Origin of the sequence: Streptomyces sp. TRM68416 (assembly GCF_014596915.1) — a bacterium.
GTDB lineage: Bacteria > Actinomycetota > Actinomycetes > Streptomycetales > Streptomycetaceae > Streptomyces.
Window position 1 is genome coordinate 55,507 of the sequence record NZ_JACVWU010000004.1, and the last position, 111,295, is coordinate 166,801.

General features: G+C 70.2%; 107 protein-coding genes, 1 tRNA gene and 7 pseudogenes (2 of these 115 running past the window's edge). 61 read left to right on the forward strand and 54 right to left on the reverse strand.

The window, feature by feature from the left end; translation table 11 throughout:
* Window positions 1–59, reverse strand: partial view of a type II toxin-antitoxin system VapB family antitoxin gene (locus ICC28_RS07770; RefSeq protein WP_003999914.1) — the beginning only. The gene continues 238 nt to the left of window position 1, outside the view; 59 of the gene's 297 nt are visible here — the first part of the coding sequence; it begins with the start codon at window positions 57–59; its stop codon lies beyond the left edge, outside the window.
* A 102-nt stretch (window positions 60–161) separates the two neighbouring features.
* On the opposite strand from ICC28_RS07770, the gene ICC28_RS07775 reads away from it, so the two are divergent.
* Entirely contained in the window at window positions 162–1,793 is a 1,632-nt protein-coding gene (locus ICC28_RS07775; RefSeq protein ID WP_188287697.1) for a helicase HerA-like domain-containing protein, read from the forward strand.
* A gap of 18 nt (window positions 1,794–1,811) precedes the next feature.
* Here ICC28_RS07775 and ICC28_RS41060 read toward each other — a convergent pair whose 3' ends face one another.
* The 5 genes from ICC28_RS41060 to ICC28_RS07795 all read right to left on the reverse strand — a co-directional run bounded on the left by ICC28_RS41060 (window position 1,812) and on the right by ICC28_RS07795 (window position 4,404).
* Window positions 1,812–1,940, reverse strand: a complete 129-nt coding sequence (locus ICC28_RS41060) for a hypothetical protein (protein ID WP_262928460.1) — start codon at window positions 1,938–1,940, stop codon at window positions 1,812–1,814.
* A 68-nt stretch (window positions 1,941–2,008) separates the two neighbouring features.
* On the reverse strand, window positions 2,009–2,311 hold the full coding sequence (locus ICC28_RS07780) for a hypothetical protein (protein WP_188287698.1): 303 nt from the start codon (window positions 2,309–2,311) through the stop codon (window positions 2,009–2,011).
* Window positions 2,312–2,391: 80 nt separating this feature from the next.
* A complete protein-coding gene (locus ICC28_RS07785) occupies window positions 2,392–3,060 on the reverse strand; it encodes an HdeD family acid-resistance protein (protein WP_188287699.1) in 669 nt (222 codons plus the stop codon).
* A gap of 54 nt (window positions 3,061–3,114) precedes the next feature.
* Window positions 3,115–3,717, reverse strand: coding sequence for an HhH-GPD-type base excision DNA repair protein (locus tag ICC28_RS07790; protein ID WP_188287700.1), 603 nt, complete (start codon window positions 3,715–3,717; stop codon window positions 3,115–3,117).
* A 24-nt stretch (window positions 3,718–3,741) separates the two neighbouring features.
* Complete coding sequence (locus ICC28_RS07795) at window positions 3,742–4,404, reverse strand: siderophore-interacting protein (RefSeq protein ID WP_188288037.1); 663 nt, start codon at window positions 4,402–4,404, stop codon at window positions 3,742–3,744.
* Window positions 4,405–4,569: 165 nt separating this feature from the next.
* Between ICC28_RS07795 and ICC28_RS07800 the strand changes: the two genes are divergently transcribed.
* The 5 genes and pseudogenes from ICC28_RS07800 to ICC28_RS07820 all read left to right on the forward strand — a co-directional run bounded on the left by ICC28_RS07800 (window position 4,570) and on the right by ICC28_RS07820 (window position 10,443).
* Window positions 4,570–6,636, forward strand: coding sequence for a penicillin acylase family protein (locus tag ICC28_RS07800; protein WP_188287701.1), 2,067 nt, complete (start codon window positions 4,570–4,572; stop codon window positions 6,634–6,636).
* Window positions 6,629–7,270 carry a GNAT family N-acetyltransferase gene (locus ICC28_RS07805; RefSeq protein WP_188287702.1) on the forward strand — a complete coding sequence of 214 codons (642 nt, stop codon included), beginning with the start codon at window positions 6,629–6,631 and terminating at the stop codon, window positions 7,268–7,270. The genes ICC28_RS07800 and ICC28_RS07805 overlap by 8 nt, the downstream gene beginning before the upstream one ends.
* Before the next feature lie 10 nt (window positions 7,271–7,280).
* A complete protein-coding gene (locus tag ICC28_RS07810) occupies window positions 7,281–7,796 on the forward strand; it encodes a cupin domain-containing protein (protein WP_411158573.1) in 516 nt (171 codons plus the stop codon).
* Window positions 7,784–8,564 (forward strand): annotated as a pseudogene (locus ICC28_RS07815) (SDR family NAD(P)-dependent oxidoreductase). The gene ICC28_RS07810 and the pseudogene ICC28_RS07815 overlap by 13 nt, the downstream one beginning before the upstream one ends.
* Before the next feature lie 94 nt (window positions 8,565–8,658).
* Window positions 8,659–10,443, forward strand: coding sequence for a copper resistance CopC/CopD family protein (locus tag ICC28_RS07820; RefSeq protein ID WP_188288039.1), 1,785 nt, complete (start codon window positions 8,659–8,661; stop codon window positions 10,441–10,443).
* A 22-nt stretch (window positions 10,444–10,465) separates the two neighbouring features.
* On the opposite strand, the gene ICC28_RS07825 is transcribed toward ICC28_RS07820, so the two are convergent.
* The 4 genes from ICC28_RS07825 to ICC28_RS07840 all read right to left on the reverse strand — a co-directional run bounded on the left by ICC28_RS07825 (window position 10,466) and on the right by ICC28_RS07840 (window position 13,500).
* Complete coding sequence (locus ICC28_RS07825) at window positions 10,466–10,981, reverse strand: DUF4396 domain-containing protein (protein ID WP_188287703.1); 516 nt, start codon at window positions 10,979–10,981, stop codon at window positions 10,466–10,468.
* Between the two features lie 198 nt (window positions 10,982–11,179).
* Window positions 11,180–11,662, reverse strand: a complete 483-nt coding sequence (locus ICC28_RS07830; RefSeq protein ID WP_188287704.1) for an ArsI/CadI family heavy metal resistance metalloenzyme — start codon at window positions 11,660–11,662, stop codon at window positions 11,180–11,182.
* A gap of 27 nt (window positions 11,663–11,689) precedes the next feature.
* Window positions 11,690–13,051, reverse strand: a complete 1,362-nt coding sequence (locus ICC28_RS07835; RefSeq protein ID WP_188287705.1) for an NAD(P)-binding domain-containing protein — start codon at window positions 13,049–13,051, stop codon at window positions 11,690–11,692.
* A gap of 107 nt (window positions 13,052–13,158) precedes the next feature.
* Complete coding sequence (locus ICC28_RS07840; protein WP_188287706.1) at window positions 13,159–13,500, reverse strand: ArsR/SmtB family transcription factor; 342 nt, start codon at window positions 13,498–13,500, stop codon at window positions 13,159–13,161.
* Between the two features lie 85 nt (window positions 13,501–13,585).
* Between ICC28_RS07840 and ICC28_RS07845 the strand changes: the two genes are divergently transcribed.
* Window positions 13,586–13,954 carry an ArsR/SmtB family transcription factor gene (locus ICC28_RS07845; protein ID WP_188287707.1) on the forward strand — a complete coding sequence of 123 codons (369 nt, stop codon included), beginning with the start codon at window positions 13,586–13,588 and terminating at the stop codon, window positions 13,952–13,954.
* A gap of 11 nt (window positions 13,955–13,965) precedes the next feature.
* Here ICC28_RS07845 and ICC28_RS07850 read toward each other — a convergent pair whose 3' ends face one another.
* Together ICC28_RS07850 and ICC28_RS07855 are read right to left on the reverse strand one after the other, a co-directional pair.
* The gene (locus ICC28_RS07850; protein ID WP_188287708.1) at window positions 13,966–15,633 is read right to left on the reverse strand and encodes an alpha/beta hydrolase; all 1,668 of its coding nucleotides are present in this window, start codon (window positions 15,631–15,633) and stop codon (window positions 13,966–13,968) included.
* The gene (locus ICC28_RS07855; RefSeq protein ID WP_188287709.1) at window positions 15,630–16,838 is read right to left on the reverse strand and encodes a serine hydrolase domain-containing protein; all 1,209 of its coding nucleotides are present in this window, start codon (window positions 16,836–16,838) and stop codon (window positions 15,630–15,632) included. Before ICC28_RS07855 ends, ICC28_RS07850 begins: the two co-directional genes overlap by 4 nt.
* Before the next feature lie 324 nt (window positions 16,839–17,162).
* Between ICC28_RS07855 and ICC28_RS07860 the strand changes: the two genes are divergently transcribed.
* On the forward strand, window positions 17,163–18,299 hold the full coding sequence (locus ICC28_RS07860) for a PQQ-dependent sugar dehydrogenase (protein WP_188287710.1): 1,137 nt from the start codon (window positions 17,163–17,165) through the stop codon (window positions 18,297–18,299).
* A 146-nt stretch (window positions 18,300–18,445) separates the two neighbouring features.
* Here ICC28_RS07860 and ICC28_RS07865 read toward each other — a convergent pair whose 3' ends face one another.
* The 10 genes from ICC28_RS07865 to ICC28_RS07910 all read right to left on the reverse strand — a co-directional run bounded on the left by ICC28_RS07865 (window position 18,446) and on the right by ICC28_RS07910 (window position 27,458).
* Entirely contained in the window at window positions 18,446–19,576 is a 1,131-nt protein-coding gene (locus ICC28_RS07865) for an MSMEG_0565 family glycosyltransferase (RefSeq protein ID WP_188287711.1), read from the reverse strand.
* A complete protein-coding gene (locus ICC28_RS07870) occupies window positions 19,573–20,409 on the reverse strand; it encodes a carbon-nitrogen hydrolase family protein (protein WP_188287712.1) in 837 nt (278 codons plus the stop codon). The genes ICC28_RS07865 and ICC28_RS07870 overlap by 4 nt, the downstream gene beginning before the upstream one ends.
* A complete protein-coding gene (locus ICC28_RS07875; RefSeq protein WP_188287713.1) occupies window positions 20,406–21,257 on the reverse strand; it encodes a carbon-nitrogen hydrolase family protein in 852 nt (283 codons plus the stop codon). The genes ICC28_RS07870 and ICC28_RS07875 overlap by 4 nt, the downstream gene beginning before the upstream one ends.
* The gene (locus ICC28_RS07880) at window positions 21,254–22,693 is read right to left on the reverse strand and encodes an MSMEG_0567/sll0787 family protein (protein ID WP_317453976.1); all 1,440 of its coding nucleotides are present in this window, start codon (window positions 22,691–22,693) and stop codon (window positions 21,254–21,256) included. Before ICC28_RS07880 ends, ICC28_RS07875 begins: the two co-directional genes overlap by 4 nt.
* Window positions 22,690–23,781, reverse strand: a complete 1,092-nt coding sequence (locus tag ICC28_RS07885) for an MSMEG_0568 family radical SAM protein (RefSeq protein WP_317453977.1) — start codon at window positions 23,779–23,781, stop codon at window positions 22,690–22,692. Before ICC28_RS07885 ends, ICC28_RS07880 begins: the two co-directional genes overlap by 4 nt.
* A gap of 9 nt (window positions 23,782–23,790) precedes the next feature.
* Window positions 23,791–24,321 carry an MSMEG_0572/Sll0783 family nitrogen starvation response protein gene (locus tag ICC28_RS07890; protein ID WP_188287714.1) on the reverse strand — a complete coding sequence of 177 codons (531 nt, stop codon included), beginning with the start codon at window positions 24,319–24,321 and terminating at the stop codon, window positions 23,791–23,793.
* Between the two features lie 57 nt (window positions 24,322–24,378).
* Window positions 24,379–25,236, reverse strand: a complete 858-nt coding sequence (locus tag ICC28_RS07895) for an amidohydrolase family protein (RefSeq protein ID WP_223188535.1) — start codon at window positions 25,234–25,236, stop codon at window positions 24,379–24,381.
* An 11-nt stretch (window positions 25,237–25,247) separates the two neighbouring features.
* On the reverse strand, window positions 25,248–26,525 hold the full coding sequence (locus ICC28_RS07900; protein ID WP_282703649.1) for an MSMEG_0569 family flavin-dependent oxidoreductase: 1,278 nt from the start codon (window positions 26,523–26,525) through the stop codon (window positions 25,248–25,250).
* A gap of 74 nt (window positions 26,526–26,599) precedes the next feature.
* On the reverse strand, window positions 26,600–26,905 hold the full coding sequence (locus ICC28_RS07905) for an MSMEG_0570 family nitrogen starvation response protein (protein WP_188287715.1): 306 nt from the start codon (window positions 26,903–26,905) through the stop codon (window positions 26,600–26,602).
* Between the two features lie 181 nt (window positions 26,906–27,086).
* Entirely contained in the window at window positions 27,087–27,458 is a 372-nt protein-coding gene (locus ICC28_RS07910) for a winged helix-turn-helix transcriptional regulator (RefSeq protein ID WP_188287716.1), read from the reverse strand.
* An 83-nt stretch (window positions 27,459–27,541) separates the two neighbouring features.
* Between ICC28_RS07910 and ICC28_RS07915 the strand changes: the two genes are divergently transcribed.
* On the forward strand, window positions 27,542–28,450 hold the full coding sequence (locus ICC28_RS07915; RefSeq protein ID WP_188287717.1) for an NAD(P)-dependent oxidoreductase: 909 nt from the start codon (window positions 27,542–27,544) through the stop codon (window positions 28,448–28,450).
* A 46-nt stretch (window positions 28,451–28,496) separates the two neighbouring features.
* Here ICC28_RS07915 and ICC28_RS07920 read toward each other — a convergent pair whose 3' ends face one another.
* The 3 genes from ICC28_RS07920 to ICC28_RS07930 all read right to left on the reverse strand — a co-directional run bounded on the left by ICC28_RS07920 (window position 28,497) and on the right by ICC28_RS07930 (window position 30,365).
* Entirely contained in the window at window positions 28,497–29,084 is a 588-nt protein-coding gene (locus ICC28_RS07920; RefSeq protein ID WP_188287718.1) for a hypothetical protein, read from the reverse strand.
* A 646-nt stretch (window positions 29,085–29,730) separates the two neighbouring features.
* A complete protein-coding gene (locus ICC28_RS07925; RefSeq protein WP_188287719.1) occupies window positions 29,731–30,153 on the reverse strand; it encodes a PIN domain nuclease in 423 nt (140 codons plus the stop codon).
* A complete protein-coding gene (locus tag ICC28_RS07930; RefSeq protein ID WP_188288044.1) occupies window positions 30,150–30,365 on the reverse strand; it encodes a type II toxin-antitoxin system VapB family antitoxin in 216 nt (71 codons plus the stop codon). The genes ICC28_RS07925 and ICC28_RS07930 overlap by 4 nt, the downstream gene beginning before the upstream one ends.
* A 293-nt stretch (window positions 30,366–30,658) precedes the next feature.
* Between ICC28_RS07930 and ICC28_RS07935 the strand changes: the two genes are divergently transcribed.
* The 4 genes from ICC28_RS07935 to ICC28_RS07950 all read left to right on the forward strand — a co-directional run bounded on the left by ICC28_RS07935 (window position 30,659) and on the right by ICC28_RS07950 (window position 36,274).
* On the forward strand, window positions 30,659–32,698 hold the full coding sequence (locus ICC28_RS07935; protein ID WP_188287720.1) for a TerD family protein: 2,040 nt from the start codon (window positions 30,659–30,661) through the stop codon (window positions 32,696–32,698).
* Between the two features lie 302 nt (window positions 32,699–33,000).
* Window positions 33,001–33,147 carry a hypothetical protein gene (locus tag ICC28_RS07940; RefSeq protein ID WP_411158574.1) on the forward strand — a complete coding sequence of 49 codons (147 nt, stop codon included), beginning with the start codon at window positions 33,001–33,003 and terminating at the stop codon, window positions 33,145–33,147.
* 237 nt (window positions 33,148–33,384) lie between these two features.
* A complete protein-coding gene (locus ICC28_RS07945; RefSeq protein WP_188287721.1) occupies window positions 33,385–34,965 on the forward strand; it encodes an AMP-binding protein in 1,581 nt (526 codons plus the stop codon).
* An 88-nt stretch (window positions 34,966–35,053) separates the two neighbouring features.
* The gene (locus ICC28_RS07950) at window positions 35,054–36,274 is read left to right on the forward strand and encodes an alpha/beta fold hydrolase (protein ID WP_188287722.1); all 1,221 of its coding nucleotides are present in this window, start codon (window positions 35,054–35,056) and stop codon (window positions 36,272–36,274) included.
* Between the two features lie 326 nt (window positions 36,275–36,600).
* Here the strand turns inward: ICC28_RS07950 and ICC28_RS07955 are convergent, their stop codons facing one another.
* From ICC28_RS07955 to ICC28_RS07965, 3 genes are all read right to left on the reverse strand, one after another.
* On the reverse strand, window positions 36,601–37,065 hold the full coding sequence (locus tag ICC28_RS07955; RefSeq protein ID WP_188287723.1) for a hypothetical protein: 465 nt from the start codon (window positions 37,063–37,065) through the stop codon (window positions 36,601–36,603).
* A 511-nt stretch (window positions 37,066–37,576) separates the two neighbouring features.
* Window positions 37,577–38,809: an alpha/beta fold hydrolase gene (locus ICC28_RS07960; protein ID WP_188287724.1), complete on the reverse strand. Its 1,233-nt coding sequence runs from the start codon at window positions 38,807–38,809 to the stop codon at window positions 37,577–37,579.
* Window positions 38,810–39,376: 567 nt separating this feature from the next.
* Complete coding sequence (locus ICC28_RS07965) at window positions 39,377–39,865, reverse strand: GNAT family N-acetyltransferase (protein ID WP_188287725.1); 489 nt, start codon at window positions 39,863–39,865, stop codon at window positions 39,377–39,379.
* Between the two features lie 580 nt (window positions 39,866–40,445).
* Here ICC28_RS07965 and ICC28_RS07970 point away from each other — a divergent pair.
* Both ICC28_RS07970 and ICC28_RS07975 read left to right on the forward strand, forming a co-directional pair.
* Entirely contained in the window at window positions 40,446–40,832 is a 387-nt protein-coding gene (locus ICC28_RS07970; RefSeq protein ID WP_411158581.1) for a type II toxin-antitoxin system RelE/ParE family toxin, read from the forward strand.
* Window positions 40,829–41,167: an XRE family transcriptional regulator gene (locus ICC28_RS07975; RefSeq protein ID WP_188287726.1), complete on the forward strand. Its 339-nt coding sequence runs from the start codon at window positions 40,829–40,831 to the stop codon at window positions 41,165–41,167. Before ICC28_RS07970 ends, ICC28_RS07975 begins: the two co-directional genes overlap by 4 nt.
* 344 nt (window positions 41,168–41,511) lie before the next feature.
* Here the strand turns inward: ICC28_RS07975 and ICC28_RS07980 are convergent, their stop codons facing one another.
* From ICC28_RS07980 to ICC28_RS07990, 3 genes and pseudogenes are all read right to left on the reverse strand, one after another.
* Complete coding sequence (locus ICC28_RS07980) at window positions 41,512–42,204, reverse strand: AbiV family abortive infection protein (protein WP_188287727.1); 693 nt, start codon at window positions 42,202–42,204, stop codon at window positions 41,512–41,514.
* Window positions 42,205–43,247: 1,043 nt separating this feature from the next.
* A pseudogene (locus ICC28_RS07985) lies at window positions 43,248–43,710 on the reverse strand (hypothetical protein).
* A 224-nt stretch (window positions 43,711–43,934) separates the two neighbouring features.
* Complete coding sequence (locus ICC28_RS07990) at window positions 43,935–44,186, reverse strand: hypothetical protein (RefSeq protein ID WP_188287728.1); 252 nt, start codon at window positions 44,184–44,186, stop codon at window positions 43,935–43,937.
* Between the two features lie 266 nt (window positions 44,187–44,452).
* Here ICC28_RS07990 and ICC28_RS07995 point away from each other — a divergent pair, with 266 nt between their 5' ends.
* The 4 genes and pseudogenes from ICC28_RS07995 to ICC28_RS40365 all read left to right on the forward strand — a co-directional run.
* Complete coding sequence (locus ICC28_RS07995) at window positions 44,453–47,047, forward strand: NB-ARC domain-containing protein (RefSeq protein WP_188287729.1); 2,595 nt, start codon at window positions 44,453–44,455, stop codon at window positions 47,045–47,047.
* 527 nt (window positions 47,048–47,574) lie between these two features.
* The gene (locus tag ICC28_RS08000) at window positions 47,575–47,919 is read left to right on the forward strand and encodes an effector-associated constant component EACC1 (protein WP_223188536.1); all 345 of its coding nucleotides are present in this window, start codon (window positions 47,575–47,577) and stop codon (window positions 47,917–47,919) included.
* Window positions 47,903–48,532 (forward strand): annotated as a pseudogene (locus ICC28_RS40360) (caspase domain-containing protein); the annotation flags it as partial. The gene ICC28_RS08000 and the pseudogene ICC28_RS40360, both read left to right, overlap by 17 nt.
* A gap of 210 nt (window positions 48,533–48,742) precedes the next feature.
* Window positions 48,743–49,702, forward strand: a pseudogene (locus tag ICC28_RS40365) (PAS domain S-box protein); the annotation flags it as partial.
* A 139-nt stretch (window positions 49,703–49,841) separates the two neighbouring features.
* Here ICC28_RS40365 and ICC28_RS08010 read toward each other — a convergent pair.
* Window positions 49,842–50,584, reverse strand: a pseudogene (locus ICC28_RS08010) (IS5 family transposase).
* 288 nt (window positions 50,585–50,872) lie between these two features.
* A tRNA-Gly gene (locus ICC28_RS08015) sits at window positions 50,873–50,946 on the reverse strand.
* Window positions 50,947–51,479: 533 nt separating this feature from the next.
* Between ICC28_RS08015 and dcd the strand changes: the two genes are divergently transcribed.
* Genes dcd through ICC28_RS08030 form a run of 3 tightly spaced genes read left to right on the forward strand, consistent with a single transcriptional unit; the run spans window position 51,480 to window position 52,931 of the window.
* The gene (gene dcd / locus ICC28_RS08020; protein WP_188287732.1) at window positions 51,480–52,055 is read left to right on the forward strand and encodes a dCTP deaminase; all 576 of its coding nucleotides are present in this window, start codon (window positions 51,480–51,482) and stop codon (window positions 52,053–52,055) included.
* Window positions 52,056–52,066: 11 nt separating this feature from the next.
* The gene (locus tag ICC28_RS08025; RefSeq protein WP_188287733.1) at window positions 52,067–52,576 is read left to right on the forward strand and encodes a phosphoribosyltransferase; all 510 of its coding nucleotides are present in this window, start codon (window positions 52,067–52,069) and stop codon (window positions 52,574–52,576) included.
* A gap of 46 nt (window positions 52,577–52,622) precedes the next feature.
* Window positions 52,623–52,931 carry a hypothetical protein gene (locus tag ICC28_RS08030; protein ID WP_188287734.1) on the forward strand — a complete coding sequence of 103 codons (309 nt, stop codon included), beginning with the start codon at window positions 52,623–52,625 and terminating at the stop codon, window positions 52,929–52,931.
* Window positions 52,932–53,043: 112 nt separating this feature from the next.
* Here the strand turns inward: ICC28_RS08030 and ICC28_RS08035 are convergent, their stop codons facing one another.
* From ICC28_RS08035 to ICC28_RS08055, 5 genes are all read right to left on the reverse strand, one after another.
* Window positions 53,044–54,015, reverse strand: coding sequence for a Yip1 family protein (locus ICC28_RS08035; protein ID WP_188287735.1), 972 nt, complete (start codon window positions 54,013–54,015; stop codon window positions 53,044–53,046).
* A gap of 55 nt (window positions 54,016–54,070) precedes the next feature.
* Window positions 54,071–55,504, reverse strand: a complete 1,434-nt coding sequence (locus ICC28_RS08040; protein WP_188287736.1) for an FG-GAP-like repeat-containing protein — start codon at window positions 55,502–55,504, stop codon at window positions 54,071–54,073.
* Window positions 55,505–55,580: 76 nt separating this feature from the next.
* Complete coding sequence (locus tag ICC28_RS08045) at window positions 55,581–57,053, reverse strand: VCBS repeat-containing protein (RefSeq protein WP_188287737.1); 1,473 nt, start codon at window positions 57,051–57,053, stop codon at window positions 55,581–55,583.
* 234 nt (window positions 57,054–57,287) lie between these two features.
* On the reverse strand, window positions 57,288–57,566 hold the full coding sequence (locus ICC28_RS08050; protein ID WP_188287738.1) for a zinc-ribbon domain-containing protein: 279 nt from the start codon (window positions 57,564–57,566) through the stop codon (window positions 57,288–57,290).
* Complete coding sequence (locus tag ICC28_RS08055; protein ID WP_317453978.1) at window positions 57,563–57,850, reverse strand: winged helix-turn-helix domain-containing protein; 288 nt, start codon at window positions 57,848–57,850, stop codon at window positions 57,563–57,565. The genes ICC28_RS08050 and ICC28_RS08055 overlap by 4 nt, the downstream gene beginning before the upstream one ends.
* 163 nt (window positions 57,851–58,013) lie before the next feature.
* On the opposite strand from ICC28_RS08055, the gene ICC28_RS08060 reads away from it, so the two are divergent.
* Genes ICC28_RS08060 through ICC28_RS08075 form a run of 4 tightly spaced genes read left to right on the forward strand, consistent with a single transcriptional unit; the run spans window position 58,014 to window position 59,285 of the window.
* Entirely contained in the window at window positions 58,014–58,313 is a 300-nt protein-coding gene (locus ICC28_RS08060; RefSeq protein ID WP_188287740.1) for a hypothetical protein, read from the forward strand.
* On the forward strand, window positions 58,310–58,591 hold the full coding sequence (locus tag ICC28_RS08065; protein ID WP_317453979.1) for a hypothetical protein: 282 nt from the start codon (window positions 58,310–58,312) through the stop codon (window positions 58,589–58,591). Before ICC28_RS08060 ends, ICC28_RS08065 begins: the two co-directional genes overlap by 4 nt.
* 41 nt (window positions 58,592–58,632) lie before the next feature.
* Window positions 58,633–58,908 carry a hypothetical protein gene (locus tag ICC28_RS08070; protein ID WP_188287741.1) on the forward strand — a complete coding sequence of 92 codons (276 nt, stop codon included), beginning with the start codon at window positions 58,633–58,635 and terminating at the stop codon, window positions 58,906–58,908.
* Window positions 58,905–59,285 carry a fic family toxin-antitoxin system, toxin component gene (locus ICC28_RS08075; protein WP_188287742.1) on the forward strand — a complete coding sequence of 127 codons (381 nt, stop codon included), beginning with the start codon at window positions 58,905–58,907 and terminating at the stop codon, window positions 59,283–59,285. Before ICC28_RS08070 ends, ICC28_RS08075 begins: the two co-directional genes overlap by 4 nt.
* A 79-nt stretch (window positions 59,286–59,364) precedes the next feature.
* On the opposite strand, the gene ICC28_RS08080 is transcribed toward ICC28_RS08075, so the two are convergent.
* Complete coding sequence (locus tag ICC28_RS08080) at window positions 59,365–61,632, reverse strand: (Fe-S)-binding protein (protein ID WP_188287743.1); 2,268 nt, start codon at window positions 61,630–61,632, stop codon at window positions 59,365–59,367.
* Window positions 61,633–61,856: 224 nt separating this feature from the next.
* Here ICC28_RS08080 and ICC28_RS08085 point away from each other — a divergent pair, with 224 nt between their 5' ends.
* The 7 genes from ICC28_RS08085 (at window position 61,857) to ICC28_RS08115 (ending at window position 69,948) form a co-directional block, all read left to right on the forward strand.
* Window positions 61,857–62,864 (forward strand): MraY family glycosyltransferase, encoded by a 1,008-nt coding sequence (locus ICC28_RS08085; RefSeq protein ID WP_188287744.1) that lies wholly within the window; start codon window positions 61,857–61,859, stop codon window positions 62,862–62,864.
* A 94-nt stretch (window positions 62,865–62,958) separates the two neighbouring features.
* Window positions 62,959–64,806 carry a molecular chaperone DnaK gene (gene dnaK / locus ICC28_RS08090; RefSeq protein WP_188287745.1) on the forward strand — a complete coding sequence of 616 codons (1,848 nt, stop codon included), beginning with the start codon at window positions 62,959–62,961 and terminating at the stop codon, window positions 64,804–64,806.
* On the forward strand, window positions 64,803–65,456 hold the full coding sequence (gene grpE, locus ICC28_RS08095; RefSeq protein ID WP_188287746.1) for a nucleotide exchange factor GrpE: 654 nt from the start codon (window positions 64,803–64,805) through the stop codon (window positions 65,454–65,456). Before dnaK ends, grpE begins: the two co-directional genes overlap by 4 nt.
* A 36-nt stretch (window positions 65,457–65,492) precedes the next feature.
* The gene (gene dnaJ, locus ICC28_RS08100; protein WP_188287747.1) at window positions 65,493–66,677 is read left to right on the forward strand and encodes a molecular chaperone DnaJ; all 1,185 of its coding nucleotides are present in this window, start codon (window positions 65,493–65,495) and stop codon (window positions 66,675–66,677) included.
* 5 nt (window positions 66,678–66,682) lie between these two features.
* Entirely contained in the window at window positions 66,683–67,129 is a 447-nt protein-coding gene (locus ICC28_RS08105; protein WP_188287748.1) for a heat shock protein transcriptional repressor HspR, read from the forward strand.
* 432 nt (window positions 67,130–67,561) lie between these two features.
* The gene (locus ICC28_RS08110; RefSeq protein ID WP_188287749.1) at window positions 67,562–68,665 is read left to right on the forward strand and encodes a substrate-binding domain-containing protein; all 1,104 of its coding nucleotides are present in this window, start codon (window positions 67,562–67,564) and stop codon (window positions 68,663–68,665) included.
* A 260-nt stretch (window positions 68,666–68,925) separates the two neighbouring features.
* Window positions 68,926–69,948, forward strand: a complete 1,023-nt coding sequence (locus ICC28_RS08115; RefSeq protein ID WP_188287750.1) for a helix-turn-helix transcriptional regulator — start codon at window positions 68,926–68,928, stop codon at window positions 69,946–69,948.
* On the opposite strand, the gene ICC28_RS08120 is transcribed toward ICC28_RS08115, so the two are convergent.
* Genes ICC28_RS08120 through ICC28_RS08130 form a run of 3 tightly spaced genes read right to left on the reverse strand, consistent with a single transcriptional unit; the run spans window position 69,911 to window position 72,888 of the window.
* Window positions 69,911–70,900, reverse strand: a complete 990-nt coding sequence (locus ICC28_RS08120) for a helix-turn-helix transcriptional regulator (RefSeq protein ID WP_188287751.1) — start codon at window positions 70,898–70,900, stop codon at window positions 69,911–69,913. The two genes, ICC28_RS08115 and ICC28_RS08120, sit on opposite strands and share 38 nt — an antisense overlap.
* Complete coding sequence (locus tag ICC28_RS08125) at window positions 70,897–71,856, reverse strand: helix-turn-helix transcriptional regulator (RefSeq protein WP_188287752.1); 960 nt, start codon at window positions 71,854–71,856, stop codon at window positions 70,897–70,899. The genes ICC28_RS08120 and ICC28_RS08125 overlap by 4 nt, the downstream gene beginning before the upstream one ends.
* A 9-nt stretch (window positions 71,857–71,865) precedes the next feature.
* Window positions 71,866–72,888: a helix-turn-helix transcriptional regulator gene (locus ICC28_RS08130; RefSeq protein ID WP_188287753.1), complete on the reverse strand. Its 1,023-nt coding sequence runs from the start codon at window positions 72,886–72,888 to the stop codon at window positions 71,866–71,868.
* Between the two features lie 295 nt (window positions 72,889–73,183).
* Between ICC28_RS08130 and ICC28_RS08135 the strand changes: the two genes are divergently transcribed.
* Complete coding sequence (locus ICC28_RS08135) at window positions 73,184–73,522, forward strand: hypothetical protein (protein WP_188287754.1); 339 nt, start codon at window positions 73,184–73,186, stop codon at window positions 73,520–73,522.
* A 148-nt stretch (window positions 73,523–73,670) separates the two neighbouring features.
* On the opposite strand, the gene ICC28_RS08140 is transcribed toward ICC28_RS08135, so the two are convergent.
* Complete coding sequence (locus tag ICC28_RS08140) at window positions 73,671–74,087, reverse strand: pyridoxamine 5'-phosphate oxidase family protein (protein WP_188287755.1); 417 nt, start codon at window positions 74,085–74,087, stop codon at window positions 73,671–73,673.
* A 114-nt stretch (window positions 74,088–74,201) separates the two neighbouring features.
* Here ICC28_RS08140 and clpB point away from each other — a divergent pair, with 114 nt between their 5' ends.
* Both clpB and ICC28_RS08150 read left to right on the forward strand, forming a co-directional pair.
* Window positions 74,202–76,799, forward strand: a complete 2,598-nt coding sequence (gene clpB, locus ICC28_RS08145) for an ATP-dependent chaperone ClpB (RefSeq protein ID WP_188287756.1) — start codon at window positions 74,202–74,204, stop codon at window positions 76,797–76,799.
* A 165-nt stretch (window positions 76,800–76,964) separates the two neighbouring features.
* On the forward strand, window positions 76,965–77,495 hold the full coding sequence (locus ICC28_RS08150; RefSeq protein WP_188287757.1) for a YbjN domain-containing protein: 531 nt from the start codon (window positions 76,965–76,967) through the stop codon (window positions 77,493–77,495).
* Between the two features lie 15 nt (window positions 77,496–77,510).
* Here ICC28_RS08150 and ICC28_RS08155 read toward each other — a convergent pair whose 3' ends face one another.
* Window positions 77,511–78,686 carry a glycosyltransferase family 39 protein gene (locus ICC28_RS08155; protein ID WP_411158575.1) on the reverse strand — a complete coding sequence of 392 codons (1,176 nt, stop codon included), beginning with the start codon at window positions 78,684–78,686 and terminating at the stop codon, window positions 77,511–77,513.
* 718 nt (window positions 78,687–79,404) lie between these two features.
* Between ICC28_RS08155 and ICC28_RS08165 the strand changes: the two genes are divergently transcribed.
* The 4 genes and pseudogenes from ICC28_RS08165 to ICC28_RS08180 all read left to right on the forward strand — a co-directional run.
* Window positions 79,405–80,265 (forward strand): hypothetical protein, encoded by an 861-nt coding sequence (locus tag ICC28_RS08165; protein ID WP_188287760.1) that lies wholly within the window; start codon window positions 79,405–79,407, stop codon window positions 80,263–80,265.
* A 134-nt stretch (window positions 80,266–80,399) separates the two neighbouring features.
* Window positions 80,400–80,885 carry a prevent-host-death family protein gene (locus tag ICC28_RS08170; protein WP_223188538.1) on the forward strand — a complete coding sequence of 162 codons (486 nt, stop codon included), beginning with the start codon at window positions 80,400–80,402 and terminating at the stop codon, window positions 80,883–80,885.
* Window positions 80,882–81,232, forward strand: a complete 351-nt coding sequence (locus ICC28_RS08175; protein WP_188287761.1) for a hypothetical protein — start codon at window positions 80,882–80,884, stop codon at window positions 81,230–81,232. The genes ICC28_RS08170 and ICC28_RS08175 overlap by 4 nt, the downstream gene beginning before the upstream one ends.
* Before the next feature lie 178 nt (window positions 81,233–81,410).
* Window positions 81,411–81,743: pseudogene (locus tag ICC28_RS08180) on the forward strand (serine hydrolase domain-containing protein); the annotation flags it as partial.
* Here the strand turns inward: ICC28_RS08180 and ICC28_RS41440 are convergent.
* Complete coding sequence (locus ICC28_RS41440; RefSeq protein ID WP_411158576.1) at window positions 81,647–82,138, reverse strand: ATP-binding cassette domain-containing protein; 492 nt, start codon at window positions 82,136–82,138, stop codon at window positions 81,647–81,649. The pseudogene ICC28_RS08180 and the gene ICC28_RS41440 sit on opposite strands and share 97 nt — an antisense overlap.
* Window positions 82,139–82,584: 446 nt before the next feature.
* On the opposite strand from ICC28_RS41440, the gene ICC28_RS08190 reads away from it, so the two are divergent.
* Window positions 82,585–82,899, forward strand: a complete 315-nt coding sequence (locus ICC28_RS08190) for a hypothetical protein (RefSeq protein ID WP_188287762.1) — start codon at window positions 82,585–82,587, stop codon at window positions 82,897–82,899.
* A gap of 520 nt (window positions 82,900–83,419) precedes the next feature.
* Here the strand turns inward: ICC28_RS08190 and ICC28_RS08195 are convergent.
* A complete protein-coding gene (locus ICC28_RS08195; RefSeq protein ID WP_188287763.1) occupies window positions 83,420–84,586 on the reverse strand; it encodes a pyridoxal phosphate-dependent aminotransferase in 1,167 nt (388 codons plus the stop codon).
* Window positions 84,587–85,628: 1,042 nt separating this feature from the next.
* On the opposite strand from ICC28_RS08195, the gene ICC28_RS08200 reads away from it, so the two are divergent.
* The 9 genes from ICC28_RS08200 to kynU all read left to right on the forward strand — a co-directional run bounded on the left by ICC28_RS08200 (window position 85,629) and on the right by kynU (window position 94,795).
* Window positions 85,629–86,165 (forward strand): DUF2617 family protein, encoded by a 537-nt coding sequence (locus ICC28_RS08200; protein ID WP_188287764.1) that lies wholly within the window; start codon window positions 85,629–85,631, stop codon window positions 86,163–86,165.
* 87 nt (window positions 86,166–86,252) lie between these two features.
* Window positions 86,253–87,890, forward strand: a complete 1,638-nt coding sequence (locus ICC28_RS08205; protein ID WP_188287765.1) for a polyamine aminopropyltransferase — start codon at window positions 86,253–86,255, stop codon at window positions 87,888–87,890.
* Between the two features lie 251 nt (window positions 87,891–88,141).
* Window positions 88,142–89,404, forward strand: a complete 1,263-nt coding sequence (locus tag ICC28_RS41065) for an SRPBCC domain-containing protein (protein WP_188287766.1) — start codon at window positions 88,142–88,144, stop codon at window positions 89,402–89,404.
* Between the two features lie 40 nt (window positions 89,405–89,444).
* The gene (locus tag ICC28_RS08215; protein WP_188287767.1) at window positions 89,445–90,233 is read left to right on the forward strand and encodes an aldose 1-epimerase; all 789 of its coding nucleotides are present in this window, start codon (window positions 89,445–89,447) and stop codon (window positions 90,231–90,233) included.
* 10 nt (window positions 90,234–90,243) lie between these two features.
* The gene (gene pyrE / locus ICC28_RS08220; RefSeq protein WP_188287768.1) at window positions 90,244–90,792 is read left to right on the forward strand and encodes an orotate phosphoribosyltransferase; all 549 of its coding nucleotides are present in this window, start codon (window positions 90,244–90,246) and stop codon (window positions 90,790–90,792) included.
* Between the two features lie 151 nt (window positions 90,793–90,943).
* Window positions 90,944–91,975: a class II fructose-bisphosphate aldolase gene (gene fbaA, locus ICC28_RS08225; protein ID WP_188287769.1), complete on the forward strand. Its 1,032-nt coding sequence runs from the start codon at window positions 90,944–90,946 to the stop codon at window positions 91,973–91,975.
* 187 nt (window positions 91,976–92,162) lie between these two features.
* The gene (locus ICC28_RS08230; protein WP_188287770.1) at window positions 92,163–92,576 is read left to right on the forward strand and encodes a DUF3151 domain-containing protein; all 414 of its coding nucleotides are present in this window, start codon (window positions 92,163–92,165) and stop codon (window positions 92,574–92,576) included.
* A gap of 190 nt (window positions 92,577–92,766) precedes the next feature.
* Entirely contained in the window at window positions 92,767–93,606 is an 840-nt protein-coding gene (locus tag ICC28_RS08235) for a tryptophan 2,3-dioxygenase family protein (protein WP_188287771.1), read from the forward strand.
* Complete coding sequence (gene kynU, locus ICC28_RS08240) at window positions 93,599–94,795, forward strand: kynureninase (protein ID WP_188287772.1); 1,197 nt, start codon at window positions 93,599–93,601, stop codon at window positions 94,793–94,795. Before ICC28_RS08235 ends, kynU begins: the two co-directional genes overlap by 8 nt.
* A gap of 263 nt (window positions 94,796–95,058) precedes the next feature.
* On the opposite strand, the gene ICC28_RS08245 is transcribed toward kynU, so the two are convergent.
* Window positions 95,059–95,667: a TetR/AcrR family transcriptional regulator gene (locus ICC28_RS08245; protein ID WP_188287773.1), complete on the reverse strand. Its 609-nt coding sequence runs from the start codon at window positions 95,665–95,667 to the stop codon at window positions 95,059–95,061.
* A 208-nt stretch (window positions 95,668–95,875) separates the two neighbouring features.
* On the opposite strand from ICC28_RS08245, the gene ICC28_RS08250 reads away from it, so the two are divergent.
* From ICC28_RS08250 to ICC28_RS08270, 5 genes and pseudogenes are all read left to right on the forward strand, one after another.
* Window positions 95,876–96,739: an alpha/beta hydrolase family protein gene (locus ICC28_RS08250; protein WP_188287774.1), complete on the forward strand. Its 864-nt coding sequence runs from the start codon at window positions 95,876–95,878 to the stop codon at window positions 96,737–96,739.
* A gap of 85 nt (window positions 96,740–96,824) precedes the next feature.
* Window positions 96,825–98,156 (forward strand): sensor histidine kinase, encoded by a 1,332-nt coding sequence (locus ICC28_RS08255; RefSeq protein ID WP_188288048.1) that lies wholly within the window; start codon window positions 96,825–96,827, stop codon window positions 98,154–98,156.
* Window positions 98,153–98,818 carry a response regulator gene (locus ICC28_RS08260; protein ID WP_188287775.1) on the forward strand — a complete coding sequence of 222 codons (666 nt, stop codon included), beginning with the start codon at window positions 98,153–98,155 and terminating at the stop codon, window positions 98,816–98,818. Before ICC28_RS08255 ends, ICC28_RS08260 begins: the two co-directional genes overlap by 4 nt.
* A 23-nt stretch (window positions 98,819–98,841) precedes the next feature.
* Window positions 98,842–99,141: pseudogene (locus ICC28_RS41445) on the forward strand (VOC family protein); the annotation flags it as partial.
* A gap of 26 nt (window positions 99,142–99,167) precedes the next feature.
* Window positions 99,168–100,370: a cytochrome P450 gene (locus ICC28_RS08270; RefSeq protein WP_188287777.1), complete on the forward strand. Its 1,203-nt coding sequence runs from the start codon at window positions 99,168–99,170 to the stop codon at window positions 100,368–100,370.
* Window positions 100,371–100,529: 159 nt separating this feature from the next.
* Here ICC28_RS08270 and ICC28_RS08275 read toward each other — a convergent pair whose 3' ends face one another.
* Both ICC28_RS08275 and ICC28_RS08280 read right to left on the reverse strand, forming a co-directional pair.
* Window positions 100,530–102,182, reverse strand: a complete 1,653-nt coding sequence (locus ICC28_RS08275) for an ABC transporter permease (RefSeq protein WP_188287778.1) — start codon at window positions 102,180–102,182, stop codon at window positions 100,530–100,532.
* Window positions 102,182–103,102 carry an ATP-binding cassette domain-containing protein gene (locus tag ICC28_RS08280; protein WP_188287779.1) on the reverse strand — a complete coding sequence of 307 codons (921 nt, stop codon included), beginning with the start codon at window positions 103,100–103,102 and terminating at the stop codon, window positions 102,182–102,184. The genes ICC28_RS08275 and ICC28_RS08280 overlap by 1 nt, the downstream gene beginning before the upstream one ends.
* A gap of 65 nt (window positions 103,103–103,167) precedes the next feature.
* Here ICC28_RS08280 and ICC28_RS08285 point away from each other — a divergent pair, with 65 nt between their 5' ends.
* Entirely contained in the window at window positions 103,168–103,680 is a 513-nt protein-coding gene (locus tag ICC28_RS08285) for a MarR family transcriptional regulator (RefSeq protein ID WP_188287780.1), read from the forward strand.
* Window positions 103,681–103,691: 11 nt separating this feature from the next.
* On the opposite strand, the gene ICC28_RS08290 is transcribed toward ICC28_RS08285, so the two are convergent.
* Window positions 103,692–104,531, reverse strand: a complete 840-nt coding sequence (locus ICC28_RS08290; protein ID WP_188287781.1) for a diacylglycerol kinase family protein — start codon at window positions 104,529–104,531, stop codon at window positions 103,692–103,694.
* A 186-nt stretch (window positions 104,532–104,717) separates the two neighbouring features.
* Between ICC28_RS08290 and ICC28_RS08295 the strand changes: the two genes are divergently transcribed.
* The gene (locus ICC28_RS08295; RefSeq protein ID WP_188287782.1) at window positions 104,718–106,001 is read left to right on the forward strand and encodes an adenylosuccinate synthase; all 1,284 of its coding nucleotides are present in this window, start codon (window positions 104,718–104,720) and stop codon (window positions 105,999–106,001) included.
* Window positions 106,002–106,085: 84 nt separating this feature from the next.
* Here the strand turns inward: ICC28_RS08295 and ICC28_RS08300 are convergent, their stop codons facing one another.
* A complete protein-coding gene (locus tag ICC28_RS08300) occupies window positions 106,086–106,262 on the reverse strand; it encodes a DUF397 domain-containing protein (RefSeq protein ID WP_223188540.1) in 177 nt (58 codons plus the stop codon).
* On the opposite strand from ICC28_RS08300, the gene ICC28_RS40385 reads away from it, so the two are divergent.
* The gene (locus ICC28_RS40385) at window positions 106,189–106,410 is read left to right on the forward strand and encodes a hypothetical protein (protein WP_223188636.1); all 222 of its coding nucleotides are present in this window, start codon (window positions 106,189–106,191) and stop codon (window positions 106,408–106,410) included. The genes ICC28_RS08300 and ICC28_RS40385 overlap by 74 nt on opposite strands.
* A 40-nt stretch (window positions 106,411–106,450) precedes the next feature.
* On the opposite strand, the gene ICC28_RS08305 is transcribed toward ICC28_RS40385, so the two are convergent.
* The 3 genes from ICC28_RS08305 to ICC28_RS08315 all read right to left on the reverse strand — a co-directional run bounded on the left by ICC28_RS08305 (window position 106,451) and on the right by ICC28_RS08315 (window position 109,514).
* The gene (locus tag ICC28_RS08305) at window positions 106,451–107,101 is read right to left on the reverse strand and encodes a hypothetical protein (protein ID WP_188287784.1); all 651 of its coding nucleotides are present in this window, start codon (window positions 107,099–107,101) and stop codon (window positions 106,451–106,453) included.
* Window positions 107,102–107,202: 101 nt separating this feature from the next.
* Window positions 107,203–107,901, reverse strand: coding sequence for a GntR family transcriptional regulator (locus ICC28_RS08310; RefSeq protein ID WP_188287785.1), 699 nt, complete (start codon window positions 107,899–107,901; stop codon window positions 107,203–107,205).
* A gap of 257 nt (window positions 107,902–108,158) precedes the next feature.
* On the reverse strand, window positions 108,159–109,514 hold the full coding sequence (locus tag ICC28_RS08315; RefSeq protein ID WP_188287786.1) for an aspartate aminotransferase family protein: 1,356 nt from the start codon (window positions 109,512–109,514) through the stop codon (window positions 108,159–108,161).
* Between the two features lie 175 nt (window positions 109,515–109,689).
* Between ICC28_RS08315 and ICC28_RS08320 the strand changes: the two genes are divergently transcribed.
* The 3 genes from ICC28_RS08320 to ICC28_RS08330 all read left to right on the forward strand — a co-directional run.
* Window positions 109,690–110,298 (forward strand): type 1 glutamine amidotransferase family protein, encoded by a 609-nt coding sequence (locus ICC28_RS08320; RefSeq protein WP_188287787.1) that lies wholly within the window; start codon window positions 109,690–109,692, stop codon window positions 110,296–110,298.
* The gene (locus ICC28_RS08325) at window positions 110,295–110,753 is read left to right on the forward strand and encodes a MarR family winged helix-turn-helix transcriptional regulator (RefSeq protein ID WP_188287788.1); all 459 of its coding nucleotides are present in this window, start codon (window positions 110,295–110,297) and stop codon (window positions 110,751–110,753) included. The genes ICC28_RS08320 and ICC28_RS08325 overlap by 4 nt, the downstream gene beginning before the upstream one ends.
* Window positions 110,754–110,830: 77 nt before the next feature.
* Window positions 110,831–111,295, forward strand: partial view of a serine/threonine-protein kinase gene (locus tag ICC28_RS08330; protein WP_188287789.1) — the 5' end (the start) only. The gene runs 1,650 nt beyond the window's last position; only the first 465 of its 2,115 coding nucleotides appear in the window; the start codon lies at window positions 110,831–110,833; its stop codon lies beyond the right edge, outside the window.

A 111,295-nucleotide genomic window follows, 5' to 3' on the forward strand; every position in this document is an offset into this window, starting at 1 on the left:
GTGCTCTCCCGGCCGTGGTCGGGGTACGGCCGGCCGTTTCCGATGCGCTTGAAGATCACACGGAAAGCCTACCGGTCCAGACGTTCCGGGCGCAGCCATGGCGACGGAGTGCGACGCTGAAAAAGATGTAGTAAATCCGGCCAAAGGGAACGGGGTCCGAGATGAGTGACAGCGAGACCGTGCCGCCGGCCACCGCTCCCGAGGCCCCCGGCAGCGCGCCCGCCCTCCCCCCGGAGGCCCTGGAGATCGCCTCCGGCTACGCCTTCACCGGTCCCGCACTCGACCTGGGCGCCCTGCTCTGGGACGGCCGGTGCCTGGCGGACGCCGGGATCAGGGTGCCGCTGCCGATGCTCAACCGGCACGGCCTGGTCGCCGGCGCCACCGGCACCGGAAAGACCAAGACGCTCCAGCTGATCGCCGAACAGCTCTCGGCGCAGGGCGTGCCGGTGTTCCTCGCGGACATCAAGGGCGACCTGTCGGGCATCTCGGCGCCGGGCGAGCCCGGCGACAAGGTCACCGCGCGCGCCGCGGACGTGCACCAGCGGTGGACGCCGACCGGGTTCCCCGCGGAGTTCTACGCCCTCGGCGGCCTCGGCCGGGGCATCCCGGTCCGCGCCACGATCACCAGCTTCGGCCCGGTGCTGCTGTCCAAGATCCTGCGGCTCAACCAGACCCAGGAGCAGTGCCTCGGCCTGATCTTCCACTACGCCGACGGCAAGGGCCTGGAACTGGTCGACCTCAAGGACCTCCGGGCGGTGGTGGCGTTCCTGACCTCCGACGAGGGCCGGGCGGAGCTGAAGAACATCGGCGGCCTGTCGACGGCGACGGCCGGGGTGATCCTCCGGGCGCTGACCGCCTTCGAGGCGCAGGGCATGGCCGACTTCTTCGGCGAGCCGGAGTTCGACACGGCCGAGTTCCTGCGGACGGCGGCGGACGGGCGCGGCACGGTGTCGGTGCTCGAACTGCCCGCCGTACAGGACAAGCCGCAGCTCTTCTCGACCTTCCTGATGTGGCTGCTCGCCGACCTCTTCCACGACCTCCCCGAGGTCGGCGACATCGACCGGCCCAAGCTGGTCTTCTTCTTCGACGAGGCGCATCTGCTGTTCAACGGCGCCTCCAAGGCATTCCTGGACTCCGTCACGCAGACCGTCCGCCTCATTCGCTCGAAAGGGGTCGGCGTCTTCTTCGTGACGCAGACCCCGAAGGACGTGCCCGCCGACGTTCTCGCCCAGCTCGGCAACCGGGTCCAGCACGCGCTGCGCGCCTTCACCCCCGACGACCAGAAGGCGCTGAAGGCGACCGTGAAGACCTTCCCGAACTCGGCGTACGACCTCGAAGAGGTCCTCACCGGGCTCGGTACCGGCGAGGCCGTGATCACCGTGCTGAGCGAGAAGGGCGCCCCGACACCGGTCGCCGCGACCCGGCTGCGGGCCCCCGAGTCCCTGATGGCCCCGGTCGACGCCACGGCCCTGGACCGGGCCGTGCGGCAGTCGCCGCTCTACGAGCGCTATGCACAGGCTGTGGACCGCGAGTCGGCGTACGAGAAGCTGGAGGCGGCGCGCGGCGCGAAGGGCCCGGACGAACTGGTCCCGCCGAAGCCGAAGCAGGCGAGTCGGCCGAAAGAGCCGAAAGAGCCGCAGCCGAGAGAGCCGAGAGAGCCGAAAGAGCAGCCCTCCGTCGTCGAGCAGGTCGTCGGCAGCGGCATGTTCAAGTCCCTGGCGCGGTCCATCGGCACGCAGATCGGGCGTGAGATCACCCGCTCCGTCTTCGGTACGGCGCGGCGGAGGCGGTAGCCCGCCTCCGCCGGCGGCTCAGCGGCCCGACTCCTTCGGGGGCTGCTGCTGGGGACGGCTGTGCTGCTTCCGCTCGGCTTTCGGCGCGTTGCGCGCGGCCTCCGCGCGCAGCAGGGCGCGCAGGACGGCGTACGGGTCCATGGGCATGGTGCTGCTCCTTGCGTCGTACGGATGACGGACAGACGGACGGACCGGGGGAGGGCCGGCCGGTTCTGTCAGCAGCGCAGGACCACCGAACGCAGGACGGGCAGGGCGGGCGGGGTGCGGGGCGGCTCGGGACGGACCCGTGGCCGGGGGAGGGGGGCCGGTCGCGGCGGCGGTGCGGTGGGGCGGTCCGCACGCCGGGCAGCGGCCGGTCGGAGAACGGGGTCCACGGCGTCGTACTCGACGACCTCCGCGGCCGCCGCCACCGGCGAGGCGGGCCCGTCGGCGGGCGCGGCCGGGAGGCACAGGGCGAGCAGCAGGACGAACGCCCGCAGCCAGGCGCGGGCGCGCGGAAGGCGTCGTACGGTGCTCACGCAAGGTCGTGTCCCCGCCGGGCCCACGTCGTTCATCGCGTCGCCCGTGAGATACGCCCGCACGGCGTACCCGGGCCCGTTCACAGCTCGCGCGGGACCTCTTGGGAGCGGCTTCGCATGCGTACCCCCGTGACGATCTCGATGAGACCGACGGCGACCAGCCAGATGCCGCCGACCACGGTGAGGACGAAGACCGACTCGAAGGGGGAGGTGATCAGCACGACCCCGGCGACGAACGTGAGGATGCCGAGGAGGATCTGCCAGCCGCGGGCGGGCATCGCCGGGTCGGAGGCGGCGGCCAGGGTCTGGGTGATGCCGCGGATCAGCCAGCCGATGCCGATCCACAGGGCGAGCAGCAGCAGCGACTGCATGGGGCCGCGGAAGCAGAACAGGCCCAGCAGGATCGACAGGGCGCCGCTGATGAAGCCCAGTACGCGCAGGGAGGTCGTCTTGTGCGTGCCGAAGGCGGAGACCAGCTGGAACACGCCGCTGATCACCAGGTAGAGGCCGAACAGGACGCCGGTGGCCAGCAGGGTCGAGCCCGGCCAGATCAGCACCAGGACGCCCAGGATCAGCGACGCGACGCCGGTGAGCAGGACGACCTGCCAGGCGGCTCGGGACAGGGCGTGCAGGGGCCCTTCGAAGGGTGGCTCGGGCTCACGGCCGCCGCCCTGCGGGGCCTGCCGGTCGTGAACCTTGCGGTCGTCGTACTCCGGGCCCCAGGTGGAGCCGCTCGGTGCCTCGGTCATGGTCCATGCTTGGACCGGGTGCGGGCAGGCCGCCACCGGGGTGGGCCGGGCGGCTTACTTCCCCGCGGTCTTCGCCGCCTTCGCCGCCTTGGCCGCGGCCTTCATCTCCTGCTTGTGCGCCCGCACCTTGGCCAGCGACTCCGGCCCGGTGATGTCGGCGACCGAGCGGTACGACTTCGCCTCCCCGTACGCCCCCGCGGCCTCCCGCCAGCCCTTGGGCCGCACTCCGAGCTGCTTGCCCAGCAGCGCCAGGAAGATCTGCGCCTTCTGCTTGCCGAAGCCGGGCAGTTCCTCAAGGCGCCGCAGCAGCTCCCGTCCGTCGCCGACGCCCTTCCAGACGAGTTCGGCGTTCCCGTCGTAGTGCTCGACGAGGTACTGGCACAGCTGCTGGACGCGCTTGGCCATGGACCCCGGGTAGCGGTGCACGGCCGGCTTGTCGGAGAGGACGGCGGCGAAGGCCTCGGGGTCCTGCGCGGCGATCTCGTGCGCGTCGAGGTCGTCCGTCCCGAGCCGGTCGGCGATGGTCCGGGGCCCCTTGAAGGCCCACTCCATGGGGACCTGCTGGTCCAGCAGCATCCCGACCAGCGCGGCGAGCGGGGAGCGGCCGAGGAGTTCGTCGGCCTCGGGGTCCTGGGCCAGGTGCAGGGTGACGTCCATGGGTCGATGATCCCGCGTGCGGGCTCAGGTCGCGCGCCAGTACCCCAGCGCGTGCGTCCGCTCCTTCGGTACGCCCAGTTCCTTGCGTACGTACGCGGCGAGGGTGCGGGTGGTCGTGGTGTCGCAGGCGATCCAGACGTAGGGGTGCTCGGCGGCCCCGAGGAGGGCGGGGAGCTCCGCGCGGACGGCGTCGACGAGGCCGGGGCGCGGGACGGTGCGGACGTCGGCGGTGTCGTCGTGGAACGGCAGCCCGTCCGGCTTGCCCTCGAACCACACCGTCGCGGGGGCCGGGGCGAGGGCGTCGAGGAGGGAGTTGAGCGCGGGCAGCGAGGCCGGGTCGCCGATCGCGAAGACGTGCGAGGGTGCGGGCCGGGGATGCTGGAAGCCCGTGCCCTGGACCGTCGCCTCGATGGTGTCCCCGGGCTTCGCCGCCCGCGCCCAGTCACTGGCGCACCCCTCGTGGAGGGCGAACTCCAGGCTGAGGGTGCCGGCCGCCGGGTCGGGGTCGACCAGCGTGTACGCGCGCTGGTGCGGCTTGCCTCCGTTGTCGAACCAGAGCCGGACCCACATCGTCGGGTGGACGCCGGTCGCCGCGAGCATGCCGCCGTCGGTGAGGTGCACCCTCCGGTAGTCGGGGGTGACGTCCTCGGCGCCGGTGACGGTCAGGACGTAGTCCTTGGCGCCCATCAGCTTCAGGACCGTGCCCTGCCATCCGTGCCCCTGCGTCCTCACGCCTTCACCCCTCGCGTACCATTCCCCACCGGATACTTAGGCAAGGCTAACCTAAAGCATGGTGCGGGCACAGGGCCGGCACAGGAGCCGGTCGCCGTGCCGGCACAGGAGAGGTGACAGGTGACCGCAGAGATCTACCGCGATGCCTGGGGCATCCCGCATCTGCGGGCCGACGACGTGCGGGAACTCGCCCGCGCCCAGGGCCGCGTCACCGCCCTCGACCGGGCCTGGCAACTGGAGGTGGAGCGGCACCGAGCCCGGGGCACCTCCGCCGCCCTCCTCGGCCCGGACTCCCTGCCCTGGGACCTCTTCGTCCGGCGGGCCAGACTCGACGACACCGCCCGGCGCTGCTTCGCCGACCTGGAGAAGCGGGACCCGGAGACGGCCGACTGGATCCGGGCCTACGTCGACGGCGTCAACGAAGGTCTCGCCGGGGCGTCCCTGCCGGTCGGCGCCCCCGGCCGCTGGGAGCCGTGGACCCCGTTCGGCATCTGGCTCGGTGTCCACATCCTCTTCGCGGGCTTCCCGGCCAAGCTCTGGCGCGAGCAGGTCGTCCGGCACCTCGGCCCGGACGCGGTCGGCCTGTTCGCCACCGACGGCCCCGGCACCTCCGGCAGCAACGGCTGGCTGGTCGGCGGCGAACGCAGCAGCACCGGGCAGCCGATCATCGCGGGCGACCCGCACCGCTTCATCGAGGACCCCGGCGTCTACCAGCAGATCCACCTCTCCTGCCCCGAGTTCGACGTCATCGGCCTCGCCGTCCCCGGCGTCCCCGGCATCGCCCACTTCGGCCACACCGGCACGGTCGCCTGGGCCATCACCAACGCCATGGCCGACTACCAGGACCTCTACCGCGAGCGCCTGCGCCGCACCGGCGCGGGCGTGGAGGCACTCGGTCCGGACGGCGTGTGGCACCGGGCCGCCCGGCACACCGAGACGGTCGAGGTGGCGGGCGAGGAGCCGGTCGAGATCGAGGTCATCGAAACCGAACGGGGCCCGGTGATCATCGGCGGCCCGGAGGGGCTCGACGACGGCGAGGGCCCCGACGGAATCCCGGTCGCGGTCAGTCTCCGCTATCCGCCCCGCGTCACCGGCGACCTCGGGTTCAGCGCGCTGCTGCCGCTGCTGCGCGCCCGCCGCGTCGCGGACGTCGACCGGGCCGTCGGCCTGTGGGCCGAGCCGGTCAACGTCGTGCAGGCGGCCGACACCGAGGGCGGCCTGCTGCACCGGGTCGCCGGGCGGGTGCCGGTCCGCGCCGAGGCCAACCGCGTACGCCTCGTGCCCGCCTGGGAGCCCGGCCACGAGTGGCGCGGCTGGCACGAGATGCCGTACGGCGGACTCGCCGACGGAGTCGCGGTGATGGCGAACCAGCGCGGCCCGGCCGCCCCCCTCGGCGTCGAGTTCGCCGCCCCGCACCGCGCCGACCGCATCGCCGCCCTGCTGGCGCAGCGCGAGCACTGGTCGCCCGGCGACATGCCGGTGATCCACACCGACACCGAACTCGCCTCCGCGGCACCGCTGTTGGACCACCTGGCGGCCCTCGACGGCCTCTCCCCCGAGGCGGCCCGCATCCGCAAGGACCTCCTCGCCTGGGACCGCCGCATGGACGCGGACAGCGAGGCCGCGGCCCTCTTCGCGGCGGTGCGCGGCGCCGTCGTACGCCGTCTGGCCGAGCACCCGGCGTTCGGCGCGCTGACCACCGCCCCCGCCTACCCCGAGGTACTGCTCCCCTGGCTCGCGCTCGTCCCGCGCATCGGCTTCGCCCTCCAACACCTGCTGCGCGCAGAGGAGTTGTACGGCATCGACCGTCCCGCCGCCGTGCGCGCGGCCGTCGAGGACGTGGCCGCCCGGGGCGTCGGCGGCACCTGGGGCGAGACCCACCGCCTCGCCCCCTGGCGGGCGCTGCCGAACCCCTCGTACGACGAACCCGGGCTCTCCGGCGACCACGACTGCGTGCTGTGCACCTCCGCCGTGCCCGGCCTCACGGATCTCGCCGCGCGCGGCCCGGCCGCCCGGTACGTGTGGGACCTCGCCCACCGTGAACACAGCCTGTGGGTGGTGCCGTTCGGGGCGTCCGGGGTGCCCGGCTCGCCCCACCACCGCGACCAACTGCCCCTGTGGACCCGGGGAGACCTCGTCCCCGTGGAGACCGATTTCGACCGTCTGGAGAAGGAGACCGATGTCTGAGCCCCGCCCGGCGGTGCACGAGCAGACGGTCGAGGGCCACGGCACCGTGCGTGTCCTGCCCCTCGACCCGTCCGCCGACGCCGATGTCGTCCACAGGTGGGTCAGCGAGGAACGCGCCGCCTTCTGGGGCATGAACGGCCTCACCCGCGACCAGGTGGCCGACATCTACGCCCACCTGGACACCCTCGACACCCACCACGCCTTCCTGGTCCACCGCGACGGCGTCCCGGCCGCCCTGCTCCAGACCTACGCGCCCGAGGCCGACCGGGTCAGCGAGTGCTACGACGTCCGTCCCGGCGACATCGGCGTCCACCTGCTGCTCGCGCCGCCCGGCCCGGAGGGCGCCCGCCCCGGCTGGACGTCCGGACTCCTCGCCTCCGTCACGGCGTACGTCCTGCTCGGCCTCGACCGGCAGCGGATCGTCGTCGACCCCGACGTGCGCAACACGAAGGCCGTCGCCCGCTTCCTGAAGCAGGGCTTCGAGCCCGGCCCGGTCGTCACCCTCCCCGAAATCGACCTCCCGGACGTCTACTTGCCCGAGAAGAAGGCCCAACTCGCCTTCCTCACACGCGAGACGGCGTTCGGCGGGAGGGGCGCCGGGGGACGGACTCCGCGGTCGGCCCCCACCCGGTAGCCTCCTCGGCGTGACCCCGGACGAACTCGTCGCGCTCCCCCACGCTCGGCTTCGCTCGCGCGGGGGGACCCCCATCGGCCTGGAGCCCCTGCCGAGAGAGGGCGGACGGTTCCGCCGTACCTGGGCGGGCCCCGAGCGCTCGGACGGCCGGCCCGCCGGGTCCGCCATAGTCGCCCTGCTCACCGCCGAGCCGGGCGACTACTCGGCGCTGCACCGCCTCCCGAGCGACGAGATCTGGCACTTCTACCTGGGCGACCCGCTGCGGATGCTGCTCCTGGCCCCGGACGGCACCTCCCGTACGGCCGTGCTGGGACCGGACATAAGGAGCGGCCAGCACCTCCAGTTCACGGTCCCCGCCGGCACCTGGATGGGCGCGACCGTCGTGACGGGCGGCTCGTGGAGCTTCTTCGGCTGCACGATGGCCCCCGGATTCACCTACGAGGACTACGAACACGGCGACGCGGAGCACCTGACCGCCCGCTACCCGCACGAGGCCGCCCGGATCATGGAACTGTGCCGACCGTGAGCCTGCTGGAGGGCCAGGTCGCGCTGATCACGGGAGCCGGCGGCGGCATCGGCCGCGGCATCGCCCTGCGCTTCGCCGAACAGGGCGCGGCGGTCGCCCTCCTCCCCCAGAGGGGGTACCCCCAGCCGTACGGCAGTGGAGGCGGCGCGCGAAGTGGCGGCCGACATCGGCAACGCGGTGGTCCTGCAAGGCGACCTGACCGTGGAGGAGGACTGCCACCGGATCGTGCGCGAGGCCGCCGACTGGGGCGGCGGCCGGTTGACCGCCCTGGTCAACAACGCGGGCGTACAGCCGGTGCGGGAACTGCCCGGCATGACGGCGGCCGAGTGGCGGGCGGTGCTGGACGCCAACCTGACGAGCGTGTTCGCCTGCACCCAGGCGGCGGCGGAGGTCATGCGGGCGCAGGGCGGCGGCGGCTCGATCACGCACATCGCCTCCGTCGAGGCGCGGCAGCCGGCCCCCGCGCACGCCCACTACGCTTCCTCCAAGGCGGCCGTGGTGATGCACGCCCGCGCTGCGGCCCTGGAGTACGGCCGCCACGGCATCCGCGTCAACACGGTCTCGCCCGGACTCGTCGCACGCGAGGGGCTGGAGGAGGCGTGGCCGGAGGGGGTGCGCAGGTGGCGGACGGCCGCCCCCGCGGGCAGACTCGGCCGACCGGAGGACGTGGGCGACGCCTGCGTGTTCCTGGCCTCCCCGCTGGCCTCCTGGATCACCGGCCACGACCTGGTGGTGGACGGCGGGGTCTCGGCACACCCCACGTGGTGAGCGCCGTACACCTTTCGTACGTACGTAACCGCGTGGCCGGACAGCGGGAAGACGGAGAGACGACGTGGGGCGAAGGCGCGGACTTCAAGGGCTGGTGCTGCTGGGAGCCGTGCTGGTGCTGCTCCTCCTCGGCGGCGCGGGGCCGGCGTCCGCGCACGCGGCCCTCCGCGGCACCGACCCCGAGGACGGAACCGTCCTCAAGTCGGCCCCCCGCCTGCTCACTCTGACCTTCACCGAGTCCGTCGGCCTACTGGACGACTCCGTCCGCATCCTGCGCCCCGACGGCCGCCGACTGAGCGTGGACGACGCACGGCACGCGCCGGAGGGCGACGCCACCGCCCGCGTCACCCTGCCCCGCGGTCTTGAACAGGGCACGTACACGGTGGCCTGGCGCGTGGTGTCGGCGGACAGCCACCCCGTCTCGGGCGCCTTCACCTTCTCGGTGGGCAAACCGTCCCCGGCCCCGGCCGCCCCCGACCTGCGCACCGAGGACCCGGCGACCGCCGCCCTGCACAAGATCGCCCGCTATCTGGCGTACCTCGGGGCGGCCCTCCTCATCGGCACCGCGGCCTTCGTGGCGCTGTGCCGCCCACCGGACACCACCGCCCTGCGCACCCTGCTCCTGGCGGGCTGGTGGACCCTGTTCGTGACCACGCTCGCCCTGCTGGTGCTCCGCGCCCCGTACGAGACCGGCGAGGGCCCGGCGGCAGCCCTCGACCCGTCGTCCCTCACCCGCACCCTGGCCACCCGCCCCGGCCTGGCCCTGCTGGCCCGCCTGGCCCTGCTCCTGGGGGCCGCCGCATACCTCGTACGACAGCACCGGGCCGCCGCGGATCCGGTACGACAGCACCGGCCGCACCGCGACCTGGTCGGCGCCGCCCTGGCCATCGGCCTCGCCCTGACCTGGGCGGCCGCGGAGCACGCCTCCGCCGGGATCCAGGTGCCGGTGGCGATGACGTCCTCGGTGCTGCACCTGCTGGCGACGACGGTGTGGCTGGGCGGCCTGACGGCCCTGCTCGTACTCCTGTTCCGGTCGCCGGTCCCGCTCCCCGGGCACACGGTCGTCCGCTTCTCCCGACTGGCCTTCGCCTCGGTGACCGTCCTGGTCGTCACCGGCGTCTACCAGTCCTGGCGAGGCCTCGGCTCCTGGAACGCCCTCACGGACACGACGTACGGCAGGCTCCTGGTCCTCAAACTGGCGGCCGTGGCCCTGCTGTTGGCGGCGGCCGGCCTGTCACGGCGCTGGACGGCACGGGCGGCGGGACTGCGACCGGCGGCGGCGCGGGAGAAGACACGGATCCCGGCCTTGGCAGGCGCTCAGCGGCCCGCCGCGCCCGATGACCCGTCCCCCGCGCCCGAAGGTCCGTCCCCCGCCCCCGAGCAGCCGCTCCCGCCGCCCCCCGACGCCCGTGTTCTGCGTCGCTCGGTGCTGGCCGAAGTCGTTGTCGGAGTGGCGGTGCTGGTGATCACGACCGTACTGACGGGCACGCTGCCGGGCCGGGCGGAGGCCGAGGCGGCGCAGCAGCCTCAGCCGACCAGCGGCACCTCCGTCACCACGGTCCCGTTCGACGTCGGCACCCCGGGCGGCACCGGCAAGGTCCAGATCACCCTGGACCCCGGCCGGATCGGCGAGAACTCGGTACAGGCCGTGGTCTACGGCGCCGACGGCGGCTTCTCCACGGTCCCCGAACTGCGCGTGAGCTTCACTCTCCCGTCCGAGGACATCGGCCCCCTGGACGCGAACCTGACCGACCGCGGCGGCTACTGGGCGACCAGCGACGTCAACCTCCCCCTCCCCGGCACCTGGACGATGAAGGTGACGGTGCGGGTCTCCGAGGTGGACCAGGTGAGCGAGTCGGTGTCCGTACAGGTGCGTTAGTACGCGCATCCGCTGTCCGCCGTCAGTGGTAGGCGTGGACGACCGCGTGGCCCTTGCCCCGGCCGATCATCCACTTGTTCACCGGGGTGGTGACCACGAACGCCACCGCGAAGCCACCCAGCAGCGCCGACCAGAACAGCCCGTCCGAGAGGTGGGCGTCCATGGCGCCCGGCGTGAGCGCGATGATCGTGTTGTCGACCAGTTCCATCACGGCGATCGAGACGGTGTCGGCGGCGAGCGCCACCTTGATCGCGGACTTCAGGTCAAGCCCGCCCCGGCGCACCGCGAACAGCGTGAACGAGTACCCGAACACGAACGCCAGCGTGATCGCCAGCGCCATCGTCTGTACGTTCCCCCACATCAGCGCCGTACCGATCACCATGCCGAGGATCTCGCCGATCGCACACCCGGTGAGGCAGTGCAGCGTGGCCTTGGCGGCCATGGACCAGGAGGCACCGTGCCCGGAGTGCCCGTGTTCGGCGTGGTCGCTGCTGTGGTGGGCGTGTTCGTGGTGAGCCCGGTGAGCGCTGTGATCCATGGCCATGTCCCCATTCCCCTGTGGGTGCGGCCCGCGTTCCCGGGCCTCACGGTCGTGAACGCTATACCCCCCGGGGGTATTCCGCAATGGATCTCGCCCAGGACGGAGCCGCACCGGGCGGACACGACGGCGCGGGGCCGTGACCGGTCCCCCGTACCGGTCGCGGCCCCGCTGGTGCGGAGTCTGGTCGTCGGCGGATCAGCAGCAGCCGCCCGCGGGAACGGCCGCCCCGGCCTTGTCGGTGGCTTCGTCGGTGGCTTCGTCGGCGGCCGTGTCGGTGCAGCAGGTGCTGTCCGGCTGCTTGGTGAGGGTGTCGGCGTCGGCCTTGACGACGTACACCTCCCAGGGTTCCCGGCCGGGACCGTGCACCCAGACCTTGTCCTGGAGGGCGTAGCAACAGGTGGTGTCGTTCTCCTCCGTCGTGGCCAGACCGGCCTCGCCCAGGCGGGCGGTGGCGGCATGGACGGCCTCGGTGGTCTCCACCTCGACGCCGAGGTGGTCCATGCGGGTGTCCTCGTCCGCCGCGCCTTCGATCAGGACGAGCTTGAGCGGGGGCTCGGTGATGGCGAAGTTGGCGTAGCCGTCGCGGAGTTTGGCGGGCTCGGTGCCGAAGAGCTTGGTGTAGAAGGCGATGGACGCGTCCAGATCCGGTACGCGGAGGGCGAGTTGTACGCGGGACATGGTGAACCTCCTTGAGGGGTACGGCGGTCAGCAGCCGCCGGTGGTGGTGGTCGGGGTGCCGAGCTGAACGGTGGCCGGGGATGCGCAGCAGCCGCCGCCCTCGGTGCCCTGGGTGGCGTCGGGTTCTTCCAGGAGGCCGCCGCCGCTGCACACCCCGGTCTCCGGCAGGGTCAGTTCGACTCGCTCGGCGGCCTCCCGGTCTCCGGCGAGCGCCGCGGCGATGGAACGGACCTGCTCGTAGCCGGTGAGCGCGAGGAACGTGGGCGCACGGCCGTAGGACTTCATGCCGACCAGGTAGACGCCCTGTTCGGGGTGGGACAGCTCGGTGACACCGTGCGGGTAGACGGTGCCGCAGGAGTGGACGTTGGGGTCGATGAGCGGGGCCAGCGCGGTCGGCGCCTGAAGGCGCTCGTCGAGGTCGAGGCGGACCTCGGAGAGGAAGGAGAGGTCCGGGCGGAGGCCGGTCAGGACGATGACCTCGTCGACCGGGTCCAGACGGCGGCCGTCCTCCGCGACGAGTACGAGCCGGTCGCCGTCCCGCTCCACGGCCCGGGTGCGGAAGCCGGTGGCCGCGCTGGCGTGGCCGTTCTCGACGGCGGCCTTCGCGGCCAGGCCCAGGGCGCCGCGGGCGGGCAGCTGGTCGGCCTCGCCGCCGCCGTACGTGTTCGCGCCGATGCCGCTGCGCAGGACCCATGCCACGTGCGTGCCGGGCTCGTCCTCGGCCAGGTCGGCGAGGTGGGCGAGCGCGGTGAAGGCGGAGGCGCCGGAGCCGATGACGGCGGTGCGCTTGCCCGCGTAACGGGCGCGGACGGACGCGTCTGTGAGGTCGGGGACGCGGTAGGAGACGCGGTCGGCCGCCGCCCTCTCGCCGAGGGCGGGCAGGCCGTCGGCGCCCATCGGGCTCGGGACGGACCAGGTGCCGGAGGCGTCGACGACGGCGCGGGCGCTGATCCGCTCCTCACTCCCGTCGGCCAGCTCGATGTGCACGGTGAAGGGCTGCTCCTCGCGGTCGGCGTCGACGATCCGGTCGCGTCCTGCGCGGGCGACGCCGGTGACGGTGGTGCCGTAGCGGACCCGTTCGCCGAGGGCGTCGGCGAGCGGCTGGAGGTAGCGCTCGGCCCAGTCGCCGCCGGTCGGGTAGGTCGCGCCGTCGGGGCGGACCCAGCCGGTGGGGGCGAGGAGCTTCTCGGCCGCCGCGTCGGTGACCTCGGCCCAGGGGGAGAACAGGCGGACGTGCGACCAGTCGCGTACGGCCGTGGCGGCGGTGGGGCCGGCCTCCAGCACCAGTGGTTCCAGGCCGCGCTCGACAAGGCGGGCGGCGGCGGCCAGGCCGACGGGGCCGGCTCCGATGACCACGACGGGCAGCTGGTCGGTGGTGGGCGCGCTCACGGTTACTCCCCTTTGATTCGACGTTTGTCGATGGCTTGCGCCGTCAGCATGGCACCTGATTCGATGTGCGTCAACATAGATGCTTTTCGAAATAGTGGAGCCGTCGCCTACCTGCCGCGCTGTGCCGATCGCCTGTCCCGGGTCGGCGCGGGGCGCCCCATGACGACATCGGCCGCCGAGGGGAAGGCGTCGACGCACTCCGCGTTGAGCCGGTACCAGCGGGCCGCGCCCTCCCGTTCGACCAGCACGAAGCCCACCTCCGCCAAGCCCTTGAGGTGGTGCGAGACCGTCGACTGGCCCACTTCCACGGCCTCGACGATCTGGCCCACGGTCATGGGCCCGTCGCTGCGCGCCAGCAGCGTCATGATCTGAATGCGCGTGGCGTCCGCCAGCGCCTTGAACCAGCTCGCGTACTTCTCGGCCTCGGAACGCTCCAGATACTCATTCATCGATAATCGACGATAGTCGATGATTGGCCGGAGGGGCACCCCTTCGACCCTCGTCCGTTGGTTCGACGTATGTCAACATAGATGTATGTCAAATACGAAGGTGCTGCCGCTGCTGGAACCCGAGGCCGCCGACGTCGGGGTGCCGTGCTGCCCTCCGCTCACCGAGCGGCCGCTGACCGCCGACGAGGCCGAGAGGACGGCCCGGATGTTCAAGGCGCTCGGCGATCCGGTGCGGCTGCGGCTCTTCTCCGCGGTCGCCTCGCACGAGGGCGGCGAGGCATGCGTCTGCGACATCTCCGACGTCGGCGTGTCCCAGCCGACGGTCTCCCACCATCTGAAGAAGCTCAAGGAGGCCGGCCTGCTCACCTCCGAGCGGCGCGGCACGTGGGTGTACTACCGCGTGGAGCCGTCGGTGACCGCGGCGATGGGACGGATGCTCAGCTCCCTGGGCTGAACCCGCCCCCCTCAGCCGGAGGGCCGGTCGCAGGTGACGTCCTTGGCCGGCAGGCGGCCGGTGGCCAGGTAGGTGTTGACCGCCTTGTCGGCACAGGAACTGCCGTAGACGCCGTACACGGCGTGCTGGTCCGCGCCGCGCAGGGTGACCAGGCGGGAGGAGGGCCACATGCGGCGCACCGTCTGCGCGTTCCGGTAGATGCTGCGCGGGTCGCCGGTGGCGTTGACGAGCAGGGCCGGAAGGTCGCCGCGGACCGTGGTCGGGCGTTCGCGCGGCGGGTCCCAGAACGCGCACGGATTGATGTTGTTGGTGACGGGACCGAACAACGGGTCCTTCGCGCGGGCACGTTGGACGTCGCGCCAGTACACCTCGGGGGAGCGCGGCGCGGACACGTCCCCGCACAGGATCGCCGTCTGCACGCTGCCGTACGCGGAGTCGGAGCCGTCCAGCAGGAAGCCGAGCGTTTCGGCCAGCCACGGCGAGGGGGTGACCGTGCGCCCGCCGACGGCGCGACGCATGTCCCTCACGGCCCGCGCGAGATCGGCGTAAGCGGCGTCGTTGTCCTGCGAGAGGCCGCTGAAGACGACGACGGGCACCACGTGCTCGTCCACCCGGTGGCCGCCGATCGGCAGGGGCGTGCGTCCGGCGGCCGCCTGGACGCCGTCCACGGCCGCCAGCACCTCGCCGGGGGTGCGGCCCAGACCGTAGGCGGTGTGGCGGGCGGCCGCCCAGGCGGCCCAGCCCTTGAGGGCGTGCCGGTTGGCCGGTTCCGTGCCGCGCAGCAGCCGGGGGTTGTAGCGGCCGGGATCGACGAGGCCGTCCAGCACGACCCGGTCGGTGCGGCGGGGGAACATCGTGGCGTACACCTGGCCGAGGTAGGTGCCGTACGAGTATCCGAGGTAGGAGATCCTGGGCTCGCCGAGCGCGGCGCGGACGACGTCCATGTCGCGTGCGGTGTTCCGGGTCGTGACGTACGGCAGGACATCGCCCTGGTGCGTCCGGCAGCGACCGGCGAGTTCCTCGGCCAGGGCCACCATGCGGTCGAACCCCGCACGGTCGGACCCCGCGCCGCGTACGAAGGAGCCGGTCGGCCAGCGGCAGTCCAGCGGTGTGCTGCGGCCGACGAAACGGGGGTCGACGCCCACCACGTCGTAGCGCTCACCGACCTGCTTCATCGCCGTGCGCACCCACGGCGGGTCGCCGATCGACTGCCCGCCGGGGCCACCGCCGTTGAGCAGCAGCGCGCCCACGCGGCGGGCCGTGTCGGTGGCTCGGATCCGCGAGATCGCGACGGTGATCGTGCGGCCGTCCGGCTCGGCGTAGTTCAACGGCACGGTGACGTCGGCGCACTGGGCGTCCGCCTGCTGGAGTTCCTTGCCGGTCTCGTCGTCGGGTCCGAGCAGGCAGCTCTTCCAGTCGAGGTGCTGCCGGTGGTAGCGGGCGAGGGGGTCCGCGGCGGCATGGGCCGGTTCGGCCGCCGCCGTGGGCGCGACGGTGGCGGTGAGCGCCCCGGCCAGGCACAGGGCGGCGATGGACAGGGGAGGCCGACGCCGACGCCGACCGGCTGTGGCCGGGCGCCCGCTACGGGCCGAGGGGGCGGGGGACGACACCGTACGGGACGGAGTGCCGGGAGAAGGCGGGGAGTCGGGGAAACCGGGGGAGGACGGCGAGCCGGTCATGCGGAAGTCCTTTCGGGAGACCTGCCCTCGCAGAGGGACGTGTCGACGAGGTCCAGGAAGTCGAGTTCGGCCTGGAGCGTGGCGGGCACCTCGTTCAGGGCGACGGCGACGCTCCGGCCGTCGGTGCTCACGGCGACCAGCGCGCGGTGACCGCCGGGCACCGTGCCGCCGTGCCCCCACCACGTCCCGCCGCAGGACAGCGGTGTCGAGATCAGGCCCAGCCCGTAGCGGGCGCCCGGCCACAGCCGGTCGGCGTCGGCCTCCACCGTCCGTCGCATCTCGGCCAGTTGGGCCAGGGGCAGCAGGCGGCCGTCGAACAGGGCGGCGGCGAACCGCGTCAGGTCGCCGGGCGAGGAGACCAGGGCGCCGCCGACCCCGCCGAAGGTCATGTTCCAGGCGGTGCCGTCGACGCGCCGGCCGTCGCCGTCGCGGAAGTAGCTGCGGGAGTGAGGGCCTCGGACGCGGGTGTCGTCGCCGGGCCAGTAGGTGTCGTGCAGCCCGAGGGGCTCGATGATGCGGCGGGTGATCTCCGCCTCGGGGGTACGGCCGGTGACCTCGCGGACGAGCAGGCCGAGGACGAGGTAGTTGGTGGTGGCGTAGTGCCATGTGCCCTGCGGGCGCGACAGTTCGAGCGCACGCCTGACGAGGTCGCGCGGCTCGAAGTGGCGGTACCGCAGCCGCTCGGGATGCTCCCATTCGGGGGCTTCGAGATAGTCGGGCAGTCCACTGGTGTGCTGCAGGAGCTGTCGCACGGTGATCAGGCGGCCGTCGTGGCCGTGCCCGTGGATCAGGCCGGGCAGATAGCGGTCGACGGGGGCTTCCAGCGAGAGGCGCCGCTCGGCGACGAGTTGGAGGACGAGCGCCGCGGTGAACGTCTTGGTCACGCTGCCGACGCGGAGCCGGTCGACGGTGTCCATCGGGCGTCCGGTGCGCAGATCAGCCGTTCCGGCGGTTTCGGCCAGGCGTCGGCAGGGCTCGTCCGCGGCGGGATCGCTCACCAGCACCGCGGCCCCGGTGATGCCGTCGCGGTCGGTGAGGACGCGCAGCGCCTGGCGGGTCCTCTCGTGCGTGCCGCAGTCGCCGCCGGAGCGTGAGCCCGGCACGTGCGCGGCCGCCGCCGGGACGGTGGCCAACACGGTGGCCACCACCAGGGCCGCGAGGCCGATGCGCCTGCCGGTCCCCGAAGTCGGTGAGAAGGTTGGCATGCCACACGACGGTAGGCACGGGCGGCCCCGTGATCACTCCGGCAGGCATGTGCTTCGGAGCTGAGGCCGGCCCGAGCGGAGAGCCGGGTGCGGTCCCCCTGGACGGCCTGTGCGGTCTGCTGGTACGGGCGGGCCGGTGCGGCGGCACACGGATGGCGGAGTGTGGTCTATTTCAACTATCTCCGTCCCGGTAGCCTCACCCGTAGCCAGTAGCGCACCATCCCCCCACCCCCAGGTGTGCGTGCCGACGTGGACGACACCCGCCATCCCTGCCCCCTGGCAGCCGGGTGACCTGCGCCGTTCGCCGCCTCCAGGAGGATCACGGTGAAAGTTCGCACCAGAAGCTCGGCTGTCATCGGCGCCCTCTGCCTCGTCGCCTCCCTCGCTCTGACCACGGCCTCCGCCGACGAGTCCGGTGCCCCACGCCCGGCGGCGGAGGTCGTCCTGAACCACGTGGCCGCGGCCCAGAGTCCGTCCGCGGGCACCGCCGGCCCCGGTGGCACGGTATGGATCGCCGAACGTGCCGGAAAAGTAAGGGTCTTGGACGATGCGGGGCTCGGCGCTCCCGTCCTCGACATCTCCGGCGAGACCACCACCGACGGCGAACGCGGCCTGCTGGGCATCGCGTTCGACAAGGACTTCGCGCACTTCTACATCTCGTTCACGAACCGCCAAGGCACCAGCACCGTGGACGAGTTCGCCGTGCGGGACGGCGAGATCCAGCCGGACACCCGGCGCACCGTCCTCACCCAGACACAGCCCTACGCCAACCACAACGGCGGCGACATCGCGTTCGGCCCCGACGGCTACCTCTACATCGCGTTCGGCGACGGCGGCTCGGCCGGTGACCCGCACGGCAACGGGCAGAACCTCGGCACGCTGCTCGGCAAGCTCCTGCGGATCGACCCGAGCGGCGGCGAACCGTACGCGATCCCGCCGGACAACCCGTTCGTGGACGACCCGAACGCCAAGGACGAGATCTGGGCGTACGGGCTGCGCAATCCGTGGCGCTTCTCCTTCGACGCGGGCACGGGCGACCTGCTGATCGGGGACGTCGGCCAGAGCGCCTGGGAGGAGATCGACTGGGCCCCGGCGGCAAGCAAGGGCGGCGAGAACTACGGCTGGTCCCGGATGGAGGGCAACCATCCCTTCCGGGGCGGCACGGAGCCCGCGAACCACGTACCGCCCGTCCACGAGTACGACCGCAGCGGGCCCGGCTGCTCGGTGACCGGCGGATACGTCTACCGGGGCGAGGCCATCCCGGACCTCAAGGGGCAGTACGTGTTCAGCGACTTCTGCGACGGCACCGTCCGCGCTCTGCGGTTGGACAACGGCGAGGTGACCGGTGTGAGCGACCTCGGAGTCGACGGCGGTCGGGTCGTCTCGTTCGTGCAGAGCGGCGACGGCGAGCTGTACGTGCTCAACCTGGCAGGCGGTGTCTTCCGCATCGACCCGGCCTGACGGGAGCTTCGGCCGCCTCGACCACCTGGTGATCCGTGTCCGCATCGCCGAACCGGAGGCCGGGGCGGCCACCACCCGGCCGACAACCCCGGCGCCGCGGTGCCGTCCGCGCCGGGCGAGACTCTCCTGATGAGGCAGACGGCACGTCACACCGGGTCGGTCGATCGAGCCCGTCCGGGATCCTCGGGGCCCGTCGGCCGAGAGCCGTAGAACGCCAGGTGGCGTTCCGCGGCGGCGGCCCAGGTGTGGCGGGCGGCGAGCCGCCGGCCCCTCGCCCGCCGCGCGGGGGTGCCGTCGGTGAGCGCGGCGCCGAGCGCGGCGGCCAGGTCCTGGTGGGTGGTCGCGAAACGGGCGGCGCCGTCGAACACCTCGCGCAGTACGGGCAGATCGCGTACGACCAGCGGAACTCCCGCGGCCAGTGCCTCCATCGCGGCGAGTCCGAAGCCTTCCTTGACGGAGGGGAAGGCGAACGCGGAGGCCGCGGCCACCAGGGGCGGCAGCTCGTCCTCGGCGACCTGCCCCAACACGACCGGTTCGACGCCGAGTTCGGCCGCGCGCGCCTCCCAGCGGGCCCGGTAGTCGCGGTAGTCGAAGAGGGTCTCGCCGCCCGCGACCACCAGCCGTACGTCCGGGTGTGCGGAGCGCAGCAGGGCGTACGCCTCCAGCAGGTCCAGCGAGCCCTTGCGCGGCTCGATGCCGCCGACGGTGAGGACGTAACGGCCCAGCCGGGACTGCCAGTTGGCGCGGGCGGCCGGATCGGTGGTGGCGAAACGGTCGTAGGCCACCCCGTTGGGGATGACGGCCGCCTCGATGCCCCAGCCGTCGGCCAGTTCCGCGGCGACGGCCGCCGACACGCAGATGTGCGCGAACGGCTCGACGAGGGCCCGCTCGTGGCAGGCGGCCAGTTCGGGGGTGGTGAAGTGGTCGATGTGGTGGACCGTGCGGACGCAGCGGCCACCGACCGCGTTGGCGCTGATGCAGTCCTGGGCGTGGACGACGTCGTACGCCGCCGCGAAGGGCTCGAAAGCCTCGCCCAGGACGGCGATGGAGCGCAGGATCCGTTCGCCGACGGACTCCTCCGGCGGGCCGTCCGGGAACGGCACGATCCGCAGCCGTACGGCGGGGTCGACCGGCCGGAAGAAGCCCGCGTCGCCGCCGCGGCCCAGCGTCCACACGGTGACGTCCTGCCCGGTCGCGGCGAGCGCCTCGGCGAGGGCGAGGGTGTGGACGACGCCGCCGCGCGGCTTGGTGGAGTAGCTCAGCAGAGCGATCTTCACGGGCGGTCCTCCCGGTAGGCGCCGGGCCGGCGCTCGTCGAGGTGGCGCAGGATGCGGCGGGCGCGGTCGATCTCCTCGGCGACGTCGATCTCGGCGACCGCCAGGCCGGCCTTGGACCAGGTGCGGGCGAGGATGTCACCGCCCGGGCCGACCACCTTGGACTGGCCGAGGAACCGCATGCCGCCCATGGCGCCGGTCTGGTTGGAGGAGGCGAGGACGACCTGGTTCTCGGCGGCGCGCGCCTGGTCGTACAGGTCGAACAGCTTGGCCTGGCGGTCCTGGGCCATGCGCGGGGCGCGGTTGGTGATGGAGGTGGGCCAGGCGGAGAGGCAGGCGAGGATCTCGGCGCCGTCCAGGGCCAGTGAGCGGGCCGACTCCGGGAAGGTCTTGTCGTAGTCGATGAGCATGCCGATGCGGCCGACGGGGGTGTCGAAGGCGTCGAAGCGGTCACCGGGCGCGTAGGCGGCGACCTCGCCGGCCGGCAGGTGGACCTTGCGGTGGCGGCCGAGGACACCGTCGCCGCTGACGCAGACCGCGGCGTTGTAGCGCTCGTCGCCGCCGTCCTCGCAGTAGCCGAGGCAGACCACCATCTCGGCGGCCAGGCGGGCGACCCGGAGGATCAGCGGGTCGTCCGGCTTCAGGGCCGGCGGCAGGGCCTCGGGGTCGGGGTGGCGCAGGTCGGCGAGGTAGCCGCCGAGCGCGGCGTCGGGCAGGACCAGCAGACCGGCGCCGGAGGCGCGCGCGTCGTCGATGAGCTTGGCGATGCGGGCCAGGTCGAACTCCAGGTCGCGGCCGAAGTGGGCGGCCGCGGCCGCGATCCGGATCGTGCTCATGCGCTGACTGCTCCCGTGGGTACGTCGTAGGTTTCGGGGCGCCGGTCGCGCAGGTGCCCCATCGACCGGCGGGCGGTTTCCAGGGCCTGTGCGACGTCGAGTTCGGCGACGGCGATGCCGGCCGGGACGCCGGTGCCGGCGAGGATCTCGCCGCCGGGGTCGACGACCTTGGCGCTGCCGACGAAGCGTAGCGACCCGAACGTGCCCGCCTGGTTGGCCGACAGCCACACGATCTGGTTCTCCAGCGCGCGGGCCCGGTCGAACAGGTCGAAGCGGCGCTTCCAGCGGTCCTCTTCGAGACTGGCGGCCGCGTTCGTCCGGGACCCCGGCCACGCGGAGACACAGACCCCGATCTCGGCGCCGTCGAGCGCGAGCGCGCGGGCGGACTCCGGGAACGCCTTGTCGTAGCAGATCATCATGCCGATCCGGCCGACCGGCGTGTCGAAGGCGTGGAAGCGGTCCCCGGAGGCGTAGCTGGCGTCCTCGCCCAGCGGCTGGTGGACCTTGCGGTGGTTGCCGAGGACGCCGTCGCCGGTGACACAGACGACGCTGTTGTAGCGGGCCTCCCCGGCCGCTTCGCAGTATCCGGCGACCACCGTCATCTCCCCTGCCAGCAAGGCCAGTCGGCGGATCTCGGGGCCGTCGAGGGCGAGCGCGGGCGGGCCCTCGTCGAGCTCGGCGCCGTCGTCGAGGCTGAGCAGATACCCGCCCAGGCACGCCTCGGGCAGCGCCAGCAGGCGTACGCCCTCCTCCCGGGCTTCCTTGATCAGCCGTTCGGCGATCTGGAAGTCCTCCTCCAGGTCGCGGCCGAACTCGGCGGCGACGGCGGCCATGCGCAGGGTGGTCATGCGGTCCCCATTCCGGTCACGGTGGACATGACCGCTTCGGTGATCTCTCCGTCGGGCCAGCGCAGCCCGACGCCTTCTCCTTCGGTGAGCTCCCCGCACACCGCACCCGTGGCGGGTCCGGCGGGCAGGGGCGGTGCGCCCGGTGCGTCGGCCGTGAGCATCGCGAAGCCCGGGAAACAGGTGAACCAGTCGCCCACGGTCGCGTCCGCCGGCCGGGGCACGGCGGCCACGTCGAGCACCGCACGGCAGCCGCTCGCCTCGGCGAGCATGCCGAGGGTGCCGGCGATGCCCGCCATCGACACGTCCTTGGCGGCGGCGGGCCGCGCGGCGGCCACCGCGCCGGTCATCGTGCGCAGTTCGTCCGTACGGCGGTGGCTGGTCGAGTCCCACTGGCGGCCCCGGTAGCCCGGGCGCCAGCTTCCGCCGAGGTCGGCGGTGAGCCGTACGGCGTGCCCGGGGCGGCCGCCGCCACCGGGCACCGGCCGGTCCGTGCGGCCGAGCGCGGTCACCGACAGGGCGGCCGGGACGCCGAGTTGGGTGTGCCCGCCGAGCACCGGGATGCCGTATGCCCGTGCCGCCCGGGTCAGTCCGGCCAGGACGCGGGCGGCGTGCGCGGCGTCGCGGGCGCCCACCGCGTCCAGCAGCCCGAGCGGTGCGGCGCCCATCGCCGCGAGGTCGCCCGCGTTCACGAGGACCGCGCACCAGCCCGCCCACTCGGGGTCCCGTTCGACCATGGACGGCACGATCGCGTCGCACGCGGCGATCACGTCGGTGCCGGGGACGGGGGCGCCGTCGTCACCGACGAAGCCCGGCGGCGGGGCCAGCGCGGTCAGGAGCGGTCCGAGGGGGGACTTCGTGGCCGCCGCGAGGGCGGCGATCCGGCCGATCGGCCAGCGCATCAGGACGTGCGGCACGCCCGCGACCGTCGTGTCCCGCACCCGCTGCCAGCCGAGGCGCCGGAACAGCACCTCGTTGCGCGCCTGGACGGTCGCGTCGAAGCGCAGGGCCCCCTCCGCCTCGGCGCGGGCGCAGGCGGCCCGGACGAGTGCCGCGCCGATGCCGTGCGGGCCGCGGGCCCGGCGGGCGACGACCAGGCGCCCGCCCTGCCACCAGCCGAGGTCGGGGCCGTCGTCGACGGGGCCGAGGCGCACCCCGCCGACCACGGTGCCCTCCGGATCCTTCGCGACCAGGACGACGGTCCGGGAGTCGGTGTCCCGGTCGTCCAGGTCGTGCTGGGCGAAGAGCCCCTGCTCCTGGACGAACGCGGCACGGCGCAGCTCCCGGTAGGCGGCCACGTCCGCCGTGCCGTCCGCCTCCTCGATGCGGAAGGCGGGCCGGCGGGCGAGCGTGCTGCGGTCGCCCAGCAGGGCCAGGATGTCCTGCGGACCGTCCACGGCCGGCCCGGCCACGGAACCGTCGAGGTGCACGGCGCTCACCCGCCCGCCGCCCGGAGCACACTGCACGCCCCGCAGGCCGCGCAGCCGGCCTTCTGGTCGGCGCCGCTCATCCCGGCGGCGCGCAGCTTCGCCGCGACGCCCTCCGTGACGTACGTCAGGAGTTCCGCGCGGGGTGCCCCGACGCCGTCGCGGGCGGCGAGGGTGCCGCCCATCGGCCGGAACGGGACGACGAACGGGTACACCCCCCGGTCGATCAACCTGCCCGCGCCCGCGATGAGTTCGTCCGGATCCTCACCGAGACCGACCAGGAGGTAGGTGGAGACCCGGTTGGGTCCGAAGACGCGCACCGCCTCGTCCCACGCGGCCTCGTACTCGGCCAGCGGGACCGTCGACTTGCCGGGCATCCAGCGCCGGCGCACCTCGTCGTCGAGGGACTCGACGTGGATGCCGATGGCGGTGGCCCCGGCGTCGTGCAGGGCGCGGATCCAGGCCAGGTCGCCGGGCGGTTCGCACTGCACCTGGATCGGCAACCGGGGCACGGCCGACAGCACCGCCCGCACCGACCGCACCAGGTTGCGGGCGCCGCGGTCGGGTCCGGTGGTGGTGCCGGTGGTCATCACCATCTGCCGCACACCGTCGAGCCGTACGGCGGCCTCGGCGACCTCGGCGAGCTGCGCCGGGGTCTTCGCGGCCACGGTGGCGCCCGAGCGCAGGGACTCCTCGATGGTGCAGAAGCGGCAGCGGTCGGACTCGCCGTAGCGGATGCAGGTCTGTACGACGGTGGTGGCCAGGACGTCGGAGCCGTGCAGGCGGGCGATCTGCTCGTAGCGGATGCCGTCGGCGGTGGTCAGGTCGTAGAACTTCGGGCGGCGTACGGGGGTGTAGGTGAGGCCGGTGTCCTCGTCGCCGAGCCACACCTTGCCGTCCCGCACGGAGTAGGGACTGCGGGGGTTGCGGGGGAGCGCGGCGTTGGCACCGTCGACGAGGACGTGTCCGTCGTCGCTGGGCCCCGCGCCGTCCGGCCGCCGCACGGGCGCGTCCGACGCGACGCCGCGCAGGGCGAGTTCGGCGCGGGTCATGATCCGCACGTCCACCGCCGTACCGCTGTCACCGGTGCCAACGCTCACGTCGTACTCCTACAGCTGGTAGGTGGAGTTGATGATGGCGCCCTTGCGCGCGTAGTGGATCAGCGCGTCCTGGACGTCCAGGGGGTGGGTGGGGATGACGCCCTCGATGAGGTCCTCCTCGCGGGCGCCGTGCAGGGACAGGCCGAAGCGGCAGCAGTAGACCTTGCCGCCCTCGGCGATGAACGTCTTGAGCTGGTTGTTGATGTTGTGCTCGCCGGGGAAGGCGGAGTTGCCGACGGTCGGGAAACCGCGGGTGGCGAGGCAGTTGAGGGAGCCGGGGCCGTAGAAGTAGATCGCGGTCTCGAAGCCCTTGCGCAGGGCGCGGGTGGCCTGGAGGACGGCGACGAAGGAGACCGAGGACTCGTGGGCGATGCCGTGGACGAGGGTGAAGTAGGTCTCGCCGTCCTCGGCCCGGTAGTCGGGGAAGACCTTGGTGGAGCCGTAGATGCTGGTGCCCTCGGGGAGCGAGGGGTGCGGGATCTCGTCGAGGGACTTCTGCTCGACGTCGGAGAGTTCGGCGGTGACGACGGATTCGGACATGGCTGTCTCCTTGTGCGTACGGGAGTTGGGGGTCGGGGTCGGTCAGTCGTAGAGCGGTCAGTCGTAGAGCGCGGCGAACGTGTCCCGGAAGACCAGGTCGCCGAGTTGGCCGCCGCCGGTGGCTTCGGCGAGGCGGGCGTACTCGCCGGTGAAGTCGCCCCACGGCTGGTCGCTGGCGAAGAGCACCCGGTCGTGGCCGATGCCGCGGCGCTCGATCTCCTGGGCCAGCCAGCGGGGAGTGAAGCCGATGGCCCAGGAGAGATCGGTGTAGACGCGCTTGCCGGCGCCGATCCAGTCGAAGAAGCGGGAGCCGACGAGCTTGATGTGGCCGCTCATCCCGCCGCCGAAGTGCACGAGATGGACGGGCACGCGGTCGGCGTACCAGTCGACGAGATGGCCGACCTCGTCGATGTCGGAGGCGGCGCCGGGGGAGGTGTGCACATGGACGACGAGGCCGTGCCGGGCGGCCTCGGCGAAGATGCGGTCCAGTTGGGGGCGGCAGGCGGGGTCCGTGGGGCGGCCGCCCAGCAGGAAGCTCAGCTTGAGGGCCTTGACCCCGGGTTCGCCCGCCAACCGGAGGGCTTCTTCCGTGCGTTGGGCGTCCTCCGGGCGCGGGGAGACCCACAGTCCGGCGCGGATCCGGTCGTCGCTCTGCGCGGCCTCCAGTGCCAGCTCGTTGAAGGAGAAGGCGATCGCCGGGTCCGGGACGCCGTAGTTGGGGATGACCAGGGCCCGTTCGGTGCCCTCCGCGTCCAGGTCGGCGATGAGCTGCTTGACGGTGGCGCGGGCGGTGGTGTCGGGGTTGACGGGCGGGCCGCCGTAGAAGGGGTAGGCGGGCAGGACGCCGATGTGGCGGTGTGCGTCGTGGACCATGGTGTGGTTCCTCAACGGCATGGTGTGGTTCCTCAGCCGCATGGTGTGGTTCCTCAGCCGATCGGGAGGGCGGAGGCGAGTTCGCTGGGGGCGCCGGTGAGCGTGCCGCACACGTCGGCCAGGCGGCGCGAGGCGTCGATGTGGTCGGCGAGGAACTCGGCGTCCCGGCCCACCGCCTCGAAGCGGCCCGAGCCCCACGAGTACTGCCAGGGCAGACCCAGGAAGTGCAGGCCGGGTGTGCTGGTGGCGCCGCGCCAGTGCATCGGGTAGCCGCGGCCGTCGAAGACGGGTGCCTCGATCCACCGGTGGTCGCGCCGGAAGCCGGTCGACCAGACCACCGAGGTGATACCGGCGGCCGCCAGGTCCAGTTCGCGGGGCTGCTCGTTCGGCTCCCACACGGGGACGTACCGGGGCTCGGCCGGGGCGTCGATGCCGTGCGCGGCGATGTGGGCGTCGATGGCGTCCTTGATGCCCTCGGCGACGGCGTCGGCGTGGTCCAGGTTCACCTTCAGGTCGTCGGCGAACTCCAGGCCCGTACCGGAGATTCCGGTGAGCCGCCCGTACAGCCGCATGCCGTCGCGGGCGAAGGCGCGCAGGTCGATGTCGCGGCCGCCGTCGCGGCCGGTGACGTAGTGGTTGACCCGCATGCGCACGGCGCCGGCGTCGTCGAACTCGTCGATGGACTTGTCGTAGTGGCCCATGTCGTCGAGCCAGGCCACGCAGTCGCGGCCGCGGTAGAAGCGGGCCACCCGAGGGGCGCTGCCGACGGCCAGGTGCACCCGGCGCCCGGCGAGGTGGAGGTCCTCGGCGATCTGGCAGCCGGACTGGCCGGTGCCGACCACGAGGACGGCGCCCTCGGGGAGTTGGCCGGGGCTGCGGTAGCGGGAGGAGTGGACCTGGGTGATGTTGTCGGGCAGTCGCTGGGCCATCGGCGGGACGGACGGCGTGTGGTAGGGGCCGGTGGCGACCACCACCTGCTCGGCGGTGAAGTCCCCGGCGGTGGTGGAGAGTTCGAAGACCCCGCTCGGCGAGCGCCGCAGCCGGGTGACCGTCACGCCCTCCACCAGTGGCGGCCGGAAGAAGGAGACGTAGTCCTCCAGGTACCGGACGATCTCGTCACGGACCATGAACCCGTCCGGATCGTCGCCCTGGTACGGGTAACCGGGCAGCCTGCACTGCCAGTTGGGGGTCACCAGGCAGAAGGAGTCCCAGCGCCGCTCACGCCACTCGTGGCCGACCCGGTTCGCCTCGACGACGACGTGCTCGACACCACGCCGACCGAGGCAGTAACTCATCGAGAGCCCCGCCTGACCGCCGCCGATCACGACCACCGGGATCGGGGCACCTCCCCTGCCCGTCAGGCTGCGAGGGAGGCCACCGGCCGGCCGTATCGCCGGAGCCGAGCTCACCGTGTGCTCCCGTCGGCGCCGGTCAGGGATTCGACCGTGACCTTGGCATCGCTGACGGCGGCGTACGCGGCGGCGGTCCGCTCGATCTGCGCGAGTTGGTCGGCGGCACCGGTACAGAAGAAGCCGAACTTCTCCTTCACGCGCTCCCCGGCGGTACCGAGTGCCGTACGGCTGCGCTCGACGAAATCCGCGAGCGCGTACTGGCCACCGGGGACGAAATAGTCCTCGACCACCGTGGAGGGGGAATAGCAGCGCTGTGTCACGCCATCGGGCCAGCGCACGTGAAAATACATCTCGGGCATGACATCCTCCATGCCGGGCGTCGAGGTCTTGACACCTCGCCGCTGTCCGTGGAGAACAACTCCAGCCCTCAGCGATTTCCGAACGAAGTCATCCGGAATAAAGGGGAGTTACCAGCACCTCACGCCGACGGGGCGCGCATGCCGCGCCCAGGGGTGAGATCCCCGAACGAGTCGAGCCCGGTCAGCCGCGCGAGGGCTCGGCCACCTCGACCACGTCGAAGCCTTCGCGGCGCATCCGTTCACTCCCCCAGGCGCCGAGCGGCCCGAGCGCCTGATTGAGCGTGCGTCCGTGCTCGGTCAGGGAGTACTCCACCCGCGGCGGCACCTGGGCGTAGACCTCCCGGTGCACGAGTCCGTCCTCCTCCATCTCACGCAGGTGCTGGGTCAGCATCTTCTCGCTCACTCCCGGCAGAGCGCGACGGAGTTCGGCGAAGCGGCGCACCCGATGGGCGTCGAGTTCCCAGAGGATCAGCCCCTTCCACTTGCCGCTCACCACGTCGAGCGCAGCGTCGATGCCGCAGATATAAGGCCCGCACCTCGGCGCTTTGGCCATCGTCGACCCCCTTACTAAAAGGTAAGTACCGCAGAAATTAGTGGGTACTTCCGAGAGTAGCGGCACTCTCCGAGCATGGAGGGGTGAACGAAACACAGCACCCCACCACCAGGCGAGACAGCTCCGTCACCGTGATCGGGCTCGGCCCGATGGGCCAGGCGATGACTCGCACCCTCCTCACCGCCGGCCACCCGGTCACCGTCTGGAACCGCACCGCCGGCCGAGCAGATGGCCTCGTCGCCGCCGGAGCGACGCGGGCGGCGACACCCGGCGAGGCGGTCGAGGCCAGCGACCTCGTGATCCTCAGCCTCACCGACTACCAGGCGATGTACGACATCCTCGACAGCGCGACCGCATCACTCGCCGGCCGGACGCTGGTCAACCTCAGCTCGGACACGCCCGACCGCACACGCAAGGCAGCAGCCTGGGCGGCGGGCCACGGCGCCGCCTTCCTCACCGGCGGTGTCATGGTCCCGGCGCCGATGGTCGGTACCGAAGAGGCATACGTCTACTACAGCGGCCCCGACGAAGTGATGGAGAACCACCGGGCCGCGTTGGCCCCACTCGGCACACCGAAGTATCTGGGCGCGGATCCGGGCCTCGCCCAGATGATGTACCAGGCCCAGCTCGCGGTGTTCCTCACCACCCTGTCCGCACTGATGCACGCCACCGCGATGCTGGGCGCCACCGGCATGACGGCCAAGGAAGCACTGCCGGAGCTGCTCTCCTCCGCCGACTCGATCAGCGCCATCCTGAGCGCCGGCGAAGAGGCTCCCGGCGCCGCGCTGGACGCCGGTGAGCATCCCGGCGACCTCAGCACGGTCACCATGATGGGTGCGACGTCCGATCACATCGTCGAGACCAGCAGATCACTCGGCCTCGACCTCGCTCTCCCCCTGGCCGTGCAGGCCCACTACCGGCGCGCGATCGAGAACGGCCACGGCAGCGACAACTGGACCCGCATCATCGACAGCATCCGGGACCCGGACTGACCCATGAGGACGGAACAGGCCTGTCGGCTGCAGTGCCCGTGTCCGCTCACGCGTACGCCGACGGCCCTTGCGGGCTGCCCGGGGTGCCCGGCGGTCCGCCCGCGGTGCGTGCCCTGCGGCCACGGGTCGTGAAACGGTAGAGCGCGACGAGCATCGTGGGTGTGGTGACCAGCGCGAACCCGCCGAACGGCAGCACCAGCAGGAGGATTGCGAGCACCGCGACGGCAATGAGTACTCCGCGCGCCGGGTCGCTGCCCACGACGAAGACCGCGGAGTCCGACTCCGGGGCGGGAAAGCCCCGCCCGGGCACCAGCCGCGCGTCGTGGACCTGCTCCGGTCGGCACTCCGTGCCGTCGGGGAGCTCGATCACCATCTGGTCGCGGGGCGGCGCGACGCGGCGACCGGACTGTTCCGTCCCGCCGGCAGGCACGAACCGCCCGACGCAGTACTTCTTGTTCGACTTGGGATGCGTCCGCTCCTGGATCACGACCACCGAGCCTTCGACACCGCCCTCGCCCCGCGCTGCCCTGGCCCGCTCGGAGGCCTGGTCGACCGCGAGCACGGCCGTCCACACGGCGATTGCGCTGACGGCAGCACAGACCAGCCAGACCGTCAGGACGATCACCACGGACATCCCACTGTCCAACTGACCGGACGAACCTCGGCTCCGGCCCAGCTCCCTCATGCCGCGCAACGTCCCCCCTCACGTGTGCGTGTCCCGCGCAGACTATCGCCCGAGCCGCGCACGGGGTGGTGGGGCCGATCTTGTCCGGGGTCGTACGGCCGGGCAGGCTGCCCGCCACAGCCTCGGTCATGGAGCTCGGCGATCAGCCCGTGCTCGCGTCAGCGGCGGAAGAGAGCATGGGCACCCGGGATCATCGACACGCAGCCGGTACGGCCGCCGCGACCGCGTCGGCCTCTTCTCGCGGCTACGACGGCGGGAAGAAGGTGCCCGCGCGAACGCGGCACATCGTGACCGACTGCCTCGACCTGCTCCTGGTCTCCGTGGTCACCGACGCTATGAGCGCAAGGCCGAGCATTTCCTGGCCTTCATCGCGATCGCCTGCAGCCGACTTCTCAGTGCACGCAGAGGGCACGCCGCCCCCAAGTCGGGCTAGAAAACAAACAACCCCCGGGCCAATGACCTGGGGGTTCGAAGTGGAGCGGGTGACGAGAATCGAACTCGCGCTCTCAGCTTGGGAAGCGACGGCGCTCGGGTGGCCGGATGGCCGTTGCCGATGGTCGTGGCTTCCTCGGAAACGTCGATGCCTGCCGTTGGTTCATTTGCCGGCTTGGGGGCCGTACCACTGGAGCGCCTGACCAGTGACGGTGGCGATGCACTCGAAGTCCCGGTCACGGTGCAGCAGCGTCAGTCCCTGCAACTCGGCCGTGGCGGCCACCACGAGGTCGACGGCTCCGGCGCTGCGGTGCTGTCCGCGCTGGGTGAGGACCTCCTGGACCCGCCAGGCGCGGTCGTAGGCGCGATCGTCGACCGGCACCCAGCCGAAGAGCAGGCGCATGTCTTCGATGCCTTGTGCCCGGTCGGCGGGGGAACGCGCGCTGTAGAAGAATTCCAACTCGGTGATGGGACAGGTGGCGATGAGCCCGGCGGCGGCTGCCTGGTCCCAGCCGTACTGCTCGGCGTCGCCGCGCAGCATACGGGCGAGCGCGCTGGTGTCGATCAGGTATTGCGCGGCATTCACCGGCGGTAGTTCCCCTTGTCCTCGAAGAGGTCGAGGTCGAAGGCACCCTCTTCCGCCGAAGCCCGCAGCCGTGCGAGCGCCAGCGCTCGCCGCCGGTTCTCCAACACCTCGCGCAGGGCGGTGTTCACCGTCTCCTTCTTGGTCCTCGTACCGAGGGCCTTGGCCACGTCCGCAACCAGCTGGTCGTCGAGGTCGATCACGGTCCGGCTCATCGACTGCACCTCCATGGATATCAAGAATGCCATCGATTATATCTTCGCCTATGCGTGGGCGAGCCGACGGGAAGCGGTGGTCGAGCCCCCGTAGGCCCGGTCGCGGCCGCTGGAAGGTCATGTCGAGCGCGCGTATCGCGTCCCCACATTTCCGGCGGGACCGCCCCGGGCCGTGCTTGTCCGGCGCTAGAGTGCCGCCGTGCATTGAGTGTGTGGCACGTCACACCGGGGTGGCCGGCAGAGGACGAGGGGTGGCCTCCCATGTGTGGCGTGCGCCAAAGGGGTGGGGGGTTATGTACGAGTTGATCAAGGGTGCCAACGTAGGTCTGGCGGCCCTCAGTGAAAGCGTCGACTCCGTGATCGTGAGTCTGGACTGGACCAGCCCGACGGGTGAGGGCGACGCGGATGTCTCCGTTCTGCTGCTGGGCGCAAACGGAAAGGTGCGCAGCGACGCCGACTTCTACTTCTACAACAATCCGGTCGCCTCGGACGGGAGCGTGCAGCTTCTGGGCAAGACACCCACGGGGAGCGGCAACAAGGACCGGATCGGCTTCGACCTGACCGCGATCCCGGATGACATCGATCGGATCGTGGTGTCCGCGAGCCGGTACGGCGGAGCCCACTTCGGGGAACTGGACGATCTGCAGCTGACGTTGGCCGACGGCTCCGGCGAGAGTCTGCTCCGATTCGTGATCGAGGAGGCCGGCCCGGTGAGCGCCTTCATCTTCGGTGAGCTCTACCGGCGCGGCGGAGAGTGGAAGCTACGGGCCGTCGGACAGGGCTACGACGCCGGACTGGCGGGCCTGGCAACGGACTTCGGCGTCGACATCGATGACGACGAGGCTGTCGAGGAGGCGCTGGACGACGCGGTCGGCGAAGCGCAGACGGATACGACCGGCCCCAAGCCCGCCGCCGATGGCGAACCGCAAGCGATCCTGCAGGCCATCCCCGCGCCCCGGCAACCCGAGGCAGACGCCGAACCGAGGAAGCCGCGCGCACGGCCCCGCACCGCAAGGAAGAAGGTCACCCTGCCCAAGGTCGTCAAGAAGTCCTTGGCGGAGAACGAGTCCTGGAAGGGAGCCAGGCTCTTTCCGGTCTCCGCGCTCAAGAGCGACCGGGACCGAGAAATGCGGGCCACCTCGGTGCTGTTGTCGGTGATGACGCAGATCCCGGAGTTCGGCCGGAGACTCACCGCCGCGTTCGGAGCGCCCGCGGGCCGCATGGAGACGTTCATCGAGGTCTCACTGCCGCATGGCGACAGCCCACGACGCCCTGACGGTGTGATCCGCGTCGAGCGGGCCGGCAAACTGTGGACGGCGCTGGTGGAGACCAAAACGAACGGGAACGCCCTCAAGGCCGAACAGGTGCAGGCGTACATGGACATCGCCGCACGCCGTGGCTACGAGGCGGTCATCACCCTGTCGAACGACGTCGCGCTGGAAGGCAGCCCGCTGGTCGACGTCAGGATCGACGGACGGCGCAAGCACAAGGTGGCTCTCTGGCATCTGTCCTGGGCCGAAGTGGCCCATCAGGCCCAGATGCTGATCCGGCACGAGGGTGTGGGCAACATGGCACACGCCTGGCTGCTCCAGGAGCTGCTGCATTACCTCCAGCACGAGAACTCCGGTTGCCATGGCTTCCAGAACATGGGTGCGGCCTGGGTCCCCGTGCGCAACGGAATCGACGACGAAACCCTGTGCCAGGGAGATCCACGGGCTCTTGAGGTGGTGGAGAGCTGGGAGCGGCTCGTCCGCCAGGTCTGTCTCAGGCTCGGCGGCGAACTCGGGAACAAGGTGCTGCCCGTCCAGCGCGCGAAGCGCGGAACCGACCCTGGGGCCCGCCGAACCCGCCTTGCCGACCAGCTCTGCCTCGAAGGGAGACTCCAGGCCGAGCTGCGCATCGAGGGCACACCCGGCGTTCTCGCGATCACAGCAGACCTTCGTACGGGCAAACTCCGCACCTCCATCCAGATTCCAACGCCCGAGCAGGGCTATCCCCTCACCTGGGCCAAACAGCTCGTCCGACGCCTTGCGGAGGCACCCGCCGACCTCCACGTCGAGACGCTGGTGGAGGGCGAGGCAGGAGGCCCACGGGGCACACTGGAACGGCTGCGCCCGGAGCCGGCGGACATGCTGCCGAAAAACGGCACACAGATCACCGGTTTCCGTCTGTCTCTCTTCAAGGGCATGGGCAGCAGCCGTGGCAACGCCGAGTCCGGCTTCATCCGCAGTGTCGATGAAGCCGTGCACCGGTTCTACGCCACAGTGGTGGCTCACCTGGATCGCCCGGGACCTCGACGGGCACAGTCCGCAGAACGATCGGCCACGGTTTGACGCAGACTTGGGGCACGGGGCGGCCGTCCTGATCAAGAGCACGGTGATATCCGTCCCGTAGCCCCCGGAGGAGCGCCGCTGATCTATCGGCTCTCCGGCGACGAGCGGCAGAGCAAGCGAGTGCCGGACTGGACGCTATACACCCAGACAACAAACCGGTGTTGACCGTGATTGCCCGCCCTTACAGGCACGCGCCCGTCCTCCTCGACCGCGCACACCGGATCGTCATCGCGCAGGAGGCATACGACTTTCCCCGGGGCGAACTCCCCCTAACCAGCGCCGCTGGGGGCACGGCGACCGGCTTGACGTCGCGCAGCGCCCTGCTCATCCGCTTCCTCGACCAGCTCCATCACTGTCTGAAGACCCGGCAGCAGTTCGACGAGCAGCGCGCCTGCACACCGCTGGCCGGGAGGTCCTGCAGGCGGGGCGGCCGATGTTCACCGCGGTGACCGTGGCGCCGTCGAGTCCGCCCTCGGCTTCTCCTCAGAAAAGCCTCAGAGTTCCACCAAGCCACGACGCGGAGGGGGAGCGACGATCGAACGGTCCCGGTCCGTCCGGCCCTGGGGCCGAGTCGGAGCGACACGCGTCGGCAGGTCCGGTGCCGACGCCAGAGCGTTGTCAGTCCGCTCAGTGCCTCCGGCCGTACCGATCGGCGCAACAAACAGATACCGAGATACGGAGGCGCCGTGATCTTCAGGAGCAAGTACCCGGATGTCGCCGTCGTCGATCGTCCTGTCCATGAGTGGGTGCTCGGTGAAGCCTCGGGGCGCGGTGCCCGGCCGGCCATGGTGGACGTGTCCAGTGGGCGAACGGTGACGTACGGCGAACTGGCCGCGCTGGTCCGCAGGCTCGCGGCGGGCCTCGCCGCCGAGGGGATCGCCAAGGGGGACGTGGTCGCGCTGCACTCGCCGAACACCGTCCTGTTCCCCGTGGTCCTCTACGCGGTCACCGCCGCGGGCGGCACGGTGACCACACTGTCGCCGCTGGCCACGCCCACCGAGATCGCCAAGCAGCTGATCGATGCCGAAGCGCGGCTGATGGTGAGCGTGTCGCCGCTGGTCGAGACGGCGCGGGCCGCGGTCGAGCTGGTCCGGCGGCAGACGGGCAGGGACATGGAGATCCTGGTCTGTGACAGTGCGGACGGTCATCGATCGGTGCTCGCGTTGCTGAACGACGGACCCGTGCCGCCGTTCTCCACCGATCCGGCCGTGGACGTCGCCGTGCTGCCCTATTCGAGTGGCACCACGGGCGTACCCAAGGGCGTGATGCTGACCCACCGTAACCTGTGCACCAATCTCGAACAGCTGAACAGGCTGCATCGGGTCGACGAGAACGACCGTGTCATCGCGATCCTGCCCTTCTTCCACGTCTTCGGTCTGACCGCTCTGGTCAACAATGCGCTGCACCGTGGCGCGACCGTGTACGTCCACGCCCGGTTCGATCTCGACGCGTTCCTGACCAGCCTGGAGCGCGACCGCATCACCCACGCCTACGTCGCCCCGCCGGTGATGCTCGCGCTGGCCAAGCACCCCGCGGTCGGGAGACTGGACCTGTCGCACCTGCGGCGCGTCATCTGCGCGGCGGCGCCGCTCGACGCCGGACTGCAGGCGGCGGTGGCCGACCGGCTGGGCGTGGAGGTCGGGCAGGCGTACGGCATGACCGAGCTGTCCCCGGCCTCACACATCCATGCCGACGGCAACCGGGACGAGCCCGTCGCGTGCGTGGGTCATCTGCTCCCGTCGACGCAGGCACGTCTGGTCGATTCCGCCACCGGTCAGGACGTGGCGGAGGGCGAGCCGGGCGAGGTGTGGATCCGAGGGCCGCAGGTCATGAAGGGCTACTTCGGACGGCCGGAGGACACCGACGCGACCGTCGATGCCGACGGCTGGCTGCACACCGGTGACGTCGGCCGGGTCGACGAGGACGGGAACTGGTTCATCGTCGACCGGGTCAAGGAACTCATCAAGTACAAGGGCTATCAGGTGGCGCCGGCCGAGCTCGAAGCCATCCTGGTGCGGCATCCCGGTATCGCCGACGCGGCCGTGATCGGCGTCAGTGACGAGGAGGGCAACGAGATACCCAAGGCGTTCGTGGTGCCCATGACCGGGGTGCCGATATCCGCCGCCGAGGTGATGGCCCACGTCGAGGGCGAGGTCGCCCCGTACAAGAGGATCCGCCGGGTCGAGTTCATCGAGGCCGTACCGAAGGCGGCCTCCGGGAAGATCCTGCGGCGCCGACTGCGGGAGCGGGAGCGGGCGCGTTCCTGAGCGGTGCCCGAGTTCGCGGGCCCGACGCTCGGGGGATGGGGCGGGAACCCAACTCCCCGGGTATGAATGGACGTTGTAAAGTTTTCGTGTGGACAGCGCGGTGTACCGATTCGGGCAGTACGCGTTGGATGCGGACCGCCGCCGACTCAGCCATGACGGGCAGCGGGTCGATGTCGAGCCCCAGGCGCTGGAACTCCTGTGCCACCTGGTCGAGCACCGCGGCCGCGTGGTGCCGGAAGACGAGCTGTGCGACAGGGTGGGGCACGGGCACGCGGTCAGCGGGGCCGCACTCGCCGCCGTACTACGGACGGCCCGTCTCGCGATCGGTGACAGCGACACACGACAGCGGCTGATTCGTGCCGTGCGCCCACACGGCTATCGGTTCGTCGCGCAGACGACGGTGGTCTCCACCGCCCCGGCCGCCCCTCTCCCGGCCCTCGGGGGCCCGGCAGAGGCGGACGCGGACCACGAGGTCATCCGTTTCTGCCGGTCCGCCGACGGCACCCGCATCGCCTACGCGCTCACCGGCAAGGGTCCGCCCCTGGTGAAGACCGCCAACTGGCTGACCCACCTCGACCTCGACCGGACCAACCCGATGTGGACGCACTGGTTCGACGGTCTCACCCGCGGCCGGCAGCTCATCCGCTACGACGAGCGGGGCTGCGGCCTCTCCTCGTGGGACATGGGCAGCTTCACGCTCGACGACCTGGTCGCCGACCTCGATGCCGTGGCCGATGCCGTCGGCCTCGACCGCTTCCCTCTGCTCGGAGTGTCACAGGGCGGCGCGGTGGCGGTCGCCTACGCCGCGCTTCGCCCCGAACGGGTCAGTCATCTGATCCTCACCTCCGCCTATGCCCGTGGGCAGTTGACCCGTGCGGGCAGCAACGCCGAGCGCGATGCCGCCGAGGTCGACCTCGACATCGCCCGCGCCGGATGGCGTTCGCAGGACAGCAGCAGCAGCTTCCTGCGCTACTTCGCCTCCCAGTTCCTCGCCGACGCCACTCCTGCGGAGTGGGACGCGTTCGCCGCGTACCAGCGGCAGACGACCTCGCCCGCCAACGGCCTGCGCTTCCTGGAGGAGTTCACCCGCATCGACGTCTCGGGCGTCGCTCACGAGGTGACCTGCCCCACGCTGATCATCCACTCCCGCGACGACGCGCGAGCCCCCGTCGCGCAGGCCCTGGAACTGGCCACGCTCATCCCCGACAGCCGGCTGGTTCTGCTCGAAGGCCGCAACCACCTGTTCACCGCCGACGACCCGGCCTGGCCCACCTTCCTCACCCACCTCTACAACTTCCTCTCCGAGTAGTCCGCCCCGGCAGACGGAACGACTGCGACGACGGGAGGGCCCCGCGGGGCACGGTGCACAGCCGTGGCGGCCGGGCAAACGCACCTGCGCTGCCACAGCCGATGCGGCTTGGCCGTGGCGGCACCGGGAGGACATGAGCGACGGGCGAGGGCCCACCGGCACAGCCTCGGCCGGTGGACCCGCGACGGCTGACAGGAGTAGACGCACCTCGTGTGTCCTGGTTCCCCCGTGTTGTTCTGACCGGACGTCCGTGAAGTCGTCAGCCGACTTCACGCACGTCGACGGTCCCGTCGGGCCACCCGCCGGCCTGCGGAAACGGTGTACGACTAGCCGATGACGATGTCGCAGTCGGCCGTCCCGCGGGCGGCGATGGTGGCGAAGTCCGCCTGGACGAAGGGGTCGTACGCCGCCGCGGTGAGGGTGCGGGTCGACTTGCGGGGCACCCACTTCTTGCCCGTCGAGTGCCTGACGTCCGACGCGTCCCACGACAGGTCACAGACCCAGTGGACGTTGCGGCCCGCGGGCCGCGGGTTGGTCGCGTTCGCGTCGATCCTCCAGTTGCCGTCCGCGTTCACGGTGAACGTGATGTTCCCCCGCACCTTGTGGCTGCTGTCGCTCGTCTTGAACTGGACGGACATGCCGTCCGCCGCGACGTGCTTGGTGGTGGCGTTGGCGTGTGCGGGAACCGTTCCCAGCAGCAGGGAGCCCAGCCCCGCCCCCGTCGCGATCAGCAGCGCCAGCCCCCGCCGAGTCCGGGCCTGACCGGACGTCCTGGTGTTGTCGAGTCGCATCTTCGTGTCCTTCTCTCGCGTTGTCCTGCGTCTGAGGTGAGTGCCGGCCTGGGAGAGATGCCTTCACGACTGCCCCTCCGCCCGGCACAGTTCAAGCATCGGGCTCGTCGACGGCCAAGACTTGGTGGACGTCTGAGGCTCGCATGAGGGCGGGCTGAGGAAGGGCTGAGGGGCTGGCGCTCAGTCGGTGAGCCGGGTTGACGGGGAGCGGGTGCGTTCGCCGGGACCGGTGGACCGGACGCAGACGGCGGCGTGCGAGGCCGGCGAAATGAGGCCCACGGGCTGGTCGGCACATGGTGCCGCAGCCGTCCGCAGGTTGCCGACAGCCTGCCCGGGGAATCGAGCCGGGTAACTCCGGGGGCCTCCGGGGGCGGCCCACGTACGGCGCGGGCAGACTCGAAAGACGCCGTCATCGAGGAAGAACACGGCCGCCGATCCCACGGCCCGCAGATGGCCGATCGGTCCCCCAGCCCCGCGACTCCTCAGCTCTCGGCTGCTGAGGAGTGGTGGCTCACTCGGTCAGGAAGGCATCGACGTGCGACAGGAACTCGTCCCAGGCCGGTTCGTGCTCGGTGAGCAGATGACTGCGGCTCTTGAGCAGGACCAGTCGGCTGTCGGGAATGAGCGCGGCCAGTTCATTGGCCTGGGAGACCGGTACCCGCTCGTCGTCGCGGGAGTGGAGGATCAGCGTCGGACAGACCACCCTGTGGGCGATGTCGGACACGTCGATCCGGGCGAACTCCTCAAGGAATCGAACCCCGTTGGACGGCGAGGTCGTGCGCCGCTGAAAGGCGCTGAACTCGTCCCAGTTCTCCGGTGTGTCATCGGGCAGGAACTGGGAGGCGAAGACCCGCAGAAACCGGGGGTCCTGATGCATCCATCCCACCCGGGCCACATCCAGGTCGAGGGCCGCATCGGCGTCTTCGGCCTCGCTTCGGGCCCGGACCTGCCGCCCCCGGGCGTAGGCCCCGGCGAGGATCAGCCGGCTGACCCGCTCCGGATGGCGTACGGCATAGGCCACCGCCACCGCGCCGCCCTGCGACACCCCGAGCAGAGGGAACCTGTCGAGCCTCACGGCCTCGACCACGGTCTCCAGATCGTCGACCCAGTCCTCGAACGTGAAGCGCGGCACCACCCAGTCGGAGAGGCCGCACCCGCGCTCGTCGTAGCGGATCAGCCGGTGGTTTCGGGCGAGCCCGCGCAGCCAGTGCGACCACACCGGAGTCGTCCACTCCAGGTCGAGATGGGACATCCAGTTGGCCGCCTTGAGCAGGGGCGGGCCCGAGCCGACGGCGGCATAGGCGATGCGCGTGCCGTCACCGGCCCTGCAGAACCGGATGGTCTGACGGTCGGCACCGCTCGGCCCGTCGGCTGTCGTCCCGACGACTCCGGTTCCCCGGTCGGTACTCGCGGGCGTGGCGTCACCGACGGTTGTCACCGGCGCCACGAACTGACAGCCCCGCCGGTGCACGGTACGGATCAGCTGCTGTCGGCTGCCGGTGTCGCCCACGGCCAGACGCGCAGTCCGCAGCGCCGTGGTGAGGGCGGCCTCGCTCACGAAGCGGTCACCCCACACCTCGTCGAGCAACTCGCTCTTCGGAACCACCCGGTCCCGGTGCTGGACCAGGTGGCACAGCAGGTCCAGGGCCCGGGGCTCGACGTGGACCGGCTCGCCGGTCCGACGGAGCTGCCGCCGAGAGAGATCCAGCTCGAACTCTCCGAAGCGATACTTGTCCCCCTTCACCTTCGCAGCGTACAACTCCTGTCTGTAGGCGTACACATGAGCGATATTCGGGTATGTCCGTCATGGTGGTCGCGCAGGTCCGAGCCGTTGCAGGTAGCGGATTCGTGCCTGGTGCGGGGTCAGGTATCCGATGGCCGAACGGATCCGGTCGGTCCCGGTTGCAACATTGCACGATCCATCCGAATACGTCCTGCCGGGCTTGCGCCGAAACATGAGCCGGCCCGCCCGACACTCTGCCGGATGTCCAACTAGGCCAAAGGTGGCCGGAATTGGTCCGAGGTGTGTTGCGGGACGGCCAGCGGGTTGGATGTGACGATGCGTCCCGCGCCACCATCGCCACCCAACTCCTCAACGCACGCGAGCCGTTAACCCTAAACGACCTGCAGCAACGGCTCGGCCACAAACTCTCCTTCGTCCCGCTCACCCATCTCCGGGGCACCATCGCGCCTCAGAAGGAATCACCCACGGAATGGCACCCCTCCGGCAATAGGTGCCCGGGGCGCCTACGACCACGTGGCGCGAGGCAACGCGTTCGTAAGTGGATCCGATCCCCCCAAGCGGCCGACCCTACGAGAGTTCCTTACGCATCAACGTGCACATCGTTTCGTAGCGGCGCACCGATCCGTCCGGAGCTTGCTCGTCCCACGAGTCAGGCTGACGGTCGTATGCGACATAGCCCAGTCGTTCGTACAGCGCCCGAGCCCGGGGGTTGTTCTCCTCCACGCCGAGCTCGGCCTGCCGCAGGCCGCGGTTCCTGATCCGAAGCTCCGCGGCTGCGACAAGGAAGGTGCCGATCCCGCACGACCGCAAGGCCGGATGGACTGCCAGCTGCCACAGAGTGCCAACACCCTCCTTGGCCCGGTAGTCGACGCCACCCTTCGCAACGGGAATGTCCGTCGCAGGGCAGACCGCAAGGTAGTCGACCTCGCCGAGCCGGGCACGCTCCAACTGCGTCGCGACGCCGGCCAAGTGGAGTTCGGACCCCGCCCACCCGCACGACACGAGGTCCGCGTGCACGAAATCGCGTGCCGACAGATTCAACACAACGTTGGTCATCTTCACCGCCTCCGACCAGCCAGCATCCATACCGGTCACACGGGACGCAACGCCGTTTCCTCCCTCCCCCGACAGCCCACCAGAACGGTCGCAATGCTGTCTCGATTCCCAACAACATGCCCCGGGGCGGCCGCAAAGCCTTCTGCCACGAATCTGGCACGCGGCGAGTGATCACCGCACACAGCAACAGGCCCGGGTCTCTGACCTGGGCCTTCTTCATGGAGCCGGTGACGACAATCGAACTCGCACTCTCAGCTTTGGAAGCTGCGGGCATTTCCGGCCGGTTCGGGCGCTGACCTGCGCGAACACTCACGGTGAGGCCTTGCCGGGCCAGACCGCTTTCACCGTGGTTCCCCGCTGTTCCCCGCTGGATCTGGTGCGGTTGTGGTGCGGCGCGTTCCGGTCTCGTCAACACCGATCCCTGCGCCCTCCGGGCGAACGCCAGGAGGGCGTTCCGCCTCGTGACCTACGCGGGCGGGCCAGACCCCCGGCGGCTCCTGCCCGAGTCTGCCCAGCGTGCACCCCGAGCGTCGGTTCCGGGCAGGTCGACCACCGCAGCGAGGTTAACTCTTGCATTAACATTGTGGCCGCGGCTCAATGGGAAGTGGTTCTCGTCGGGGAGGTCGCGGCGTGGTTCGAGGCACTGGCCGAAGAGGACTGGGACAGCTCTGAACAGGTAGAAGACGCCATCGACATGTTGGCGGCAACGGGCCCGACGCTCGGCCGTCCGCTGGTAGACCGGATCAAGGGTGCTGAGAACCATCACCTGAAGGAGCTGAGGCCGGGATCATCCGGGGGCAGTGAGATCCGCATCCTCTTCGCCTTCGATCCGGTGCGCCGGGCAGTCCTGCTGGTAGCCGGCGACAAAGCTGGAAACTGGCAGCGCTGGTACGACATCAACATTCCGCTCGCTGAGGAGCGGTACCAGGCACATCTGGCTGATCTTGAAACCAGGGAGTACGAATGAGCACCGTGAGCTGGGAGGAGACCAAGCGCAAGGCGCGCGAGCGGCGTGCGGCCTCGGGGTTGCCGGTGCGGTCGCATCAGGAGAAGCAAGCGGCCATGGACCGGTTGACCGCCGAAGTGCGCGCTCACAAGCTTGCGGAGGTCAGGCGCGAACAGGCGTTGACTCAGCGCCAAGTGGCCGCGTCAATGGGGGTCTCGGCACCTCGGGTATCCGCCATCGAGCACGGTGAGCTGGATCGCGCGGAGGTCGCGACTCTCCGGGCCTACGTGGAAGCGCTCGGCGGTCGACTGCGCGTAGTCGCAGACTTCGGGGACGCGGAGTACACCGTCGCCTGACGCGCGTGCCAAAGCTCTCGTCAATCAGCAAGGCCCAGGTCTTTGACCTGGGCCTTCTTCGCGGAGCGGGTGACGAGAATCGAACTCGCGCTCTCAGCTTGGGAAGCGTGGGTTCTTTGGTGGCAGTTGCTGCACTGACCTGCGGTGGAGCGGTGTCTGAGCTTGGGGCGCCTCCCTGGCCAGTCCCCGCCATTCCCCGTGGTTCCCCGCACGATCTGGCACGCGTATGGCACGGCCTCTCTGCCCACGACCTCGATGATCTGGCTGTAGAGGCCTTAGCCGCGCTGGGGAAAACCAGTTCGAGGACGTCGTCACTCGTAGGCCGCGGGTACGAATTCATCAGACTACTGGCCGTCCTCTTCAGCCCCCGGGTTGAGCGTTTCCGAGGCTGCTGCCCAGTCTTCAGGGTGCGAGACCGGCAGGAGCCGAAATTGCTGCTGGTGCGTGCTGTCATACGGTGTGACGGCATTGGACTTCATTCGAGTGTGGTCGCGGATGAGCAGCATCTCGATCACACGCGCAGCGGTCTGCAGGTCCTCTGCCGTCGTGCCGGTTGGAATGGCCGTAGGAGACAGGAGGGCACCGTTCGTATCGCGGTCAACGTAGAAACCTCGCTGTTTGGCAAGGTTGGCCTCGCCAGCTGCAACTGCGGCCTCCTCCTGCCGTTTTCTGTGGGCTTCCTCCCACGCTGCGTAGTCAGATCCCAGATCGGGCATGGCGCTGTAGTCACCCCAGAACTCATCGAGTTCGTCGCCGAAAACGATGGCTTGAAGGTACTTCTTCGTGTGGCTTCGTCCGTGCTGCGCCAGCGCATCCACCGTGCGAGACGTTTCATCTTCTTGGTTCCAGGCGTCTTGGAAGGCGTCGTAGATCCAGAGCGCTTTACCGAGCTCCTCCTGCGCCAGGACGGTGAGGGATCGTGCCCGCCCGTAGGACCTTGCGGACAGCAGGGTGTGCGCGTCGGTGATCAGTGAAGAGGCGTTGTCCATCAGCGCTTTCCAGAACTCGCGCGCCTGCACCGGGCTCATTTCGACCATCACCTCAGTGTGCCCTGCCTTCCCATCCGGCCCCATGGCATCGGGCCACGCTGATATCGAAGCCCGTGAAGCCCCGCGCCACGCTGATGCACAGGTGCGGCACCGCATCAAGGAGAGAGACGGGCACCCCTTGCCCGTGACCTGCGGCTTCGCTAACCGAGCTGGAGGCCACGAATGTGCGTTTCGGCCCTCTTGGGGACCGTGGCTGACCCCTGAATCTGGCACGACTGTGGCACGGGCCGATCGTACGTCAGGTGCGTGCCTCCCCCCAGGCATCGGTCAGTGAACGTCATTGGGTTGCATCACGGCCTGGGACGCCACCGCGACGCACGCCGACTTACGCTGTCGACAGCGAGCGGCGCGCCACGGACGGGGTAGTTCCGCCCAACAGATGGGCAAAGAGCCCCCATGGGGGAATCAGCTGACGGGACACACGAGGACCAGGCAGCGGACAACCGGCTGTGGCAGCACTGCCTCCACGAAGACAATGTGCGCTACCAGCAAGGGAACCTGTTCCTGGTAGCTCAGTCCCTCTTGGCCGTGGCCTACGGCACCATCCTGACCGCTGGTGATACAAACCTACCCTCAGCGCGCGTGATTGCAGCGTTCGGAATCGCATTCACGCTGACCTGGCTGTATGTCGGGCATCGCCACTTCCGGTACTTCCGAGCGATCCAGCGCCTCGCAACTGCGAGGTTCGCTGAGTACGCAGAGACATTGACGTGCCGGCCGCCGTGTTGGAGCTCACTACCACTGATTGTCTACGCACTACCCTCATTTGCCGCCCTGATGTGGCTAATCTTGCTGGTGATCACATAGGCGGTAGTGCGCTGACTCTTGGTTTGGTTCTCAGTGCTGCCGCCATCAGCTTGCGAAGCTGCGGACATCGATGGCCTGTTATAGGGGCTGACCTGCTCGAACGGCCGGTTCGCCGCCTCTGCGGGCTCGGCTGCTTTCACCGTGGTTCCCCGCTCGTTCTGGTGCGCTTGTGGTGCGGTCAGTGTCGGCGTGGGGCTCTACGAACCGGCGCGTCTGCAAGCGCCTCAGAGGTGTTGCTTGGCCGCTCTGACCAGTCGGCTGATGTCGTCCCGGGTCCGCACCCTGGCATCGTCGAGTTCGGTTCTGCTGTCTGTCTTGGACAACGTCGTAACGTCTGCCAACAGGTCCTCCGCGGACCGGCTCAGCGTCTCGTCACCGGTGAGCATCTGCACCCGGAACAGTGCCTCTTGGGCATTGGAGCGTAGGTCGTAGGCGCGGATCCGCACCGTGGGGGTCCTCCGGTGGGGGCTGTTCGTGCTCGCAGAACCAGAGGTGAACCAGGCAGCGGCGGTAGTTGACCAACGCGCCGGCGTAGGCAGAGTAGGCATCGAGTCGTTCCTGCCGGAGCTTTTCGCGGCGGGTGAACTGGTGGCTTCTGTCGGCGGTGCGCTGCTGGAACGCAAGGGTGATCCCCGAACCAAGCAGCGTGCCCAGGACGGCTATGCCGCTGGCGATGATGGTCTCCACATCCCAAGCCGATCACGTCTCGCCGTCCGCCGCGGGCCGTAACCCAACTCCGATACCAACACGCTTTCCAACTGTGTTGGTGGGGTCCTGGGCGTCGTTCGGGGCCGTTCACCTGGGTTCATCGGCGGTTGGCCACTGGCGTGGGGACGGCTCCGAGTCTCGCCTGAACGACCGCGAACGAGGCTGAATGAGACGGAAACTGAGACGGCTCGCGGCGCGAAGCGTCACTCGATGATCTCGGACCGTTCTCGAACCTGGTCGTCCAGCTTGCCTTCCTCCAGGTCGCTCAGCGCGGCTGCATATCCGGCCATGACCGCCTCGTGTACGACGTCGTGGAGGTCTACGGGGATCATGTCGAAGATGCCGGAGCAGACGTTCGCGGCTGCGTCGTACGCGGGTCGGTAGTGCGTGTCACGGATGCCGGCGCCCAAGTGGCTGACGAGACTGCGTAGCTCTTCCTTGTGGTCATCGCTCACGTCGACGTCACTACCCTCGCGCCTTGGTCGAGAACCGCACACCGGTGCACTGGGCGTGCCCCCCATGCGCTCTGCGTGCCGCAAGCGCCTGCCCTTCCTGCGACGACTCGCCTGACACGGCGTCATTCTTCACCTAGCCTTAAGGTCGATAAGGCTGAGGGGGTCCCTTGCTTCACACTCGCATGACGCGTGCACGGCTTTACGTACTCGTGGACTCGTTCGAATCTGACGTACGGCAAATGATTCTTCGGTTCATCCTCGACCACATGGGTGAGACCGAGGCTCTGGGTGACAGCTACGCGCGTGCAGCTGAACGCCGTCACGCTGACGCCAGCGACGACGAGCTATCCATTGTCGAATACCTCGACATGCGTGAAGCGTACGACATCCTGAACCGTCATCGGGAAGCACTCCCTGTGGAGCTTGCCCGGGAATTGCGTCTCGGCACGCCAAGGATGGACACCCTAGTACCGATTCGCAACCGCGTCATGCACGGACGTCCTCTGCAAGCTGGTGACGCAGAGAAGGCGGTAAGTGCATGTCGAGAATTCAAGAGCCGATTTTGGCCGACAATGCGCGACACCTTGGACAGGTTGAGTGCTGAACCGGAGTGGGAGCCAGCGTTTAACGGCGTAGATCGGCGCTACTCTGACCGGATTCTCCACAACCTTCCGCCGTTCGATTACGACGATACCGGCCTTATTGGAAGGTCTCAGTCGTGTAATGCCATCGTGAAACACCTCTTGAGGCGCCGTGAGCCAATGATCACTATCACGGGGGAAGGTGGAATCGGCAAGACGGCGCTCGCTTCCGATGTGGCTTATTCACTCCTTGATAATCCGGATTCGCCTTACGAATGCATTCTTTGGACGTCTTTGAAGACCGAGCGGCTAACGGCTAACGGAGTCGTCGAGATTGCGGGCGCAGTGCGCGATATTACAGGCGCAACTCAGAGCTTGGGTAAGGTCCTAGCAGACGACTTCAAGGGTGGCGCTGAAGAGCTGGCCGAAGCTCTGCAAGGAATTGAGACACTACTCATCATCGACAATCTCGAAACCGTCAGCGGTAGCGAGATCGTGACGCTGTATGAAACGCTCCCAGATAACGTCACGTATCTCATGACTAGCAGGATCGGCGTGGGACAAATTGAGCGCCGTATCCCTCTTCCTCCTTTGGAGAAGAAAGACGCGCAGACGCTTTTTCGTTCGTTTGCTAGAGTGCGCGGGGGGCGGGCGGAATTCTTGGCAAGCCTGAAGCAGGAAACTGTTGAGCAGATCGTCACTCGGCTTCGCTTCAGCCCTTTGGCTATTCGATGGTACGTCCTTTCCGTTGAATCTGGGCGGGAACCTCATCCCACTTTGACCGATCAGGACGAGTTGATCGACTTCTGCGTCCGGTCGGTATTTGACGCCCTGAGTGAAACACCCAAAGCTATCCTGTCTGTCCTCTATGCTCTCGATCGATCTTCGACATTCGACGAACTGGCAGTCCTGACCGACTCCCCAATCGATGCCTTGAATCTAGCGGTCAAGGAACTGAGTGCGGGTTCGCTCGTGAGTCAGAAACCCGACCCCACTGACGAGTTGATCTCGCGAGTTCAGATAACTGAAGCGGCTCAACACTTCCTGCGTCGAGTCGCGCCGCCGCCAAAAGCGGACATCAGTAGGACACTGCTACGAGAGCAAGAATTTAAACGCTCAGAGGAGCAGCGTCGTGCCGACGAGAGCAAGCGTCAACTCGCCCCCAACGTTGTCAGGATTCGTTCGCCGCATGATGAGCCCACGGCGCATCTTCTGCGGCTCGCCTTGGCGCAATCACGCGCAGGGTCGATCGAGCGTGCTCAGAGTTACCTGACGCGAGCCCGGGCGCTGAATCCAGAGTTCTGGGAGGTTGATCGTGTGGAAGCCTTCATCCTTTCCCAGAATGATCAGATCGACCAGGCTAGCTCCCTTTACCGCTCGGCCCTGCGTAAAGCTGACGATGCCGGTAAGGCCGTCATTTCCTACTACTTTGCGGGGCATCTTGCTGGCCGCGGTCACGACGTGGATGCCGCTCTACCTTTGGCCAAGTCGGCGCATGAGCACTTTCAGACCGCTGACACCGCCCAGTTGCTGGGAAAAATCAATCTGTGGGCCCGCAATTACGAAGAGTCCCAGGTTCACCTTGAGTGGGCCCTAGAAAACATGACTGGTCGAGGGCGACTCCGACTGATTATCCTGACCAGTCTGGTCGACTCTTGGCGCCGGTGGTCTGAGTCGCTACTTGAAGATGATCGACGGCCCGTAGAAGCCGCCCATAAGGCGTCAGCAGGGTTCTCTCAGGGCATCAAGGAACTCGACTCGGGGGCATGGGATCAACGACTAGCTGAAATGCTTCTTGAGAGTGCGAATGCTTTCCTGCGGTCGATTGGCGAGCTCGGATTGTTCCCTCCAAATTTCGAGAATGATGCAGTCCGTATCCTGAAGGGAGTGAAGCGTCATGCTGTCCTTTTTGAGCGCTGCGCTGCATGGCGTCATTTCCCCGGGCGGGTTGGCAGGTTGTATCGCCTGGCGGGCATCAGTGAGGAAGTCTCAAGCCTTTGTGAAAACTTGGTAAATGTGGCCAAGCCGAAACAAGGCGGCAGTTCGGATGTGTCGCCCCGAGGGATCGTCAAGGCCTGGCGCGGAACGTACGGTTTCATCTCGCATCCCGACTATCCCAGCGATGTCTTCTTCCCTGGAGCGGCAGTACAAGAAGGGCACGGCGTGAAATGGGACTCTCTTAACCCTGTCGGCATGCACGTCGTTTTTGAAGTCGACGAGCATGGCAAAGGCGACCGTCCGCGCGCCAACTACGTATCGCCCATCTCCGTAGACGAGTAGGCCATTAGAGCGAGGTCGGCGGAGCGGCTTTGGGGTGGCGCTGCTTTGGCGCGAGTGATCATGTCCCCGTAAGCTTGCGGCGCGTCGGGCAGTCTGTGGACCTGCCCGGTAAAGCACGAGGTTGGGGCCATGATCTTCGAGGCTCGCGCCAAAGTGGCTCCGTAAAGCCGTGGAGCCGACCGCCCCAGCCACGACGTAACCCCTTCTCTGGCATCAGGTGGCTGATTGCTGTGTGCGCGGCACGGGCGCCGGCCGGGCTGGAGCGGGACGAAGGCAGGAGCGCAGGCCCGGCCGGGGGCCGGGCCGCGCGCGGGGAGCGGAGCGAGCCGCCTTGAACCCGTAGAGAAAGTTGTAACTCAGTCGGATGCGGATAGCGGCGGCCTCCCCCGGTGCGGGGAGACGAGCGACCTGGTTAGATCCCGACCCACTTGAGATCGAACGTCGATAGCCTGTCAGCCACACTGGTGAAAGTGCGGGGCAAGAGGGGGCTGCCTGTGCGGGTGCGTCTGAGTTTCCAAGGTGTGGACATGCCGGAGGAGGAGCTGCGGTCGCTTCACCAGTGGCTGCTGGCGGATCCGTCCGCCCGCCGCTGTGCGCGGCCGCGTCTTGACTCCTCGCGTTCTTTGCCACCTGGAGCGCAGGGAGACGTGATCGACCTCGTCTCGCTGATCGTCGGCAGCGGTTTCAGCGCTGCATCTCTGGCCGTGTCCCTGGCTGGTTGGCGGGCTACCCGTCCGCAGAATCCGACGGTCACTCTGGACCGCCCGGACGGGGGCAGCATCACCATCTCGGCGTCCTCGCCCGATGAAGTGCGGCGTTTCATCGAGGAACTGAGCGCAGACGCGGTGGACGGCGATGACCACTCCGCCTGACCCATCTGCATCACGAGCCGTCTTCATCGGTGCCGGCAGCTACGAGACGCTTGACGACTTACCAGCCGCGGAGCGTAGCGCCCAGGCCCTCGCCACACTCTTCACTCAACCACATACCTGGGCCCTGCCAGCCGACCATTGTCGGGTAGTGATCAATCCTCAGACCCCTCGTCAACTGTCTAAACCCGTGGCCGATGCGGCGCAGGACGCTACAGACGCGCTGATTGTCTACTACGTGGGTCACGGACTCATCGAGTCGCGTACCGGCCAACTGTGCCTCGCGGTGGGTGACAGCGATCGAGCATCGGTGCACGACACAGCGGCGCCATTCGAATGGATTCGGCGCTCGATCGAGCACAGCCCCGCAGTTCGCAAGATCATCATCGTTGACTGCTGTTACAGCGCCCGGGCCTTCGGTGTGCAGGCTGCCGAGGTTGTCCTGGAGGTGGAGGGCACCTATCTGCTAGCTGCGTCCGCCGAGAATTCGGTTGCTCTCGCCCCTCCCGGAGAGCAGTACACGGCGTTCACGGGAGAACTGATCAGGCTCATAGACGATGGGGTCCTCGATGGTGGTGAATTCCTCGACCTGGACACGATCTACAGGAAGCTACGCCTAGAACTCAGCATCAAGGCCAGGCCGGAGCCGCATAGGCTGTGCCGCAACCACCTCGGCGGTGTTGCCTTCGTGCGCAACACAGCCTACGAGCCTCCGTCGGCACCGCGGTCCGACTGGAGGTCATGGAGCGCCGCCCAGCCAGCCGGTGGGGCCGCGGCGGGACCCACTGAGTCTGAGCCCTACGTCCGTCTCGCGAGTCTTCGCAGCCTGCTTGACCAACTGATCCAGCAGGTCTCACCTACGCACAGCCTCGCTGACACGCTTCAGGCCATCACCGATGGAGTGGTGGCGGGCTTGGGCTATGAGTTGGTAGCCCTCAACCTAGTCCGGCCGGACGGAGACTTGGTCGTCGCAGCTTTGGCTGGCAACGCCGCGGCAGAAGCTCTAATGACGGGCAGGGTCGGTTCCCGGGCCGCATGGGAGCGCCGCCTTTCCATGGGGGAAGCGTGGGGGACGTTGCGGTTCATCCCGCACACGGAAGGGTGGGTGCTCGACAGCGACGACGTGCCTCAGTGGAAATCTGAAGGGCCCGAACCACAACACAGCAATGGATGGCACCCTGATGACCGCCTGTTCGCTCCCATGTACTCCGCTGGTGGCAAGGATTTCGGAGACCTCGTCGGTGTTATATCGGTGGACCAGCCGCCCAACGGTCGTCGCCCGGGTGCATGGGGGCGCGAGGCGCTGCAGGTGTACGCAGCTCACGCCGCGGTTGCGATCAGTAACGCCCGGCTGAGAGCGAACATGCAGCGTGCGCTTGTCCGCCTCGAACGGGAGCAGCAAGCGCTGCGCGCGAGCGAGGAGTCCTTCCGGCAGGCCTTTGAATACGCGCCGTCAGGCATGGCGATCGCAGAAATGGGCGGTGATCAGCACGGAAGGATTCTGCGTACGAATGATGCACTGTGCCGGATGCTGGGAAGACCTGCTGCCGACATGCGCCGGTACTCCTTTTCTGACCTAGTCCATCCCGAGGACGTCGGCACCCTCCTGCGCACGTCCGCCGAAGGTGGCAGAGCGGAGGTGAGGCTTTGCCGCAGGGACCGCACGTATGTGCTGGTGTCGATGCGCAACAGCGTCGTCGCTGACAGTGCTTCCGGACCGCGGTTCCTACTGGTGCATATCCAAGACCTAGAGGGACCCTCAACGCGCCCTGTCAGTGACCAGCACTGATGCGAGCTGACTGATAGGGCGCGGACACAGACTCTGAAGGTGTGTGTCACACCCAAACGTAGGGCTTGAAGTGGTGTGCGCAGGCAGGGAGTTCCATGCCTTGGCGGTGGGCTAGGGTCTGTTGTGAAAGTGCTGGTCACAGCCACTCGTTGATGGCTGCGACCAGCATGGTCGCTTCGTAGCGGACGGCGAGTTTGTCGTACCGAGTGGCCACGGCCCGATGGCGCTTGAGTCGGTTGATCCCGCATTCGACCGCGTGCCGCTGCTTGTAGTCGTCCTTGTCGAACTTCGGCGGCCGTCCGCCGCGCGAGCCGCGCTTGAGGCGGTTGCGGACCCGGTCCGCCGGAACCGGGATGGTGGCTTTGATCCCGCGTCTGCGCAGGTAGGAGCGGTTGCTGCGGGAGTCGTACGCCTTGTCGGCCCGGACCCGGTCCGGACACCTGCGGGGCCTGCCGAGCCCCAGCCTCGGCACTCGGATGGCTTCCAGGACCGGCACGACGAAGATCCCGCCGGGCGGCTCCTTCTGGAGGTCCCCTTTTTTGCCGCTCCGGCGGCGTGCTGGTGGGCCCGGCAGACGGTGGAGTCGACGTTGACCTCCCAGGTAATCAGGCCCTTCGCGTCCGCCTCGGCCTGGAGCTGCGTGAGGATCCGCGCCCAGGTGCCATCCCGCTGCCAGCGCCGGAACAGGTCATAGACCCGGTCCCACGACCCATACCGTTCGGGCACGTCCCGCCACGGAGCACCGGTCCGGGTCCGCCACCGTATGCCGTCTATCAGCTGCCGCCGCGTCCACACCTGCGGCCGGCCCGGCTTGATGCCCGTCGGCAGCAGAGGCTCAAGCCGGGCCCACTGGCCGTTCGTCAGATCCCCACGTCCCACAGGACGTGATCATCACCGAACAAGATCCACTTTCGCAACGGACCCTAGTGGCTAGGCCAATCATCGCTTTGCGTAAGCGACTTCAAGCAGTTGGCAGCAGCGAGTGGCGCAGGTCACAGAAATGCGTCTCGCCATTCGGGATGACTGCGCGTCACGTCTGCCGCCTCTGCCTCTTGAGGCCCTCTTGTGTGCCGCATTGCCTCGACTTAGGGCACACGGAGGGCACGCGACCCTCGAATTGGTCTAGACAACAAACAAACCCCATGCTAATGGCCTAGGGTTTCATTCTGGAGCGGGTGACGAGAATCGAACTCGCGCTCTCAGCTTGGGAAGCTGATGTTCTACCATTAAACTACACCCGCGTAAGACGCCGACCGAGTCGGTGTCGAATGCTCGCTCACTCTACCTCATGGCAGACCCCCGGCGCTCAGGCCGCGGGGTCTGACTGGTTTTCAGGGGCGGGATGCGGCTGCGGGGCGCCGGAGTTGGGGCGTACGGTGGGGGCCTTGGAGAGGGGTCGGGCGGGGTCGGAGTGCCGCCTGGAGGGCCGTCCCTTCCATCCCGTAATGTGGCTTTTGTCGTCAGGTAAGCAGCAGCCAGGCGAGGCTCTTGGGGAAGGGACTCTAGGACTTGATGGAGCGCACCGTCGTCCGTTGTGCCGATGGGCACGTGTTCAGCACCGCTTCGTTCCCGATGCAGCAGGCCGACCGGCTCGGCCCCGGCCGGCTCGTGCGGTGTCCGCGATGTGCCCGGCTCCGCAGCGCGGTGCCGGTCGCCATGCAGAAGCGGTAGCGGGGCAGCAGGGCAGCAAGACAGCACGTCAGCAGTACAGCGGTAGCGAAGGCGCGCGGCTTCCGATTGTGGTCGGTCCGCGCGCCTTGCGTATCCTCGGGGCGTGCTTCTCTCAGACAAGGACATCCGGGCCGAGATCGACGCCGGGCGGGTGCGGATCGATCCCTACGACGAATCCATGGTGCAGCCGTCCAGCATCGACGTGCGGCTGGACCGGTACTTCCGGGTGTTCGAGAACCACCGGTACCCGCACATCGACCCGTCGATCGAGCAGGCCGACCTGACGCGGCTGGTGGAGCCGGAGGGCGACGAGCCCTTCATCCTCCACCCCGGTGAGTTCGTCCTCGCCTCGACGTACGAGGTCATCTCCCTGCCCGACGATCTCGCCTCGCGCCTCGAGGGCAAGAGCTCGCTCGGGCGGCTCGGGCTTGTCACCCACTCCACCGCCGGGTTCATCGACCCCGGTTTCTCCGGGCACGTGACGCTGGAGCTCAGCAATCTCGCCACGCTGCCCATCAAGCTGTGGCCGGGCATGAAGATCGGGCAGCTGTGCATGTTCCGGCTCAGCTCGCCCGCCGAGTTCCCCTACGGCAGCGAGCGGTACGGCTCCCGGTACCAGGGGCAGCGCGGGCCCACCGCCTCCCGCTCCTTCCTCAACTTCCATCGGACCCAGGTGTGAGTGGCGCGGGCATGAGTGACGTACGCGAGAACCTGACCTACGAGCGGTTCGGCACCGCCGTCCGTGAGCTCGCCCAGACCATCGCCGACGACGGCTACGAGCCCGACATCGTGCTCTCCATCGCCCGCGGCGGGGTCTTCGTCGCCGGCGGGCTCGCCTACGCCCTCGACTGCAAGAACATCCACCTCGTGAACGTGGAGTTCTACACGGGCGTCGGCACCACCCTCGAAATGCCCGTCATGCTCGCGCCCGTCCCCAACGCCATCGACTTCTCCGACAAGAAGGTCCTGATCACCGACGACGTCGCCGACACCGGCAAGACGCTCAAGCTGGTGCACGACTTCTGCCTCGACCACGTCGCCGAGGTCCGCTCCGCCGTGATCTACGAGAAGTCGCACTCGCTGGTGAAGTGCGAGTACGTGTGGAAGCGCACCGATGACTGGATCAACTTCCCGTGGAGCGTGCTGCCTCCGGTGAGCAAGTCGGGTGAGGCGCCCAAGGAGAACAAGGAAGCGCTCTGAGTCCCGCGCGCGTGTTCCAGAGGCCTCCGTACCGCCGGATCGGGTGATGTCCCGGTCGGTGGGCGCGTACACCGCCGATCCCTGTCCCCGGTGCCTGGTCGAGCAGGTCCGGCCGGGGCGTCGGCTGTCCGCGGCCGGGCGTGATGCCGTCGGCTACCTGTGCGCGCGATGCGGGCATGCGTGGTCCCGCCCGGTCGAGGACGACCTGGAGGTGGACGACGTCGTCAGGGCGGACCTCGACGACAGGACGCTCTACGGAACCGTTCGGCAGGTGGATGGGGAGCGGGTTCAGGTGCGGGGTACGGGTGGCGGGTCGTTGGTGTGGGTGGAGCGGTGGCGGGTCGTCCTCTACTGAAAGAAGGGGCTCCCGGTGCTGGAGGAAGGGTTCCCGGTACTGAAAGAAGGGGCTCCCGGCCGCGTGCCGGGAGCCCCTTCTCGTAGGCCTTCTTGTCCGCCTCAAGCCGTCGTCAGAACGTGCCCAGCTTCAGGATGGACAGCAGGGCGATCAGTTGGATTGCCGAGGCGCCGAGGGCCTTCGGCCACGGGAGGTCGTGGGAGCGGCTGACCATCGTGGTCAGGAGGGCGCCCGCGGCGACCCAGGTGGCCCAGCCCAGGATCTGGACGAAGGAGGCGTCGCCGCCGAAGAACATCGCGACGACCAGGCGGGGCGCGTCGGTCAGGGACATGATCAGCATGGAGAGGCCGACCGTCGGCTGCCAGGCGCCGTTGCCGCCGAGCTGGCGGGCCAGGGTGTGGGTGACGACGCCCAGCACGAAGAACGACAGCACCATGGCGACGGCCGTGGTCAGCACGATCGGCACCGCGTTCGACAGGGTCGCGTTGATCGCGTCCTCGCGGGCCGCGTCGAAGCCGAAGACCGCGAGCAGGCCGTAGAGGAACGTCACGATCAGGGCCGGGCCCCACATCGTGTAGTCCCGCATCCGGAGGAAGGTCTGGGCGGGGGAGACGATGATCCCCTTCAGCAGTTCCTTCCAGTGCAGGCGGGGGCCCACCGGGGCGGCCGGGGCCGCGCCCGCCTGGTAGGTCTGGCCCTGGTTGTAGGGGTCGTCGTGGACGGAGAACGCCTGGGTGTGGCCAGGGTTGTTCGCCGCGTACGGGTCGTGCCCGCCGCCGCCCGGCCCCTGCGGGTACTGCTGCGCGCCGCCGTCACCGAAGTACTCCGGCTCGCCGTGACCGCCGTAGCCACCCCCGTGGCCGCCGCCCTGGCCGCCGTACGGCTGCTGCGGCGGCGGAGGGTAGCCGTACGACGGTGCCTGCTGCCCGTACGGAGGTTGTTGCGGTCGCGCTTGCGGGGCCCGGTTGTCCCGGCCGCCGCGTCCGATCCTGAATCCAGCCACGTCTTCGAACGTACCTGGTCCCGGAGAGTGACGTGCCGGGCCCGGCGGTCCGGGCCCGGCTTTGCGGCCGAGCTGTGACATCCCCTAAGGGATTCCCAAGGGGGGATTGGGGGTTGGGCCAGGGGATACGGCCGTGTCAGCGCTGCATTTCCTGGCCCAGTCGGCCCGCCTTGGACACGCCCACCGACCCCGGACCGAAGACGACCGCGTTCGACGTGGTCACCCCGGACGCCGTACCGCGCAGCGAGGTGACGCTGCCGTCCGCTTCGTTCTCCCCGTCGGCGCCCACGGACAGGTCGGCCCTGCCGTCGCCGTTGAGGTCGGACAGGCGGACCGCCGAGCCGAAGCGGTCGGCGGTCTCGGCACCGCCGGGTACGCCGGAGGTGTTCTGGTTGATCGCCTGGGCGCCGGTGGACGCCAGACCGGACGCCGAGCCGCGCAGCACGGTGACGCTGCCCGCCAGCCGGATGCTGCCGAGGTCCTCGTAGATCGCGCCGACGGCCAGGTCCGCGTATCCGTCGCCGTTGACGTCGCCGAGGGAGAGCGAGTGGCCGAACCAGTCGGAGGGCTCGTCCGCGCCCGGCACTCCGGGGCTGTCCTGGGTGACGGTCTGGTGGGCGGAGGTACGGACGCCGTCGGCGCTGCCGAGCCAGAGGCTGACCGAGCCGCCGTCGCCCTCGCGGACCGTGCCCGGGGAGGCCGAGGTGACCACGTCGGCGTAGCCGTCGCGGTTGACGTCGCCGACGGCCGCCAGCTCCCAGGCCTCGCTCCTGAGGAACGTCTGGAAGGCCAGGGTGGACGGCGAACCGAGGTACACCAGCGTGCCGTCGTCGTACCCGCCCGACTCCGGGTGGTACTGGCCGCTGATCACCAGGTCGGCCGTGCCGTCGCCGTCGACGTCCCCGGCGGCGAGGTTCTGGGCGCCGTAGATGCCGTTGCCGGCGTAGAGGTCGGTGGCGAGTTCGTAGCGGGACGCGGCGCCGGAGGTCTTGGAGAATCCGCCGCGGTGGATCCAGACGTCCTTGCCGGTGCTGCCGACGGCGAGGTCGGCGTCGCCGTCCCCGTCGAAGTCGGCGACGGCGAGGGACTGGCCGTACTCGTCGTGGGCCGAGCGTGCCGGGTCGGGGACGTTCTGGCCGCCGGACAGGCCGGACTTCGAGCCCCAGACGATGGTGGCCATGCCGCCGTCCTTGTCGCCGCTGACGTCCTCCTTCTCGACGCCGACGACGAGGTCGGCGTACCCGTCGTTGTTGAGGTCGCCCGAGGCCACGGCCCTGCCGAAGCGGTCGTCCTTCTCCGCGCTGCCGGGGATGCCGGCGGTGTTCTGGGTGAGGACGGTGCGCCGGGAGGCACTGATGCCGGACGCGGAGCCGTAGTTCACGACCACCGCGCCCGCGTAGGCGGCGCTGCCCACCTTCGCGTAGGGCGCGGTGGTCACCAGGTCGCGGTAGCCGTCGCCGTTGAAGTCGTCCGCGAGCCCCGACGGCGCGGCGGAGGCGGCGGTGGCGGGCAGGGCGGTGAGGAGGCCGGTGACGAGGGTGGCGGCCAGGACGAGCGTGCGCTTGCGCAAGACGGGGCTCCAGACGAAGGGGGACCGCCGGGCCCGTGGGTGCGGGCCCGGCGGCGTACGGCGGTGCTGCGGCTGGTCAGTCGGCGAAGTTCGCACCGAACCAGGGCGATCCGGTCGTGGAGACGCCGGACTTGCTCGGGGAGATGGCCCGCGCACCGCTGGTGGTGATCTTCGTGCCGTTGGACGGCAGGTAGGTGACGGCGCCGTTGCCGGCGTTCTCGCCGGAGCCGATGGCCAGGTCGGCCTTGCCGTCGCCGGTGAGGTCGTCGAGCTTGACGTCCATGCCGAAGAAATCGCCGTCCTCGTTGGCGCCGGGCACACCGGCTGTGTTCTGGGAGTAGAACTGGGCGCCGGAGGAGGTGTTCAGGCCGCTCGCGCTGCCGTAGAGGATGGTGACCGCGCCGGCGTCCACGGCGTCGCCGAGGTTCTCGCCCGCGACACCGACGACGAGGTCCTGGTAGCCGTCGCCGTTGATGTCGCCGAGGTCGAGGTCGTAGCCGAAGTAGTCGTTGCCCTCGGCGGTGCCGGGGACGTTGCCGGTGTTCTGGGTGATGCCGGTGGCCGAGCCGGGGCCGTCGGCGGTGCCGTAGGTCACCCAGACCTTGCCGCCCTTGGCGGCGTCCGGGATCGCGGTGCCGTCACTGGTGGTGGCGTTCCAGTGGGCGCCGCTGACGATGTCGCCGAAGCCGTCGTTGTCGATGTCGCCGATGGCGGTGATCACGCCGGGCTTGAGCGTCCGGGTGGAGCCGGTGTCCAGGCCGGAGGCGGTGCCGGGGATGAAGTAGTTCTTGTTCCAGCCGTACTCGGTCCCCTCCTCGTAGCCATCGACGACCAGGTCGGTGCGGCCGTCGCCGCTGACGTCGCCGGCGGTCAGGTTCAGCGGGCCGCCGGCGTCCGTGCCCTGGATCGGGGGCGTGATGGTGTAGCGGCCGCCCGGGGTGCCGCCGGTGGTGAAGCCGCCCTTGTAGACGTACACGGTGGAGTTGCTGCTGCCGACGGCCAGGTCGGCCTTGCCGTCGCCGTCGAAGTCGCCGGCGGCGAGGTTCTTGCCCCAGTAGTCGTGCGAGGAACGGGCCGGGTCGGGGACGCTGACACCCTTGCCGGTGATGCCGGAGGCCGAGCCCCACAGGATGGCCAGCATGCCGCCGTTCTTGTCGCCGCGGACCTCCTCGCTCATGGAGCCGACGGCGATGTCGTCGTAGCCGTCGCCGTTGAAGTCGGCGAAGGCGGTGTCGTAGCCGAAGCGGTCGCCGGCCTCGGCGGTGCCGGGGACGCCGGTGGTGTTCTGGCTGATGACGGAGCGCTTGGCGGTGGAGATGCCGGTGGCGGAGCCGTAGAGGACGACGAGCTGGCCGGCGGCCTTCCGGCCGTTCACGTAGGCGCCGTCCGCGGAGAAGGCGATGTCGCCGATGCCGTCGCCGTTGAAGTCGGCCTTCGCGACGGTGGTGGAGTCCGCGGCCGTCGCGGTCGTCGTGGTGAACGTGAGCAGACCGCCCGTCAGCGTGGCGGCCGTGGCCGTGGCGAGGGTGAGTCTGAGCGTCTTGTGCATGCGGATTTCTCCTGCTGCGTACGGGGATGCCTGGCGGGGGCATCCGCAGCCGTCGGGGTCACGGGTGGGGGGGTGGCCGTGTTGTCCGGGAGTTGTTCCGGAGTTCACGTTCCGGTCGGCGATCAAGGAGACCCGTGGTGGCAGCGGAGGGTTGTACGTGTGTTCGGTAACGTTTTGAGCTACCGGCGGCCCAGGGAGGCGGCCGTCGACGCCGACGTTCGCCGGGACCTTGCTCTAGCGGTACGGCCGCTGCTGCGGCTGCCCGTACGTCCGGCCGTCCGCGGCCTGCGCCTGGAGCTGCTCGGCCTGCTCCTCGGCGATCTTCTGCTCCGCGCCGCAGAAGGTGCACTGCGTCGCGTACTTCGTCGAGACCGGGAACAACGGCACGAAGAACAGCGTGAACTTGGTGACGCGCTTGCGGAGCGTGTGCGCGGCGGGGTTGCCGCAGCTTGCGCACACGAGGGTGAGTATCGCGAGCTGGTGGAGGTAGCCCTTGGTGCCGAAGATGATCATTCCGGGGCCTTCCGGGTTGGGGCGGCGGACGGGGCGATGCCGGGCTCGGTTTCCTGCGGGCGCTTGGCTACGAAGGAGCCGAGGCCGGGTTCCGTATAGGTCAGGCCTTCTTCGCGCAGGGCCCGCAGCACTTTGTACGCCGTTGCGTTGGCGATCCCGAACTCCGCCGTGAGCTGCACGACGGACGGCACCCTGGTGCGCGGTGCGTACGTGCCGTCCGCGATGCGGCGCCGGATGATTTCGGCGACCTGGCGCCAGCGGGGGATGTCAGGGGCGAATTCCATCACCACACCATCATCCGCATGCCTGTACATCTGTGCGATGCAGAGAAATCCTGGAACCCCTAGAATGCCTAGATTTCCTTCGCTACGGTATGGGTACGACAGACCCCCGCGACGGTTGCAGCCGTCCGGGGGCGTGGCCACCAGCCGAATCGGAGCTGATGACATGACCGACCTTATCCGCCGCCTCGCTACCTGGGTGGGCCTCCTGCTCTTCCCGCCCCCGCGGAAGCCCGTACCGTACGCCGAACCCCCGGCCGCCCCCTGGCCGCTCCACCCCTGCCCCCTCCCGGCCCACCGCAGCCCCTACGGCCTGGACACCCCCCTCGACGCCACCGCCACAAGAGCCGTCCGCCCGTACCTCACCGCCCACGAACAGCGGCAACGCCGACGGGAGTTGGCGCTCGCCGCCCTCGGTCAGGACATGCCCGGCCCCTGCTGGATCCACGGGCTGGAGGTCGCGTGACGGATCACCCGCCCCGGCTCCTCCCCTGGACCGGCACCGAGGGCAAGCCCTGCTACCTGATCACCGACGACCACGACGGCCCGGTCTCCCGGCTGGCCGACATCGCCGAGTCCGTCCAGCTCGGCGCGGGCGGGCAACTCGTCGCCCACGCCCGCGAGATCCTCCCGGACGCCCCGCCCGGCGAACTCCGCTTCCTCGCCGAGTGCCTCACGCAAGCCCTCGATGACGTACTGAGGGTCGCGCAGAGCCGGGGGCGGCGGCTGGAGGGGTTGGAATGAACGGCCTCTACGTCCGTGGCTGCGTTGCTAGCGTTGCAGCCATGGAGATGAAGACGGTCACGATCAGGCTCCGCGCTGATGAGCTGGATGCCATCCGCCGACGTGCGGAAGCGCAGGGCAAGAGTCTTCAGGCGCACATGCACGACACGCTGCTCGCGGAGTCGAAGGAGGCGGACCGGCTGTTGCGCCGGTCGGTGCGGGAGGGCGTGGAGCGGTACGCCGAGGCGTTCGCCGAGGCCGACCGGGAGAACGACGCCCGGCTGGCCCGCCAGCGTGAGGCGGCGCGCGGTTTCGAGCGGGAGCCCGGCGAGTGGTGACCCCCATCGACCTGCCCCAACTGCTGGCCGTCGCCGAGACGTTGCCGCGTGACCCCCAGGTCGACGACCTGGGGGTCCTGACCTGCGCATGTGACCGGATGACGGCCGTGGCGCTGGAGCGCGAGGTCTATCCCACGCTCCGCTACAAGGCGGCGGCGCTGCTGGAGCAACTGGCGCGCCACGATGCGCTGGAGCACAGCAACTACCGGTTCGCGTGGCTGGCCGTCCGCGAGTTCGCCCGCCTGAACGGCTACCGCCTGGAAGCGGAGCCCAAGGAGGCACTGGCCCTCGTGCTCGGCGTCCGCGCCTACGAGGTCGAGCTGCCGGAAGTCGCCCGCACCCTCTCCTCCTGGTGGGTCCCCGTCGACCCGGAGTGAGCGAGCGGACATGACGACGCCCCCTGCCCATACGCATGGAACAGGGGGCGTCGAAACCGCCGTAGAAGAGGCGTAGGAGTTACTTCACCGGCTCCGGCTCCGGCTCGTTCTCCGACTCCGCCGCGTCCTCCGGGTCGACCGGGGTCTTCACCGACTCCAGGAGGAGTTGGGCGACGTCGACGACCTGGATGGACTCCTTGGCCTGGCCGTCGTTCTTCTTGCCGTTCACGGAGTCCGTGAGCATGACGAGGCAGAACGGGCAGGCCGTCGAGACGATGTCGGGGTTGAGGGAGAGGGCCTCGTCGACGCGCTCGTTGTTGATGCGCTTGCCGATCCGCTCCTCCATCCACATCCGCGCGCCACCGGCGCCGCAGCAGAAGCCGCGCTCCTTGTGGCGGTGCATCTCCTGCTGGCGCAGGCCCGGGACGGCGGTCATGATCTCGCGCGGCGGGGTGTAGATCTTGTTGTGCCGGCCCAGGTAGCAGGGGTCGTGGTACGTGATGATGCCCTCGACCGGGGTCACCGGGGTCAGCTTGCCCTCGTCCACCAGGTGCTGGAGCAGCTGGGTGTGGTGGATGACCTCGTAGTCGCCGCCGAGCTGCGGGTACTCGTTGCCGAGGGTGTTGAGGCAGTGCGGGCAGGTGGCGACGATCTTCTTGGAAGACTTCGGCTTCTTCGTCTCCGGGTCCTCGTCGTCCTCGCCGAACGCCATGTTCAGCGCGGCCACGTTCTCCATGCCCAGCTCCTGGAACAACGGTTCGTTGCCCAGACGCCGCGCCGAGTCACCCGTGCACTTCTCGTCGCCGCCCATGATCGCGAACTTGACGCCCGCCATGTGCAGCAGCTCCGCGAAGGCCTTGGTGGTCTTCTTGGCGCGGTCTTCGAGGGCGCCGGCGCAGCCGACCCAGTAGAGGTACTCGACCTCGGACAGGTCCTCGATGTCCTTGCCGACCACCGGCACCTCGAAGTCGACTTCCTTCGTCCACTCCAGGCGCTGCTTCTTGGCCAGGCCCCAGGGGTTGCCCTTCTTCTCCAGGTTCTTGAGCATCGTGCCCGCCTCGGACGGGAACGCGGACTCGATCATGACCTGGTAGCGACGCATGTCGACGATGTGGTCGATGTGCTCGATGTCGACGGGGCACTGCTCGACGCAGGCGCCGCAGGTGGTGCAGGACCACAGGACGTCCGGGTCGATGACGCCGTTCTCCTCGGCGGTGCCGATCAGCGGGCGCTCGGCCTCGGCGAGGGCGGCGGCGGGGACGCCCGCCAGCTGCTCCTCGCTCGCCTTCTCCTCGCCCTCCATCGTCTTGCCGCCGCCGGCCAGCAGGTAGGGGGCCTTGGCGTGCGCGTGGTCGCGCAGGGACATGATCAGGAGCTTGGGGGAGAGCGGCTTGCCCGTGTTCCAGGCGGGGCACTGCGACTGGCAGCGGCCGCACTCGGTGCAGGTGGAGAAGTCGAGGATGCCCTTCCAGGAGAACTGCTCGACCTGGGAGACGCCGAAGACGTCGTCCTCGCCGGGGTCGGTGAAGTCGATCGGCTTGCCGCCCGAGGTCATCGGCAGCAGGGCGCCGAGCGAGCTGGCGCCGTCGGCGTTGCGCTTGAACCAGATGTTCGGGAAGCCGAGGAAGCGGTGCCAGGCCACACCCATGTCGGTCTTCAGGGAGACCGTGATCATCCAGATGAAGGAGGCCGCGATCTTCACGCCGGCGAAGAGGTAGGTGAGGTTCTGGAGGGTGGAGAGGTCCAGGCCCTGCAGCGCCGAGACGACCGGGTACGAGATGAAGAACGACGCCTCGTAGCCGTCGACGTGGTGCTGGGCGCCCTCCAGGGCGTGCAGCATGAAGATGCAGACGCCGACGATGAGGATGATCGTCTCGACGAAGTACGCCTGGCCGGTGTTGGAGCCGGCGAAGCGCGACTTGCGGTCCGCCTTGCCGGGCCGGGACAGCTGCCGGATGACGACCAGCGTCAGGATGCCGAGCACCGTCATCGTGCCGATGAACTCGACGAACATGTTGTACGGCGCCCAGTCACCGATGACCGGCAGGATCCAGTCGGCCTGGAAGAGCTGGCCGACGGCGTTCACGATGGTCAGCAGCAGCGTGTAGAAGCCGATCGCCACGAACCAGTGCGCGATGCCGACGATGCCCCAGCGGTTCATCCTGGTGTGGCCGAGGAATTCCTTGGCCAGGGTGATGGTGCGCAGCACGGGGTCGTTGGTCCGCGCTCCGGCCGGGAGGGGCTGGCCGAGCATCACGAAGCGGAAGATCTGAAGGACGGCACGGCCGAACAGGGCGACGCCGACCGCCATCAGGACCATCGACACGATGATCGCGGCGAGTTGCATTTCGGGGCTCCTCGGGCCTGCGAGGGGTTCTGCGAGGTGGCCTCTGGTTCGGTGAGGCGCTACTCGACATTACTAAGCGGTAACTTATGCAGTCCGTCTGAGACTACCCGTATCTCCCTCCGCACTGTAGCCAGGCGCGGGGTGATCTGAGTCGCTGAGGGTTGCCTTAAGGGCTGAACGTGTTATTGCCACGAAATTGGTACATTTGCGCCTACTTTAGACCCGTGCTCTACGGGATCGCCGCGGCCAGTGCCGCTCTCCTCCTCTCCGCCCTCCTCGCCGCGCTGCTGCGCGCGCCCGCCCTGCGCCTGGGCTTCGTCGACCGCCGCCGCCAGCGTCCCGTGCCGCTGTCCGGCGGCACGGCCGTCGTCCTCGCCACCTGCCTGGTGGCCGCCGCCGGTGAGTGGACCGGCGCCGCGCCGCTCGGCACGGGCATCGGCCGGCTGGTCGTCGCGGGCGCGGCCGTGGCCGCCCTCGGACTGCTCGCCGACCGGCACCGGCTCAGGCCGCGGCTGCTGTTCGGCGGTACGGCCGTGGCGGCGGCCTGTGTGATGCCCTACGAGGAGACCGGCGTCGTCGGCGGGGTGCTGGCGGCCGGGTGGGTCGCCTTCGTCGCCCTCGCCTTCCGGGCGCTCGACCACGCGGACGCCCTGGTGGGCACGGTCGGGCTGGTGACCGCCTTCGGGGTGGCGGCCCTCGCGGCGGCGGAGGTGCTGGACGGGCTCGCGGTGCTGCTGAGCGTGCTGGCCGCCGCGCTGACCGGGTTCCTGATGCTCAACTGGCATCCCGCGCGCGTGGGGCTCGGTGCGGGAGGGTCGCTGTTCGCCGGGTTCGTGCTCGCCTCGGCCGCCGTGCTCACCCGTACCGGGCACGAGCCGGCCTCCAGCGCGGGCGTGCTGTTCGCGCTCACGGCCGTCGCGAGCGCCGACGTGGTGCTCGTGCTCGTGGCGCGGCGGCTGAGCGGGCGGCGGGGGCCGGACCATCTCGCGCACCGCCTGCGGCGGCTCGGCCTGACCCCGCAGGGCGCCACCGTCGTCCTCGGTGCGGGCGCCGTCGGCGGGGTACTCGTCGCCGTGCTCGTGCATCTGGGGCGGATCGGCGCCACGGGGGTGCTGTGGGTGGCCGGGGGCGCCCTGGTCGCCGTACTCCTGCTCCTGCGGGTGAAGCCGCATGGGGTGCGGCCTTTGCCGTCTTCGCAGGTCAGAGGGCAGTTGCGTGTAAGGAACGGATAAGAGTTGAGTCTGGCTGACTCAGGTCTGTTGACCGCGCGCGGAGCCTCGTGCACACTTGAGTCCGTTCCACTCAAGTCAGCTGGAGGAATCAACCATGGCACGTGCGGTCGGCATCGACCTGGGCACGACTAACTCCGTCGTCAGCGTTCTGGAGGGCGGCGAGCCCACCGTCATCACCAACGCCGAGGGCGCCAGGACCACGCCGTCCGTCGTCGCCTTCGCGAAGAACGGTGAGGTGCTCGTCGGCGAGGTCGCCAAGCGCCAGGCGGTCACCAACGTGGACCGGACCATCCGCTCCGTGAAGCGCCACATGGGCACGGACTGGAAGATCGAGCTCGACGGGAAGCCCTTCAACCCGCAGCAGATCTCCGCGTTCATCCTGCAGAAGCTGAAGCGGGACGCCGAGGCCTACCTGGGCGAGAAGGTGACCGACGCGGTCATCACCGTCCCGGCCTACTTCAACGACTCCGAGCGCCAGGCGACGAAGGAGGCCGGCGAGATCGCCGGTCTGAACGTCCTGCGCATCGTCAACGAGCCCACCGCGGCCGCGCTCGCCTACGGCCTCGACAAGGACGAGCAGATCATCCTCGTCTTCGACCTCGGTGGCGGCACCTTCGACGTGTCCCTCCTGGAGATCGGCGACGGCGTCGTCGAGGTGAAGGCCACCAACGGCGACAACCACCTCGGCGGTGACGACTGGGACCAGCGCGTCGTCGACTACCTGGTGCAGCAGTTCAAGTCCGGGCACGGCGTGGACCTCGCCAAGGACAAGATGGCCCTGCAGCGCCTGCGCGAGGCCGCGGAGAAGGCGAAGATCGAGCTGTCCTCGTCCTCCGAGACCTCGATCAACCTGCCCTACATCACCGCCTCCGCCGAGGGCCCCCTGCACCTCGACGAGAAGCTGACCCGCGCGCAGTTCCAGCAGCTGACCGCGGACCTGCTGGAGCGCTGCAAGACGCCGTTCCACAACGTCATCAAGGACGCCGGCATCTCCCTCAGCGAGATCGACCACGTCGTCCTCGTCGGCGGCTCCACCCGCATGCCCGCCGTCGCCGAGCTCGTCAAGGAGCTGACCGGCGGCAAGGAGGCCAACAAGGGTGTGAACCCGGACGAGGTCGTCGCCATCGGCGCCTCGCTCCAGGCCGGTGTCCTCAAGGGCGAGGTCAAGGACGTCCTGCTCCTCGACGTCACCCCGCTGTCCCTCGGCATCGAGACCAAGGGCGGCATCATGACCAAGCTGATCGAGCGGAACACGACGATCCCGACGAAGCGTTCGGAGATCTTCACCACCGCCGAGGACAACCAGCCCTCCGTGCAGATCCAGGTCTACCAGGGCGAGCGCGAGATCGCGGCGTACAACAAGAAGCTCGGGATGTTCGAGCTGACCGGTCTGCCGCCGGCCCCGCGCGGTGTCCCGCAGATCGAGGTCTCCTTCGACATCGACGCCAACGGCATCATGCACGTGACCGCCAAGGACCTGGGCACGGGCAAGGAGCAGAAGATGACCGTCACCGGCGGCTCCTCGCTGCCGCAGGACGAGGTCAACCGCATGCGCGAAGAGGCGGAGAAGTACGCGGAGGAGGACCACAAGCGCCGCGAGGCCGCCGAGACCCGCAACCAGGGCGAGCAGCTCGTCTACCAGACCGAGAAGTTCCTCAAGGACAACGAGGACAAGGTCCCGGGCGAGATCAAGACCGAGGTCGAGGGCGCGATCGAGGAGCTGAAGGCCGCGCTCAAGGGTGAGGACACAGCCGAGATCCGCACCGCCACCGAGAAGGTCGCGGCCGTCTCCCAGAAGCTCGGCCAGGCGATGTACGCCGACGCCCAGGGCGCCCAGGCCGCGGGCGGTGCCGCCGGTGCCGGTGCCGACGCCCCCAAGGCCGACGACGACGTCGTGGACGCCGAGATCGTGGACGACGAGCGCAAGGACGGTGCCGCGTGACGGAGGAGACCCCGGGCTTCGAGGAGAAGCCCGACGTCCCCTCCGGCGCGACCCCCGACGACGCCGAGCCGCAGGCCGCACCCTCGCCCGAGAGCGAGGGGGCGGCCCCGGCCGGGGACGAAGCAGCAGACGCGGGCCTGGTGGCCCAGCTGGACCAGGTGCGCACGGCGCTCGGTGAGCGCACGGCGGACCTCCAGCGGCTCCAGGCCGAGTACCAGAACTACCGCCGCCGAGTGGAGCGCGACCGGATCACGGTCAAGGAGATCGCCATCGCGAACCTCCTGACCGAGCTCCTGCCCGTGCTCGACGACATCGGCCGCGCACGGGAACACGGCGAACTGGTCGGCGGCTTCAAGTCGGTGGCCGAGTCCCTGGAGACCGTCGCGGCGAAGATGGGCCTGCAGCAGTTCGGCAAGGAGGGCGAGCCCTTCGACCCGACGATCCACGAGGCCCTGATGCACTCCTACGCGCCGGACGTCACCGAGACGACGTGCGTGGCGATTCTGCAGCCCGGGTATCGCATCGGCGAGCGCACCATCCGCCCCGCGCGGGTGGCCGTCGCCGAACCGCAGCCGGGCGCGCAGACGGTCAAGGCCGAGGAGGCGTCCGAGGCCGCGGAGGAGAAGGACAGCAGCTCTGAAGAGGGCTGAAGGCACAGGGACTGACCGGAAGGAGGGACGTCGGGGATGAGCACCAAGGACTTCATCGAGAAGGACTACTACAAGGTTCTCGGCGTCCCCAAGGACGCCACCGAGGCCGAGATCAAGAAGGCGTACCGGAAGCTCGCCCGCGAGTTCCACCCGGACGCCAACAAGGGCAACGCCAAGGCCGAGGAGCGCTTCAAGGAGATCTCCGAGGCGAACGACGTGCTGGGCGACCCCAAGAAGCGCAAGGAGTACGACGAGGCCCGCTCCCTCTTCGGCAACGGCGGGTTCCGTCCGGGGCCGGGCGGCGGCGCGGGCGGCGGCTCCTTCAACTTCGACCTGGGCGACCTCTTCGGGGGCGGCGCCCAGGGCCAGGGCGGAACCGGCGGCTTCGGCGGCGGCATCGGAGACGTCTTCGGGGGCCTGTTCAACCGCGGCGGCTCCGGCACCACGCGGGTGCAGCCGCGGCGCGGCCAGGACATCGACACCGAGGTCACCCTCAGCTTCACCGAAGCCATCGAGGGGGCCACGGTCCCGCTGCGGATGTCCTCGCAGGCACCGTGCAAGGCCTGTTCGGGCACCGGCGACAAGAACGGCAACCCGCGGGTCTGCCCGACCTGCGTCGGCACCGGCCAGGTGGCGCGCGGCTCCGGCGGCGGCTTCTCGCTCACCGACCCCTGCCCGGACTGCAAGGGCCGCGGGCTGATCGCGGAGGACCCCTGCGAGATCTGCAAGGGCAGCGGCCGCGCGAAGTCCTCCCGGACCATGCAGGTCCGCATCCCGGCCGGGGTCTCGGACAACCAGCGCATCCGGCTGCGCGGCAAGGGCGCACCCGGCGAGCGGGGCGGCCAGGCCGGCGACCTGTACGTCACGGTGCACGTGGACAGCCACCCGGTGTTCGGCCGCAAGGACGACAACCTCACGGTGACCGTCCCGGTGACGTTCGCGGAGGCGGCCCTCGGCGGTGAGGTGCGGGTCCCGACCCTCGGCGGCCCGCCGGTCACCCTGAAGCTGCCGCCGGGCACGCCCAACGGCCGCACCATGCGGGCGCGGGGCAAGGGCGCGGTCCGCAAGGACGGCACCCGCGGCGACCTGCTGGTCACCGTGGAGGTGAGTGTTCCGAAGGACCTGACGGGGAAGGCTCGTGACGCGCTGCAGGCGTACCGCGAGGCGACCGCGGGCGAGGACCCGCGGGCGGAGCTGTTCCAGGCCGCGAAGGGAGCATGACAGAGATGGACGGTCGTCGACGCAATCCGTATGAACTGACCGAGGAAACCCCGGTCTACGTCATTTCGGTGGCGGCCCAGCTCTCCGGCCTGCACCCGCAGACCCTGCGCCAGTACGACCGCCTGGGCCTGGTCTCCCCGGACCGCACCGCCGGCCGGGGCCGCCGCTACTCGGCCCGCGACATCGAACTGCTCCGCCAGGTGCAGCAGTTGTCGCAGGACGAGGGCATCAACCTCGCCGGCATCAAGCGCATCATCGAGCTGGAGAACCAGGTCGCCGCCCTGCAGTCCCGCGTCGCGGAACTCCAGTCGGCCCTGGACGGCGCGGCGGCCGCCATGCAGCAGCGCGAGGCGGCCGTCCACGCCTCCTACCGCCGCGACCTGGTCCCGTACCAGGAGGTCCAGCAGACCAGCGCGCTGGTGGTGTGGCGGCCGAAGAAGGCGAAGGACTAGGCCCTGGCCGACAGGCACGCGCCGATACGTGAAAGGGGCCCGGAGGACTCTCCGGGCCCCTTCCGGCGTGCTACGGCGTGGCGACCGCCCGGTCATCCGCCGGCCGGGACTCCGTGCCGTCCTGACTGGGTTCATTCGATCCTCTGAGCGATGCGGGGGCAGCCGTGCGAGAGCTGTCGTGATCCTGGCTCGCCAGGAAGGGGGTTGGTTGTACGGATCTCGCCACCGCGCTGCGTCAGCGGGGCGTGGAGGGTCCGTAAAGGGTGCTTGTAGGCGATTCCGCCAGGCCTTCACAGGCCAAGCGGAGCGTGGTGTTGCGGACTCGTTAAGTGATTCCGCTTGACGGTGGGGGGCGCCGCCGCGTTGGCTTTTCAGTCACCTGGGTTGCAAAGCTGCGCCCGCGTCCGGAAGGCACCAGAAGTGAGCTCCCCAATGCGTCGTATCGCCATATGCGTGGCCGCGTCCTCGATGGCCCTCTCGCTCTCCGCCTGCGGGGCGCTGGGTGTGACGGGGGACAGCGCCGATGCGAGCCCGACGAAGGGCAACGACATCACGGTGGGGCTGCTGCTGCCGGAGAAGGCGAACACCAGGTACGACAAGTTCGACCACCCGATCATCGCGAAGAAGGTCACCGAGCTCACCGACAAGCAGGGCAAGGTCGTCTACGCCAACGCGGACGCCGACGCGAGCGAGCAGAGTCGGCAGATGCAGAAGATGATCAGCGACCAGGTCGACGTCATCCTGCTGGACGCGGTGGACTCCAACGCCATCGCGAGCGACGTGCAGAAGGCCAAGGACGCCGGCATTCCGGTCATCGCCTACGACCGTCTCGCCGAGGGGCCGATCGACGCGTACATCTCCTTCGACAACGAGCTCGTCGGCGAGGTGCAGGGCCGCTCCCTGCTGGAGGCCCTCGGCGGTGACGTCGACACCTCCACCAAGATCGTCATGATGAACGGCTCGCCCACCGACCCGAACGCCAAGCAGTTCAAGGCGGGCGCGCTGAGCGAGCTCAACGGCCAGCTGACCATCGCCAAGTCCTTCGACACCAAGGACTGGAAGCCGGAGAACGCCCAGGCCAACATGGTCGAGGCGATCAACGAGATCGGCGTCAACAACATCGCGGCCGTCTACTCCGCCAACGACGGCATGGCCGGCGGCATCATCAAGGCCCTGGAGGCCGCGGGTGTCACCGAACTGCCGCCGATCACCGGCCAGGACGCCGAACTGGACGCCGTGCAGCGGATCATCACGGGCGAGCAGTACATGAGCGTCTACAAGTCGTACATCGAGGAGGCCGAGGCCGCCGCGGAGATGGCCGTGGCCAAGGTCCAGGGCAAGAACCTCAAGTTCGACTCCCTCACCGCGGACCGCGTCGACAGCCCCACCGACAAGGACATCCCGGCCCAGCTCGTCCCCGTGGTCGCCCTGACGGCGGAGAACATCAGGGAGACCGTCATCAACGACGGCATCTACAAGCTGTCCGAGATCTGCACGCCGAAGCTCAAGGAAGAGTGCAACGCCGCCGGGCTGTAGCAGGCGCGGAAGAAGGCCGAGAAGGGGGAGCCCACGGGCTCCCCCTTCGGTGCGTTCCGTCCGGGACGTGCTCGGAGCGGGTCGTGTTGCCCGTGGGGCACGGGCCTCAGCTTGCTGAAATGCCGTGGGCGGAGGTGGCGACATAAGGGGACACGGCGTGGCTTATCGGCGTGCCCGGGCGGCCGAGGCGTGTTGCGGACCACGCGCTGTCCGCGCATAGTTGCGCTGCGAGACGCTGAAACCGGGGGGTGAAATGGGCGATGGCCGGGCACGGGACGGATGGGCATCCACACGGTGCTGACCGACTGTGCGAGGCCGGGGATCGGGTGTATTCCCGGGCCGTACGGCGCGGCCGGCTGCCGCGCGCGGACGCGGAGGCGGTGCCCTGCCTGCTGGAGCTGGCGCTGCTGCACCCGGACCCCGACGACATGGCCTGGCTGGTCCCCACCTCCCCGCAGGAGGTCATGACACGGCTGCTGCGGGGGGTGTACGACGAGGTCAGCGCGAGCCAGCGGCGGATGGGCTCGGCGGTCGCGGCCTTCGAGTGGTACGCCGGTCTCGGCGCGCAGCCGCGGCAGGCCGCCGTGGAGGGCACGGCGATCCGGGTGCTGGACGGTCTCTCCCGGATCCAGGCCGCCATGGACGAGGCGACCGAGGCGTGCCGGACGGAGGTGCTGACCGTGCAGCCGGGCGGCATCCGCCCCGAGCACGAGCTGTCCGAGGGACTGCACCGGGCGATGGCGCTGCGCGCCCGCGGGGTGCGGATGCGCGACCTGTACACCCATGTGGCCCGGCACGGGCAGGGGCTGCTCAACTACCTGGAGCTGATGGGCGACACGGTCGAGGCGCGGACGCTGGACGAGGTGATCGACCGGCTGATCCTCTTCGACCGTACGGTGGCCTTCATCCCGGCGAACGCGGACCGCACCCTCGCCCTGGAGCTGCGCCACCCCGCGCTGGTGCACTACCTGGTCACGGTCTTCGAACGGCTGTGGCGTCTCGCGATCCCGCTGACCGCGCCGCTGCCCGACACGGGCATCGAGGGCATCTCCCACCGCGAGCGCTCGATCGCCGCGCTGCTGGCGGAGGGCCACCAGGACGCGGTGATCGCGGAGCGGCTCGGGATAAGCGTCCGTACGTGCCGGGCGCACATCGCCCGCCTGTCGGAGACGCTGGGCGCGGCCAGCCGCACCCAACTGGGCGTCCGTATCGCCCAGGTCGGCCTCGACGGGCCGCCCCACTCGCTCACCCTGCCTGGTCAAGAACCCCGGACTGTCCGATGAGGTAGCCGAGTTGGGCGCGGCTCTCGCTGCCGAGGGTGGCGGCGAGCTTGGCGATGTGGACGCGGGCGGTGCGGACGTTCATGCCGAGGCGGTCGGCGATGACGGCGTCGGTGTGGCCTTCGACGAGGAGGCGGGCGATGGCGCGCTGGCGGGGGGTGATGCCGTTGAGGGTGGGCTGCTGGACGGCTTCGGGGTACATGGGGGTGGCCAGGTGCCACAGGCGGTCGAAGGTCGTGGCGAAGTAGGAGATCAGGGCGGGGTGGCGGATCTCCAGAGCGTTGGTGCGGTCCTTGTCGGCGGGGATGAAGGCGACCGTGCGGTCCACGACGATGAGCCGGTCGATGACCTCGTTCAGGGTGCGGGCCTCGACGTCGCCCGTCAGGTCCTCGTAGCGGGCCATGACCTGGGGGGAGTGGCGCAGGGTGTGCGGGTAGAGGGCGCGGATGCGGCCGCCGCGGTCGAGGAGGTCCTGGTCGCGTTCCATGGCCGCGAGGTGCGTCTCGGGGCTGGCCTGGGCGCCGTAGCTGGTGTGCGGCTGGATGGAGAGCACCTCGTGCGCCGCGTCGGCCATGGCCTCGGTGATGACCTGGTTGATCCGCTGCCGTCCGCCGAGCACGGTGATCAGCGGGGTCCCCGTCTCGGCCGTGTCCCGCCCGTCGATCCGCATCCACGAGGCGAACGTCTCCGTCAGCCGCAGTTCCCGCCGGCGCTCGACGGCGACGCGTTCCGCGGAGGAGCGCAGCAGACGGTGCAGGGCGACGACCGGGGCGACGGGCTCCAGTACGGCCATGTCCTCGACGGTCGGCTGCAGCAGCCCGAAGTCGACCAGGCAGGGGGCGTCCCGGGCCTCCTCGGCCCGTACCGAGCCGTGGCGCAGGGCGTGCTCGTACACCCGCTGTCCGGCCGTGCACAGGTCCTCCACGGCGTGCTCCGGGTGCGGTGTCACGCTCACCGGCCGTCCCCTTCCTGTCTCAGGATCCCGGATTCCGCGATGAGGTAGCCGAGTTGGGCGCGGCTCTCGCTGCCGAGGGTGGCGGCGAGTTTGGCGATGTGGACGCGGGCGGTGCGGACGTTCATGCCGAGGCGGTCGGCGATGACGGCGTCGGTGTGGCCTTCGACGAGGAGGCGGGCGATGGCGCGCTGGCGGGGGGTGATGCCGTTGAGGGTGGGCTGCTGGACGGCTTCGGGGTACATGGGGGTGGCCAGGTGCCACAGGCGGTCGAAGGTCGTGGCGAGGTAGGTCACCAGCGGCTGGTGGCGGACCTCCACGGCGAGGGAGCGGTCCGGGTTGGCGGGGACGAAGGCCACGGTGCGGTCGATGACGATCAGCCGCTCGGGGACCTCGTCCAGGGTGCGTACTTCGACGTCGCCCTTGAGCAGCTCGTAGTGGGCGAGGACCGCCGGGTCGTGGCGGGTGGTGTGCTGGTAGAGCGTGCGCATGCGGCAGCCTCGGGCGAGCATGTCCTGCTCGCGGGCCAGGGCCTTGCCGAGCGCGGAGTGCGGCCTCTTGCCGCCCGGCTGGATGACGAGCAGCTCGGCGGTGGCGCGGCGCATGGTGTCACCGATGGTCTCGTTGATCCGTTCCTTGCCCTGAACCAGGGAGATGTCGGCGAGGTCGCGGCGGACACCCATCGTCAGCAGTGGTTGGAAGGCCTCGGCCAACCAGGTCTCGTGCCGCCGGTGTTCGGCCACCTGTTCCTCGATGGCGCCGAGCAGCCTCGGCAGCATGACGGCCGGCGCCACGGGGCGCAGCCAGCCGGGGGACTCCAGGATCGGCCGGAGCAGCCCCCGGTCGAGGACGCAGGGTACGAGGTCCCCCTCCGCCTGTCGTACGCGGCCGTCACGCAGGGCGCGGGTGTACAGCTCCAGGCCCGCCGCGCAGACCTCCTCCGCCGGGTGCCGGTGCAAGCTCGCTCCTCACCCTTCGTCTTCGCGGTCCAGGATCCCGGACTGGGCGATGAGGTAGCCGAGTTGGGCGCGGCTGCCGCTGCCGAGCGCGGTGGCGAGCTTGGCGATGTGGGCACGGCAGGTGCGGACGTTCATGCCGAGGCGGCGGGCTATGGCTTCGTCGACGTGGCCCTCGATGAGGAGCTTGGCTATGGAGTGCTGGATCTCGGTGATGCCGTCGGCAGCGGTTCCGTAGGGGGCGCCGGCGCTCAGGGGGACGGCCCGGTCCCAGATGAACTCGAACACCTTGATGAGGTAGCGGACCAGTCCGGGGTGCCGTACCTCCAGAGCGACCTGGCGGTCCTCGCGGATGGGGATGAAGGCGACGGTGTCGTCGCAGACGATGAGGCGCTCTACCAGTTCGTCGATCGTGCGGTACTCCACCTTGCCGTTCGTGAACTGGTCGACGTAGGCGAGTCTTTCGGGGTTGTACCGTGCGGTGTGCTGGTAGAGAGTTCTGATGCGGACGCCCCGCTCGATGAGCGGCTTGTCGCGTTCCAGCGCTTCCAGCAGCCTTTTCTCGGGGCTGCGGCTCCCGCCGCTCGGCTGGACGCTGAGCACCTCGTTCTGGCACTGCTCCGTGGCCAGGTCGAGCGCGGCGTTGATGCGGTCCAGGCCCTCCAGCACGGTCAGTGCGTGGTTCGGTGCGGTGTCCTGGACACCGAGGGCCATGAATGGCTCGAAGGCTTCGGCCAGCGCGATGCTCTGCCGCCGCTGCTCGGTGATCTTGCGTTCGATGGGGTTGAGCCGGTGGGCCAGGGCGACCGACGGGGGTACGGGGCGGAGCCAGTTGGGGTCGTCAGGATCGGGGTGGAGCAGGGCGAACTCCATCAGGCAGGGGGCGGCATCTGCGTCGGAGCGAGCGATCCGCCCCATACGCAGAGCCCGTGCGTATAGGCGGCTTCCGTCCTCACACAGCTCCGTCACCGTATGGGGATGTGTCGCCTTAGTCCCATTTGTTTCCAAATCTCCACCCCCCAGGGTCCTGAACATGCAGGAACATGATGCACCGATCGTGTGGCCATGACGTGCCCGAATGAGCCATCGTCTTACTCGACGGGGGAAGAGGGGACCTTCAAGTGAGGACGAAGCCGACTATGCGTATGAGAATGCTTCGCTCGGTGCTTGTTGCCGCCTTCTCCGCCGTTGTGGCCTGCGGAACGCTGGTCGGTCTCTCCGGTGCGAAGGGCGACACGCACAGTGCGGTGGGCGCTGAGTCTGTGGCCGTTTCCGCAGTGGGCGACGATGTGGCCAGTTTCCCTGCGGACACCAAGTGGGATTGATCGCCATGACCACTCCACCCGACGACCGCTCCTTCCGCCGCGAGATGGCCACCGCCTACCGCTCCGGCTGGCACTTCATCGATCTGGTCACCGCGATCCCCCACCCCGGTGACTCGTTGATGGTGACGGTGTTCGGCGAGCCGGTCGTGGTGACGCGGGACGAGGACGAGGACCTGCGGGCGTACCGGTGTCTGCGGCGGCCCCGCGGCGCTCCGCAGCCCGTCCGATGTGCCATTCGATACGGAATGATTTTTGTGAACCTGGATCAACGGGACCACCACCAGGTGGTGGAACCGGAGGTCCAGGCCCCCCAAACCATTACAGCCACCCCCCGCAGTGCCTGACGCGATTCCCCCGTCGTAACAGATCGCTCAGGTGCTTCCCCCCGCAGCGGCGTCACCGTGACCTGAACACGGTGACGCCGCTGCAGTTTTACGGGACATTTCCGGGTATCGGGAGGGTTGTGCGGCGGCCGTGCCTGGCCGAAACGCGTCAGCCGCGTCCCAGAGCCCGCGTCAGCTCGATCTCGATCGCCACGCGGGCCGGATTGGGGGACGGCGTCCGACCGTAGCGCTCGGCGTAGCGCCGTTCCGCCTCCGTGATCCGGTCCGGGGCGGTGCGTACGTACGCCCGTCCCTCCAGCGTCGCCCACCGCCGCCCGTCCACCTGGCACACGGCGACCCGGGCACCGGCAGGCCCGGCCGCGAGCACGTGGCCCACCTTCGCGCTGGACTTGTTCGCGATCACCCGGGCCAGTCGCGCCTCCGGGTCGTAGGTGACCCCGACCGGCACCACGTGCGGGCTGCCGTCCGCGCGGAGGGTCGTCAGGGTGCACAGGTGCCGTTCCCGCCAGAAGCTGAGGTAGGAGTCGTCGGGATCGCCCGGGTCCACGGAGTATGTCGTCGCCATGACGCCGGAACTTAGCCCCTGAGCCCTCCCGCGCGCCGCCTTGAGTGGAATAGACTCAACTTTGTGTACGCTGATTGAGTCAGTAATGGGAGACGCCAGGAGGAGAAGGGACACGTGGACGCCGAGCTGACCAACCGGAGCCGGGACGCGATCAACGCCGCGAGCAACCGGGCCGTGACCGAGGGACACCCCGACCTCACCCCCGCCCATCTGCTCCTCGCGCTGCTCCAGGGACAGGACAACGAGAACGTCACCGACCTGCTCGCCGCCACGGAGGCCGACCAGGCCGCCGTACGGGCGGGCGCCGAGAAGGTGCTCGCCGGGCTGCCCAGCGTGACCGGGTCCACCGTCGCGCCCCCGCAGCCCAGCCGGGAGCTGCTCACGGTGATCGCCGAGGCGCAGGCCAAGGCGAAGGAGCTGGGCGACGAGTACCTCTCCACCGAGCACCTGCTCATCGGCATCGCGGCCAAGGGCGGCCAGGCCGGCGACGTACTCTCCCAGCAGGGCGCCACGGCGAAGAAGCTGCTGCAGGCGTTCCAGGAGGCAAGGGGAGGACGCCGGGTGACCACAGCCGATCCGGAGGGGCAGTACAAGGCCCTGGAGAAGTTCGGCACGGACTTCACCGAAGCCGCGCGGGAGGGCAAGCTCGACCCCGTCATCGGGCGGGACCACGAGATCCGGCGCGTGGTGCAGGTGCTGTCCCGCCGCACCAAGAACAACCCCGTCCTCATCGGCGAGCCCGGCGTCGGCAAGACCGCCGTCGTCGAGGGCCTCGCCCAGCGGATCGTCAAGGGTGACGTGCCCGAGTCCCTCAAGGACAAGCGGCTCGTCGCGCTCGACCTCGGGGCCATGGTCGCCGGCGCCAAGTACCGCGGCGAGTTCGAGGAGCGGCTCAAGACCGTGCTCGCGGAGATCAAGGACTCCGACGGGCAGATCATCACCTTCATCGACGAGCTGCACACCGTCGTGGGCGCGGGCGCCGGCGGCGACTCCGCCATGGACGCGGGCAACATGCTCAAGCCCATGCTCGCCCGCGGCGAGCTGCGCATGGTCGGCGCGACCACGCTCGACGAGTACCGCGAGCGGATCGAGAAGGACCCCGCCCTGGAGCGCCGCTTCCAGCAGGTGCTGGTCGCCGAGCCGACCGTCGAGGACACCATCGCGATCCTGCGCGGCCTCAAGGGCCGGTACGAGGCCCACCACAAGGTGCAGATCGCGGACAGCGCGCTGGTCGCCGCGGCCACCCTCTCCGACCGGTACATCACCTCCCGCTTCCTGCCCGACAAGGCCATCGACCTCGTCGACGAGGCCGCCTCCCGGCTGCGCATGGAGATCGACTCCTCGCCCGTCGAGATCGACGAACTCCAGCGCGCCGTCGACCGGCTGAAGATGGAGGAGCTGGCGCTGAGCCGGGAGACCGACGCGGCCTCCCGCGAGCGCCTGGAGCGGCTGCGCCGCGACCTCGCCGACAAGGAGGAGGAACTGCGCGGCCTGACCGCCCGCTGGGAGAAGGAGAAGCAGTCCCTCAACCGGGTCGGCGAGCTGAAGGAGAAGCTCGACGAGCTGCGCGGCCAGGCCGAGCGCGCCCAGCGCGACGGCGACTTCGACACCGCCAGCAAGCTGCTCTACGGCGAGATCCCCACCCTGGAGCGGGACCTGGAGGCCGCCTCCGAGGCCGAGGAGGAGGCCGCCAAGGACACCATGGTGAAGGAGGAGGTCGGCCCCGACGACATCGCCGACACCGTGGCCGCCTGGACCGGCATCCCGGCCGGCCGCCTCCTGGAGGGCGAGACGCAGAAGCTGCTGCGCATGGAGGAGGAGCTGGGGCGGCGCCTGATCGGGCAGACGGAGGCCGTGCAGGCCGTCTCCGACGCCGTACGGCGCACCCGGGCCGGTATCGCCGACCCCGACCGCCCGACCGGCTCCTTCCTCTTCCTCGGCCCGACCGGCGTCGGCAAGACCGAACTGGCCAAGGCGCTCGCCGACTTCCTCTTCGACGACGAGCGGGCCATGGTCCGCATCGACATGTCGGAGTACAGCGAGAAGCACAGCGTCGCCCGGCTCGTCGGCGCGCCCCCCGGCTACGTCGGCTACGAGGAGGGCGGCCAGCTGACCGAGGCGGTGCGCAGGCGCCCGTACAGCGTCGTGCTGCTCGACGAGGTGGAGAAGGCGCACCCGGAGGTCTTCGACATCCTTCTGCAGGTGCTGGACGACGGCCGCCTGACGGACGGTCAGGGCCGCACGGTCGACTTCCGCAACACGATCCTCGTCCTGACCTCGAACCTGGGCAGCCAGTTCCTGGTCGACCCGCTCACCAGCGAGCAGGAGAAGAAGGAACAGGTGCTGGAGGTGGTCCGCACCGCCTTCAAGCCGGAGTTCCTCAACCGCCTCGACGACCTCGTCGTCTTCTCCGCGCTGTCGAAGGACGAGCTGAGCCGGATCGCCCGCCTCCAGATCGACCGGCTGGCCGCGCGCCTCGCCGAACGCCGACTCACCCTGGAGATCACCGAGGAGGCCCTGGCCTGGCTCGCCGACGAGGGCAACGACCCGGCCTACGGCGCCCGCCCGCTGCGCCGCCTCGTCCAGACCGCCATCGGCGACCGCCTCGCCAAGGAGATCCTGTCCGGCGAGGTCAAGGACGGCGACACGGTCCGCGTGGACGCCTTCGGCGACGGTCTGATCGTGGGACCGGCGACCGGAAAGACGCTGTAGCCGCGGCGGCGTGAGCGCGGCCCCGGGGCAGCCGCCGCGGGACCGCGGCCGAGGCGCGTCCCCGAAGGAGGTTGCCCCCCGGGGGCGAAGAGAGAGAGGGTGGAACGTACACGTCTGGCCTCAGCGACGGCCGGACGAGCCAGACGACCGCAGGAGTCTCCAAGTATGTCCATCGACCCGTCCTCGATTCCGAACTTCGGGGGCCAGCCCGAGCCGCAGCCCCAAGGACCGGCGGGCCCCGTCGTCCCGGATCAGGACCTCGTCAAGCAGCTCCTGGACCAGATGGAGCTCAAGTACGTCGTCGACGACGAGGGTGACCTCGCGGCGCCGTGGGAGCAGTTCCGCACCTACTTCATGTTCCGGGGAGAGGGGGACCAGCAGGTCTTCTCGGTACGGACCTTCTACGACCGCCCGCACCAGATCGACGAGAAGCCGCAGCTGCTGGAGTCCATCGACGACTGGAACCGGCGCACGCTGTGGCCCAAGCTCTACACGCACACCCACGACGACGGCACCGTCCGCCTCATCGGCGAGGCGCAGATGCTGATCGGCACCGGCGTCAGCCTGGAGCACTTCGTCTCCTCGACCGTCAGCTGGGTGCGGGCGGCCATCGAGTTCGACAAGTGGCTCGTGGAGCAGCTCGGCCTTGAGCAGGAGGTCAACGAGGCCGAGAAGCCCGAGGGCGACGAGGAGTAACCCGTAGACCCCCGCTCACAGGGGCGTATCGGCCACTACGACCAGATACGCGCCGTAAGCGAACGAGAGCCCGGCCAGGGCGCCGACCACCACGGTCGCGTGCCAGGGCCGGGCTCTCGCCGTGCGGACCAGTGCCCGGGCGAGGGGGAGCAGCAGCGGGAACGCCGGGAGCAGGAAGCGCGGCTTGGACTCGAAGAAGCCCGACCCGCCGAGCGCGACCAGCAGCAGAACACCGCTGTAGACCACCAGCGGCAGCGGGGCGCGGTCGGCGAGGAGAAGGCCGTAGAGCAGGACGGCCGCCGCGACGATCACCATCGCCACGGGGAAGACCAGGCGGTCGCCGTGCAGCAGCAGATGGCGTACGAAGCGCAGCGAGCCGCTGCCGAAGTCGAAGCGCGAGCCCCACAGGCGCTGCACCTCGAAGTAGCCGCCGAACAGATCGCCCGTGCGCCGCCCCACCCACAGCACGTACCCGAGCCAGCCGAGCGGGGCGAGCGCGGCGCCCGTCCACAGCCTGTGGGAAACCTTCCCGCGCCGCCGCCACAGCTCCCAGACCGCCGCCACCAGCACGGCCGCCGCGACCGCGAACCCGGTGGGCCGGGTCAGCCCGGCCAGCGAGGCCAGCGCGCCCGCCCACAGCCAGCGCCCGGCCAGCACCGCGTACAGCGCCCAGGCGGCGAAGGCGGTCAGCACCGGTTCGGTGTACGCCATCGACAGCACCACCGAGTGCGGCAGCAGCCCCCACAGCAGGACCGCGACGGTCGCGACCGCGCGGCCGTACAGGCGGGCGGCCAGCGCATGAATCCCACAGGCAGCCACCCCGGCGGCCACCCACGACACGACCAGCCCGGCCGCCCCCCACCCCAGCGGACTCACCGCCTCCACCGCCCGCACCAGCGCCGGGTACAGCGGGAAGAACGCCAGATCGCTCTGCACGATCTCGGGCGGGAAGCGGAGGCTACGGCCGTAGCCGTGCGCCGCGATCCCCAGATACCACCCCGAGTCCCACGACCGCCCGAGCAGCGCCAGCGGCTGCCGACCGCTCGCCCAGGCCACGACCGCCAGCACGGCGACCCCGGCGAACCGGGCGACGGCGAACAGGCCGAGGGCGGTACCGAGGCTCGCGGCCGGCCTCCGCCGAAGGCTCGCGCGCGGGACGGCCGGGGCCGCGAGGGTGCTGGCGTGGGTCACATCCCGCACCTTGCAGGGCGAACCGGGCGGACGCGAGCGCTGAGCGCCGGGCGGGTGCACGGGGCTCACCGCACTGGCGGCATCGCCACCGGCCGCTCGGCTGGGAACCGATTGGAGGAGCGCGTCGCCGCACGTGGGGTCGACCAACGTCAGCCGCTACAAGGTCATTTACGATCGGCTGCGGGCGGCGGCGCTGCCCCCGCTCATGTCACTCGACATGATCCGGTCCACCCTGGAGGGCAGCTACCGTGGCGCGAATCTCCCGCCCAGGTCCGGCTGCACCGGGCGGTCGGCGAGAACGTGGCCGACGGATGCCAGGGGGCGACCGTCGTCCCCGTCCGTGACAGCAAGATCCCGCACGGTCCGGCGCTGTGCTTCGAAGCGGCCTCCTGGGGGCCTTCATAGGCGGGCTGAAGGCCGGAGGCCACCGCCCCTGAGTCCGCCGGGTTCTGGTCACCGTCCACGTCCCGGGCCCACCGAACCCCGGTCCGCGAGGGTCCGGCACGCCGCTGACCTCCTCAAAGAACCGGGGGAAAGAACTACCCGCCCACCCGCCCTCCCCGGCCGCACGGCGCGCGTCACTCGTCCGGGTGACCGGCTTGCAGGCGGGGGACACGGACGGTTACGTTCGCCGCGACAACAGCACACAGACATCGGCCCCCGCCGGGACTGCAATCCCGAACGAGGGCCTGACCGATCAGGAAGAAGTACCTTCCCGATGGCTGACCCGCAGTCTAACGCGCCCTCGCGCGCCGACGCCGGAGCTCCGACCTCCGGCGTGATCCACGTCCGCACCCGGCTGACGGCCGACTTCACGGTGATCTGCAACGCCCTGGCCCAGCGGCGCGGCAGCGCGGTCACGGTCGGCGTCGCGGCGTACATCTCCTCACTGCCCGACGGCACTCCCGTGACCATCACCGCCCTGTGCGAGCACTTCACCGAGGGCGAGATCCTCATCTCCCGGGCGCTGAGGGAGCTGGAAGCCGCCGGTTACCTGGAGCGTAGGCGCGAACGAACGCCCACCGGTCAGGTCCGCACCCGGACGTACTTCTACGACGTACCTGGCGGCGATCCCGAGCCCGATCCGGACGGCCCGCCCGGGCCGCGCCGACCCCGGAAGCGCCCCGTCACTGCCGCTGCTACGCCGCCGACGGCCGTACCGGAAGCGGCGCAGGTGCCCGCCCGGGCCGAGGCGGAGACGCCGGTCACGCTCGCCGACGCCGACCCCGAGGCCATCGCCGTACTCGCCGCCCTGCGCCGGATCGACCCCCGCCTCGTCCTCTCCGAGCAGGAAGCCGCCCGCCTCGCCCCGGCCGTCGGTCGGTGGCTCGCGGCGGGCCTGCTGCCCACGCACATCACGGACCACCTCACCGCACGCCTGCCGGACCACTTCCTCACCCGCCCGGTCGGCATCCTCGCCTACCGCCTCAAGGAAACTCCCCTGCCGGTACCACCTGCTGCTCACCCGGTGGTCGTGCCCCTGCGCAACTGCGACGGCTGCGACCGGGCATTCCGCTCAGCGGAACCCGGCCGCTGCCGAGGCTGCCGGGCCGCGGACCAACTCCGTGCCGTCGGGTGAGCCGATGCCCGGGTGTGTGCACTGAGCGACCGTCTCGCGGCGGGCAGCCGCTCGCATCAGCGCTTCCTGGCTCCACGTCGGGCCCGGCCGCTGCCGCGATAGAAATCAGAGCACAATCAGAGTACGATCTGAGTATGAGCATCGCACCCTTGGCATCCGAGTCGGAGTCTGTCTCGTTCACCGATCTGTCGCGGAACCCGAAGGCTGTTGCTGCCAGGGCCGCGGCCCTGGGATGCCTGCGTGTCACGCACCGAGACGCGCCCGACATGGTGTTGACCACGGCCATACACGCGGAGCGCACCGAGGAGAACCTGACCACGGCGGCCCGGCTGTTCCTTGCACTGTTGAAGCAGGACGACGGTGCCAAGTCACTTTTGCTCGCGCTGCCCGAGGTGTTCCCGTGGGTGCGCCATCTGGATGCTGAGGAAGTCCAGGAATTCACTGTCGAGCTTCTGGAAGCGCTGTCCGACGCCGCTGAACTGGGCGCGAGGGATTCTGTGCACCGAGCGATCGTCTCGTGGCGGGCAACCGCCCGCATCAACGCAGACCCCGACCAGCTCAGGGAAGCACTCCGCCCCCTCGGAGACGTCGACCTCGGCCCCGTCGAGGTGCACGAGTGAGCCCGAAGAAGGGCGATCGGGTCAGCGTCCCTCCGCTGAGCGGCTGGAACGTCATCCACGGGACGACCGAGGCCGCGACCGGTTGGGAAGAGCTGTGCCGGGTGGCGCTGCCGAACGCGCACCGCTGCCTGGAAGCCCTTCGCACGGACCCGCTGTCGCGGGCCAACTGGAACCGCCAGCACCAGCTCCGCGGCAGGCACGCCACCAGGGAGTGGAAGGGCTCCGAGCTGGAGCAATGGGAGTACGAGATCACCAGCGGCGGCCGGGTCCGCTACTTGGTCAGCCCGGACACCTCGACGGTGATCCTGGTGTACGCCTCTCCGCGCCATCCGAAGGACACGGAATAGCCAAGCGCCTCGGCTGCTATGAGGCCAGCCCTTTGAGCCGGGACGTCGCCTCCTGAAGGACCGACGTCTGCTCGCAGAAGGCGAAGCGGACGAGGAGCGCGCCCTGGCCGCGGTGGTTGTAGGACCGTGTGGGAGATGGCGACCACGCCCGCGCGTTCCGACAGGGCGCGGCAGAAGGCTGGACCAACCTGTGCCGCTGAACGAGGCGTTGGCCTGGCGTCCGATGGCGGCCGCGCTGGCCGCTCGGCATCCCCTGTGGACTCCGGGCACGGCGCACGGGCATCACAGCCGGGCCGGGGGCTGGCTCGTCGGCGAAGTGATCCGCCGGGTGTCCGGCCAGACACCCGGCCGCTTCTTCACCGATGAGATCGCCGCCCACCTCGGGCTGGACTTCTTCATCGGGCTGCCGGCGGATCAACGCGGCCGGGTCAGCCGCATGATGTACCAGCGACCGGCCGTCGACCTCACCACTGTGCCCGCCGAGGTGGTTCCCGAGGAACTCCGTGAACAATAGGGATGGTTATCCAATTGGTAGAGGCTCACGAATGGCCTCGGCTGGCGGGCGTGAGTGTTCAAGGCATCATTCAGACGGTGTTCGTTGATGCTGTCCAACTGCGATGTCGGTTCGTCCAGCAGGACGACATCCGCGTCCGTGAGCAGCACACGGGCCAGGGCGAGACGTTGACGCTGGCCGCCGGAGAGGTCCGTGGCGCGTCCGAGTACGGTTTCGAGCCCTTCGGGGAGTCGCAGCACCGCCTCGCGCAGAGACACCGCCTCCAGGGCCTCCAGCAGGGCCGCGTCGTCGACCACCATGTCTGCGCTCCCCCTCATGTTCGTGATGTGCCCGCTTTCGCCACTGCCGTTCCTGCCGGGGCCGTCGCCAGTCGACGGCCTCGCCGGTCTCATGCTTGCCGGCCTGTGCGCGCTCTCCCGCGGGAGAGCGCGCGAATGGCCAGATTCATCGGAATCCTCATCCGGATTGCCGTCGCGACGACGGTCAAGACCGTGGCAACGATCAATTCGAGGAAACTCAGTCGAGTCGACTTGCCGGACGCTGTGCGGTCGAGATCGTCATCGAGGTTCGTGTATTCCTCCGCGTGACTGACACTCGCACTTACCGAAGGAATTTCAGCACAGTGCCGCCCGGAAAAATAATCCCCATCATTTCCCTCGGACGTGCGGCCACCAGAGACCCGCCGCCCTGCGGAAGAAATGGCTGGAATACCCACGGGCCAGAGTTGGTATGCGGCGCACACCTGTGGCGGCCGCCGCACCGGCCGCATGTAGCGTGGCGGAAACGACGACTGGAGATACCCGGCCATGGTCTGCCTGCCGGGTAGGAGGAGCGGGACATGTTCGGCAACAAGGAAACTCATTTGGTCGCGCTCAGCGACCTCGACGAGGCGCGGGAGGCAGTGCGGCAGGCGCTGGCTGACGCCTCGGCGACCGACGCGCCGGGGCTGCGGGCCGCGCTGAGCATTCTTGACGGGTTCACCGGCTCCGACCCGCGGGTGCGCTGGGTCGCGAAGGTCCTCGCGGAGCAGGGGATCGACCCGCACGCGAATGAGGTCGCGGCCATCAAGACGTTGCGTGACGCACTGCCGGGATTGAGCCTCGTCGCCGCCACGGCGCTCGCTCGGGAGGCCAAGCTGTCGCAGACCGTCTGACCTGCGCGTCAGAGGCCGCCCGGCTGGGGTTTCCCGGCCGGGCCTTTTGCGTGGGCGGTGCTCCGGGCGGCTCTTCGGTGACCGTCGCAGTTATCTCAAGGGGAAAGTACTTGCCTGAATGGAAAGTACATACCATGGCGGAATGACTGTAGCTCGCCGCTGCCCATTCGAAGGGGTCACATGCCATGAACAGCACTGGAGCCACGCGACCTGACCCCGAGGCGGCTGCCTCGGCCCTACGGAGCTCGAAGGCCGCGCAGGCCGCAGCCCGGCGCCCCCGGGCGCTGCCGGGCTGGCTTCCCGTGACTCAGGGCCTGCTGTGCGCGGGCTGATTCACTGCCCTCGGCCTGTCCATGGCCGACTCCGAGTGGGAAGGGGTTCTCATCGTCGTCGCCCTCGTCTGTCTCGCCGGTCTGCTGGGCGCGAGTTGGCTGGGTATGCACCACGGTGGCGTCGCCCCCTGGTTCGCACCGCGTGACACGAGATCATCCGACGCCTCCACGCACGCGAGGTCGTGCGTTCAGCCCGCCAGCGTCTTCAGCCGCTTCACGGCCTCCTCCAGTACCTGCGTCCGCTTGCAGAAGGCGAACCGCACGAACGGGGCGCCAGCCTCCCGGTGGTCGTAGAAGACGGCGTTGGGGATGGCGACCACGCTGGCCCGCTCCGGCAGGGCGCGGCAGAAGGCGAAGCCGTCGGACTCGCCCAGGGGGCGGATATCGGTGGTGATGAAGTACGTGCCCTGGGGCAGATAGACCTCGAACCCGGCCGCGCGCAGGCCGTCGGCGAGCAGGTCGCGCTTGCGGCGGAGGTCGTCGCGGAAGCCCTCGAAGTACGAGTCCGGCAGGCGCAGAGCTTCGGCGATCGCGTACTGGAACGGGCCCGCGCTGACGTACGTCAGGTACTGCTTGGCCGTTCGGACGGCGGAGACGAGCGGGGCGCTCGCCGTGACCCAGCCGACCTTCCAGCCGGTGAAGGAGAAGGTCTTGCCGGCCGAGCTGATGGTGACCGTGCGCTCCCGCATGCCGGGCAGGGACGCGATGGGGCGGTGGGTGCCCTCGAAGACGAGGTGCTCGTACACCTCGTCGGTGACGACGAGCAGGTCGTGCTCGACGGCGAGCGCGGCGATGGCGTTCTGCTCGTCGGCGGTGAGGACCATGCCGGTCGGGTTGTGCGGGGTGTTGAGGAGCAGGAGGCGGGTGCGCGGGGTGATCTTGGCCCGTAGTTCGTCCAGGTCCGGGCGGAAGGTCGGGGCGCGCAGAGTGAGCGGTACGCGCTGTGCGCCGGCCATGGCGATGCAGGCCGCGTAGGAGTCGTAGAAGGGCTCGAAGGCGATCACCTCGTCACCGGGTTCCAGCAGCGCGAGCATGGCCGCCGCGATTGCCTCGGTGGCTCCTGCCGTGACCAGGACCTCCGTGTCGGGGTCCACGCTCAGACCGTAGAAACGCAGCTGGTGTTCGCTGATCGCGGTGCGCAGTTCGGGGACACCGGGGCCGGGCGGATACTGGTTGCCCTTTCCTTGACGGAGGGCGCGGACCGCGGCCTCACGGATCTCCTCGGGGCCGTCGGTGTCCGGGAACCCCTGACCAAGGTTGATCGCGCCGGTCACGGTCGCCAGCGCCGACATCTCGGCGAAGATCGTCGTCCCGAGCCCGTCCAGCCTGCGGTTCAGCAATGGCCTGGTGCTCAACTCTCCACCGTCCTCACTCGGTCCCCACTCACGTCCCCGTTGTACTCCTGCGCCCCATCCTGGCTCATCGCCGGTCCGACGAAGCGCGTCACACCCAAGCTCTGAAGTTCCTCAACTCTGCTTTGGCCGCGGAGAGGGTAGGGCATCTCTCCGGCACGCACAGAACGAGGCGCCCACGGGGGGCCGCTTCGGGGGAACGAAGGGAGGATGACGCCATGATCATCGGCATCGTCCTGGTAGTCGCGGTGGCGCTGGTCGTCACGATCGTGGTTCTCAACAGGAGCTATGCCCGGCCTGTGGTCTCGGGTGGGCGGGTCCGCCACCACCGTGGCAGCCGTGCCGGTCACGCCAGTCACAGCAGTGACTCCGGCAGTAGCTGGTGGGCCGACGGGGGACACAGTGGTTCTTCGTCGTCGTGCGGTTCGTCCGGTGGCAGCTCGTGCGGTGGCGGCTCGTCCTCCTGCGGAGGCGGCGGGGGTGGATGCGGCGGAGGCAGCTGACACGGGGCAGCTGAGCTCCACTCAGGGGGAGCCGTATCCGGACTGCGGGGTCCGCTCACGGGGGGCGGGCCCCGCTTCGGCGTGTGTAGACGGTCGGGTCGGCGGTCGTAGGACGGTCCGCCCGGTCTGTAGGACGGTCCGCCCGGTCTGTAGGACGGTCCGCCCGGTCTGTAGGACGGTCCGCCCGGTCTGTAGGACGGTCCGGTTGGTGGCCGTAGGACCGTCGGGTTGCCGTCCGTGCGACCGTCCGGTTGTCGCCGGGTGCACCGGCGTGCGCCCCAGCCGACACGGCGTACGCCGTGGTTGAACAGTTGAGCTGTGGAGCCCTCTGAGGGATGGAAACCCTCCGAAGTTGGGTAAAAACGCTGTGGCGGCGCCGCCGTTCATGATTCCCTCTAAGTCACCAACGCAGCCCCACGGACATCCCGCGGACCCCCCTGACTCGCCGACCGGGCTGACCGGGCTGACCGGGCCTGTCCCGGTGTCGACTTGGGTGCGCCGGACCCACACCTCCCTTTCTTGCGTGCTAGCGGAGCCGATCCATGCTCACGACCCTGAACACCTCCTACACCGACACGCGCGCGGCCGACCTCGCCTGGGCCCTGGGGCGCGAACCGCTGCCCGCCCTGGCCACGCTCGACCTCGAACTGCCCGAGGCGAGACTCCAGTTGAGACTGCTCGGCGCCTCCCACCAGGTGCTCCTGGAGGAGGAGCGGGGCAGCTGCTCGGAGACGGTGGCGTGCATTCCCGGCAGCAGCACGCCCCTCCCGCTCGGCGTGGCCAAACGGGTCGGGGACTGGGAGTACGAATTCGCCGCGCGGGTCGAACTGCTGTCGCCGGGTCAGTTCGCCGGACGGGCCCAGGAGTTGCTGGCGCTCGTCTCCGACCACCCGAACGGGCTGGCCGGCGTCTTCCCCGGCAGCCCGCACGCGTTCACGGCGATGCTGGCCCAGCGCCACGAGGGCCAAGTGCACTGGAGAACGTGGCACGCCTACCCCCAGGACGGGCAGTTGGTGGCGACCAGGACGCGGGTCGGGGTGCGGGTGCCGGTGAGCGCGCTCAGCTCGTCCGGGGTGTGAGCGTTCAAACACGGAGCGCCCGTTTGTCCGCCAGTTCCACACGTGTGGGTGACGAAGCGTGACTCGCCCGTGACGTAACGTCGCAGCGTGATCGAACCGCACGCGCCTGCCCCGCCCGGCACCCCGCCGCCCTGGGGCGGCCCGGCGCGGCTGCCCGTCCGGCCCGGGACAGGACGCTTCCTGGTCCTCGCGTGCGTCTTCGTCTGCGCCGCCTGCGGTCTCGTCTACGAACTCGAACTGGTCGCCCTCGCCTCGTACTTGATCGGCGACTCCGTCACCCAGGCCTCCGTCGTGCTCTCTGTCATGGTCTTCGCGATGGGCCTCGGCTCCCTCGTCGCCAAGCGGCTCCGCTGGCACGCCGCCGCCGGATTCGGCATGATCGAGGCCGTCCTCGCTCTCGTCGGCGGATGCAGCGCGCTCGCCCTGTACGGCGTCTTCGCCTGGACCGGCGACTGGGGCGGGCCGTGGGCACACGGGCCCCGGGTGCTGCTGGTGATGTTCTCCCTCGCGATCGGACTGCTGATCGGCGCCGAAGTCCCCCTGCTGATGGAGCTGATCCAGCGGATCCGGCGCCAGGACGCGGGCGGGGCCGTGGCCGACCTGTTCGCCGCGGACTACGTCGGCGCGCTCGTCGGCGGCCTCGCCTTCCCCTTCCTCCTGCTGCCGCTGCTCGGGCAGTTGACGGGCGCGCTGATGACCGGCGCGGTCAACGCGGTGGCCGGCGGCGCCCTCGTGCTGGGCCTGTTCCACCGCGACCTGACACGCCGGGCGCGCTGGCTGCTGATCGTCACCAACCTCGCCGTCCTCGGCGTACTCGCCACTGCCGCCGTCCACGTCGACGACTTCGAACGGGCCGCCCGGCAGGCGGTGTACGGCGCGGACGTCCGGGTCGCGGTCCAGACCGGCGTCCAGGAGGTTGTCATCACCGGCGGCACACGCGGGCGCCCGCTCGACCTCTTCCTCGACGGGCGGCTGCGGGTCAGCGGCCGGGACGAGCACCGCTACCACGAGGCGCTCGTCCACCCCGCGATGAACGGGCCGCACGCGCGCGTCCTCATCCTCGGCGGGGGCGACGGACTGGCGGCCCGGGAAGTGCTGCGGCATCCCGGGGTGCGGCGGGTGGACATCGTGGAACTCGACCCCGAACTGGTCGCCCTGGCCCGCAGCGACCCCGCCCTCGCCCGCCTCAACGGTCGCGTCTACGACGATCCGCGCATCCGCGTCACCACCGGCGACGCCTTCCGGCACCTGCGCCGGGCGCCCGCGCCCCGGTACGACGTGGTCATCGCCGACCTTCCGGATCCGGGGATCACCGCCAGCACGAAGCTCTACTCGCAGGAGTTCTACGGGCTGGCGCGGCGCGTGCTGGCGGAGGACGGACGCCTGGTGGTGCACGCGGGCCCGGTCGCCTCCCGCCCGCGCGTGTTCTGGACGGTGGACGCGACGATACGGGCCGCCGGGCTGCGCACCAGCCCCTACTGCGTGGCCGGCCGCGCCCCCGGTTTCGTCGGCGGCCCCGACCGCTCGACCGGCCGAGCGGAGGCCCCCCACGACTGGGGCCTCATCCTGGCTTCCCCGGCCACCCGCCCCACCCTCGACCTCCCCTCCGAGGGCCCGCGCCTGCGCACCCTCACCCGCTCCCGCCTCCTGGAGGACGCGAGGGCGGCGGAGGCCCTTCGGGTACGGGGAGTGGGGGCATCGACGCTGGTGCATCCGCGGTACTGAAACCGACCGTCGCTCGGCCCGTCCGGCGTTTGAGGACGAGGCCCGTTCAGGGGCGATGGGGGTCCGGGGGGGGGGAGCCCCCTGGGCGGGGTCGAGGGGGCGGCAGCCCCTGGGGAGGGGAAGGGTAGGGGCGGCGGGGGCGAAGGAAGCTGGGCCTGCGCCGAGGGCGGCCCCCGTGGCCACACGGACGTGCGGGGAGATTACGCCGACGGGGGGTGCGGGAGCGCCTCCGCTGGGTAGGCTCGGCAAACATGGAGCTTGAGGTGTTCGTTCCGGTTGCCACGGCTCGCTTGAGGGAGACGCTGGCCGATCCCGCGCGGGTCGCCCGGGCAGTCCCCGGGCTCCAGCAGGACCCCGCCGAGGCCGAGACCCCCATCAGCGGCCGACTGAAGCTCCGGATCGGCAGCCACAGCATCACGTACCGAGGCTCGGCACGCCTCTCGCCCCGGGACGACGGTTCGTACGCCGTCGAGGCCGACGCGACCGAGACCCGCGGGACCGGCTCGGTGAAACTCGCGGTGACGCTGCGGCTGCGGGACGGTGAGAACGGCGAGAACGGCGAGAACGGCACCACCGTCGCTTTCGACGCTTCGGCCACGGCGGACGGCCGTATCACCCAACTCCCGCCGGAGTCCGTCACCTCGGCCGTGACCAGGCTGCTGAACCGTTTCGCGGAGGGGCTGGGAGCCCCCGAGGAACCACCAGCCCCGCAACCGCGTGCCGCGACCGACCCCGCCCCGGGTGAGCCTGCCGAGGCCGCGCCCGCCGGGCCCGCGCCCGCGCCCGCGCCTGCTCCGGCCGAGGCCGCCGAGGCCGAGTCTGCCCCGGCACAGTCCGCTCAGGCCGAAGCCGCTGCGGCCGATTCTGACCAGGCTGATTCCTCCGCGCACGAACCCGGTCCGGCCGATTCCGCCGCAGCCGATTCCGCTTCGGCTGAACCCGCCGCAGCCGAGTCCACCCCAACTGAACCCGCCCCGGCCGATTCCGCCCCCACCGACCCCGGAGCCCCCACCCCCACCGACCGCGGAGCCTCCGCAGCCCGCGACAGCATCGACGGAGAAGCCGAGACTGGGGCCGAGGCTGAAGCCGACGCCACGGCCGTCGCTGACGCCACGGCCGAGGCTGACGTCGAAGCCGAAGCCGACGCCACGGCCGACGTCGAAGCCGACGCCACGGCTGACGCCGACGCCACAGCCGACGTCGAAGCCGAAGCCGAAGCCGATGCCAAGGCCGAGGCTGACGCCGACCCCGAGTCCGACGCCGACGCCGAAGCCACGGCCGACCCCGACCCCGCACCCCCCCACTCCCTCCCCGAAGCCGCCCACGCCCGCCGTACGATGATCGGTCGCAGCGCGGAGGAGGTCGACCACGCCCCGCCGCGCGGCCGGTACGCCCCTGTTCCCGCCCCGCAGACGGTCCAGCCCGTCTCCACGCTCCGTTGGGCGGCCCCCGCCGCGGCCTTCGCGCTCGCGTCCGCGATCGTCGTCGGCCGGATTCTCAGGAGACGGCACTGAACCGGCCCGGCCCTCTTGATCGCCCCAGTAGGGTCGTCCCGTGAGCAACGAAGACATCACGCTGACCGCGGGCACCGCGGAGCTGACCGTGAGCCCCGCCCTCGGCGGCCGGGTGAGCGCCCTCCGCGTCGACGGCCGAGACCTGCTCCGCCAGGGGGACCGCTACGGCTGCTTCCCGATGGTGCCCTGGTGCGGCCGGATCAGGGACGGCCGTTTCCTGGACGGCGCCGCCGTCCGCCAGATGCCGCTCAACTCCCCGCCGCACGCCATCCACGGCACCGCCCGCGACGGCGCCTGGCGCACCGCCCGCACCACCGCCGACGAGGCGGTCATCACGTACGACCTGGTCGACCCCTGGCCGCACCCGGCCCGGGTCACCCAGGTCATCGCCCTGACCGAGGACGCCGTCACGCTCACCGCGGCGGTGGAGACGTACGAGGACTCCTTCCCGGCCCAGATCGGCTGGCACCCCTGGTTCAACCGCAACCTGGGCGGCGAGGACGTACAGCTCGACTTCACCCCCGCCTGGCAGGAGGAGCGCGGCGACGACCACCTGCCCACCGGCAACCGCGTCGACCCCAAGCCGGGCCCCTGGGACGACTGCTTCGGCATGCCCGACGGCGTCGACGTCACCCTCACCTGGCCGGGACAACTGCGGCTGAAGGTCACCAGCCCCGAGCAATGGGTCGTCGTCTACGACGAGCAGGAGGCCGCCGTCTGCGTGGAGCCGCAGACCGGCCCGCCCAACGGCCTGAACACCCTCCCGCGCCTGGTCACTCCCCTGGAGCCGCTGGAGGCCACGACCACCTGGAGCTGGACCCGCCTCTAAGCTGTTCGGCATGACGGACGTACGTGGCGCGCTGCTGCAGCAGATCAAGGACAAGGCCGTGGTGCACGGCAAGGTGACCCTGTCGTCGGGTCTGGAGGCCGACTACTACGTCGACCTGCGGCGCATCACCCTCGACGGGGAGGCCGCGCCGCTGGTCGGCCAGGTGCTCCTGGACCTCACCGCCGACCTGGACTTCGACGCGGTCGGCGGCCTGACCATGGGCGCCGACCCGGTCGCCGCCGCCATGCTGCACGCCGCCGCCGCGCGCGGGCAGAAGCTGGACGCCTTCGTCGTCCGCAAGGCCGCCAAGGCGCACGGCCTGCAGCGCCGCGTCGAGGGCCCGGACATCGCCGGCCGCCGCGTTCTGGTCGTCGAGGACACCTCCACCACCGGCGGCTCCCCGCTCACCGCCGTCGAGGCCGTGCGCGAGGCGGGCGCCGAGGTCGTGGCCGTCGCCACGATCGTCGACCGTGCCACCGGCGCCGCCGAGAAGATCCAGGAGGGGGCGGGTGTGCCGTACCGCTTCGCCTTCTCCAAGGACGAGCTGGGCCTGGACTGAGGGCCGGTCCGAGGTCCGGGGTGAGACAGCTCTCGGAGCATCCCGGTTCGTCTGGAAAGATGGGCCCGACGACGAAGATGTCGCCTCCCCAGGTCTAGGTCAGGGCCGTAAGTACGCAGAACGCAACCCGCACATCACAAGGAGCGGACAGATGCCCATCGCAACCCCCGAGGTCTACAACGAGATGCTCGACCGGGCGAAGGCAGGCAAGTTCGCCTACCCGGCCATCAACGTGACCTCCTCGCAGACCCTGCACGCGGCTCTCCGCGGCTTCGCGGAGGCCGAGAGCGACGGCATCATCCAGATCTCCACCGGTGGTGCGGAGTTCCTGGGCGGCCAGCACAGCAAGGACATGGTCACCGGCGCCGTCGCCCTGGCCGAGTTCGCGCACATCGTCGCCAAGAAGTACGACATCACCGTCGCGCTGCACACCGACCACTGCCCCAAGGACAAGCTCGACGGGTACGTCCGTCCGCTGCTGGCCGTGTCGGAGGAGCGGGTCGCGCGCGGCGAGAACCCCCTCTTCCAGTCCCACATGTGGGACGGCTCCGCGGAGACCCTCTCCGACAACCTGGCCATCGCCCAGGAGCTGCTGGAGCGCGCCCGCGCCGCCAAGATCATCCTTGAGGTCGAGATCACCCCGACCGGCGGCGAGGAGGACGGTGTCTCGCACGAGATCAACGACTCCCTCTACACGACCGTCGACGACGCCGTCCGTACGGTCGAGGCCCTCGGCCTGGGTGAGAAGGGCCGCTACCTGCTGGCCGCGTCCTTCGGCAACGTGCACGGCGTGTACAAGCCGGGCAACGTCGTCCTCAAGCCCGAGCTGCTCAAGGAGCTCAACGAGGGCGTCGCCGCCAAGTACGGCAAGCCGGCCGGCTCGCAGCCGTTCGACTTCGTCTTCCACGGCGGCTCCGGCTCGACGGCCGAGGAGATCGCGACCGCGCTGGAGAACGGCGTGGTCAAGATGAACATCGACACCGACACCCAGTACGCCTTCACGCGTCCGGTGGCGGCCCACATGTTCCAGAACTACGACGGCGTCCTGAAGGTCGACGGCGAGGTCGGCAACAAGAAGACCTACGACCCGCGCACCTGGGGCAAGCTGGCCGAGGCGAGCATGGCCGCGCGCGTGACCGAGGCCTGCGCCAACCTGCGCTCCACGGGCACGAAGATCAAGTAGTCCTCGCGGAGACCAAGTAGTCCTCGCGGAGACCAAGTAGTCCTCGCGGAGATCAAGTAGTCCTCGCGGACTTCCGAGCCCGGCGCCCGCCCGAGGGCGCCGGGCTCGCTGCGTACGGGGGCGCTGGCCCCGGCGCCCCCGGCGCCCCCGCGCCCGCGGCGGAGCGTCATGCTCCAGACTGGACAGCATGACGATTCACGAGAACCTCCTCGGGGGCCCGCCCCCGACCCACCTCCCCGACGACCCGGAGCCGCGTGAGCTCCTCGCGTCCGGTACGGCGCCCGCCGACGTCGCCGCGAAGTACCCGACGTCCTCCCTGGCCTGGGCGCAGCTGGCCGACGAGGCCTACGAGCGGGGCAGCGTCGTGGAGTCGTACGCCTACGCCCGTACCGGCTACCACCGCGGTCTTGACTCCCTGCGCCGCAACGGCTGGAAGGGCCACGGCCCGGTGCCGTGGGAGCACGAGCCGAATCGCGGCTTCCTGCGCGCCCTGCACGCGCTGGCCCGGGCCGCCGGTGCGATCGGTGAGCAGGAGGAGTACGAGCGCTGCTCGCAGTTCCTGAAGGACTCCTCGCCGACGGCCGCGCAGACGCTGGGCTAGGGCTGGCCTGGCCTGGCCTGGCCTGGCCTGGCCAGGCCAGGGGATTCCACTGGTGGGGGCCCGGTCGTGTGATGCGGTCGGGCCTTGCACTTTCCGGGGGTGACCCCCGAGGATTCGGGTGGGGACCGGGGCCCCCGTGTCGGTAACGGCAGGGGCGGACCGCTACCCGGAGTGACAACAGGAGACAGCGATGTCCCACGAGGCTCAGGAAAACCAGGAGCCCGAGACCCCGCATCTCGACTTCGAAGGCACGACGCCGTACGAGGACTACGTCAAGGCGGACGTGCTCACCCATCTCCAGCAGCCCCTCTCCGACGACCCCGGAGAGATGGTCTTCCTGGTCACGACCCAGGTGATGGAGCTGTGGTTCACCGTCATCGTCCACGAGTGGGAGACCGCGGCGCGTGCCCTGCGCGAGGACCGGGCCGACGTGGCGATCGACGCGCTGAAGCGTTCGGTGCGGGAGCTGGAGGCGCTCAACGCCTCCTGGAAGCCGCTCGGCCAGCTGACGCCGGCGCAGTTCAACTCGTACCGTTCCGCGCTCGGTGAGGGGTCCGGCTTCCAGTCGGCGATGTACCGGCGGATGGAGTTCCTGCTCGCCGAGAAGTCCGCGTCGATGCTGGTCCCGCACCGGGGTGCGCCGCGGGTGCACGCGGAGCTGGAGAAGGCGCTGCACGAGCCGAGCCTGTACGACGAGGTGCTGCGGTTCCTCGCGCGGCGCGGGTGTGCGATCCCCGCGTCCGTGCTCCAGCGTGACGTGTCGCGGCGGTACGAGCCGTCGGACGCGGTCGAGGCCGCCTGGACCGCGATCTACGCGGGCGACCAGAACTCCGAACTGGCCCGGCTGGGGGAGGCGTTGACGGACGTCGCGGAGCTGGTGTGGCGCTGGCGCAACGACCACCTGGTCGCCACGCGGCGGGCCATGGGCGCCAAGGCCGGTACGGGCGGTTCGGCCGGGGTGGCCTGGCTGGAGAAGCGGGCGCGGAACAACGTCTTCCCCGAGCTGTGGACGGCGAGGTCCTATGTCTGAGCTTGCCGTGAGGGCCGAGAAGCTGGACGCGGCCGACGAACTGGCCGCCGTGCGCGGCCGGTTCGTGCTGGACGACGTGGTGTACCTGGACGGCAACTCGCTCGGCGCGCTGCCGGCGAACGTGCCGGGGCGGGTCGAGGACGTCGTCCGCCGTCAGTGGGGCGAGCTGCGGATCCGGTCCTGGGACGAGAGCGGGTGGTGGACCGCGCCGGAGCGGATCGGCGACCGGATCGCTTCGCTGGTCGGGGCGGCGCCGGGGCAGGTCGTCGTGGGCGACTCGACAAGTGTCAACGTGTTCAAGGCACTTGTGGCGGCGGTGCGGATGGCCGGGGGCGGCCGGGGCGAGGCCCGGGACGAGATCGTGGTGGATGCCACGACCTTTCCCACGGACGGGTACATCGCCGAGTCCGCGGCGCGGATGACGGGGTGCACGCTGCGGCCGGTGGCGCCCGGGGATGTGCCGGGGGTGCTGGGCTCGCGTACGGCCGCGGTGCTGCTGAATCACGTCGACTACCGGACGGGGCGGTTGCACGACCTGCCGTCGTTGACGGCCGCGGTGCATGCGGTGGGGGCGTACGTGGTGTGGGACCTGTGCCACAGCGCCGGGGCGTTGCCGGTGGGGCTGGACGAGCACGGGGTGGATCTGGCGGTCGGCTGCACGTACAAGTACCTGAACGGCGGGCCTGGTTCGCCGGCGTACCTGTACGTCCGCCGGGATCTCCAGGACCGCTTCGACTCGCCGCTTCCCGGGTGGAACTCCCATGCCGAGCCGTTCGGGATGCGGGCCGACTACGAGCCCGCGGCGGGGGCCTTGCGGGGGCGGATCGGGACGCCGGACATCCTCTCCATGCTCGCCCTGGAGGCGGCGCTGGATGTCTGGGAGGGCGTGTCGGTCGAGCAGGTCCGGTCGAAGTCGCTGGCGTTGACGGACTTCTTCCTCGAGTGCGTGCGGGCGTACGTCCCCGAAGGCGTCGTGGAGTCCCTGACGCCGTCCGGCCACGCGGAACGGGGCAGCCAGGTTGCCCTGCGGTGCGCTGACGCGGGGTCGGTCATGAAGCGTCTCATCGAGCGTGGCGTCGTCGGCGACTTCCGTACCCCGGACCTCCTCCGCTTCGGCTTCACCCCGCTGTACGTGGGTTTCGCGGACGCGGAGCGCGCGGCACGGGTGCTGGGCGACCTGCTGGCGTAGCTGACCTGCGTCAGGGCTGGGGTGGGAGGTGGGACGCGCAGCCCGGCGCTACCGGGGTGCCGCCTGCGCCCACCCGTGCCGCCCCAGGCGGCACGCATGCCCGCAGGACGAACGGCGTGAGCCGGCACCGCCTGCCGGGGTGGGCGGCACGCACACCCGCCCAGCTGCGGGCAGTCGTGCCGCTGGGGCGGCACGGGTGGGCGCAGCGGCACCCCGCGAGCGCGGGTGAGCGCACCCACCCCCACGTCAACCCCCGCATGCGGTCAGTTGGCGGGGGCGTACACGCCTGCTACCGCCGCCGCGTGGGCTGCTCGGGCTGCTCGGTCCGCGTCGGCGGGGGTCGGGGGGGACCCCGTGGTCAGGAGGCCGTAGTACAAGGGGGCCGAGACCGCTCGTATGACCGCGTCCGCGTCCGTGGTCGGCGGCAACTCCCCCCGCGCCACCGCCTGTTCCACGCACGGCGCCCACTCCGCGACCCGCACGGCGTAGAAGCGGCCGAGTGCCTCCGCCGTGCGCGGATCGCAGGTCGCGGCGGCGATGACCGCGCGGAAGAGGGGGCCCTGGCGGACGTCCGACAGGGTCCGTTGGACGAGGAGGGCGTTGGCGCGGAGGTCACCGAGGAGCGACCCCGTCTCCTCCCTCGGCAGCGACCGTTCCGCCATGTCCGCGAGCAGGTCGGCCACCAGCCCCGTCACCGACCCCCACCGCCGGTACACGGTGGTCTTGCCGACCTCCGCCCGCCGCGCGACGTCCGTGAGGTCAAGGTGGGCGAACCCCTGTTCCGCCAGCACATCTCCCGCCGCCCGCAGGACGGCCGTACGGACACGCGCGGTACGCCCTCCGGGACGCACCGTGCCGGGCTCGGCGGACATAAGGGCCTCCTCGGGACACTCCAGTACCACGGCTCGGGTACCCGGCCAGCGTAACGAAACAGCAGAACCGTTTAACCCTCACCGAGCGTGACATCCCCGTGTCCGCGCACGTCACGGGCCTGGTACCGTCCCCGCCAACGGCCGAATTCTCACCTGGTCCGCCAATCCTGTTTCGTCCAAGTTCGTTTTGTCGTTGAGAGGTTGGAGCATGCCGGACGACGTCGCCGCAGCCCGGGCCGCCGCCGAAGAGGAGTCGGCCTTCTCCCACCCGCCCGTCGCGCCCGACGCCACCGCCGCGTACGGCGACCACCCCGACCAGGTGATCGACTTCTACGTCCCGCGCACCGAGGCCGGCCCCGGCGGTCCCGCCCCGGTCGTCGCGGTTCTGCACGGCGGCGCCTGGCGGGCCCCGTACGACCGCCGGCACATCACCCCGTTCGCCGACTACCTGGCCCGCCGCGGCTTCGCCGTCGCCAACATCGAGTACCGCCGGGGCGGCGAGGGCACCGAGGCCGGGCGCTGGCCGGACACCTTCGACGACGTGGCCGCCGCGCTGGACGCCCTGCCCGACCTCGTCCGTGAGCGCCTGCCGCAGGCCGACCCGCGCCGCACGGTGGTCACGGGCCACTCGGCGGGCGGCCACCTCGCCCTGTGGGCGGCCGCCCGCCACGTACTGCCCGCCGACGCCCCCTGGCACATCGCCCGCCCCGCCCTGCTGCGCGGCGTCGTCGCGCTCGCCCCGATCGCCGACTTCGCCGTAGCCGACAAGCTCGACGTCTGCGGTGGCGCCGCCCGCCAACTCCTCGGCGGGGACGAGGGATTCGCCGAGCGCCGGGCGCACGCGGACCCCGCTCTGCTGCTGCCCACCGGCATCGCCACCACCCTCGTCCAGGGCCGCACGGACATCGACGTGCCGCAGGCGGTCGCCGAGTCGTACGCGGACGCGGCGGCGAAGGCGGGTGAGGTGGTGGGCCTGACCCTGCTGGAGGACGTCGGCCACTTCCCCCTGATCGACCCGGCGGCGGACGCGTGCGCGGTGGTCGCGGAGGAGATCGCCCAGCTGGCCTGGTGACGGCAGGGGGACGGCCGTAGTACTTGAGGCGGATGCGGCAGGACCCGTCTCGCAGGTGACGACCCCGGGCCCCGCTCCGCCTACCGTGCTGTACGTGACCGAGACGACCAGCAAAGCCCACAGCCCGGAGTTCCGGCTGGCCGCGGACGCCCTGCGCGGGCTGCGGCAGGACCTGTTCCATGACGTGTTCGCCTACCGGCCGCTGCCGCGGATGAGTGTCGACGGCCCGTTGGCCCGGATGCTGCCCCGCAGGCTGCGGGAGCACGCGGGCTGGACCCCGCACGCCGTGATCACCGGCCTCGCCCTGATGGCGGGCTTCGCCGCGGCCGAGGACGGCAGGGACGGCCTGCCGTTGCTGGCCGCCCTGGTCTGCGCGATACCGGTGCTGCTGACCATGGTGCGGCCGCTCGGCGCGTTCTGGCTGTCCATGGCGGCCACTCCGGTGGCCTGGATTCTGGGCAGCAGCTGGAGCGAATGGCCGTGGATGGCAGGCGCCTTCGTCTGCCATGTGGCCGTCATGACGATCGTGGCGATCTGCACCCGGCCGCGTACGGCGGCCTGGATGTGGCTCCTGACGGCGGTGTACGGGCTCGTGGTGGATGCCGCCGGGTTCGGCCCGGACAGCTACTACGGTGCGAGCAGCAACACCGGCCCCCTGCTGGTCGTCTCCGCGCTGGTCCTGCTCTGCGTCGCCGTCTGGCACATCCGTCGCTCGGCCGAGCAGGAGGTGACCGCGCAGGCGACGGAGACCGCCCAGGAGCGCTCCAAGCGCACCCTCCTGGAGGAGCGCACCACGATCGCCCGCGAGCTGCACGACGTGGTCGCCCACCACATGTCGGTCGTCGCCATCCAGGCGGAGGCCGCGCCCTACCGGGTGGAGAACCCGCCCGAGGAGCTGGAGCGGGCCTTCGCCACGATCCGGGAGAACGCCGTGGCGGCCCTGACCGAGCTGCGCCGCGTCCTGGGCGTCGTACGGGCGGAGGACTACGAGGCCCCGGACGCCCCGCAGCCCACGCTCGCCGACCTGGACGCCCTGCTGGCCAATGTGCGGGACGCGGGGCTGGACGTCGACAAGGCGGTCACCGGGGCGGTGCGGGAACTGCCGCAGGGGGTGGAGCTGTCGGCGTACCGCATAGTGCAGGAGGCGCTGAGCAACACCCTGCGGCACGCGCCCGGTGCGAGCGCCAAGGTGGAGATCGGCTACGTCCTCGGCGGCCTCGGCCTGCGCATCGTCAACACCCCGCCGCCCGCGCCCTCCCTGATCAAGCCCTCGCCCGGCGCCGGGCACGGCATCACCGGCATGCGCGAGCGGGTGACGATGCTGAACGGCGAGATGACGGCCGGGGCGACGGACGACGGCGGCTACGAGGTGGCCGTGTTCCTGCCGGTCCCGGTCGAGAACGAGGGTGACGCATGATCATCCGGGTACTGATCGCGGACGACCAGATGATGGTGCGCGAGGGCTTCTCCGTCCTGCTGAACGCGATGCCGGACATCGAGGTCGTCGGCGAGGCCGTCAACGGCCGGGAGGCGGTCGCCAAGGTCCGCGAACTCGCCCCGGACGTCGTCCTGATGGACATCCGCATGCCCGAACTGAACGGCATCGAGGCGACCCGGGAGATCGTCGCGGCGGACGGCACGGCCAGGGTGCTGGTGCTGACCACCTTCGACCTGGACGAGTACGTGTACCAGGCGCTGCGCGCGGGGGCCTCCGGCTTCCTGCTGAAGGACGCCTCCGCCCGCCAACTCGCCGAAGGCGTACGGGTGGTGGCGTCCGGCGAGGCCCTGCTCGCCCCCTCGGTCACCCGCCGCCTGATCACCGAGTTCTCCAAGCTCTCCGACACCCCGCGCCTGATGCCCTCCGCGCAGGCGGCCTACGGCGACCTCACCGAGCGGGAGACGGAGGTCCTGGTCCTCATCGCCCAGGGCCTGTCCAACGCGGAGATCGCCGAGCGGCTGGTGGTCGCCGAGTCGACGATCAAGACCCACGTCAGCCGCATCCTGGTGAAACTGGGTCTGCGGGACCGCACGCAGGCGGCGGTGTTCGCGTACGAGGCGCGGCTGGTGACGCCGGGCTGAGGGCGGCGGGGTGAGCACGGGGGCTGTGGGGCCGGGAGAAGCTGGCCGCGGACTGCGGTCTCGACGCCGGTCCGGCGGGCGGCTTCGGCGGGATCGTCCTCGCGCACAACGTACGGTCCGACGCGGAGGCCGACGAACTGCTGGCCGCCGTGGAGCGGGCCGGCGGCACCGTCACCAAGCCGGCCGCCGTCAACGCCGTCGGGTTCTGCTCCGGTGCCTTCGTCGACCCGGACGGTCACGCCTGGGAGGTCGCCCACAACCCCGGGTTCCCGCTCGCGGCGGACGGCTCGGTCACGATCCCCGATTTCTCCCCTGGTCAGTGAGGGGGTCGCCGGGCTAGCGTCCGTTCATGGCAGCCTTCGACCCGTGGGACCCGGCGTTCCTCGCCGACCCGTACCCCGCCTACGCAGAGCTGCGTGCCCGGGGCCGTGTGCAGTACTTCGAGCCCACGAACCAGTGGCTGGTCCCGCACCATGCCGACGTCTCGGCGCTGCTGCGCGACCGTCGGCTCGGGCGGACGTACCAGCACCGGTTCACCCACGAGGAGTTCGGGCGGACCGCGCCGCCCGCCGAGCACGAGCCGTTCCACACGCTCAACGACCACGGCATGCTCGACCTGGAACCGCCGGACCACACCCGGATCCGGCGGCTGGTGTCGAAGGCGTTCACGCCACGGACCGTCGAACGGCTCCGGCCCTACGTCACGGACCTCGCCGGGGAGCTGGCGGACCGGCTCGTCGAGAAGGGCGGGGGTGATCTGCTCGCCGACGTCGCCGAGCCGCTGCCGGTCGCCGTGATCGCCGAGATGCTGGGCATTCCGGAGGCGGACCGGGCGCCGCTGCGGCCCTGGTCGGCGGACATCTGCGGGATGTACGAGCTGAGTCCGCCGCAGGACGTGGCGGCCAGGGCGGTGCGCGCGTCGGTGGAGTTCTCCGACTACCTGCGCGAACTGATCGCCGAGCGGCGCAAGCATCCCGGGGACGACCTGATCTCCGGTCTGATCGCGGCCCACGACGAGGGTGACCGGCTCACCGAGCAGGAGATGATCTCGACCTGCGTGCTGCTGCTGAACGCGGGCCACGAGGCGACCGTGAACGCCACCGTCAACGGCTGGTACGCCCTGTTCCGCAACCCCGGCCAGCTCGCCGCGCTGCGTGCCGACCACGGGTTGGTGCCGGCCGCCGTCGAGGAGCTGATGCGCTACGACACCCCGCTGCAGCTCTTCGAGCGGTGGGTGCTGGACGAGATCGAGATCGACGGGACCGTCGTGCCGCGGGGGGCGGAGCTGGCGCTGCTCTTCGGCTCCGCCAACCATGACCCGGCGGTCTTCCGGGATCCGTCGGCGCTCGACCTCACCCGTGAGGAGAACCCGCATATTTCCTTCAGCGCCGGTATCCACTACTGCATCGGTGCGCCGCTCGCCCGTATCGAGCTGGCGGCCTCGATGACGGCGCTGCTGGAGCGGGCGCCGACGCTGGCGCTCGCGGAGGAGCCGAAGCGGAAGCCGAACTTTGTCATCCGGGGGCTTGAGGGGCTCGGCGTCTCGGTGTGACCGTCCCTGGGGGCTCCGCCCCCAGACCCCCGTTTGCCCACCACACCCACCCGTCTCGGCCAACTGGATGGTTCACCATTCAGCCGACTGGAAACGGGTGGCGGGTGGGCATAGGCCGGGGGTCTGGGGGCGGAGCCCCCAGGGCGTGCGCCCCGCGACCTACTTCGTCTCCAGGTCCCGGCGTCGGAAGCCCTCCAGCCCCAGCCACACCAGCCCCGCCGCGACGGCGGCCAGGAGCAGCATCGGGGTCCAGTTCATGGACGCGGCAGGGAGCTGCGGGACGTGGCCGAAGGGGGAGAGGTTGTTCATCCAGTCGGGGAACTGGAGGATCTGGCCGAGGTAGCCCACGACGAAGGCGTACACCGGGACGACCCAGGCCGCCGCGCTCGCCCGCGGGAACCAGCCGAAGAGGACCACGGCGACCCCGACCGTCACCCACAGGGCGGGTGCGTAGGCGAGCGCCGCTCCCACCAGCTTCGGGAACATGGCGCCGTCGCCGGTCGAGGCCGCGCCCGAGGCGCCGAAGCCGATCCCGGCCAGCAGCAGCACCAGCGTGCCGCCGCCCATGGCCACCGCCAGGTGGCTGCCGACCCAGCGGCCGCGCGAGAGCCCGGTGGCGAGCAGCGGCTCGGCGCGGCCCGCGGTCTCCTCGGCGCGGGGCCGCAGCGCCGCCATGACCACGTACACCGCCGCCACGACCGTGATGACGACCATCACCATCGAGGCGAACGACTCGGCGATGCTGGAGCCGCCGATGCGGTCCAGCGCCTCCTGGATCTCGTCGATGTCCTTCAGCATGTCCTCGGCGTCCCCGAGGATCGAGCCGTACATCGCGCCCATCAGGAGCAGGCCCGAGCCGAAGCCGATCAGCATGCCGCGGTGCAGCCGCAGCGCGAAGCCGAGCGGGGTGGTGAGCGCGTCGGAGCCGACCGGGCTGCCGAGCTTCTCCGGGCGCAGGCCGGCGCCGACGTCCCGCCGGGTGGAGAGGACGAAGCCGGTCGCCGCGCAGGCCGCCGCGAGCGCGAGGCACAGCAGCAGCGGCCACCAGTCGTTGTCGACGTACGGGTAGGTGCGCTGCGCCCAGCCGATCGGGGAGAGCCAGGACAGGGCTTCGCTGGAGCCGCTGTCCCCGGCGGCGCGCAGCACGTACGCGGCGCCGATGACGGCGAGGGCCATGCCGCTCGCGCCGCGGGCGTGCGAGGTGATCTGCGCGGTGATCGCGGCGACGGCGGCGAAGACGATGCCGACGGCCGCGTGGGCGAAGCCGTAGAGCAGGGAGCCGGCGGTGTCGATGCCCTCGATGCCCAGTCCGGACAGGCCGAAGGCGAGCAGGAGGGCGAGGACGAGGTTGGCGAGGACCGCGACCGACACGGCGGCGGCGAGGTGGGCGTGGCGGCCGACGACCGTGGAGCGCACCAGTTCGGCGCGGCCGGTCTCCTCTTCGGCGCGGGTGTGCCGGGTGATGATCAGTACGCTCATCAGGCCGACGAGGACGGCCATGAAGCCGAGCATCTGGTGGCCGAGCATCGAGCCGAAGTTGTAGTCGTCGAGGTAGTGGCGCGGGCCGGACATGGCGAGGCCGGCCGGGCTGTCCATGGTCTTGACGACGTTCGCGCGGTCCTCGGGGTCGGCGTACAGCGTCTTGTAGTTGTTCGCCGTCATGACCGTGCCGAGGAACAGCGCCAGGATCCACACGGGGAGCCGGACGCGGTCGCGGCGCAGGGCGAAGCGGATCAGGGTGCGGGTGCCGGCCAGGGTGTTCGCGCTGGTGGCGGGCGGTGCCGCGGCTTTGGCGGGGGCGGTGGTCGTCATCACTCGGCTCCGTTGCCGGAGCGTCCGTTGGCGGCCAGTTCGTCGCCGTAGTGGCGGAGCATGAGTTCCTCCAGCGTCGGCGGGTGGCTGACCAGGCTGCGGATGCCGAACTCGGTGAGCCTGCGGACCGCGCCGTCGACCTCGGTGCCGTCCACGGCGAAGCGGACCCGGCCGTCGACGGTCTGCAGGTGGTGGATGCCGGGCAGGGTCTCCAGGCCGGTGGCGGGGCGCACGGTCTCGGCCTCGATGGTGGTGCGGGTCAGGTGCCGCATCTCGGAGAGGGTGCCGGACTGCACGATCTTGCCGAGGCGGATGATGCTGACCCGGTCGGCGAGCTTCTCGACCTGGGCCAGGATGTGGCTGGAGAGCAGTACGGTCTTGCCCGCGGCCTTGGCCTCGACAATGACGTCCTGGAAGACGACCTCCATGAGCGGGTCCAGGCCCGCGGTCGGCTCGTCGAGCAGCAGCAGTTCGGCGTCCGAGGCGAGCGCGGCGACGATGGCGACCTTCTGCCGGTTGCCCTTGGAGTAGGCGCGGCCCTTCTTGGTCGGGTCCAGGTCGAAGCGTTCGACGAGGTCGGCCCGGCGCTGCTTGTTGATGCCGCCGCGCAGCCGGGCGAGCAGGTCGATGGCCTCGCCGCCGGTGAGGTTCGGCCACAGCTCGACGTCGCCGGGGACGTAGGCGAGGTGCCGGTGCAGTTCCACGGCGTCGGCCCAGGGGTCGCGGCCGAGTACCTGCGCGGCCCCGGAGTCGGCGCGCAGCAGGCCGAGCAGGACGCGGATGGCGGTCGACTTGCCGGCGCCGTTGGGCCCGAGGAAGCCGTGGACCTCGCCGGTCCGCACGTCCAGGTCGAGGCCGTCGAGCGCGCGGGTCCTGCCGAACGACTTGTGGAGCCCGGAGACCGTGATTGCCTTCGTCATGATTCCGAACGTACGCTTTTTTCAGAAACTTGTGAAGTTAAGGAAGCGTTAAAACGCTCGTTAGGATGGTGCGCATGACGGAATCAGCCGAGGTGGGGCGGGACACGGAGGGCGTGTCGAGGTTCGTCGAGCACTTCGCCGCGCAGCTCGTCGAGGCCGGGGTCCCGCGCATGCCCGCCCGGGTCTTCGCCGCCCTCCTCGCCTCCGACTCCGGCGCGCTGACCTCGGTGGAACTGGGCGAACAGCTCCGGATCAGCCCCGCCGCCGTCTCCGGCGCGGTGCGCTACCTGGCCCAGGTGCACCTGGTCTCCCGGGAGCGCGAGCCCGGCTCGCGGCGGGAGCGGTACCGGGTGCACAGCGACCAGTGGTACGAGGCCATCGCCAACCGCGAGGCGGTCATCAAGCGCTGGCAGGACGCCCTCCGCGAGGGCGTCACCAGCCTGGGCCCCGACACGCCCGCGGGGCGCCGACTGACCGAGACGGTCGCCTTCTTCGAGTTCATGGAGGGCGAACTGACGGCCATGATGGAACGCTGGCGGGTACACCGGGAGCAGCGGTTCGGCACGGGCCGGCCGTAAGGCCATCTGCGTCACCCCGGCAACGTGAGCCCCAGCGCCCCCTCCCACACCGTCCACGTCCGTCTCCGTACCGGCCCCGCCTCCGTCGCGTCGGCGCGGTAGCGGAAGTCGGCGCCCGAGACCGTCACCCGGCGTCCCCGGGCCAGCAGCGGAGCGGCCTCCGCGCCCACCGACGCCGGACGGACCTCCACGGCCGCCGTGCCCGAACCGTTCGGGGTGACCGAGATGTCCTGCACGGGCTGGTCCAGGTCGACCAGGGTCATGCCGTCGACCTCCACGCGCAGCCGGGAGGGCCCGGAGACGGGCGGGGCGGTCTCGCGGGCGGGCACCAGGGTGCGTACGAGGGACTGGTACGTCCGTACCCACGGCCGCGCCGGCTCCCCGGCGACCGGCTGCTGCCCCGCCCGCTCCGAAGGAATCCGCAGCGCCCCCAGCACCACCCCGTCGCTGTCGTCCACGAGCAGGTCGAGCCGGCGCTCGGCGCCCTCCAGGACGGCGCGGGCCGCCGCCACCGCGCCCGTGGGCACCCCCAGCGCCCCGGCGAGCGACAGCGCGCCGCCGACCGGCACCATCGACAGCACGCATCCGGCCAGCTCCCGCTGCCGGTGCAGCAGGGAGACCGTGCGCACCAGCGTCCGGTCGTCGCCGACCACCACCGGCCGCCGCGACCCCCTGCGCCGCAACACGCGGGCGAATTCCTCCGGCCCCTCCGGAAGACACACCTTCGTCGCGGCACCCGCGCTGAGCACGTCTTTCACGATCCGTACGGACTCTCCGTCCGCCCGCCGAGCGATCGGATCGACCACCACCAGCAGCTGATCGGACGTCGCGGAAGTCGCCACCTCGGCCATGCCTCGCTTCCTCGGGTAGCATCTTTGTGCAAGAGCCCCTTGCGCTATTGCGCCAGGGGCTTCGTCTATTCCGGGGCATCCGGTCCGACGGGTTGCGGCCAACGAAGGTCGCCGGTGTACGCACCCGCACAGTGCGGCGTACGCCCCTGACCTTGGACATGCCCCGCCCGGAAGGGGTGTACGCGCGTGCCCGCACTTGTGCTGCTCGGTGCTCAGTGGGGTGACGAAGGCAAGGGAAAGGCCACCGACCTGCTCGGTGGATCCGTGGACTATGTGGTGCGCTACCAGGGCGGCAACAACGCCGGCCACACGGTGGTCGTGGGCGATCAGAAGTACGCCCTGCACCTCCTCCCTTCCGGAATCCTGTCCCCGGGGTGTACCCCGGTCATCGGCAACGGTGTCGTCGTCGACCCCTCTGTCCTGCTCTCCGAGCTGAGCGGACTGAACGACCGCGGCGTCGACACGTCGAAACTTCTCATCAGCGGTAACGCGCACATCATTACGCCGTACAACGTCACCGTTGACAAGGTGACGGAACGCTTCCTCGGCAAGCGGAAGATCGGCACGACCGGGCGCGGCATCGGACCGACCTACGCGGACAAGATCAACCGCGTCGGCATCCGGGTGCAGGACCTCTACGACGAGTCCATCCTCACCCAGAAGGTGGAGGCGGCCCTCGACGTCAAGAACCAGCTGCTCACCAAGCTCTACAACCGCCGCGCGATCGCCGTGGACCAGGCCGTGGAGGAGCTGCTGGGCTACGCCGAGAAGCTCAGGCCGTACGTCGCCGACACGGTCCTGATCCTCAACCAGGCCCTGGAGGACGACAAGGTCGTCCTGTTCGAGGGCGGCCAGGGCACGCTGCTGGACATCGACCACGGGACCTATCCCTTCGTCACGTCCTCCAACCCCACCGCGGGCGGCGCGTGCACCGGAGCGGGCGTCGGCCCGACGAAGATCAGCCGGGTCATCGGCATCCTCAAGGCCTACACGACCCGCGTCGGCGCGGGCCCGTTCCCGACGGAGCTCTTCGACGAGGACGGCGAGGCGCTGCGCCGCATCGGCGGCGAGCGGGGTGTCACCACCGGCCGCGACCGCCGCTGCGGCTGGTTCGACGCGGTCATCGCCCGCTACGCGACCCGCGTCAACGGCCTGACCGACTTCTTCCTCACCAAGCTCGACGTCCTCACCGGCTGGGAGCAGATCCCGGTCTGCGTCGCCTACGAGATCGACGGCAAGCGCGTCGAGGAGCTCCCGTACTCGCAGTCCGACTTCCACCACGCGAAGCCGGTCTACGAGACCCTCCCGGGCTGGTCGGAGGACATCACGAAGGCCAAGACCTTCGCCGACCTCCCCAAGAACGCCCAGAACTACGTCAAGGCGCTGGAGGAGATGTCCGGCGCCCCGATCTCCGCGATCGGCGTGGGCCCGGGCCGGGACGAGACGATCGAGATCAACTCGTTCCTGTAGGACGTACAGGACGTACGTGTGGTGAAGGGCGCCCCTTTCCGAGGGAGCGCCCTTCTCCCGTTTGCTCGCGGCGCCCAACAGCCCCTATACGCAGGTGTCGGTCCCGTAGCCCCGGAGGAACGCGGACCAGGCGTCGTCGGAGAGGGTGAGGACGGGGCCGTCGGGGGCTTTGGAGTCGCGGACGTGGATGGCGCTCGACTTCGCGGCGGCGGCCGCCGTGGGCAAACGCCTGCGGACGGCAGCACCCGCGGACGAGGGCAAGGACGATCCCGACTGGAGTGGTGCGCATGTGCTGCATCTCGCCCTGCCCACCGTTGAGTGGCCGCGCGGTCGCCCTGTCCTGACCAGGACACCGACGCGCTACCGCGGCACCGGCATCCGCACCATCCGCATCGTCGAGCAGAGCTGACGGGACCAGCAGGTAGGGGCACCTGTCCCGCAGGTGTCCCTCAGCTGAAGATGATCATCGAGCCCTGGGCCAGACTCCGTGTCGCCGCCGCGTGCAGGCCGAGCCAGACGTGGCGTTCGCGGGCGAAGGGGCTGGGGTCGTAGGGGGCGGGGACGGCCGGTTCCTCCAAGTCCGTCGGGGCGAGGGGCGGTTGCGGGGGCGCCGGGGGGTTGGCCGGGTCGATGCCGATGGTCGGGGCCACCAGCTCCAGTTCCCTCAGCAGGGTCTGGGAGGAGCCCAGGGGGCCGCCGCCCGCGAGGAGTTCGTCGCTGGAGAGGGGGTGCGGGAAGTCGACGGGGACGTAGGCGCCCGCGTGGTCGTAGTGCCAGACCAGGTGGGACTGCTGGGCCGTCGTCTCGAACATCTCCAGGAGCTGCTCGTAGTCGCCGCCGAGTTCGTCCACCGGCGTCACCGGCAGCCCGCACACCTGGAGCAGATACGCGCGGCGCAGGAAGTGCAGGGCGTCGTAGTCGAAGCCGGCCACCGGGGCGACCTCGCCGGACAGGCCCGGCATGTACTGGTACACCGGCACCGGCGGGAGCCCGGCCTCGGCGAGCACCTTGTTGTATTGCGCGAGTTCCTCGGCGAACGGGTTGTCGGGGGTGTGGCACAACACGTCGACGAGCGGTACCAGCCACAGGTCACAGGCCAAAAGAGGACTCCTCGCGTAGCGCGGTGCGGCAGTGTGGTCAGGGAAGGGTAGTCGGTGCGGGTCGGGGTGAAACCCGGTGGTTCCGGTCCCATACCCATCCCTCAAGGCGCGAGTCGTTCGATCAGGGCGAGGGAGTGGGCGTTGTACGCGGCGATGATCGAGCGGGCGGCCGCGATGTCGCGCCGCGACAGGGCGTCGACGAGTTCGGTGTGGCCGGACCACAGCTCGCCGCGGAGCTCGGTGAGCAGACGCAGCCGCTGGACGGCACAGACCCACGACTGCACGCGCAGCCGGTGGAGGAAGTCGGTGAGGTAGGGGTTGCCGAAGAGGGAGCTGAGCTCGCGCCAGAAGCGCAGGTCGTAGCCGATGAGGACGGTGAGGTCGCCGGCGGCGGCGGCGCGCTGGGCCTCTTCGCCGCGGCGGCGGACGCCGGCGAGGGCGGCGGCGGTACGGGGGTCACCGGGCTCCTGGTACCCCTTGCGCCCGTCGTCGAGCGCCTGGAACATCCCGTCGGTGACGAGGCTGCGGGCCTCGATGATGCCCCGGTAGTCCTCGGCCGAGTACTCGTGCACGCGGAAGCCGCGGTGCTGGTCGGCTTCCAGCAGGCCCTGCGCGGAGAGGTCCACGAGGGCTTCGCGGACGGGGGTGGCGGAGACGCCGTACTGCTCGGCGATCTCCTTGACCGTGAACTCCTGCCCCGGCTGGAGCCGGCCGGCCAGCACCTCGTCCCGCAGCGCGTCCGCGATCTGCTGCCGCAGGGTGCTTCGGGTCACGGCGCCGTTGCCGCTGGGGCCGGGCATGGTCGGGGCGTCTCCTCGTCGCGCGGGTGGCATGCACGTCTATCTCTACGAGCACGCCACCTTACGCGTTCGCCGGAGACGCCGACCGAGTGCGTTTTCGTCCGCGGGTGGGTGGGGGTTGCTCGCGCAGTTCCCCGCGCCCCTGTCGGGGCGCCGTCCAGGCTGCGGGCAGTCGTGCCGCTGGGGCGGCACGGGTGGGCGCAGGCGGCACCCCGTAAGCGCCGGGCTGCGCGACCCACCCCCCCACGCCGGCCCCGCTACTGCGTGAACTCGTCGGCCACCGTCAGCGCAGCGTCCAGCGCAGCGAGCCCCTCCTTCAGCTCCGCCTCACTCACGTTGCACGGCGGCACGACATGCGTACGGTTCATGTTCACGAAGGGCCAGATCCCACCCTTCTTCGCGGCAGCCGCGAACGCCGCCATGGGCGCGTTCGCCTCCCCCGCCGCGTTGTACGGCACCAACGGCTCCCGAGTCTCCTGGCTCTTCACCAGGTCGAGCGCCCAGAACATGCCGACCCCGCGCACCTCGCCCACGGACACATGCCGCTCGGCCAGCTCCCGCAGCGCGGGCCCGACGACGGACGCCCCGAGATCACGGGCGTTCTCGACGACCCCCTCCTCCGCCATGACGTTGATCGTCGCGACGGCGGCGGCACAGGCCAGCGGATGTCCGGAGTACGTCAGCCCACCCGGGTACGCCCGCTTCGCGAACGTCTCCGCGATGGCCCCCGAGATGGCGACACCGCCCAGCGGCACGTACCCGGAGTTCACACCCTTCGCGAAGGTCATCAGGTCGGGCACCACCCCGAACAGGTCGGCCGCGAACCACTCGCCGGTCCGCCCGAACCCGGCCATGACCTCGTCGAGGACGAAGACGATCCCGTACTTGTCGCAGATCTCCCGGACCCCGGCGAGATAGCCCGCCGGCGGCACCATGATCCCCGCGGTCCCCGGAATCGTCTCCAGCACGATCGCGGCAACGGTGCCCGGCCCCTCGAAGGCGATCGTCGTCTCCAGGTGCTCCAGCGCCCGCGCACACTCCTGCTCCTCGGTCTCGGCGTAGAACCGCGACCGGTACAGGAAGGGCGCCCAGAAGTGCACGACCCCGGCGGAGGCGCTGTCGGAGGCCCAGCGCCGGGGGTCGCCGGTGAGGTTCACGGCCTGCTGCGTACCGCCGTGGTACGACCGGTACGCCGACAGCACCTTGGTACGGCCCGTGTGCAGCCGGGCCATGCGCACCGCGTGCTCGACGGCGTCGGCGCCACCGTTGGTGAAGAAGATCTTGTCCAGGTCGCCCGGCGTCCGCTCGGCGATGAGCCGGGCCGCCTCCGACCGCGCCTCGACGGCGAACGCGGGCGCGAAGGTCGTCATCCTCGCGGCCTGCTCCTGGATCGCGGCGACGACCTTGGGGTGCTGGTAGCCGATGTTCGTGTAGACGAGCCCGCTGGTGAAGTCGAGGTACCGCTTGCCGTCGTAGTCCCAGAAGTACGACCCCTCCGCGCCGGCGACGGCGAGCGGGTCGATGAGCTCCTGGGCGGACCAGGAGTGGAAGACATGCGCACGGTCCGCGGCCTTCACAGCGGCGCCGACCTCGGGGTTTGGCTGAGGGGTCATGCCCGCGAGCGTAAATGTCCGCGATGCGGAAGCGGTATCGGCGTCCTGTCTGTGGGACGCGGCTTTCCGCGACAGGTTGTCGCACGGCGGCTTCCCGGGATGAATCCATTGACAGCATGCTGTCTCAATGACAGGATGCTGTCATAAAGAACCGGTCCGAGGAGGCAGCAGCACCATGACGCCCAAGCCCGTACACCTCGCCGTCTACGACACCTACGCCGACTGGGAGACGGGGCACGCCACCGCCCACCTCGCCCGAGCCGGGTACGAGATCCGGACTCTGGGCCCCTCCGCTCAGCCCGTCCGCAGCATCGGCGGGCTGCGCGTCCTGCCCGACCTCGCCCTGGACGACGTACGCCCCGAGGACAGCTCGCTGCTGATCCTGCCGGGCGCCGACCTCTGGGACACCTCCGACGCGCTCGCGCCCTTCGCCCGCAAGGCCCGCGCGTTCCTCGACGCGGGCGTGCCCGTCGCCGCGATCTGCGGGGCGACCGCCGGACTGGCGAGGGAGGGGCTGCTCGACGGCCGGGACCACACCAGCGCCGTCTCCTTCTACCTGGCCGCCACCGGATACGCGGGCGGCTCCCGCTACCGCGACGCCGACGCCGTCACCGACGGCAACCTCGTCACGGCCGGCCCCACCGAACCCGTCGCCTTCGCGCGCGAGGTCTTCGGGCTCCTCGGGGTGTACGAGGGTGAGGTGCTGGACGCCTGGTACCGGCTGTTCCACGACTCCGACGCCGAGGCCTACGCCGTACTGGAGAAGGCGGGGGCGCTGGGATGAGCCGCGAGCGGCAGGAGCTGTTCAGCCGCAGCGCGCTCGGGGTCTTCCGGCTCAACGGCCAATTCCTCGCCGTTGCAGAGGAGTTGGCCAAGCCCTCCGGGCTCACCGCCGCCTGGTGGCAGGTACTCGGCGCGGTGCTGCGCGAGCCGCTGCCGGTGTCCGGGATCGCCCGCGAGATGGGCATCACCCGGCAGAGCGTGCAGCGGATCGCCGATCTGCTGGTCGAGCGGGGGCTGGCCGAGTACCGGCCCAACCCCGCCCACCGCCGCGCCAAACTCGTCGCGCCCACGGAGGCGGGCCGCGCCGCCGTGGCCCGGATCGACCCCGGCCACGCCGCCTTCGCCGACCGGCTCGCGGACGCCTTCGGCGAGGCTGAACTCGCCGACGCCGTACGGATTCTGGAGCGTCTGTCCAAGGTGCTTGAGCAGACGGCCACCGCTGTTACGGAACCGTAGACGGCACCGCCCTCACCTCCCCGTATGCCCGCACTATCGTGGTCGTCGCACAAGGCGTTTCGGGGGGAGGGCCTGCCATGGACGGGCTGGGGGCGGGAGATCCGCAGCAGATCGGGGCATACCGGCTGCTCGCGCGGCTCGGGGCCGGCGGGATGGGGCAGGTGTATCTCGCCCGGTCGCAGCGCGGGCGCACGGTCGCCGTCAAGCTCGTACGGGAGGAACTGGCCGCGCAGGAGGAGTTCCGCGCCCGGTTCCGGCAGGAGGTGCAGGCCGCGCGGCAGGTCGGCGGCCACTGGACCGCGCCCGTGCTGGACGCGGACACCGAGGCCGCCGTCCCCTGGGTGGCCACCGGGTACGTCGCCGGGCCCAGCCTCCAGCAGGTCGTCGGACACGACCACGGCGCGCTGCCCGAACGGTCCGTCCGCATCCTCGGCGCCGGACTCGCCCACGCCCTGAAGGACATCCACGCCGCCGGGATCGTCCACCGCGACCTGAAGCCCTCCAACGTCCTCGTCACCATCGACGGGCCCCGCGTCATCGAC

What these genes read in the sequence shown, in the direction of transcription:
- ICC28_RS07775 (WP_188287697.1), top strand. Translation starts at nt 162, where the DNA reads ATGAGTGACAGCGAGACCGTGCCGCCGGCCACCGCTCCCGAGGCCCCC.
- ICC28_RS41060 (WP_262928460.1), bottom strand. Translation starts at nt 1,940, where the DNA reads ATGCCCATGGACCCGTACGCCGTCCTGCGCGCCCTGCTGCGCGCGGAG.
- ICC28_RS07785 (WP_188287699.1), bottom strand. Translation starts at nt 3,060, where the DNA reads ATGACCGAGGCACCGAGCGGCTCCACCTGGGGCCCGGAGTACGACGAC.
- ICC28_RS07790 (WP_188287700.1), bottom strand. Translation starts at nt 3,717, where the DNA reads ATGGACGTCACCCTGCACCTGGCCCAGGACCCCGAGGCCGACGAACTC.
- ICC28_RS07795 (WP_188288037.1), bottom strand. Translation starts at nt 4,404, where the DNA reads ATGGGCGCCAAGGACTACGTCCTGACCGTCACCGGCGCCGAGGACGTC.
- ICC28_RS07805 (WP_188287702.1), top strand. Translation starts at nt 6,629, where the DNA reads ATGTCTGAGCCCCGCCCGGCGGTGCACGAGCAGACGGTCGAGGGCCAC.
- ICC28_RS07825 (WP_188287703.1), bottom strand. Translation starts at nt 10,981, where the DNA reads ATGGATCACAGCGCTCACCGGGCTCACCACGAACACGCCCACCACAGC.
- ICC28_RS07830 (WP_188287704.1), bottom strand. Translation starts at nt 11,662, where the DNA reads ATGTCCCGCGTACAACTCGCCCTCCGCGTACCGGATCTGGACGCGTCC.
- ICC28_RS07840 (WP_188287706.1), bottom strand. Translation starts at nt 13,500, where the DNA reads ATGAATGAGTATCTGGAGCGTTCCGAGGCCGAGAAGTACGCGAGCTGG.
- ICC28_RS07845 (WP_188287707.1), top strand. Translation starts at nt 13,586, where the DNA reads ATGTCAAATACGAAGGTGCTGCCGCTGCTGGAACCCGAGGCCGCCGAC.
- ICC28_RS07850 (WP_188287708.1), bottom strand. Translation starts at nt 15,633, where the DNA reads ATGACCGGCTCGCCGTCCTCCCCCGGTTTCCCCGACTCCCCGCCTTCT.
- ICC28_RS07855 (WP_188287709.1), bottom strand. Translation starts at nt 16,838, where the DNA reads ATGCCAACCTTCTCACCGACTTCGGGGACCGGCAGGCGCATCGGCCTC.
- ICC28_RS07870 (WP_188287712.1), bottom strand. Translation starts at nt 20,409, where the DNA reads ATGAGCACGATCCGGATCGCGGCCGCGGCCGCCCACTTCGGCCGCGAC.
- ICC28_RS07875 (WP_188287713.1), bottom strand. Translation starts at nt 21,257, where the DNA reads ATGACCACCCTGCGCATGGCCGCCGTCGCCGCCGAGTTCGGCCGCGAC.
- ICC28_RS07890 (WP_188287714.1), bottom strand. Translation starts at nt 24,321, where the DNA reads ATGTCCGAATCCGTCGTCACCGCCGAACTCTCCGACGTCGAGCAGAAG.
- ICC28_RS07895 (WP_223188535.1), bottom strand. Translation starts at nt 25,236, where the DNA reads ATGCGGCTGAGGAACCACACCATGCCGTTGAGGAACCACACCATGGTC.
- ICC28_RS07905 (WP_188287715.1), bottom strand. Translation starts at nt 26,905, where the DNA reads ATGCCCGAGATGTATTTTCACGTGCGCTGGCCCGATGGCGTGACACAG.
- ICC28_RS07910 (WP_188287716.1), bottom strand. Translation starts at nt 27,458, where the DNA reads ATGGCCAAAGCGCCGAGGTGCGGGCCTTATATCTGCGGCATCGACGCT.
- ICC28_RS07920 (WP_188287718.1), bottom strand. Translation starts at nt 29,084, where the DNA reads ATGTCCGTGGTGATCGTCCTGACGGTCTGGCTGGTCTGTGCTGCCGTC.
- ICC28_RS07930 (WP_188288044.1), bottom strand. Translation starts at nt 30,365, where the DNA reads ATGAGCCGGACCGTGATCGACCTCGACGACCAGCTGGTTGCGGACGTG.
- ICC28_RS07935 (WP_188287720.1), top strand. Translation starts at nt 30,659, where the DNA reads ATGTACGAGTTGATCAAGGGTGCCAACGTAGGTCTGGCGGCCCTCAGT.
- ICC28_RS07955 (WP_188287723.1), bottom strand. Translation starts at nt 37,065, where the DNA reads ATGCGACTCGACAACACCAGGACGTCCGGTCAGGCCCGGACTCGGCGG.
- ICC28_RS07965 (WP_188287725.1), bottom strand. Translation starts at nt 39,865, where the DNA reads ATGACCAACGTTGTGTTGAATCTGTCGGCACGCGATTTCGTGCACGCG.
- ICC28_RS07975 (WP_188287726.1), top strand. Translation starts at nt 40,829, where the DNA reads ATGAGCACCGTGAGCTGGGAGGAGACCAAGCGCAAGGCGCGCGAGCGG.
- ICC28_RS07980 (WP_188287727.1), bottom strand. Translation starts at nt 42,204, where the DNA reads ATGGTCGAAATGAGCCCGGTGCAGGCGCGCGAGTTCTGGAAAGCGCTG.
- ICC28_RS07995 (WP_188287729.1), top strand. Translation starts at nt 44,453, where the DNA reads ATGGGTGAGACCGAGGCTCTGGGTGACAGCTACGCGCGTGCAGCTGAA.
- ICC28_RS08000 (WP_223188536.1), top strand. Translation starts at nt 47,575, where the DNA reads ATGCCGGAGGAGGAGCTGCGGTCGCTTCACCAGTGGCTGCTGGCGGAT.
- ICC28_RS08025 (WP_188287733.1), top strand. Translation starts at nt 52,067, where the DNA reads ATGAGTGACGTACGCGAGAACCTGACCTACGAGCGGTTCGGCACCGCC.
- ICC28_RS08030 (WP_188287734.1), top strand. Translation starts at nt 52,623, where the DNA reads ATGTCCCGGTCGGTGGGCGCGTACACCGCCGATCCCTGTCCCCGGTGC.
- ICC28_RS08035 (WP_188287735.1), bottom strand. Translation starts at nt 54,015, where the DNA reads ATGTCACAGCTCGGCCGCAAAGCCGGGCCCGGACCGCCGGGCCCGGCA.
- ICC28_RS08045 (WP_188287737.1), bottom strand. Translation starts at nt 57,053, where the DNA reads ATGCACAAGACGCTCAGACTCACCCTCGCCACGGCCACGGCCGCCACG.
- ICC28_RS08050 (WP_188287738.1), bottom strand. Translation starts at nt 57,566, where the DNA reads ATGATCATCTTCGGCACCAAGGGCTACCTCCACCAGCTCGCGATACTC.
- ICC28_RS08055 (WP_317453978.1), bottom strand. Translation starts at nt 57,850, where the DNA reads ATGGAATTCGCCCCTGACATCCCCCGCTGGCGCCAGGTCGCCGAAATC.
- ICC28_RS08060 (WP_188287740.1), top strand. Translation starts at nt 58,014, where the DNA reads ATGACCGACCTTATCCGCCGCCTCGCTACCTGGGTGGGCCTCCTGCTC.
- ICC28_RS08070 (WP_188287741.1), top strand. Translation starts at nt 58,633, where the DNA reads ATGGAGATGAAGACGGTCACGATCAGGCTCCGCGCTGATGAGCTGGAT.
- ICC28_RS08080 (WP_188287743.1), bottom strand. Translation starts at nt 61,632, where the DNA reads ATGCAACTCGCCGCGATCATCGTGTCGATGGTCCTGATGGCGGTCGGC.
- dnaK (WP_188287745.1), top strand. Translation starts at nt 62,959, where the DNA reads ATGGCACGTGCGGTCGGCATCGACCTGGGCACGACTAACTCCGTCGTC.
- dnaJ (WP_188287747.1), top strand. Translation starts at nt 65,493, where the DNA reads ATGAGCACCAAGGACTTCATCGAGAAGGACTACTACAAGGTTCTCGGC.
- ICC28_RS08105 (WP_188287748.1), top strand. Translation starts at nt 66,683, where the DNA reads ATGGACGGTCGTCGACGCAATCCGTATGAACTGACCGAGGAAACCCCG.
- ICC28_RS08110 (WP_188287749.1), top strand. Translation starts at nt 67,562, where the DNA reads ATGCGTCGTATCGCCATATGCGTGGCCGCGTCCTCGATGGCCCTCTCG.
- ICC28_RS08115 (WP_188287750.1), top strand. Translation starts at nt 68,926, where the DNA reads ATGGCCGGGCACGGGACGGATGGGCATCCACACGGTGCTGACCGACTG.
- ICC28_RS08130 (WP_188287753.1), bottom strand. Translation starts at nt 72,888, where the DNA reads ATGTTCAGGACCCTGGGGGGTGGAGATTTGGAAACAAATGGGACTAAG.
- ICC28_RS08135 (WP_188287754.1), top strand. Translation starts at nt 73,184, where the DNA reads ATGACCACTCCACCCGACGACCGCTCCTTCCGCCGCGAGATGGCCACC.
- ICC28_RS08140 (WP_188287755.1), bottom strand. Translation starts at nt 74,087, where the DNA reads ATGGCGACGACATACTCCGTGGACCCGGGCGATCCCGACGACTCCTAC.
- ICC28_RS08150 (WP_188287757.1), top strand. Translation starts at nt 76,965, where the DNA reads ATGTCCATCGACCCGTCCTCGATTCCGAACTTCGGGGGCCAGCCCGAG.
- ICC28_RS08165 (WP_188287760.1), top strand. Translation starts at nt 79,405, where the DNA reads ATGGCTGACCCGCAGTCTAACGCGCCCTCGCGCGCCGACGCCGGAGCT.
- ICC28_RS08170 (WP_223188538.1), top strand. Translation starts at nt 80,400, where the DNA reads ATGAGCATCGCACCCTTGGCATCCGAGTCGGAGTCTGTCTCGTTCACC.
- ICC28_RS41440 (WP_411158576.1), bottom strand. Translation starts at nt 82,138, where the DNA reads ATGAGACCGGCGAGGCCGTCGACTGGCGACGGCCCCGGCAGGAACGGC.
- ICC28_RS08190 (WP_188287762.1), top strand. Translation starts at nt 82,585, where the DNA reads ATGTTCGGCAACAAGGAAACTCATTTGGTCGCGCTCAGCGACCTCGAC.
- ICC28_RS08200 (WP_188287764.1), top strand. Translation starts at nt 85,629, where the DNA reads ATGCTCACGACCCTGAACACCTCCTACACCGACACGCGCGCGGCCGAC.
- ICC28_RS41065 (WP_188287766.1), top strand. Translation starts at nt 88,142, where the DNA reads ATGGAGCTTGAGGTGTTCGTTCCGGTTGCCACGGCTCGCTTGAGGGAG.
- pyrE (WP_188287768.1), top strand. Translation starts at nt 90,244, where the DNA reads ATGACGGACGTACGTGGCGCGCTGCTGCAGCAGATCAAGGACAAGGCC.
- fbaA (WP_188287769.1), top strand. Translation starts at nt 90,944, where the DNA reads ATGCCCATCGCAACCCCCGAGGTCTACAACGAGATGCTCGACCGGGCG.
- ICC28_RS08230 (WP_188287770.1), top strand. Translation starts at nt 92,163, where the DNA reads ATGACGATTCACGAGAACCTCCTCGGGGGCCCGCCCCCGACCCACCTC.
- ICC28_RS08235 (WP_188287771.1), top strand. Translation starts at nt 92,767, where the DNA reads ATGTCCCACGAGGCTCAGGAAAACCAGGAGCCCGAGACCCCGCATCTC.
- kynU (WP_188287772.1), top strand. Translation starts at nt 93,599, where the DNA reads ATGTCTGAGCTTGCCGTGAGGGCCGAGAAGCTGGACGCGGCCGACGAA.
- ICC28_RS08245 (WP_188287773.1), bottom strand. Translation starts at nt 95,667, where the DNA reads ATGTCCGCCGAGCCCGGCACGGTGCGTCCCGGAGGGCGTACCGCGCGT.
- ICC28_RS08250 (WP_188287774.1), top strand. Translation starts at nt 95,876, where the DNA reads ATGCCGGACGACGTCGCCGCAGCCCGGGCCGCCGCCGAAGAGGAGTCG.
- ICC28_RS08260 (WP_188287775.1), top strand. Translation starts at nt 98,153, where the DNA reads ATGATCATCCGGGTACTGATCGCGGACGACCAGATGATGGTGCGCGAG.
- ICC28_RS08270 (WP_188287777.1), top strand. Translation starts at nt 99,168, where the DNA reads ATGGCAGCCTTCGACCCGTGGGACCCGGCGTTCCTCGCCGACCCGTAC.
- ICC28_RS08275 (WP_188287778.1), bottom strand. Translation starts at nt 102,182, where the DNA reads ATGACGACCACCGCCCCCGCCAAAGCCGCGGCACCGCCCGCCACCAGC.
- ICC28_RS08280 (WP_188287779.1), bottom strand. Translation starts at nt 103,102, where the DNA reads ATGACGAAGGCAATCACGGTCTCCGGGCTCCACAAGTCGTTCGGCAGG.
- ICC28_RS08285 (WP_188287780.1), top strand. Translation starts at nt 103,168, where the DNA reads ATGGTGCGCATGACGGAATCAGCCGAGGTGGGGCGGGACACGGAGGGC.
- ICC28_RS08290 (WP_188287781.1), bottom strand. Translation starts at nt 104,531, where the DNA reads ATGGCCGAGGTGGCGACTTCCGCGACGTCCGATCAGCTGCTGGTGGTG.
- ICC28_RS40385 (WP_223188636.1), top strand. Translation starts at nt 106,189, where the DNA reads ATGGCGCTCGACTTCGCGGCGGCGGCCGCCGTGGGCAAACGCCTGCGG.
- ICC28_RS08310 (WP_188287785.1), bottom strand. Translation starts at nt 107,901, where the DNA reads ATGCCCGGCCCCAGCGGCAACGGCGCCGTGACCCGAAGCACCCTGCGG.
- ICC28_RS08315 (WP_188287786.1), bottom strand. Translation starts at nt 109,514, where the DNA reads ATGACCCCTCAGCCAAACCCCGAGGTCGGCGCCGCTGTGAAGGCCGCG.
- ICC28_RS08320 (WP_188287787.1), top strand. Translation starts at nt 109,690, where the DNA reads ATGACGCCCAAGCCCGTACACCTCGCCGTCTACGACACCTACGCCGAC.
- ICC28_RS08325 (WP_188287788.1), top strand. Translation starts at nt 110,295, where the DNA reads ATGAGCCGCGAGCGGCAGGAGCTGTTCAGCCGCAGCGCGCTCGGGGTC.